Annotated in this window: 107 protein-coding genes, 1 other RNA gene and 1 pseudogene (2 of these 109 cut by a window edge); 71 read left to right on the forward strand and 38 right to left on the reverse strand. The window is 63.1% G+C overall.

What is annotated here, in order from left to right; genetic code table 11:
• The 15 genes from NKI50_RS16825 to NKI50_RS16895 form a co-directional block, all read left to right on the forward strand.
• Positions 1–339, forward strand: partial view of a sugar phosphate isomerase/epimerase family protein gene (locus NKI50_RS16825; protein WP_352641231.1) — the 3' end only. Its footprint begins 576 nt before the window's first position; 339 of the gene's 915 nt are visible here — the last part of the coding sequence; its start codon lies beyond the left edge, outside the window; its stop codon occupies positions 337–339.
• Between the two features lie 37 nt (positions 340–376).
• Positions 377–1318 carry a sugar ABC transporter substrate-binding protein gene (locus NKI50_RS16830; protein WP_352717151.1) on the forward strand — a complete coding sequence of 314 codons (942 nt, stop codon included), beginning with the start codon at positions 377–379 and terminating at the stop codon, positions 1316–1318.
• 46 nt (positions 1319–1364) lie between these two features.
• Positions 1365–2384 carry an ABC transporter permease gene (locus NKI50_RS16835; protein ID WP_502900369.1) on the forward strand — a complete coding sequence of 340 codons (1020 nt, stop codon included), beginning with the start codon at positions 1365–1367 and terminating at the stop codon, positions 2382–2384.
• Positions 2381–3163 (forward strand): ATP-binding cassette domain-containing protein, encoded by a 783-nt coding sequence (locus tag NKI50_RS16840; protein WP_352481708.1) that lies wholly within the window; start codon positions 2381–2383, stop codon positions 3161–3163. The genes NKI50_RS16835 and NKI50_RS16840 overlap by 4 nt, the downstream gene beginning before the upstream one ends.
• 34 nt (positions 3164–3197) lie before the next feature.
• Positions 3198–4379: an aldose 1-epimerase family protein gene (locus NKI50_RS16845; protein ID WP_023721276.1), complete on the forward strand. Its 1182-nt coding sequence runs from the start codon at positions 3198–3200 to the stop codon at positions 4377–4379.
• A gap of 91 nt (positions 4380–4470) precedes the next feature.
• On the forward strand, positions 4471–5559 hold the full coding sequence (locus tag NKI50_RS16850; RefSeq protein ID WP_023721275.1) for a fatty acid desaturase family protein: 1089 nt from the start codon (positions 4471–4473) through the stop codon (positions 5557–5559).
• A gap of 42 nt (positions 5560–5601) precedes the next feature.
• The gene (locus NKI50_RS16855) at positions 5602–5916 is read left to right on the forward strand and encodes a MocE family 2Fe-2S type ferredoxin (RefSeq protein ID WP_352481591.1); all 315 of its coding nucleotides are present in this window, start codon (positions 5602–5604) and stop codon (positions 5914–5916) included.
• Between the two features lie 37 nt (positions 5917–5953).
• On the forward strand, positions 5954–6754 hold the full coding sequence (locus NKI50_RS16860; RefSeq protein WP_352496048.1) for a 3-methyl-2-oxobutanoate hydroxymethyltransferase: 801 nt from the start codon (positions 5954–5956) through the stop codon (positions 6752–6754).
• Positions 6755–6982: 228 nt separating this feature from the next.
• Entirely contained in the window at positions 6983–8425 is a 1443-nt protein-coding gene (locus tag NKI50_RS16865) for a DHA2 family efflux MFS transporter permease subunit (RefSeq protein WP_352717154.1), read from the forward strand.
• Between the two features lie 278 nt (positions 8426–8703).
• The gene (locus NKI50_RS16870) at positions 8704–9690 is read left to right on the forward strand and encodes an ABC transporter permease (protein WP_023721272.1); all 987 of its coding nucleotides are present in this window, start codon (positions 8704–8706) and stop codon (positions 9688–9690) included.
• 59 nt (positions 9691–9749) lie between these two features.
• Complete coding sequence (locus tag NKI50_RS16875) at positions 9750–10775, forward strand: sugar ABC transporter substrate-binding protein (protein WP_023721271.1); 1026 nt, start codon at positions 9750–9752, stop codon at positions 10773–10775.
• Positions 10776–10858: 83 nt separating this feature from the next.
• On the forward strand, positions 10859–12982 hold the full coding sequence (locus tag NKI50_RS16880) for an ABC transporter permease (protein ID WP_023721270.1): 2124 nt from the start codon (positions 10859–10861) through the stop codon (positions 12980–12982).
• Positions 12979–14037 carry an SMP-30/gluconolactonase/LRE family protein gene (locus NKI50_RS16885; protein WP_023721269.1) on the forward strand — a complete coding sequence of 353 codons (1059 nt, stop codon included), beginning with the start codon at positions 12979–12981 and terminating at the stop codon, positions 14035–14037. Before NKI50_RS16880 ends, NKI50_RS16885 begins: the two co-directional genes overlap by 4 nt.
• Entirely contained in the window at positions 14037–15533 is a 1497-nt protein-coding gene (locus tag NKI50_RS16890; protein WP_023721268.1) for a sugar ABC transporter ATP-binding protein, read from the forward strand. The genes NKI50_RS16885 and NKI50_RS16890 overlap by 1 nt, the downstream gene beginning before the upstream one ends.
• 240 nt (positions 15534–15773) lie before the next feature.
• Positions 15774–16181, forward strand: a complete 408-nt coding sequence (locus NKI50_RS16895; RefSeq protein ID WP_352547006.1) for a carboxymuconolactone decarboxylase family protein — start codon at positions 15774–15776, stop codon at positions 16179–16181.
• Between the two features lie 211 nt (positions 16182–16392).
• Here NKI50_RS16895 and NKI50_RS16900 read toward each other — a convergent pair whose 3' ends face one another.
• From NKI50_RS16900 to NKI50_RS16950, 11 genes are all read right to left on the reverse strand, one after another.
• Entirely contained in the window at positions 16393–17280 is an 888-nt protein-coding gene (locus NKI50_RS16900; RefSeq protein ID WP_352641223.1) for an amidohydrolase family protein, read from the reverse strand.
• Positions 17280–18413, reverse strand: coding sequence for a vWA domain-containing protein (locus tag NKI50_RS16905; RefSeq protein WP_352641221.1), 1134 nt, complete (start codon positions 18411–18413; stop codon positions 17280–17282). The genes NKI50_RS16900 and NKI50_RS16905 overlap by 1 nt, the downstream gene beginning before the upstream one ends.
• Positions 18410–19291 (reverse strand): AAA family ATPase, encoded by an 882-nt coding sequence (locus NKI50_RS16910; protein WP_352495771.1) that lies wholly within the window; start codon positions 19289–19291, stop codon positions 18410–18412. The genes NKI50_RS16905 and NKI50_RS16910 overlap by 4 nt, the downstream gene beginning before the upstream one ends.
• Positions 19292–19300: 9 nt before the next feature.
• Complete coding sequence (locus tag NKI50_RS16915; RefSeq protein ID WP_023721264.1) at positions 19301–20305, reverse strand: xanthine dehydrogenase family protein molybdopterin-binding subunit; 1005 nt, start codon at positions 20303–20305, stop codon at positions 19301–19303.
• Between the two features lies 1 nt (position 20306).
• Positions 20307–21674, reverse strand: a complete 1368-nt coding sequence (locus NKI50_RS16920; RefSeq protein ID WP_023721263.1) for a xanthine dehydrogenase family protein molybdopterin-binding subunit — start codon at positions 21672–21674, stop codon at positions 20307–20309.
• Positions 21675–21687: 13 nt separating this feature from the next.
• Positions 21688–22170, reverse strand: coding sequence for a (2Fe-2S)-binding protein (locus NKI50_RS16925; protein ID WP_352481581.1), 483 nt, complete (start codon positions 22168–22170; stop codon positions 21688–21690).
• A 31-nt stretch (positions 22171–22201) separates the two neighbouring features.
• Complete coding sequence (locus tag NKI50_RS16930; protein WP_352641218.1) at positions 22202–22996, reverse strand: FAD binding domain-containing protein; 795 nt, start codon at positions 22994–22996, stop codon at positions 22202–22204.
• Positions 22997–23017: 21 nt separating this feature from the next.
• Complete coding sequence (locus tag NKI50_RS16935; RefSeq protein WP_352481579.1) at positions 23018–23470, reverse strand: SRPBCC family protein; 453 nt, start codon at positions 23468–23470, stop codon at positions 23018–23020.
• A gap of 107 nt (positions 23471–23577) precedes the next feature.
• Entirely contained in the window at positions 23578–24405 is an 828-nt protein-coding gene (locus NKI50_RS16940; protein ID WP_352641216.1) for an AraC family transcriptional regulator, read from the reverse strand.
• 268 nt (positions 24406–24673) lie between these two features.
• Positions 24674–25672 (reverse strand): ABC transporter permease, encoded by a 999-nt coding sequence (locus NKI50_RS16945; protein WP_352641215.1) that lies wholly within the window; start codon positions 25670–25672, stop codon positions 24674–24676.
• A 34-nt stretch (positions 25673–25706) separates the two neighbouring features.
• Complete coding sequence (locus NKI50_RS16950; RefSeq protein WP_023675804.1) at positions 25707–26447, reverse strand: ATP-binding cassette domain-containing protein; 741 nt, start codon at positions 26445–26447, stop codon at positions 25707–25709.
• 427 nt (positions 26448–26874) lie between these two features.
• Here NKI50_RS16950 and NKI50_RS16955 point away from each other — a divergent pair, with 427 nt between their 5' ends.
• On the forward strand, positions 26875–27864 hold the full coding sequence (locus tag NKI50_RS16955) for a sugar-binding protein (RefSeq protein WP_023721257.1): 990 nt from the start codon (positions 26875–26877) through the stop codon (positions 27862–27864).
• 147 nt (positions 27865–28011) lie between these two features.
• A complete protein-coding gene (locus tag NKI50_RS16960; protein ID WP_023721256.1) occupies positions 28012–28791 on the forward strand; it encodes a FadR/GntR family transcriptional regulator in 780 nt (259 codons plus the stop codon).
• A 666-nt stretch (positions 28792–29457) separates the two neighbouring features.
• Here NKI50_RS16960 and NKI50_RS16965 read toward each other — a convergent pair.
• A complete protein-coding gene (locus NKI50_RS16965) occupies positions 29458–30396 on the reverse strand; it encodes an NAD(P)-dependent oxidoreductase (RefSeq protein ID WP_352641212.1) in 939 nt (312 codons plus the stop codon).
• A 145-nt stretch (positions 30397–30541) separates the two neighbouring features.
• Between NKI50_RS16965 and NKI50_RS16970 the strand changes: the two genes are divergently transcribed.
• From NKI50_RS16970 to NKI50_RS16985, 4 genes are all read left to right on the forward strand, one after another.
• Positions 30542–31438: an NAD-dependent epimerase/dehydratase family protein gene (locus NKI50_RS16970; RefSeq protein ID WP_352717160.1), complete on the forward strand. Its 897-nt coding sequence runs from the start codon at positions 30542–30544 to the stop codon at positions 31436–31438.
• A 330-nt stretch (positions 31439–31768) separates the two neighbouring features.
• Complete coding sequence (locus NKI50_RS16975) at positions 31769–32134, forward strand: hypothetical protein (RefSeq protein WP_156948174.1); 366 nt, start codon at positions 31769–31771, stop codon at positions 32132–32134.
• On the forward strand, positions 32115–32540 hold the full coding sequence (locus NKI50_RS16980; protein ID WP_031194604.1) for a helix-turn-helix domain-containing protein: 426 nt from the start codon (positions 32115–32117) through the stop codon (positions 32538–32540). Before NKI50_RS16975 ends, NKI50_RS16980 begins: the two co-directional genes overlap by 20 nt.
• A complete protein-coding gene (locus tag NKI50_RS16985) occupies positions 32537–33016 on the forward strand; it encodes a hypothetical protein (protein ID WP_023721252.1) in 480 nt (159 codons plus the stop codon). The genes NKI50_RS16980 and NKI50_RS16985 overlap by 4 nt, the downstream gene beginning before the upstream one ends.
• A 110-nt stretch (positions 33017–33126) precedes the next feature.
• Here NKI50_RS16985 and NKI50_RS16990 read toward each other — a convergent pair whose 3' ends face one another.
• From NKI50_RS16990 to NKI50_RS17000, 3 genes are all read right to left on the reverse strand, one after another.
• Positions 33127–33615: a nucleoside deaminase gene (locus NKI50_RS16990; RefSeq protein WP_023721251.1), complete on the reverse strand. Its 489-nt coding sequence runs from the start codon at positions 33613–33615 to the stop codon at positions 33127–33129.
• A gap of 169 nt (positions 33616–33784) precedes the next feature.
• Positions 33785–34642 (reverse strand): EamA family transporter, encoded by an 858-nt coding sequence (locus NKI50_RS16995; RefSeq protein ID WP_352641208.1) that lies wholly within the window; start codon positions 34640–34642, stop codon positions 33785–33787.
• Positions 34639–35217: a nitroreductase family protein gene (locus tag NKI50_RS17000; RefSeq protein ID WP_352717163.1), complete on the reverse strand. Its 579-nt coding sequence runs from the start codon at positions 35215–35217 to the stop codon at positions 34639–34641. The genes NKI50_RS16995 and NKI50_RS17000 overlap by 4 nt, the downstream gene beginning before the upstream one ends.
• 146 nt (positions 35218–35363) lie before the next feature.
• On the opposite strand from NKI50_RS17000, the gene NKI50_RS17005 reads away from it, so the two are divergent.
• Entirely contained in the window at positions 35364–36365 is a 1002-nt protein-coding gene (locus NKI50_RS17005) for a LysR family transcriptional regulator (protein ID WP_352641205.1), read from the forward strand.
• Positions 36366–36395: 30 nt separating this feature from the next.
• On the forward strand, positions 36396–37169 hold the full coding sequence (locus NKI50_RS17010) for a FadR/GntR family transcriptional regulator (RefSeq protein ID WP_023721247.1): 774 nt from the start codon (positions 36396–36398) through the stop codon (positions 37167–37169).
• A 27-nt stretch (positions 37170–37196) separates the two neighbouring features.
• Here NKI50_RS17010 and NKI50_RS17015 read toward each other — a convergent pair whose 3' ends face one another.
• The 5 genes from NKI50_RS17015 to NKI50_RS17035 form a co-directional block, all read right to left on the reverse strand.
• Complete coding sequence (locus tag NKI50_RS17015; protein ID WP_352641203.1) at positions 37197–38303, reverse strand: Gfo/Idh/MocA family protein; 1107 nt, start codon at positions 38301–38303, stop codon at positions 37197–37199.
• A 31-nt stretch (positions 38304–38334) separates the two neighbouring features.
• Positions 38335–39147 carry an ATP-binding cassette domain-containing protein gene (locus NKI50_RS17020; RefSeq protein ID WP_352481568.1) on the reverse strand — a complete coding sequence of 271 codons (813 nt, stop codon included), beginning with the start codon at positions 39145–39147 and terminating at the stop codon, positions 38335–38337.
• 14 nt (positions 39148–39161) lie between these two features.
• Positions 39162–40277: an ABC transporter permease gene (locus NKI50_RS17025; protein WP_352547088.1), complete on the reverse strand. Its 1116-nt coding sequence runs from the start codon at positions 40275–40277 to the stop codon at positions 39162–39164.
• A 148-nt stretch (positions 40278–40425) separates the two neighbouring features.
• Complete coding sequence (locus NKI50_RS17030; protein ID WP_352641201.1) at positions 40426–41394, reverse strand: rhizopine catabolism ABC transporter substrate-binding protein; 969 nt, start codon at positions 41392–41394, stop codon at positions 40426–40428.
• A 67-nt stretch (positions 41395–41461) separates the two neighbouring features.
• Positions 41462–42433 (reverse strand): polysaccharide deacetylase family protein, encoded by a 972-nt coding sequence (locus NKI50_RS17035; protein WP_352641199.1) that lies wholly within the window; start codon positions 42431–42433, stop codon positions 41462–41464.
• A gap of 364 nt (positions 42434–42797) precedes the next feature.
• Between NKI50_RS17035 and NKI50_RS17040 the strand changes: the two genes are divergently transcribed.
• The gene (locus NKI50_RS17040) at positions 42798–44042 is read left to right on the forward strand and encodes a DegT/DnrJ/EryC1/StrS family aminotransferase (protein ID WP_352641197.1); all 1245 of its coding nucleotides are present in this window, start codon (positions 42798–42800) and stop codon (positions 44040–44042) included.
• A gap of 168 nt (positions 44043–44210) precedes the next feature.
• Entirely contained in the window at positions 44211–44654 is a 444-nt protein-coding gene (locus tag NKI50_RS17045; RefSeq protein ID WP_352495776.1) for an SRPBCC family protein, read from the forward strand.
• A gap of 166 nt (positions 44655–44820) precedes the next feature.
• On the opposite strand, the gene mocR is transcribed toward NKI50_RS17045, so the two are convergent.
• From mocR to NKI50_RS17065, 4 genes are all read right to left on the reverse strand, one after another.
• Entirely contained in the window at positions 44821–46287 is a 1467-nt protein-coding gene (mocR, locus tag NKI50_RS17050; protein WP_245274662.1) for a rhizopine catabolism transcriptional regulator MocR, read from the reverse strand.
• A 4-nt stretch (positions 46288–46291) separates the two neighbouring features.
• On the reverse strand, positions 46292–46498 hold the full coding sequence (locus NKI50_RS17055) for a LacI family DNA-binding transcriptional regulator (RefSeq protein WP_352481565.1): 207 nt from the start codon (positions 46496–46498) through the stop codon (positions 46292–46294).
• A 200-nt stretch (positions 46499–46698) separates the two neighbouring features.
• Positions 46699–47610: a myo-inosose-2 dehydratase gene (gene iolE / locus NKI50_RS17060; protein ID WP_352481564.1), complete on the reverse strand. Its 912-nt coding sequence runs from the start codon at positions 47608–47610 to the stop codon at positions 46699–46701.
• 118 nt (positions 47611–47728) lie between these two features.
• The gene (locus tag NKI50_RS17065; protein WP_352481563.1) at positions 47729–48016 is read right to left on the reverse strand and encodes a DUF3175 domain-containing protein; all 288 of its coding nucleotides are present in this window, start codon (positions 48014–48016) and stop codon (positions 47729–47731) included.
• A gap of 176 nt (positions 48017–48192) precedes the next feature.
• On the opposite strand from NKI50_RS17065, the gene NKI50_RS17070 reads away from it, so the two are divergent.
• The 7 genes from NKI50_RS17070 to NKI50_RS17100 all read left to right on the forward strand — a co-directional run bounded on the left by NKI50_RS17070 (position 48193) and on the right by NKI50_RS17100 (position 56181).
• Positions 48193–49425 (forward strand): MFS transporter, encoded by a 1233-nt coding sequence (locus tag NKI50_RS17070; protein WP_352495777.1) that lies wholly within the window; start codon positions 48193–48195, stop codon positions 49423–49425.
• A 168-nt stretch (positions 49426–49593) separates the two neighbouring features.
• A complete protein-coding gene (gene gntR, locus NKI50_RS17075; protein WP_352481561.1) occupies positions 49594–50622 on the forward strand; it encodes an HTH-type transcriptional regulator GntR in 1029 nt (342 codons plus the stop codon).
• Between the two features lie 301 nt (positions 50623–50923).
• The gene (locus tag NKI50_RS17080; RefSeq protein ID WP_352481560.1) at positions 50924–52048 is read left to right on the forward strand and encodes a sugar ABC transporter substrate-binding protein; all 1125 of its coding nucleotides are present in this window, start codon (positions 50924–50926) and stop codon (positions 52046–52048) included.
• A gap of 80 nt (positions 52049–52128) precedes the next feature.
• Positions 52129–53670 carry a sugar ABC transporter ATP-binding protein gene (locus NKI50_RS17085; protein ID WP_352717167.1) on the forward strand — a complete coding sequence of 514 codons (1542 nt, stop codon included), beginning with the start codon at positions 52129–52131 and terminating at the stop codon, positions 53668–53670.
• Positions 53667–54647, forward strand: coding sequence for an ABC transporter permease (locus tag NKI50_RS17090; RefSeq protein WP_023721232.1), 981 nt, complete (start codon positions 53667–53669; stop codon positions 54645–54647). The genes NKI50_RS17085 and NKI50_RS17090 overlap by 4 nt, the downstream gene beginning before the upstream one ends.
• Positions 54644–55630, forward strand: a complete 987-nt coding sequence (locus NKI50_RS17095) for an ABC transporter permease (RefSeq protein WP_352495779.1) — start codon at positions 54644–54646, stop codon at positions 55628–55630. The genes NKI50_RS17090 and NKI50_RS17095 overlap by 4 nt, the downstream gene beginning before the upstream one ends.
• A gap of 5 nt (positions 55631–55635) precedes the next feature.
• Entirely contained in the window at positions 55636–56181 is a 546-nt protein-coding gene (locus NKI50_RS17100; protein ID WP_352481557.1) for a gluconokinase, read from the forward strand.
• 108 nt (positions 56182–56289) lie between these two features.
• On the opposite strand, the gene NKI50_RS17105 is transcribed toward NKI50_RS17100, so the two are convergent.
• Together NKI50_RS17105 and tsaA are read right to left on the reverse strand one after the other, a co-directional pair.
• On the reverse strand, positions 56290–56601 hold the full coding sequence (locus NKI50_RS17105) for a DUF2293 domain-containing protein (protein ID WP_352481556.1): 312 nt from the start codon (positions 56599–56601) through the stop codon (positions 56290–56292).
• Positions 56598–57122, reverse strand: a complete 525-nt coding sequence (gene tsaA / locus NKI50_RS17110; RefSeq protein WP_352495781.1) for a tRNA (N6-threonylcarbamoyladenosine(37)-N6)-methyltransferase TrmO — start codon at positions 57120–57122, stop codon at positions 56598–56600. Before tsaA ends, NKI50_RS17105 begins: the two co-directional genes overlap by 4 nt.
• 139 nt (positions 57123–57261) lie before the next feature.
• Between tsaA and NKI50_RS17115 the strand changes: the two genes are divergently transcribed.
• From NKI50_RS17115 to NKI50_RS17130, 4 genes are all read left to right on the forward strand, one after another.
• A complete protein-coding gene (locus NKI50_RS17115) occupies positions 57262–58284 on the forward strand; it encodes an ArsR/SmtB family transcription factor (RefSeq protein WP_352717169.1) in 1023 nt (340 codons plus the stop codon).
• The gene (gene metF / locus NKI50_RS17120) at positions 58284–59201 is read left to right on the forward strand and encodes a methylenetetrahydrofolate reductase [NAD(P)H] (protein WP_023676795.1); all 918 of its coding nucleotides are present in this window, start codon (positions 58284–58286) and stop codon (positions 59199–59201) included. The genes NKI50_RS17115 and metF overlap by 1 nt, the downstream gene beginning before the upstream one ends.
• A gap of 589 nt (positions 59202–59790) precedes the next feature.
• A complete protein-coding gene (locus NKI50_RS17125) occupies positions 59791–60228 on the forward strand; it encodes an antitoxin Xre/MbcA/ParS toxin-binding domain-containing protein (RefSeq protein WP_352641191.1) in 438 nt (145 codons plus the stop codon).
• Entirely contained in the window at positions 60229–60918 is a 690-nt protein-coding gene (locus NKI50_RS17130; protein WP_352641190.1) for an RES family NAD+ phosphorylase, read from the forward strand.
• A gap of 8 nt (positions 60919–60926) precedes the next feature.
• On the opposite strand, the gene NKI50_RS17135 is transcribed toward NKI50_RS17130, so the two are convergent.
• On the reverse strand, positions 60927–61844 hold the full coding sequence (locus NKI50_RS17135; RefSeq protein WP_352641188.1) for a DMT family transporter: 918 nt from the start codon (positions 61842–61844) through the stop codon (positions 60927–60929).
• A 225-nt stretch (positions 61845–62069) separates the two neighbouring features.
• On the opposite strand from NKI50_RS17135, the gene NKI50_RS17140 reads away from it, so the two are divergent.
• Positions 62070–63290 carry an alanine racemase gene (locus NKI50_RS17140; RefSeq protein WP_023721223.1) on the forward strand — a complete coding sequence of 407 codons (1221 nt, stop codon included), beginning with the start codon at positions 62070–62072 and terminating at the stop codon, positions 63288–63290.
• A 122-nt stretch (positions 63291–63412) separates the two neighbouring features.
• Here the strand turns inward: NKI50_RS17140 and NKI50_RS17145 are convergent, their stop codons facing one another.
• Positions 63413–64144, reverse strand: a complete 732-nt coding sequence (locus NKI50_RS17145; RefSeq protein WP_352641186.1) for an SDR family oxidoreductase — start codon at positions 64142–64144, stop codon at positions 63413–63415.
• A gap of 123 nt (positions 64145–64267) precedes the next feature.
• Between NKI50_RS17145 and NKI50_RS17150 the strand changes: the two genes are divergently transcribed.
• Positions 64268–65161, forward strand: a complete 894-nt coding sequence (locus tag NKI50_RS17150) for a LysR family transcriptional regulator (RefSeq protein WP_352481552.1) — start codon at positions 64268–64270, stop codon at positions 65159–65161.
• 94 nt (positions 65162–65255) lie between these two features.
• On the opposite strand, the gene NKI50_RS17155 is transcribed toward NKI50_RS17150, so the two are convergent.
• Complete coding sequence (locus NKI50_RS17155) at positions 65256–66428, reverse strand: lytic murein transglycosylase (RefSeq protein WP_352481551.1); 1173 nt, start codon at positions 66426–66428, stop codon at positions 65256–65258.
• Between the two features lie 80 nt (positions 66429–66508).
• Positions 66509–67306: a glycoside hydrolase family 25 protein gene (locus NKI50_RS17160; protein ID WP_352481550.1), complete on the reverse strand. Its 798-nt coding sequence runs from the start codon at positions 67304–67306 to the stop codon at positions 66509–66511.
• Between the two features lie 318 nt (positions 67307–67624).
• Here NKI50_RS17160 and NKI50_RS17165 point away from each other — a divergent pair, with 318 nt between their 5' ends.
• On the forward strand, positions 67625–69004 hold the full coding sequence (locus NKI50_RS17165) for a serine hydrolase domain-containing protein (RefSeq protein ID WP_352481549.1): 1380 nt from the start codon (positions 67625–67627) through the stop codon (positions 69002–69004).
• A gap of 209 nt (positions 69005–69213) precedes the next feature.
• On the opposite strand, the gene NKI50_RS17170 is transcribed toward NKI50_RS17165, so the two are convergent.
• The 3 genes from NKI50_RS17170 to NKI50_RS17180 are packed head-to-tail and all read right to left on the reverse strand — an operon-like array spanning position 69214 to position 75072.
• Positions 69214–69879, reverse strand: a complete 666-nt coding sequence (locus NKI50_RS17170) for a class I SAM-dependent methyltransferase (protein WP_352717174.1) — start codon at positions 69877–69879, stop codon at positions 69214–69216.
• Positions 69876–71174, reverse strand: coding sequence for a BtaA family protein (locus tag NKI50_RS17175; protein WP_031194591.1), 1299 nt, complete (start codon positions 71172–71174; stop codon positions 69876–69878). Before NKI50_RS17175 ends, NKI50_RS17170 begins: the two co-directional genes overlap by 4 nt.
• Positions 71175–71205: 31 nt before the next feature.
• Positions 71206–75072 (reverse strand): hydantoinase B/oxoprolinase family protein, encoded by a 3867-nt coding sequence (locus tag NKI50_RS17180; RefSeq protein WP_352717177.1) that lies wholly within the window; start codon positions 75070–75072, stop codon positions 71206–71208.
• Between the two features lie 172 nt (positions 75073–75244).
• Between NKI50_RS17180 and NKI50_RS17185 the strand changes: the two genes are divergently transcribed.
• From NKI50_RS17185 to NKI50_RS17215, 7 genes and pseudogenes are all read left to right on the forward strand, one after another.
• The gene (locus NKI50_RS17185) at positions 75245–75451 is read left to right on the forward strand and encodes a hypothetical protein (protein ID WP_023721215.1); all 207 of its coding nucleotides are present in this window, start codon (positions 75245–75247) and stop codon (positions 75449–75451) included.
• Between the two features lie 281 nt (positions 75452–75732).
• Positions 75733–76452, forward strand: a complete 720-nt coding sequence (locus NKI50_RS17190) for a J domain-containing protein (RefSeq protein WP_023721214.1) — start codon at positions 75733–75735, stop codon at positions 76450–76452.
• Positions 76449–77216 (forward strand): N-acetylmuramoyl-L-alanine amidase, encoded by a 768-nt coding sequence (locus NKI50_RS17195; protein WP_352547018.1) that lies wholly within the window; start codon positions 76449–76451, stop codon positions 77214–77216. Before NKI50_RS17190 ends, NKI50_RS17195 begins: the two co-directional genes overlap by 4 nt.
• Positions 77217–77399: 183 nt before the next feature.
• Positions 77400–78149 carry a lytic transglycosylase domain-containing protein gene (locus tag NKI50_RS17200; protein WP_352717179.1) on the forward strand — a complete coding sequence of 250 codons (750 nt, stop codon included), beginning with the start codon at positions 77400–77402 and terminating at the stop codon, positions 78147–78149.
• Positions 78150–78208: 59 nt separating this feature from the next.
• An RNA gene (gene rnpB / locus NKI50_RS17205) (RNase P RNA component class A) lies at positions 78209–78607 on the forward strand.
• 151 nt (positions 78608–78758) lie between these two features.
• Positions 78759–79043, forward strand: coding sequence for a type II toxin-antitoxin system ParD family antitoxin (locus NKI50_RS17210; RefSeq protein WP_352639786.1), 285 nt, complete (start codon positions 78759–78761; stop codon positions 79041–79043).
• A pseudogene (locus NKI50_RS17215) lies at positions 79040–79329 on the forward strand (type II toxin-antitoxin system RelE/ParE family toxin). The gene NKI50_RS17210 and the pseudogene NKI50_RS17215 overlap by 4 nt, the downstream one beginning before the upstream one ends.
• Before the next feature lie 9 nt (positions 79330–79338).
• Here the strand turns inward: NKI50_RS17215 and NKI50_RS17220 are convergent.
• The gene (locus NKI50_RS17220; RefSeq protein WP_023721210.1) at positions 79339–80454 is read right to left on the reverse strand and encodes a cystathionine gamma-lyase; all 1116 of its coding nucleotides are present in this window, start codon (positions 80452–80454) and stop codon (positions 79339–79341) included.
• A 406-nt stretch (positions 80455–80860) separates the two neighbouring features.
• Between NKI50_RS17220 and mraZ the strand changes: the two genes are divergently transcribed.
• The 21 genes from mraZ to NKI50_RS17325 all read left to right on the forward strand — a co-directional run bounded on the left by mraZ (position 80861) and on the right by NKI50_RS17325 (position 106900).
• Positions 80861–81319: a division/cell wall cluster transcriptional repressor MraZ gene (gene mraZ / locus NKI50_RS17225; RefSeq protein WP_352481541.1), complete on the forward strand. Its 459-nt coding sequence runs from the start codon at positions 80861–80863 to the stop codon at positions 81317–81319.
• On the forward strand, positions 81316–82347 hold the full coding sequence (rsmH, locus tag NKI50_RS17230; protein WP_023721208.1) for a 16S rRNA (cytosine(1402)-N(4))-methyltransferase RsmH: 1032 nt from the start codon (positions 81316–81318) through the stop codon (positions 82345–82347). The genes mraZ and rsmH overlap by 4 nt, the downstream gene beginning before the upstream one ends.
• A 4-nt stretch (positions 82348–82351) precedes the next feature.
• Complete coding sequence (ftsL, locus tag NKI50_RS17235) at positions 82352–82729, forward strand: cell division protein FtsL (RefSeq protein WP_023676771.1); 378 nt, start codon at positions 82352–82354, stop codon at positions 82727–82729.
• Positions 82730–82743: 14 nt separating this feature from the next.
• Entirely contained in the window at positions 82744–84471 is a 1728-nt protein-coding gene (locus NKI50_RS17240; protein WP_352481539.1) for a peptidoglycan D,D-transpeptidase FtsI family protein, read from the forward strand.
• 54 nt (positions 84472–84525) lie between these two features.
• Positions 84526–85980: a UDP-N-acetylmuramoyl-L-alanyl-D-glutamate--2,6-diaminopimelate ligase gene (locus NKI50_RS17245; RefSeq protein ID WP_023721206.1), complete on the forward strand. Its 1455-nt coding sequence runs from the start codon at positions 84526–84528 to the stop codon at positions 85978–85980.
• Positions 85977–87410: a UDP-N-acetylmuramoylalanyl-D-glutamyl-2,6-diaminopimelate--D-alanyl-D-alanine ligase gene (locus tag NKI50_RS17250; RefSeq protein WP_023721205.1), complete on the forward strand. Its 1434-nt coding sequence runs from the start codon at positions 85977–85979 to the stop codon at positions 87408–87410. Before NKI50_RS17245 ends, NKI50_RS17250 begins: the two co-directional genes overlap by 4 nt.
• Positions 87411–87434: 24 nt before the next feature.
• Entirely contained in the window at positions 87435–88517 is a 1083-nt protein-coding gene (gene mraY / locus NKI50_RS17255) for a phospho-N-acetylmuramoyl-pentapeptide-transferase (RefSeq protein ID WP_023721204.1), read from the forward strand.
• A gap of 8 nt (positions 88518–88525) precedes the next feature.
• Positions 88526–89926, forward strand: coding sequence for a UDP-N-acetylmuramoyl-L-alanine--D-glutamate ligase (gene murD, locus NKI50_RS17260; RefSeq protein WP_023721203.1), 1401 nt, complete (start codon positions 88526–88528; stop codon positions 89924–89926).
• Positions 89926–91077: a putative lipid II flippase FtsW gene (gene ftsW, locus NKI50_RS17265; RefSeq protein WP_023721202.1), complete on the forward strand. Its 1152-nt coding sequence runs from the start codon at positions 89926–89928 to the stop codon at positions 91075–91077. Before murD ends, ftsW begins: the two co-directional genes overlap by 1 nt.
• A 1-nt stretch (position 91078) precedes the next feature.
• Positions 91079–92203 (forward strand): undecaprenyldiphospho-muramoylpentapeptide beta-N-acetylglucosaminyltransferase, encoded by a 1125-nt coding sequence (gene murG / locus NKI50_RS17270; protein WP_023721201.1) that lies wholly within the window; start codon positions 91079–91081, stop codon positions 92201–92203.
• The gene (murC, locus tag NKI50_RS17275) at positions 92203–93609 is read left to right on the forward strand and encodes a UDP-N-acetylmuramate--L-alanine ligase (protein ID WP_023721200.1); all 1407 of its coding nucleotides are present in this window, start codon (positions 92203–92205) and stop codon (positions 93607–93609) included. Before murG ends, murC begins: the two co-directional genes overlap by 1 nt.
• Positions 93606–94571, forward strand: coding sequence for a UDP-N-acetylmuramate dehydrogenase (gene murB / locus NKI50_RS17280; RefSeq protein ID WP_031194586.1), 966 nt, complete (start codon positions 93606–93608; stop codon positions 94569–94571). Before murC ends, murB begins: the two co-directional genes overlap by 4 nt.
• Before the next feature lie 314 nt (positions 94572–94885).
• Positions 94886–95812 carry a D-alanine--D-alanine ligase gene (locus NKI50_RS17285; protein ID WP_023721198.1) on the forward strand — a complete coding sequence of 309 codons (927 nt, stop codon included), beginning with the start codon at positions 94886–94888 and terminating at the stop codon, positions 95810–95812.
• The gene (locus tag NKI50_RS17290; RefSeq protein ID WP_023721197.1) at positions 95800–96741 is read left to right on the forward strand and encodes a cell division protein FtsQ/DivIB; all 942 of its coding nucleotides are present in this window, start codon (positions 95800–95802) and stop codon (positions 96739–96741) included. Before NKI50_RS17285 ends, NKI50_RS17290 begins: the two co-directional genes overlap by 13 nt.
• Positions 96738–98045 carry a cell division protein FtsA gene (ftsA, locus tag NKI50_RS17295; protein WP_023721196.1) on the forward strand — a complete coding sequence of 436 codons (1308 nt, stop codon included), beginning with the start codon at positions 96738–96740 and terminating at the stop codon, positions 98043–98045. The genes NKI50_RS17290 and ftsA overlap by 4 nt, the downstream gene beginning before the upstream one ends.
• A 67-nt stretch (positions 98046–98112) precedes the next feature.
• Positions 98113–99783, forward strand: coding sequence for a cell division protein FtsZ (gene ftsZ / locus NKI50_RS17300; protein ID WP_352717182.1), 1671 nt, complete (start codon positions 98113–98115; stop codon positions 99781–99783).
• 279 nt (positions 99784–100062) lie between these two features.
• Positions 100063–101010: a UDP-3-O-acyl-N-acetylglucosamine deacetylase gene (lpxC, locus tag NKI50_RS17305; protein ID WP_352481535.1), complete on the forward strand. Its 948-nt coding sequence runs from the start codon at positions 100063–100065 to the stop codon at positions 101008–101010.
• 204 nt (positions 101011–101214) lie between these two features.
• A complete protein-coding gene (locus NKI50_RS17310) occupies positions 101215–102084 on the forward strand; it encodes an outer membrane protein assembly factor BamD (protein WP_352456160.1) in 870 nt (289 codons plus the stop codon).
• A 13-nt stretch (positions 102085–102097) separates the two neighbouring features.
• Entirely contained in the window at positions 102098–103771 is a 1674-nt protein-coding gene (recN, locus tag NKI50_RS17315; RefSeq protein WP_352639779.1) for a DNA repair protein RecN, read from the forward strand.
• Positions 103772–104000: 229 nt separating this feature from the next.
• Positions 104001–106208, forward strand: a complete 2208-nt coding sequence (gene ligA, locus NKI50_RS17320; RefSeq protein ID WP_352639778.1) for an NAD-dependent DNA ligase LigA — start codon at positions 104001–104003, stop codon at positions 106206–106208.
• Positions 106208–106900 (forward strand): DUF2461 domain-containing protein, encoded by a 693-nt coding sequence (locus NKI50_RS17325; protein WP_352639777.1) that lies wholly within the window; start codon positions 106208–106210, stop codon positions 106898–106900. The genes ligA and NKI50_RS17325 overlap by 1 nt, the downstream gene beginning before the upstream one ends.
• Positions 106901–106916: 16 nt before the next feature.
• Here the strand turns inward: NKI50_RS17325 and NKI50_RS17330 are convergent, their stop codons facing one another.
• Entirely contained in the window at positions 106917–107714 is a 798-nt protein-coding gene (locus NKI50_RS17330; RefSeq protein ID WP_352639800.1) for a class I SAM-dependent methyltransferase, read from the reverse strand.
• Positions 107715–107956: 242 nt separating this feature from the next.
• Here NKI50_RS17330 and NKI50_RS17335 point away from each other — a divergent pair, with 242 nt between their 5' ends.
• A complete protein-coding gene (locus tag NKI50_RS17335) occupies positions 107957–108685 on the forward strand; it encodes an AzlC family ABC transporter permease (RefSeq protein WP_352639776.1) in 729 nt (242 codons plus the stop codon).
• Positions 108682–108978: an AzlD family protein gene (locus NKI50_RS17340; RefSeq protein WP_023721187.1), complete on the forward strand. Its 297-nt coding sequence runs from the start codon at positions 108682–108684 to the stop codon at positions 108976–108978. The genes NKI50_RS17335 and NKI50_RS17340 overlap by 4 nt, the downstream gene beginning before the upstream one ends.
• Positions 108979–109020: 42 nt before the next feature.
• Here NKI50_RS17340 and NKI50_RS17345 read toward each other — a convergent pair whose 3' ends face one another.
• Entirely contained in the window at positions 109021–109467 is a 447-nt protein-coding gene (locus NKI50_RS17345) for a cupin domain-containing protein (protein ID WP_502895805.1), read from the reverse strand.
• Between the two features lie 154 nt (positions 109468–109621).
• On the opposite strand from NKI50_RS17345, the gene NKI50_RS17350 reads away from it, so the two are divergent.
• Entirely contained in the window at positions 109622–111139 is a 1518-nt protein-coding gene (locus NKI50_RS17350) for a winged helix-turn-helix domain-containing tetratricopeptide repeat protein (protein ID WP_352717186.1), read from the forward strand.
• 141 nt (positions 111140–111280) lie between these two features.
• On the opposite strand, the gene NKI50_RS17355 is transcribed toward NKI50_RS17350, so the two are convergent.
• A complete protein-coding gene (locus tag NKI50_RS17355; RefSeq protein ID WP_352481531.1) occupies positions 111281–111520 on the reverse strand; it encodes a hypothetical protein in 240 nt (79 codons plus the stop codon).
• 114 nt (positions 111521–111634) lie between these two features.
• Between NKI50_RS17355 and NKI50_RS17360 the strand changes: the two genes are divergently transcribed.
• On the forward strand, positions 111635–112525 hold the full coding sequence (locus NKI50_RS17360; RefSeq protein WP_352717188.1) for a LysR family transcriptional regulator: 891 nt from the start codon (positions 111635–111637) through the stop codon (positions 112523–112525).
• Here NKI50_RS17360 and NKI50_RS17365 read toward each other — a convergent pair.
• Positions 112515–113303, reverse strand: the final stretch of a protein-coding gene (locus tag NKI50_RS17365) for an aminopeptidase P family protein (protein ID WP_352717190.1). 1056 nt of this gene lie beyond the right edge of the window; the window shows 789 of its 1845 coding nt (coding positions 1057–1845); its start codon lies beyond the right edge, outside the window; its stop codon occupies positions 112515–112517. The two genes, NKI50_RS17360 and NKI50_RS17365, sit on opposite strands and share 11 nt — an antisense overlap.

The following is a 113303-nucleotide window of genomic DNA, read 5'->3' on the forward strand; positions in this document are numbered from 1 at the left end:
ATCGACCGGATGGATCAGATCCTGAACCAGGTGTTCGACACGCTGACCGACAAGATCAAGATCGCCCACGCCAAGGACGTCAAGCGTTCCGGCGGCGACAAGTCGGAGAAACACGCCGACATCGGCGACGAGGACGCGCTGGAGAGCCACACTTTCCGCGGCGTCGGCGAGATCGAGCTGCCGGCACCCGGCCTCGGTTCGCTGAACTACGACCTGTATCTGCAGAGGCTGGCCGAAAAGCATCCGAACATTCCGGTCATCATCGAGCACCTTTCGGAAGACGACGTGCCGCGCGCCAAGAAATTCCTGGACGGAAAATTCCGCGCCAACGGTCTGTGATGGCGCGATTCGGCTACGAAACAAGGGAGGAAGAGAAATGTTGAAATTCCCGTTGAAAATCGCGGCTGCCGCGACGGTTCTTGCCGGTGCAACGCTGGGTACGCCGGCTGTGGCGCAGGACGCCCAGAAGACGTTCTACCTGTTGTCGCATGGCGGGCCGTCGGATGCCTTCTGGATCGACTGGAATGCCGGCGCGACCAAGGCTTGCGACCAGCTCAAGGTGACTTGCAAGATCTCGTTCAGCGGCGGCGACATGGCGGCGCAGAAGGAAGCCTTCAACTCGGCACTCGCCGCCAAGCCGGACGGCATCGCCACGACTTCGGCGCAGCCCGGCCTGTGGACCGAGGAGGTCAAGGCAGCGAAGGCGGCCGGCATCCCGATCGTGTTCTTCAACACCGACGATCCGGCGACCGGCCGGCAAGCCTATGTCGGCGCCGACCTCAAGGAAGCCGGTGTCATCTGGGCGAAATATCTGGTCGACCACAAAATGGTGAAGCAGGGCGACAAGGTGTTCCTGCCGGTCGAAGTGCCGGGCGCCAGCTACCAGCAGCTCGAGACCGAAGGCATTGCCAGCGTCTTCGATCCACTCGGCATCAAATATGACGTGGTCGATTGCGGCACCGATCCGGCCGGCATCATCGCCAAGATGACCGACTACATGGTGGCCAACAACCCGCCGGCAATCATCGCGCTCGGCGATTCCGTCGCGGCCAGCGTCAAGCGGGTGTTCGACGGCGCCGGCGTGCCGGCCGGCAAGATCCCGGTCGTCGGCTGGGGCAATTCCAAGGAGACGGCGGAATCCGTGAAGTCCGGCTTCATCAACGCGGCTGCCTGGCAGTTCCCGTCGGCGCAGGGCTTCATGCCGGTGGCGCTGCTCGGGTTGGCCGCCGCCGGCGAACCGATCGGCTACGACATCCACACTTTCAGCCTCTACGACGCCTCGAGCGTCGAACCGATCCTGAAACTCTACAACAAGTGATTGGAACTGACGCTCGCCGCGCAGGCGGCGGGCCTCACCCTGGCGTATGGTTCGAGCTGTCATGACAATTGCCGCAGAAGAGGAAATGCCGCGTGCCAAACGCAGGTCGAGCCTGATCCGCTCGCCGCAGTTCTCGTCGCTCGTCATCCTGATCGTCCTGCTGGCGGTGTTCGCGATCGCCGATGCGAACTTCCTGTCGCCGCTCAACATCTCCAACATGATGGCGTTCCTGCCCGAGCTCGGCATCATCGCGCTCGGCATGACGCTGCTTCTGACGGCGGGCGAGTTCGACCTTTCGATCGGTGCTGTGTTCGGACTGGCGCCGGTTGTCGTCATGCTGCTGGTGCAGAACGGCGGGGTGGATATTGGCGTGGCGCTGCTGGCCGGCCTGCTGCTCTGCATAGCGATCGGTGCGATCAACGGGCTGATCGTCACCAAGATCGGCATCTCCTCCTTCCTGGTGACGCTGTCGATGCTGCTGGTGGTGCGAGGCGCGGCCCTCTACATCACCCAAGGCTTTCCGCTGAAGTCCTGGGACCAGCCAGGGTTCTTCGTGACGCTGCTGGCCGGCAGCTTCAATATCGGAACGTTCCGTTTCTATACCTCGCTGTGGTGGTTCATCGGCCTGTCGCTACTGGCGATCTATGTGCTGCGCTACGCCAAGCTCGGCAACTGGATCAGCGCCATCGGCTCGAACCGTAACGCCGCCGTGGCGCGTGGTGTGCCGGCCGATGCGGTCAAGATCTGGCTGTTCATCCTGACCTCGGTGCTGGCCGGTCTCGCCGGCATGATCAGCGCCTTCCGCATTTCTGCCGCCTCGCCGGTGGCAGGCACCGGCTACGAGCTCGAAGTGATCGCCATGGTGGTGGTCGGCGGCACCGCGCTGACCGGTGGGCGAGGCACCATTTTCGGCACCATCGTCGGCGCGCTGATGCTGCGCAGCATCCGCAACGGCATCGTGCTGATCGGCGTGCCTGGGCTCGCCTACAACATCTTCGTCGGCGTCATCATCCTTGCCATGCTCATTCTGCACGCTTTGCTGCAGAAGAACGCCGCCAGGAGCTGACCATGGAAGTGCTTCGGCTGCACAACCTGCAAAAGTCCTTCGGCAGCGTCCGCGCCCTGAAGAGCGCCTCCTTCACGCTCAACGAGGGCGAAGTGGTGGCCTTGCTCGGCGACAACGGCGCCGGCAAATCGACGTTGATCAAGGCGATCTCCGGGGTGTTTCCGGTCGACCGCGGCGACATCTATGTGCGCGGCCAGAAGGTCTCCATCCGCTCGACGCGCGATGCGATGGATCTCGGCATCGAGACCATCCACCAGGACACCTCGCTGGCACCGGACCTCAGCATCGCGCGCAATCTTTTCCTCGGCCGCGAGCCGGTCAACCTCAAATGGCTGGGTGTGTTCGCGCCGCTCGATCTCGCGCAATTGCGCGATGCCGCCTCGGCTCTTTTGAAGCGCGTCGGCATCTCGAAGAAGCTCGACGCCGATGCGCTGGTCAGCACGCTGTCGGGCGGCGAACGCCAGTCGATCGCCATCTCGCGCGCCATGCAATTCGCCGCCAAGGTCATCATCCTCGACGAGCCGACCAACAATCTCGGCGTCGAGGAAACGCACGGCGTGCTGCGCTTCGTCAAGGAAGTGCGCGACGCCGGTCACTCGGTGCTTTTGATCACCCACAACATCCATCACGTCTTCCAGGTCGCCGACCGCATCATCGTCATGCGGCGCGGCGAGATCGTCGCCGAGCAGACGGTCGCCGACACCGACCTGCTGACCGTGGAAAGTATCATCACCGGCGCCGACATGTCGGCCCTGCTCAAGGAGACGAGAGCCAAGTGAAGGACGGGAGCAAAGTGAAGGAACTGGCCGTCACATGGTAGAGCTTTACGGCAAGACGCTGTCGCGCCGGCAGGTCTCGGAACGCTCGGGCATGCTGTCGCAGTTCGCCGGCGTGCGACTGATGACGCTTGGCGACGGCGTCGAGCGCGGCATCCGCATGCTCGAATTCCGCACCGGCTCGGGCCTGCGCTTCACCGCGCTGGTCGACCGGGCGCTCGATATCGCCGATTGCGACTTCAAGGGCCAGGCGATCGGCTGGCATTCGCCGAGCGGCTTTCGCAATCCCGGCCTGCACGAGTATGAAGGCGAGGACGGGCTGGCCTGGGCGCGGTCGTTTTCCGGCCTTCTACTGACCTGCGGCCTCGACCATATATTGTTCATGAACGAGGTACCCGCCGACACCTACAACTATCCGCCGAAGAAGACGGTGCGCCATTCGCTGCATGGCCGCATCAGCACCATCCCGGCGCGGCTGAGTGGCTACGGCGAGACCTGGGACGGCGACCGCTGCGTGTTGTGGGCCGAAGGCATCGTCCAGCAATCGACTGTATTCGGCGAGGATCTGCATCTATTGCGGCGGATCGAGGCCGATGTCGGCGGCAACGAGATCCGGCTTTCGGACCGTGTCGTCAATCACGGTTTCAACCGAACACCGCATATGTTTTTCTACCACATCAATGTCAGCCATCCGGTGCTTGACGAGGGCGCGCGCTATCTGGCGCCGATAAGGGATGTCGTTTGGGCCGGGCATGCCGGCGAGCGTTATGAGGCGCAAAAGGTCGGCTATCGCACGGTCCCGGCGCCGCAGCCGCGTTTCAGCGAACAGGTCTGGCAGCACGAGCTCGGCGCTGGCAGCACCGGCGAAGTCCCGGTGGCGGTGGTCAACGATAGGCTCGGCCTCGGGTTCGAGGTGGTCACGCGCAAGGACCAATTGCCCTGCACCTACCAATGGCAGAATTTCCAGGCTGGACAGTACGCGCTTGGCATCGAGCCGTCGACGCATCATGTGCTGGGAAATCTGGCGGCGCGCGAACGCGGCGAGATGATCTGGCTGGAGCACGGCGAGAGCCGCTCGTACGATGCGGTGTTCCGGGTTCTCGACGGCGCCGGCGAGATCGCCGCCGCCGAGAGCCGGATCGCGGCAATCGCCAGGCAGCCGCAGCAGGATTATCCCCAGCCGTCGGGCCGTTTTCCTGTTCTTGGAGGCAGGTCGTGATAATGGCTAGGACGATACGAGACACCAGTTGGGAGGCTGGTCCCGGCCGGAGCGGGGAGGGTTCGCGGCCGAGCTGGAATTGGAGGTCACAATGGCTGGCACGGTAAAGCGCGATTACAGCCTGGTCGGCGAAAGCACGCGCAGGGCGATCGAGACGGGACTGGCCTCGGCGGAGTGGTACCACACCGATGTCCCCCGCAAGGCGATCAAGGAGTTGATGCAGCGCTCAGACGGCCCGGCGATCCGCGACACGATCATCTGGATCATCGCCATCCTCGGCTCCGCCGCCGGCGCCATCTATTTCTGGGGCACCTGGTGGTGCGTGCCGTTCTTCTTCGTCTACGGCGTGCTCTACGGCTCCTCCAGCGACTCGCGTTGGCACGAATGCGGCCACGGCACGGCTTTCCGCACGCGCTGGATGAACGATGTCGTCTACCAGATCGCCAGCTTCATGCTGATGCGCAATCCGGTGACCTGGCGCTGGAGCCATGCCCGGCACCATACGGACACGATCATCGTCGGCCGCGACGCCGAGATCGCCGTGATGCGCCCGCCGGACCTGCTGCGTGCCGCGCTGGCTTTCACCGGCATCCTCGATTTTCGCTATTCGCTTCCGGCGCTGGTACGCCAGGCGTTCGGCAAGCTGACGCCCGACGAGAAAAGCTACGTTCCCGAGATGGAACAGCACAAGGCCGTCATCGCGGCGCGCTGGCATATCGCGATCTACATCGCGACGATCGCGCTCGCCGTGTTCATGCGGTCGTGGATACCGGTGGTGCTCATCGGCGTGCCGCGCCTCTACGGCACCTGGCACATGGTGCTGACCGGCCTGCTGCAGCATATCGGTCTGGCCGACAACGTCGTCGACCACCGGCTCAACACCAGGACCGTCTACATGAATCCGATCAGCCGGTTCATCTACTGGAACATGAACTACCACGTCGAGCATCACATGTTCCCGATGGTACCGTATCACGCGCTGCCCAGGCTGCATGAACTGATCAAGCACGATCTGCCCGAGGCGAACCCGTCGATATGGCATGCCTATCGCGAGGTCTGGCCGGTCCTGCTCAGGCAGCTCAAATACGAGGATTATTTCCTTAAGCGCGAACTGCCGCCAACGGCACGGCCCTATCGTGGCGAGTTCCACGAAGTGAACATGTCGGCAGCGGCTGAGTAGGCACTGCACGAGCGCAACGCAGAAATTTCAGGAGAAGCAGAGATGGCCGATTGGGTCGAAGCGTGCGCCGTGGACGATGTCGAAGAGGAAGATGTCATCCGCTTCGACCATGGCGGCCGCACCTTCGCGATCTACCGTTCGCCGGACGATGAATTCTTCGCCACCGACGGGTTTTGTACGCATGAACAGGCTCATCTGGCCGACGGGCTTGTCATGGACGACATCATCGAATGCCCCAAGCACAATGGCCGCTTCAATTACAAGACCGGCCAGGCGAAGGGCGCTCCCGTTTGCGTCAATCTCGCGACCTATCCAGTCAAGGTCGAAGCTGGCAAGGTGATGATCCAGATCGCCTGACCGGCCTTCTGTCACGTAGCAAAGGGGACCAAAATCCATGAGCCGGAAAAGACCGACCGTCGCCGACCTGCGCGCCATGAAGGGCAAGCGGCAGCTGACCATGCTGCGCGTGCTGACGATGGACGAGGCCGAGGCCGCCGAACGCGCCGGCGTCGATATCGTCTCGGTGCCGCCGGAGCTGGTGCTCAATCCGCAATACCGCGATGCGGCACCCAGCCTGTTCACCATGCCGGGCGAGAATTTCTTCGAGATCGGCACCGCGGATGATTTTGTCCGCTGGGCGTTCCGGCTCTACAAGGCCAGCGCCGATGCGGTCTATTGCAGCGCCGGCTACGCCACCATCAAACGGATGGCCGACGATGCAATTCCGGTGATCGGGCATGTCGGCCTCATCCCGTCACGCGCCACCTGGACCGGCGGCTTCAAGGCCGTCGGCAAGACCGCCGATACCGCCATGCAGGTGTTCGAGGCGGTGAAGCAACTGGAGGCCGCCGGCGCGATCGGCGCCGAGATCGAGGTGGTGCCAGTCGAGGTGGCCAAGGCGATTTCGGAACGCACTTCGCTGATCATGCTATCGATGGGGGCGGGCACCGGCTGCGATGCGCAATACCTGTTCGCAGACGATATCCTCGGCCAGAACCGTGGCCACATGCCGCGCCATTCCAAGGTCTATCGCAACTTCGCCGCCGAATACGACCGCCTGCAGGCCGAACGCATCGCCGCCTTTTCCGAATATGTCGCCGATGTGAACAGTATGGCGTATCCCGAAGACAGGCACGTCGTGCACATGGATCCGGACCAGCTCAGCCTGTTCCTGGAGAAGATCGAAGCCGCATGAGACACACCGGCAACAGCGCGAAGCGCCATCGCGGATCGTAAAAACTCCGGTTCGGCGGCAGGGCCAGGTCATCGCATAGCCGGCTGCGATGCCACACGAAAGTTTGTTGGTCCATGTCTGGACGGCACCGGCCAAATGCAGTTGAAACCGGTGCGTCATCGGTTTTGCCGGACATTTGTGCGGTTGCCGATGAGGCGGGAGAAGATTCCCCTTCGGACAGTTCTGCGCATGACCGCCATTCCCGAAAACAAAGCCTTACCCGAAACCGCGCCGGCGGCGCGGCAAGCCCGGCGGGTGGCGCTGATCGTCGCCGTCGCCTTCTTCATGCAGCTTCTGGATTCGACCATCATCTCGACATCGCTGCCGCAGATGGGAGAATCCTTCGGCGTGCCGGCGGTGGCGATGAGCATCGGCATCACCGTTTATATGCTGACCATGGCGGTGTTCGTGCCGCTGTCCGGCTGGCTCGCGGACCGGTTCGGCGCGCGCAACATCTTCCTCGTGGCGATCGCCCTGTTCACGCTGGCCTCGCTCGCCTGCGGCATTTCGCAGAACCTGGCCGAATTCGTTGCCGCGCGCGCGGTGCAGGGCGTGGGCAGCGCGCTGATGACGCCGGTCGGCCGCATCCTGGTGCTGCGCAATGCGCCGAAGTCCGAGCTTCTCAATGCTACGGCGCTGATCACCTGGCCGGCGCTGTTTGCGCCGGTGGTCGGGCCGGTGCTTGGCGGCTTCATCACCACCTATGTCTCCTGGCACTGGAATTTCTTCATCAACATTCCCCTTGGGGTCGTCGGTTTGGCGCTGGTCGCCCGCTTCATTCCCGGCGACCGCGAAGCCGGGGCCAAGCCGCTCGACTGGCCGGGCTTCCTGCTGACCTCGGTGGGGCTCGCCGCGATGCTCTATGGCCTCGAGCGCATCGCGCATCCGGAAGAGGGTGCCTTGCCGACCGTGGCACTGCTCGCCACGGGCATTTTGGTCGGCTGGCTGGCGGTGGGGCATCTGCGACGCGCCAACCATCCGCTGCTTGATCTCACAGCTTTCAAGGTGCAGACCTTTGCCATCTCGACGCTGTCGGCCGGCACGATTTTCCGCATCGCCATCAACGCCACGCCGTTCCTGCTGCCGCTTTGGTTCCAGGTTGGCTTCGGCCTGAGCCCGGTCGATGCTGGCATGATGGTCCTGGCCTATTTCCTCGGCAATCTCGGTATGAAGGCGGTGACGACGCCGACGCTGAGGCGGTTCGGCTTCCGTTCGGTGCTGATCGTCAACGGAGTGATCGCCTCTTTGTCGATCATGGCCTGCGCGGCGCTTACGCCGCAGACGCCGAAAGCGTTGGTGGTGGTGCTGATGCTGATCGCCGGACTGTCGCGTTCGATGCAGTTCACCGCGCTCAACACACTGGCCTTCGCCGATGTGGCCTCACCGCAGCGTAGCTCGGCGGCGACGTTGTCCAGCATGCTGCAGCAGGTGGCGATGCTGTTCGGCGTGGCGGTCGCGGCGGCGCTGCTCAACCTGTCGCAGATCGCCAGGGGCGCTGCGGCGCTCGATCTCGTCGACTTCCGACTTGCCTTCCTGGCGATCGGCGCAATCGGGCTCGTCGCCTCGTTCCGCTTTCTGGCGTTGCCGAAGGCCGCCGGCGCCGAGGTCTCGGGCCATGTTTTGCGGATTTGACGCAGAAGCTGCGCGGCGAGCGCGGACATAAATTCTGCCTGCTCCGCTCGTCCGGGAGCAAACCTTTGCCAGCGCTTCGATCGGCACGATCAATTGCAAAAGTGCTTGAGTTCCAGGCATTGCGCCAGCCTCGCAATCGGTGCGTCCAACCGCGGAATTTCCTCGCAAGCCGGCCTGCAATGCGCGGATTCATTTGACGGATTGGTCTTGAGCCGATTAGCTTTCGTTCGATGGCCGCAGAGGGAGCAGGGCGTAGCCATCGCGGGTGAAAGCGGGCAATGAACGCGACCGGCTGGCTAAACTGGAGAAGCCTGAACCAGGAGGGCATTGTCTTTGCCATCGCGGTCGTGCTGTTCATTGCCGCCGCCATCGGACTGCCTGGTTTTATCAACTCGAACAATCTTGTTGCCATCGTGCGCTCGGTCTCGGTGCTGGGCATATTGGCGCTCGGCATGGCGGTCGTCATTATCGGCAGGGGCATCGATCTGTCGGCGGTGGCGATCATGGCGATGTCGGTCGCTTGGTATCTGCAATTGCTGAGTTCGGGAATGTCCGACGGGCTGGCCTTCGCCTATGTGCTCGCCGGCGTTCTCGCCATCGGGCTTTTGAACGGCATTTTGGTCGCCTACGCCGAGGTTCCGGCGATCTTCGTGACGCTGGCGACCGCGTCCTTCGTCTTCGGCTATGTGCGCTCACAATTGATCACACAGGACGCCGTGCCGGTGCCGCCCGGCCATTGGGTCGAGCTCCTGGGCGGGCTGCGCTTCCTCGACATCCCGGTCGAGGTTTTTGTCTTCGCCGGGCTGGCTTTCGCCTTTTTCCTGTTCCTGCGCTACACCAAATGGGGCCGCTACGTCTATTTCGCCGGCGACAACCCGGTTGCGGCGCGCAATATCGGCATTCCAGTGCGCCCGATGCTGGTGCTGCGCTACGTGCTGTCGGCCTTGGTCTCGCTGATTGCCGGCTTGCTCACCGCCGCCAGCCTGCATTCGATCAACACCCGCATCGTCAATTCCACGCTGCTCTACGACATCGTGCTGGTGGCGGTGATCGGCGGCATCGGTCTGTCGGGCGGGCGGGGCGGGGTGCGCAACGTGCTGGTGGGTGCCGCGCTGATCGGCATCCTGCTCAACGCCATGACCATCATCGACATTCCGCTGCTCTATCAGAACCTGATCAAGGCGGCGATCCTGCTGGCGGCGATCATCGTCGATGGGTTCATCAATCCGCGCGACGAGCAGACCGCGCAGCAAGGCGACATCTAGACTGACGCGTACGGTTGGGGCCGACCGCGAACGACAACGACCAAACCAGAGGATGTGACATGAAAATCATCAGGACATTTATGGCCGCCGCGGCAGCGCTTGCCGTCTCCGCATTCGTGGCGCCAAGCTTTGCCGCCGAAGATCCGGGTCCGGGCGCCTATTCGCAAGCGCTCAAGGGCAAGCGTGTGATGCTGGTGCCGATGGCGATGGGCTTCGATCTGGCACAGGGCTGGGCGCATTACCTGAAGACCGAGGTCGAGGCCTGGGGCGGCGTGTTCGAGACGCGTGACCCGAACTGGGTGGTCGATGCCGGCGCGCAGGCGATAACCGACGCTATTTCGTCTGACACCAGGCCGGACGTGCTGATCATCCATTCGCCGGACCTCAACTCCTATGCCAAGCTGATGAAGAAGGCGCAGGCCGCCGGCACCTATGTCCTGCTGGTCGACAATCCGGCGAACTTCCCGGCCGATGCCTTTGTCGGCAGCGACTGGGATCGGCTCGGGCAACTCGAAGCTGAAGCGGCGATAAAGGGTTGTGGGCCGAACTCCTCCAAGAAGATCGGGCTGGTGCAGGGCGACCAGGCCAACTCGTCGAGCCTCTACCAGTATGCCGGCATCATGAAGGTGCTGGATAAGAACCCCGACTTCAAGGTCGTGGCCAAGCCTGACTCGAACTGGGATGCGACGACCTCGCGCAACGTTACGACGACGATGCTGCAGCAGAACCCCGACATCTGCGCCATCATCGATTTCTGGGACGGCGACGCGACGGGCGCATCTGCTGCGATCCGCGATGCCAAGCTCGAGGGCAAAGTCTTTCTGGTCACCACCGGCGGCGGCGAAAAGACTGCCGACTGCGACAAGCTGCAGGACGGCACCTATGGCGCGGTGGTGATGACCGACCTTGCCCGCCAGTCGGGCGACATGAACGCCGTCATCAAGTTCCTGTTGCAGAGTGGCCAGCCGGCCGGCACCTCGCACACCTACATCTACACGCTGGAGAAGGCGACGACCAAGGCCGACCTCAAGCCAGACAGCTGCTGGGACTTGAAAGCACTGCAAGCCCAAGCTGCGGCCAAGTAAACCGCGGGTCCGTTGCAAGCATCGACGAGGTGGCCGGACGTTGTTCGGCCGCCTCTTTCTCTCTTGAGTGGCAGCAGCAACCGATGTCCTTTCGCGAACGCCTTCAATCCTGGCGCTACAATCTCGTGCCCGACCACCTTGTCGGCGAGATCCTAAGCAAACGCTGGACTGATAACGCCATTCCGTTCCTGGCGCTGGTGGCGACGCTCAGCGTGTTCGGTTCGATCATTCCCGGCTTCTTCAAGCCGATGTCGCTGCAGGAATCGACCCGCCAGCTCGGCGAATTTTCGCTGGTCGTCACCGGCATGACGGTGGTCATGCTCGGCGGCGGCATCGACCTTTCGGTCGGCTCGATCTTCGCGCTGTCCTGCTTTTCCGCCGTGTTCGTCTTCTTCATCCTCGAACAGTCGGTGTGGCTGGCGCTGGCCGCCTCGATCGCCACCGGCCTGCTGTTCGGCGCGATCAACGGCTACCTGATCGGCTATTTCAGGCTGCGCGCTTTCCTGACGACACTGGTCACCTTCATTTTCGGGCGGGCGCTGTTCGACATACTGGTCACCACCTATGCCGCCGACGTCCAGCTTTCCGATGCCACATCGGATGTGCTGGACTTCATCGGCGACGACACCTTCTGGGGCCTTTCGGTTGCGGTGTGGGCAGCGATTATCCTGGCGATCATTACCCATGTCGCGCTGACGCGCTCGCGGCCCGGCTGGCATGTGCAGGCGGTGGGCGGGTCGCGGCGATCGGCCCACAATGCCGGCATCCGCGTGCGCCGCACCGTGTTCATGACCTATGTGTTCTCCGGCTTCTGCGCTTCGCTCGGCGGCTTCCTCATCGCCTGCCGGCTGAGCGGGGCAGGGCCGGGCACAGGCCTCAATCTCGAGGTCATGGCTTTGACGGCAGCGGTCGTCGGCGGCGTCAGCCTGGGCGGCGGCCGCGGCTCGGTGATCAAGGGGCTGATGGGCGCGATCATCGTGCTGACGATGACCAACGGGCTGATCCGGCTGGGCTATGGCACCGGCACCAACCAGATGGTGCTGGGTATCATGCTGGCCGTCGCCGTCACCATCGACATTCGCTGGCTGAAGAACCGCCACAAGGTTCTGGACGAGGTCTATGTCGCACCGGTCTATTTGAAGATGGGGGCAACGCAGTCAGCGGCACCGGGCTCGGGCACGCCCTACGAGCTCGACAACCGGTTGTCGGAGGCCGACCATATCGGGCTCGGCGAGCTGGAAGGGCCGGAAGACGTCATTCTCGACCGCGACGACCATCTCTATTGCGGCACCAGACATGGCGAGATCGTCCGTTTCTTTGCGCCGGACTACAAACACTCGGAGGTCTTTGCCCATATTGGCGGCTTTCCGCTCGGCCTGGCCTTCGACAAAACAGGCAATCTGATCAGCTGCGTCGGCGCGATGGGCCTTTATTCGGTCTCGCCGGAGCGGGAGGTGAAGCGGCTATCGGCGGAAACGTCGCGCTCCTGGACTTCGATCGTCGACGATGCGCGGCTGCGCGATCCCAATGATTGCGACATCGCGCCGGACGGCCGCATCTACTTCACCGATTCCACCAAGCGCTATGACGCCCACGACTGGGCGCTGGACTCGATCGAGAACCGCGCCACCGGGCGGCTGCTCGTCTATGACCCGAAGGACGCTTCGACGAAGACATTGCTCGACGGCTACCGCTACACCAACGGCGTGTGCATGGCGCATGACGGCAAGTCGCTGTTCTTTGCCGAAAGCTGGGCCTGCCGCGTGCACCGCTACTGGCTGGAAGGGCCGAAAGCAGGCACCGCCGAATGCGTCATCCGCGACATGCCGGGCTACCCCGACAACATCAACCGCGCCTCCGACGGCAACTACTGGATGGCCTGGCTCGGCATGCGCACGCCGAGCTTCGACCTGTCGCTGCGCCATCCCGACATGCGCAAGCGCATGACGCGCCGGCTGCCGCAGGACGAATGGCTGTTCCCCAACATCAACACCGGCGGTGTGGTCAAATTCAACGAGAAGGGCGGCATCGTCGAAGCGATGGGCGACCTGTCGGGCGCCGCGCATCCGATGGTCACCTCGATGCGCGAGCACAAAGGCTATCTGTTCGTCGGCGGCATCCTCAACAATCGGATCGGCCGCTACCGGATTGCCGGTGCCGACCCGAACTGGACCAGCCCCGCTTCCTATTGGGGAGCGAAGCCATGATGCTGGACCCGATCCTTGACATCTTTCGCGGCAAGGCGGTGACAATCCCGCCGCTCGATGGCGCCTTCAGGCCGAATACGCTGCTGGACGATGCTCCGGCTTTTGTTGAACTGCCGGAGCCTGACAACCTGCTGATCGATAAGGACCGGTTGCTGGCGGCCAGCGGCAATGCCGTCTATGCGCTCGCCGCCGGTGCCGCGCCGACGATAGTCGAGACATTTCCGTCCCCGGTCACAGCGCTCGCGCGCTCGCCCGCCGGCGAACTGACGGTCGGGCTCGAAAACGGCAGGCTGTTGATCGCGGGTAAGGACGCTCCGCTACCGGCCGAAATCCGCTGCATCACAGCGCTCGCCTACGCAGAAGATGGCACGCTTTGGCTGACCAATGGCTCGGCCGAACACGGGCCGTCGCAATGGGCCGCCGATCTGATGAAGAAGGGCGCTTCTGGTTCGCTGTGGAAGCGCGAACCGGCAGGTAGCGAATTCCGCAAGCTCGCCGGTGACATCGCCTTTCCCTATGGGCTGCATCCAACCGGCAAGGATGTGTTGGTCAGCGAGAGCTGGCGGCACCAACTTATCCGCTTCGACGGCGCGACAGGCAGCCGCTCGACGGTGCTGGCGCATCTGCCCGGCTATCCCTCGCGCCTGTCGCCTGCCGCCGGTGGCGGTGCCTGGCTGGCGCTGTTTGCGCCCCGCAACCGGCTGATCGAATTCGTGCTGCAGGAAACGCACTATCGAAACGACATGCTGGCGCAAGTGCCGCCGCAGCACTGGATCGCGCCGGCACTTGCCTCCAACCGCAGCTTCCTCGAGCCGCTGCAATGCGGCGGCATTCGCACCATGGGCATTCACAAGCCATGGTCGCCGAGCCGCTCCTACGGCGTGGTGGTCAGGCTCGACCGGGAGATGCGGCCGCAATTCAGCCTGCACAGCCGCGCCAACGGCACGCGCCACGGCATCTGCAGCGTGGCGGAGAAAGACGGTCGCCTGTTCATTGCCTCGAAAGGCGGCGATTGCCTGCTGGCCATCGACTTGGGTCCAGGAGGACATCGCTGATGGAACCGATCGTCCGCCTGGAGAACGTGACCAAGACCTATCGCGGCGTGCCCGCGGTGAAGAATGTCAGCTTCGAGCTGCGCAAGGGCGAGATCCACGCGCTGCTCGGCGAGAATGGCGCGGGAAAATCGACGCTGACCAAGATCATCGCCGGCGTCGTCGACGCGACCTCGGGAAAGATGTTCCACAACGGGCAGGAGATCGCCTACGCCTCGCCGCATGCGGCCCTTCAAGCCGGTATCGCCATGGTGTTCCAGGAGACCAGCCTGGTGCCGTCGATGACGGTGGCGCAGAACCTTTATCTCGGCACGGAAAGCTTTCTCAACCGGCTGCGCGGCACCTACATTTCAGCGCAGCAATTCCTGCAGTCGTTGAACTTTCCCGTCGACCCGAACGCCATGGTGGCGACGCTGGGCGCGGCCAAACGGCAGATGGTCGAGATCGCGCGCGCCGTCCACCACAATGCCGAGATCATCATCTTCGACGAGCCGACGGCGACGCTGACGCCGGAGGAGAAGCGGCACTTCTTCGCGCTGATCCGCCGGCTCAAGGCAAGGGGTGTGTCGATCGTCTTCATCAGCCATGCGCTCGAAGAGGCGCTTGATGTCGCCGACCGCATCACCATTCTGCGCGACGGCGAACTGGTGATCACCGACGACACAGCCGCCTTCGATCGCGACAGGATCGTCGCCGCCATGGTCGGGCGCACGCTGTCGGGGCAGCTCTATAGCCAGCGCGACGAGGCCAAGCTGCGCAAGGCCGGCAAGAAGGTGCTGTCGGTGCAGGACATCTCGATGAGCAATGTCGTGCGCAACAATTCCTTCTCGATCTTCGAGGGCCAGATCACCGGGGTGTTCGGGCTGATCGGCTCGGGTCGCACCGAGACGTTCAAGATCGTTTCCGGCATCTACAAGCGCGACTTCCTGCGCGGCGGCACCATCGAGCTGGACGACCGGCCGGTGCGCTATCTCGTTCCGAGCGAGGCGGTGGCGGACGGCATCGTCTATGTCACCGAAGACCGCAAGAGCGAGGGGATTTTCGAGACCATGGACGTTGCCGAGAACCTGTTCGGCGGCTTTTTGGCGGCCGGGCGGGAAAAGGGCTGGGTGATCAATGCGCAGGAGATGCGGGCGCTGTCGGCCGAATGGACCAAGACGCTGAACGTCAAGGCGATCAACGACAATGCGCGGGTGGTCGAGCTCTCGGGCGGCAACCAGCAGAAGGTGGTGATCGGCAAGGGGCTGGTGCAGAAGCCGCGCATCGTCATCTTCGACGAGCCGACGCGCGGCGTCGATGTCGGTGCGATCGCCGAAATCCACCAGATCATCAACCGGCTGGCCGATGAGGGCCTGGCCGTCGTCGTCATCTCGTCCTACCTGCCGGAGATCATGAACCTGTCCGACCGCATCCTGGTCTGCCGGCAAGGCCGCATCGTCGAGGAGTTCTCGCCGGCCGAGGCGACGGAGGAGAAGATCATGTATGCGGCGGTTCATTAGGTTCCAGGCGATGCGTACTTCGACAATTGGCGGAGTCACCAGTCCATTCGTCATCGAGGGGCGAAGCAAGGAGCGCAGCGACGCGGCGCAGACCCCAGGATGACGACGGTGAGGGCCTCTGCATTTCCAGGGTTCTGGGCCGGCCTGCAAAACGTGAATCACCAGAGCAAGTTAGCCGCATTCGCTACCAAGCCGATTCAACGACCTCTCTCATCGATTCAAACCGAAAGGAGCCTGCCCATGGCCACCACAAGACTTCTGACCGATGCCGAGGTCGAGGCGATTCCCGCTGTGAAGGCCGTGTTCGACGACATCCGCGCGACGCGCAAATCCGATTTCGTCAATAATTTCTGGCGCGGGCTGGCCAATGATCCGGTCTCGCTGAAGCGGGTGTGGGAACAGCTCAAGGCGGTGATGGTCGCGGACAGCGTCATCGACCCGCTGACCAAGGAGATGATCTACATCGCCGTCTCGACCGCCAATGGCTGCTCCTACTGCGTCCACTCGCACACGGCGGCAGCCCGCGCCAAGGGCATGACCGAAGCGCAACATGGCGAGCTGGTGTCGATCATCGGACTGGCGGGGCAGACCAACCAGATGGTCACTGCGATGCAGATCCCGGTCGATCCGCAGTTCGAGGTGCGGTGAGGCGCGGCGCCTTCCCTTCTCCCCTTGTGGGAAAAGGTGGCCGAGCGAAGCTCGCTCGGATGAGGGGTGCCGGAAGGATTGCTAGCTTGAAGACGTAAGTGCTTCAAATTGCCTGTATTTCCACCGCCGCGTTCCTTCCAACACCCCTCATCCGTCTCGGCGCTGCGCGCCGATCCACTTTCTCCACAACAAGGGGAGAAGGGAATGCGCGCTACACCGGCCGATAAACCCGCTCCGCCGTGTTCCAGAAGATATCGGCCTCGGCGGCCGCGCCGTGCTTGCCCACCGCTTCCCGGTGCGCCTTGATCAGCTCGGCGTGGCTGGTCCACAGTTTCTCGATCGGGAAGTTCGAGCCGAACATCAAATGGTCGCTGCCGAGGATGTCGATGGCATTGTCGACGATATAGCTGATCAGCGCCGGGTCGTTGCGGTGGACGAAGGTGCCGAGGCCGGACAGTTTTGCATAGAGGTTGGGGGCCGCTGACAGCGTGCGCAGGCCGGCTTTCCAGGCCTCGGTGGTCTCTGGCTCCATGTCGGTCAGCATGCCGGCGTGGGTGAGGATGAAATTGGTCTCGGGGTTCTCGCCGACAAGCGTCAGCCCGTCCTTCATCTGGGCGGGGAAAAGCTGCAGGTCGAAGGACAAGCCGTAGTCCTTCAGACGCGCCACATTGGCCCGCACCTTCGGGTCGATGACCTGATCGGCCGAGGCAGCGAAGCGGAAGGCCGGCATTTCGTGCCAGTGCAGCTGCATGCGCACGCCGCGCAGCAGGGGGTATTTGATCAGCCGGTCGATCTGGGAACGCACGTCGTCCACGGTCATGTCGGCATAGCCGACGATGGCGTGCGGCCAGCCGGTTTGTTCCGCGGTTTTCTGCAGGAAGGCGACCTCATTCTCGAAATCCTCCTTGGCCCAGTTGGTCTGGACATAGACCGCCTTCTCGACGCCCGAGCCTTGCTGGTCGGCGAGGAATTCCCCGATAGGATAGTCGCGGCGGATCGGCTCATACGGTCCGAAGATGCGCGGCACCATCGGCCCGACCAGCCAGGGCTGGTCCTTTTGGCGCCAGATGTGGAAATGCGCGTCGATCGCCTTCTGCATCACGAAACCCTCCTCCAGATTGCCGCGGCCGCCGGGGCTGGGCGGGCGAGCGACAGGATGAAATCGGTGAGGCCGGCGATCGACGAACCGTCGATCAGGTCGTCGAGCACTGGCAGGATGGCGCGAAGCGCTGCCGTCGCCGGCCGAAAGCGTGGATCGCCGGCCAACGGCGTCGCCAGCGAAAGCCGAAAGGCGCGGGCGCTCAGCCGGCGCATCGCCGTCTCCAGCTCGGCATGATCGCCGCGCTCCAGCGCATCCGACAGGATGACGATCGCCGCCCCGCGCGCAAAGGCCGAAAAACGCGGCACCGAGAGGAAGGCAAGCAGTGTCGGTCCCATGCGGGTGCCGCCGTCCCAGTCGTCGACCTGGGCAGCGGCGCGGGCCAGCGCCTGGTCGCGGTCGCGAATGCGCAGCGCCGAGGTGATACGGGTCAGTCGTGTGCCGAAAGTGAAGACCTCCGCCCGGTCGGCGCCTTGCACGGCCGCATGCGCCAGCTTGAGATAGTCTGAGGTGTAGAGCTTCATCGAGCCCGACACGTCGATCAGGATGAGTAGCTTGCGTGGCACTGTCTGCCGCCGGCGCAGCAGCGGCGAGGGGATATCGCCGTCGGCACTGACGATTTCGCGCAGCGAGCGGCGCAGGTCGAGCTTGCCGCGCGCATGCGTGCGCACCGTGCGGAAGGAGCGGCGGGCGGGCAAAGCGGTGGCGAGCTTGCGGCGGAAGGCGGCAAGCCCGTCGCTATCGCGGCTGAATTCGCGGACGCTCAACTGTTCGCTGGCCGAAGACAGTTCGCCGCCTTGCTCCTGGCGGACCACCTCGATTTCTTGTTCGCTGGTTTCGCCGTCATCCTTGATGCGGGTTTCCTCGTCGGCCTCGCCTCCGACCACTGCCGCGGTGCTGCCATAGAAATGGCTCCGAAAATGCGCCTCGAATTCGTCGCGGCGGTCGGGCGGCGGCGCCAGCGTGGCGAGCGCCGCTTCGCGGATGTCGGCCATCGAGCGCGGCCCAAGCAGCGTCACCGCTTGCATGAAGCCGGAGACCTGCTCGGGCGCCACTGAAAAGCCATAGCGGCGCAGCAGCCGGCCGAAGCCGAGGAAGGGCGTCGCCCCTCGAGGCAGAGCCGCGGGGCTCACGCCAGCGCCTCCTCGACAATCTTGCCGAGCTCGGGCGCGATGCAGGAAAGGTCCTCCTCGTCCTTGATCAGCACGCCAATGGCGCGGCGAAACGCTTCCGGCCACGGACTGCCGCCTTTTTCGAGGATCGTCGCGGCGTTCGCCCATTCGACCGCTTCGGCGATGCCGGGCGGCTTCGCCAGCGGGCGGGCGCGAATGTCGCGCACTGCGGCAGCCACGGCGCGCGCCGTGGCCTCGGCGACGTCGCCGGCGCGCAGCATGATGATCTCGGCTTCGCGCCCGGCGTCGGGATAGGTGATCCAGTGGTAGACGCAGCGCCGCCGCAGCGCTTCGGCAAGCTCACGGGTGCGGTTCGAGGTCAGGATGACGATCGGCTGCGCAGTCGCGCGAATGGTGCCGCGCTCGGGAATGCTGATCTGGAAATCGGACAGGAACTCCAGCAGCAGCGCTTCGAATTCATGGTCGGAACGGTCGATTTCGTCGACCAGCAGCACGCGCTTTTCCGGCGCTTTCAGCACCTGCAGCAGCGGCCGCGCGATGAGAAAGCGGTCGTCGTAGATGTCGACCTCGTGCTCACCGGCATGGCGGATGGCGAGCAACTGGCGCTGGTAATTCCATTCGTAGAGCGCATGTGCGGCGTCGATGCCCTCGTAGCATTGCAGCCGCACCAGGTCGCGCCCGAGCACCTCGGCAATCGCCTTCGCAGCTTCCGTCTTGCCGACGCCGGGTGCGCCTTCGAGCAGCAGCGGCTTTCCCAGCCTGATCGCCAGGAAGATGGCGGTGGCCAGGCTTTCATCGGCGAGATAGCGCGAGGCGGCGAGGCGCGACGCCACCGCCTCAGGCGAGGTCGCGACTGTCTCAGCGCTTCTCTTGGGCATTTTCAGCACTCAGTTCGGGGCTTGCGCCTTCAGCGCCCGCAGGATGCGCTCCGGCGTGATCGGCAGCGTATCGATGCGCACACCGACAGCGTCGAAGACGGCATTGGCAACCGCCGGGATCTGCGGGTTGGCGCACATTTCGCCCGGCCCCTTGGCGCCATACGGCCCGTCCGCCGAGGGCCGTTCCAGCACGATGATCTCGGTTTGCGCGAGATCGCCAGGACCCGGCATCAGATATTGGTTGAAGTCGGTGCCGCCATGGTCGCGGTTGGGATAATAGGGCTCGGTCGTTTCGTAGAGCGCATGGCTGATGCCCATCCACGAGCCGCCAACGAGTTGCTGCTCGACCATTTTCGGGTTCAGCGCGCGGCCGATCTCAAACACGTTCTTTACCGTCAGCACGGTGACCTCGCCGGTCTCGTCGTCGACCTCGACCTCCGCCACCGTGCAGGCATGGGCGTAGCAGGTAGACGGCTTCATCGCTCCGGTCTCTTTCTCCGGATAGGAGCGGGGGATCAAAAACATGCCGCGGCCGGAAATCGAACGGCCGCGCTTGAAATGCGCCGACAGCGCGACATCGAAGATCGAGATCGATCTTTGCGGCGCGCCCTTGACCAGGATGTTGCCCTCGCCATCGGTCTCGAGGTCCGAGGCGTTTACCTCAAGTTCCTCGGCCGCCACTTCCAGCATCACCTGGCGGGCTTCCCTGGCGGCCTGGATGACCGCATTGCCGGCCCGATGCGTGCCGCGCGAGGCGAAGGTGCCCATGCAGTGCGGGCCGGTGTCGGTGTCGGCGGTGTCGACGACGACGCGGTCGGTCGGTACGCCGATCGTCTCGGCGCAGATCTGTGCCATGATCTGCTTCATGCCCTGGCCCAGGTCGACGCTGGAGAGCGTGACCATGAAATTGCCGGTCGGCGTCGAATGCACCAGCGCCTGCGTCGGGTCGCCGCCGAGATTCATGCCGGTCGGATAATTGATCGCGGCGACGCCGCGTCCGCGCCTGATCGCCATCTCAAGCTCCCTTCGCGTAAGACGACATCGTCATGAACTTCTCCGCCACTGGCCAGTTGGCGGCGCGCGAGGCTTCCTGCATGCACTCGATCAGCGCCGCCCCCTCCGTCGGCTGCCGGTGTGCCTTCATGTCGCCGTCGCGGTAGGCGTTGATGAAGCGGAATTCGAGAGGGTCCATGCCGATCAGCCGGGCGAGCTTGTCCATCTGCACCTCCAGCGCGAAGTCGCCGATGGTGACGCCGAAACCGCGCATCGCCGAGGACGGGGTACGGTTGGTGTAGACGCAGTAGGTGTCGATCCAGACATTCGGGATCGTATACGGGCCAGGATAATGCCCGGCGCCCTTCTGCGCGCCGTAGGGCGAATGGCGCGAATAGGCGCCGGCATCGGTGTAGCCGGTCACTTTCCGCGCCACGATGCGGCCGTCGTTCATGACGCCGTCCTTGATGACGACCTTCTCGGCGGCGCGCGGCGAGGAAATCTGCATCTCCTCCTCGCGGCTATAGACAAAACAAACCGGTCGTCCGGTTAGTTTGGCGCCGAGGATGGCGATCGGCTCGACGATGACGTCGACCTTGCCGCCAAAACCGCCGCCGACGGTGCCGCCGACGAAATGCAGCTTGTTGCCGGGCATCTGCAGGATGATCGAGGCGTTGTCGAGCGTGAAGAACATCGCCTGCGTGTTGGTGTAGCAGGTGAAGCGGTCGTTGCCCTCCGGTGCGACGATGCAGCCGGTCGTCTCGGTCGGCGCATGCTCGATCGGCGAGGACTGATAGGTCTGTTCGAGCACGTGGTCGGCTGTGGCAAAGCCTGCCTCGACATCGCCAAAGCGCACCTTGCGGCATTCGCCGCTGTCGTAGAGGTAATAGTTCCGGCCGTGATACTCGTTGACGATCGGCGCGTCGGGCTTCAGCGCTTCCTCCATGTCGAAGACGGCCGGCAGCACCTCGTAGTCGACCTTGACCTTGGCGGCGGCTTCCTGCGCGGCGCGCTCGGTCTCGGCCAGCACCGCCACCACCGCCTCGCCCTTCCAGCGCACCTTGCCGTCAGCCAGCACCGTCTCGTCCTCCGGCCCGATCTGGATCAGGATCAGGATGGTGTAGACATTGTGCGGCACATCCTTGGCGGTCAGCACCTTGACGACACCCGGATGCTTTTCCGCCTCGGACGTATCGATGCTGCGTATGCGGGCGTGATGGTGCGGGCTGCGCACCATCTTCAGGTGCAGCATGCCGGGAAAATTGCGGTCGGCGAAATAGGTGGTCTTGCCAGTGACATGGCCGGGTGAATCCGAACGCGGCCGCGGCTGGCCGATCTCGTGCAGATCGTCCTTGCGCTGGTCGGCGAAATAGCTCTTGCGGAGTTCCATTTTCTTAACTCCCTCAAACCGCGTTCTGCGAATTGGAGCGCGCGGCGGTCAGCACCGCCTGGATGATCGGCTCGTAACCGGTGCAGCGGCAGATATTGCCCGACAGCGCCTCGACCACGTCCTCGCGGCTGGGGTTCGGCGTGTGATCGAGCAGTACCTTGGCTGCCATGATCATGCCCGGCGTGCAGAAACCGCATTGCGTGGCGAAAGCATCGAGGAAAGCGCGTTGCAGCGGATGCAGCACGCCGCCTTCCGAAAGCCCCGACGTCGTGGTGACGGCCGCACCGTTGCAGGTCTCGGCCAACGTCAGGCAGGACAGCCTGAGCTCGCCATCGATGATGACCGTGCAGGCGCCGCAAGTGCCTTGATGGCAGCCGCCTTTTGGCGAGGTGTCGCCGATCTTGTCGCGCAGCGCGTGAAGCAGCGTCGTGCCGCTGTCGATGAACTCGGCCTTTTCGGCACCATTGAGCGTGAACTGAACCGGGACCTTCGCCATCTTTATTACTCCTTGCGCCGCAGCCAGGGCTTCAGGCGAGCAGCAGCCGGCCGAGATGGACCGGCAGGACTTCGTTGCGATACCAGGCACTGGCGATCGGATCGGTTGGCGGCGAAGTGCCGTCGTGGGCAACGGCCAGTGCCGGTGCGATGCCGTCTGCGGTGAGTTTGCGGCCAATCAAGGCTTTCTCCGCCGCCCTGGCACGGATCGGCCGGTCGGCCATGCAGCCGAGCGCGATCCGCGCTGACGTGACAGTGCCGTCCGGCGTGTGTTCCAGCATGGTGGCGATGCTCAGCACCGAGACGCCCTTTGGCTTGACCCGCGACACTTTCAGGAAGCGAAAACCGCCTTCCTTCGGAAGCGTGAAGCCGACCGCAGTGACGATGGCGTGATTGCTCTCGCGCTTTGCCAGAAAGGTTTCGATCGGCAGCTCGCCGTAGTCGGTGGTGACGGTTGCGTCCAACGCCAGCAGTGCAACGGTGAAATCGCCGTAAGGCGTTGGCGCGAAGAGATTGCCGCCGACCGTAGCCATGTTGCGGATCGCCGGTCCGCCGACGGCGCGCGCGGCGTGGGCCAGTGGAGCGAGATCCGGGTGACGGGCGATCGCCGCCATGGTCACCGAAGCGCCGATGCGGACCTCGCCGCCGGAAATGTGGATGATCGACAGCGCCGGTTCGGTCGACCGGATGAAACCGGAAATCGACACGTCGCCTTCGTTGGCGGCGCGCACGACCAGTGTGCCGCCACCGAGATAGCGGGTGCCGGCGGCCTTCAGCGCCGCGCCAGCGTTCTTCACCGTCGGGAAAGTCTGCAGTGCAAGCGCCATGGAACGCTCCTGGTTGTCAGCTCAATTCAGTTCAACCTTGCCGGCGAAATGGGCCTTCAGGGCGTTGAAGCCGCCCTGGAAGACGTTGGCGCCCATGCCTTCGGCCAGCTTGTCGGCTTCTTCGGGAGGGGCGTCGAAGCTGGCGGTCCATTCGGCATAGGTGCGGTCGCCGTCGGTCACCCGCCGCAACTGCAGCGTCGCCTTGTGGTTGGTAAGCGGTTGCGGCGTCTCCAGGATGGAGTAGCTGACGAGGAAATTCTCGTCGGAGAAATCGAGCAGCTTTTCGCGGAGGCGGGCGCCGCTGGCGAGCTGGAAATTGCGTACGCAGCCAATCGTGCCGGCGTCCTTGCCGTCCTCGATGTGGCTTTCGACCATGCGCGGATGCCAGGTCGGCAGACCGTTGAAGTCGCGTATGCGTGCCCAGACCTTTTCGACCGGCGCGTCGATGACGCTGGAGATGGTGACTTTCGCCATATGATCGTTCCCTTGCAAATCAGCTGCTTGGGAGGGTAGGGCGGCAGACTCGGCGGCGCTTATCAATGCGTCTTGAACGCCTATCAATTAGTCTGAAAAACGGGCGCTCAGCTGATCGCCCGCGCCGCCTCGCGGTAAAGCGTCGGCGGAACGCCGACATGGTCGCGGAAGAAGCGCGAGAAATTGCCCTGGGTGGTGAAGCCGAGATTGCAGGCGACCGAGATCAGCGGCTCCTGCGACCACTGCAATTGCCGCACCGCTTCCTCCATGCGCAGCGTGTTCCAATAGACGTTGGGCGTCAGATTGGTCTGTTCCTTGAACAGGGCGAAGAAATGCGGCCGCGACAGGCCGACGCTGCGCGCCACGTCGTCGAAGCAGATGCGCTCGCAGACATTGGCTTTCATCAGCTGGATCGCCTTGCGGACGCGAAAATCCTGCATGGTGTGGACGCGGGCGCGCACCGTCTGCGGTGCGCAGGCGTCGGCGGCATCGAGCACGCTGTCGATGAAGCGCTCGATCTCGTAATTGGCGATGTCGTCGATGCTCTCATTGTCGCTGAGATGGTCGAGAAGGTTGGCCGCTGCCTTGTGCAGCCAAGGCTCGAGCGTGATTGCCGGGGCGGAGAACAGCGGCGCGGCGGAAGGCAGCTCGCGGCGCCTTCGAGCCCAGTCCGGATCGATGTAAAAGGCGAGGAACAGGCCGGGCGTGCCGTCGCGGGACAGAGCGTGGCTGTGCGGCTGGAAGGAATTGATGCCGGCGGCGGTGCCCGGTCCAAGCCGCACCGTCTCGCGGCCGATGGTCATCTCGCCGGCCGTGCCTTCCAGCCAGATGATGATATGCGCCTCGACATGGGCATGGGTGACGAAGTCGCTGGCGACGTTCAGGACAGAAACATGTCCGAACCGGCCCCAGTAGAGCCTGATCGCTTCCGTCATGGTATATCCTCCCGCAGGCGACTGGCCTCCCTTCGCCTGCTGCGAGCGATTGTGCGGCTCAGTTCGGGCTTGCGTCAAGACGGATGTGCACGCCCGGGCGCCGGCCATGCGCCGCAGCGGCGGATTTTCAGACTCGGCGATAGGAAGAAGGCGAGCGTTTCCAGGCCGGTATGGCAAGACCGGTGCGGTCGACGGCAACCGGCACTCCCTTCGAGGCTGAGCAAGGACTTTTGCCAGCGAAGCAATTTTGCCCCGCCGGCGGAAAAGTTCAGTCGTTGCGCCTGAAATTGCGGATGCGGTCGAACAGCACGGCAAGCAGGATGGCGCCGCCGATGAACACGCCCTGCCAGAAGGCATTGATGCCGAGCAGGCCGAGGCTGTTGCGGATGACCTCGATCAGCGCCGCGCCAACGACTGCGCCGAAGGCTGTGCCCATGCCGCCGGCCAGGTTGGCGCCACCGATGACGGTGGCGGCGATCACCTGAAGCTCCATGCCGTTGCCGAGATTTGTGGTGACCGCGCCCAGCCAGCCGGTCTGGATGATGCCGGCAAGGCCCGCCGCCAGTGCCGAGATCATGTAGACGACAACCTTGATCTGGCGCACAGGAACGCCGGTCAGCGTCGCCGCATGCTCGTTGCCGCCGATGGCGAAGATGTGCCGGCCGAATTTCGTCCAGCGCAGCACGAAGCCGGTGATCATCGCCAGTACGATCATATAGAGCACCGGATTGGCGATGCCGAACACCCAGGCGCCGCCGCCAAGCGCCAGCAGCTTGTCGTGGTCCGGCCCGAACTGGAAGACGACGGTGTTGTTGGAGGCGACCATGGCAAGGCTGCGTGCGATCGAGAGCATGCCAAGCGTCACCACGAAGGGCGGAAAGCCGAGATAAGCGATCAGAACCCCGTTGAAGGCGCCGATGATCAGCGCCGTCGCGATCGCTGCGGCAATGCCGGTCTCGATGCCGTAGCCGGCATGCATGGTCACGGCCAGCACCATCGAGCACAGGCAAAGCACCGAGCCGACCGACAGGTCGATACCGCCGGTGATGATGACCAAGGTCATGCCGAGCGCCACGATGGCGACGAAGGTGATGTTGCGGGTGATGTTATAGAGGTTCTTGGTCGTGGCGAAGGAATCCGTGGCCACGGACAGGAACAGGCAGGCGAGGATGACCGCGATCACCACCCAGAAGGTCTGGCTGGCAAACACCTTGCTCAGCAAGGTGTGCTGCTTGTGCGCGATCGTCTGATCAAGGGTGACTGCCATTATCGACCTTTTTTACTCATGGTTGAGGCGTCAATCATACCTGTTCGATAGCGCCGGTGATGAGCCCGGTGACTTCTTCCGGCGAACTCGATGCGATCGTCTTGTCGGCGACCTTGCGGCCGCGCCGCATGACGATGACGCGGTCGGCAACGTCAAAGACGTCGGGCATGCGGTGGCTGATCAGCACGACGGCGATGCCCTGGTCGCGCAAATGGCGGATCAGGTTCAATACCTCGGCGACCTGGCGCACCGAGATCGCCGCCGTCGGCTCGTCCATCAGCACGATCTTGGCCTGCGAAAGCATGGTGCGGGCGATCGCCACCGCTTGCCGCTGGCCGCCCGACATCTGTTTGACCAGGTCGCGCGGGCGGGTTTCGGATTTCAGCTCGGCGAAGATCTGGCCGGCACGCTTGTACATCGCGGCATAGTCGAGGATGCGAAGCGGCCCGAGGCCGCGGCGCAATTCACGGCCGAGATAGACGTTGGCGGCGGCCGTCAGATTGTTGCACAGTGCCAGGTCCTGATGGACGATTTCGATGCCATGCTGGCGCGCCTCGACCGGCTTGTGCAGGATCAGCTCTTTGCCGTCCATCTGCATCGTGCCATGGCTCGGTGGGAAATTGCCGGCGATCATCTTGACCAGGGTCGACTTGCCGGCGCCGTTGTCGCCCATCAGGCCGACAACCTGTCCGGCCTCGATCGACAACGAAACGTCGTTGACCGCCTGGATGGCGCCAAAATGCTTCGAGATGTTGGTGAGTTCGAGAACCGCCACCAGCCTTCTTGCCTCCCCGTGCTTTGCGGCCTGCGGTTCTGCCGCGGCCTTTCGCTCTCCCCAGTTCCTCCCGGAAGCAGCGATTTTGCCCATTTACGCATAAGCCACCTTGGCGTCAACCACGGCTTCTTTCGAAAAATCAGTTTTGTAGGACAAATAGCATTGACGTCGGCGACAAGGCGATATTAGCTAAGTGTCGGAGGAGCTTGCGCCGATCTCCCGGGTTGCCGGAAGGAATCGGTGAAGGTTTGTCGGTCAGGGATTTGGTAACCAGCTGTATCTGTCGGTGCCGGTCTGAGACTGAATATGAAAATGCTTATCGACCTGGCTTGGCGACACGAGTGCGACGTCCTCTGTCATCTTGCTCCGGGTCGATCTGTGTGTGGCGGGCACGTGGTGTCCGTTTGTTTCAAAAGGGAGGACTGACATGAGGAAATCACTATTGCTCGCTGCCGCCGCCGTCATGGCGTTGGGTGCCGGGCCGGCTATGGCCAAGAAACAGCTCGTCATCGTCGTGAAGGGTCTCGACAATCCATTCTTCGAGGCCATCCACCAGGGTTGCGAGAAATGGAACAAGGAAAACGCCAGCTCGGAATATGAGTGCTTCTACACCGGACCGGCATCGACCTCGGACGAAGCCGGTGAAGCCCAGATCGTCCAGGACATGCTGAGCAAGCCCGACACTGTGGCGATGGCGATTTCGCCATCGAACGCGCCGCTGATCGCGCAGACGATCAAAAGCGCCAATCCGTCGATCCCGATCATGACCCTCGACGCCGACCTCAGCAAGGAAGATGCGGCGCTGCGCAAGACCTACCTCGGCACCGACAACTACCTGATGGGTCACAAGATCGGCGAATACATCAAGAAGGCCAAGCCGAATGGCGGCAAGATCTGCACCATCGAAGGCAATCCGGCGGCCGACAACATCCTGCGCCGCGCGCAGGGCATGCGTGACGCGCTTTCGGGCAAGGACGGCCTCGCCGCGCTGGCAGGCGAAGGCGGCTGGACGGAAGTTGCCGGCTGCCCGGTGTTCACCAATGACGACGGCGCCAAGGGCGTGCAGGCGATGACCGACATCCTCGCTGCCAATCCCGATCTCGACGCCTTCGGCATCATGGGCGGCTGGCCGCTGTTCGGCGCTCCGCAGCCCTACCGCGACCTGTTCAAGCCGATGGCCGACAAGATCGCCAGCAACGCCTTCGTCATCGGCGCCGCCGACACGATCGGCGACGAGGTGGCGATTGCCCGTGACGGGCTGGTGACCGCGCTGGTTGGCCAGCGGCCGTTCGAGATGGGCTACAAGGCGCCCTCGGTGATGATCGACCTGGTCGAAGGCAAGCCGGTCGCCGATCCGGTGTTCACCGGCCTCGACGAATGCACCAAGGACACGGTCGACACCTGCATCCAGAAGTAGGTTCGCAGTTTCGGGGCGCCCTTCGACGGGCGCCCCGTCACAGACCGTCCATACGAACGCACGAGGCGACGCTGCTTTGGAGCGTAGGCCGCTGCTTTGTCGTGTCCTGAGTTCAGGCTTTCGACAAGCGGCTGCCGGGGAATACGAATGCCGGACGCGACATCAAAAAAGCGACCCGCCAAGTTGAAGGCAGAGGCTGAGCGGCCGGCCGGCGTTCGGCGTGCCGACGCCGCACACTTTCCCGGATCGAGCGTGCATGCCTCGCTGGCCAACGAAATCGGGCTGAGGATCGTGCGCGGCGATTATCCGCCGGGAACCATCCTGCCCAACGAAGCCAAATGGTCGGAGACCTTCGACGTCAGCCGCTCGGCGGTGCGCGAAGCCATAAAAATGCTGATGGCCAAGAGCCTGCTTGCGTCACGTCCCAAAATCGGCAGCTGGGTCGAGCCGAAGGAGCGCTGGAACCTGCTCGATCGCGACGTGCTGGCCTGGTACGCGACCTCGCCGGACCGCGAGGTGTTCCTCCGGACGGTGCAGGAATTCCGCCACATCATCGAGCCGGAGGCCAGCGCCTTTGCCGCGATGCGGCGCACCGACGAGCAGATGGCCGAGATCAGCCAGGCCTGTCGCGAAATGGGCGAAGCGACCAACCTGCAGGAGCGGACGCGCGCCGACACGCGGTTCCACCTCGCCATCCTGCGCGCCTCGGGCAACGATCTGCTGGTGCCGCTCGGCGTGCTGATCGAATCGGCGCTCGATCACCTCTTTGTTTTCGTCACACGCGAAACCAGCGACCAGCGTCGGGCGCAGGCACTGCACGAGGCGATCGAGAAGAACATCCGCCTGCAGCGGCCCGCCGCAGCCCGTGCCGCGGTGCACAGGCTTCTCGCCAACACCGACGATGTTATCGGGCGGTCGCGGCGGTGATGGTTGCACCAGGGCTGGCATTGCTCCGAACGATTGCAAAACTCGGCATTCCTTCGCGCCCCTCTCTGTCCTGCCGGACATCTCCCCCACGAGGGGGGAGATTGGATGCCACTTCGGCTTTCGCTAATCATCAACGTTAGGCAATGAGGGCGGCGACCTCGGATGGGCCAGGGATTCGGACTTTTTTACCGCCGCAGCGTATTTTGTTCTTGCTTTGTGCCGGCAGCTATGCTAGTAATCTGGTTATGGTGCTGATTGGCGCCGGCGACCCGCCTACCGAGGCGGGTTTTTTGTTTTCGGCTTTGAAATTGCAGTGTTGCCGATCTGAGGTCTGAGGGACAGCACCCCCTCTGCCCTGCCGGGCATCTCCCCCAACAAGGCAGGGCAAATCGCGTAAGGAGTCCCCCTCATCCGGCCGCTTCGCGGCCACCTTCTCCCCGCTGGGGAGAAGAGGCTGACGCCGGCGCTGGCGATCTCCTCTCCCCTCGGGGAGAGGTTGGATTGCCCCGAATTGCCCTTCGCAATTCGGTTGGCAATCCGGGTGAGGGGGCTCTTGCCTACATGCGATTGCACTGCCTCAAGGGGGAAGATTGGCAGGTTCGCCAGTGGCGCTGACGCCTCGGAATGTTGCGGCAAGCTTGCGTGGCCAAAAGCTGATCGGCCGGCTCAGATCGTCTGCTTCTTGCCATCCCTGGTCGGCATCAGGTCGACGCCGTTGACCTTGCCGATATGCGTGGCCAGCATCGGCACATATTGGTCGGCGGGGCCGGCCGCGAAGGCGCCGGCGAAGGCGTTTTTGGTGGCGTTGCCGAGTGGGTTGGCGATGCCGGCAGCATCCGCCATCGATTCGAGATAGGTGAGATCCTTGAAGGCGTTGGCGATGCTGAATTTGTGCGCGTCGCGGTCGCCTTCCAGCGTCCAGCGCATGAAGGTCTGGTAGAAGCCGCAATCCATGCGGCCGTTGCGGATGACGCTGTCGAAGCGCGGCGGCGAGATGCCGACCTTCTGCGCCAGCGCCAGCGCCTCGGAATAGATCGCAGCGTAGCCGAGCGAAATGAAGTTGTTGAGCAGCTTCATGCGATGGCCGTCACCGGTGTCGCCGATATGGACGATGCGCCCGGCCCAGGTGTCGAGCACCGGCTTCAGCCGGGCAAAGACCGCGTCGGGCGCGCCGACCATGGCATCGAGCGTGCCTTCCCAGGCCTCCTTCGGGGTGCGGCTGAGCGGGGCATCGACATAGTCGACGCCGAGCGCCTTGAGTTCGGCGGCCAGCGCCACCGTCGAGACAGGATCCGAGGTCGAGCAGTCGACGGCGACCGATCCCGGCTTCAGGCCTTCCTTGAGGCCGCCTGGGCCGCGGATGATGGCTTCGACCTCGCGCGAGCCGGTGACGCAGATGAAGACGATATCGGATGCCGCGGCGACGTCGCGCGAGGTCGCCGCTTCCTTGGCGCCGCGGCCGAGCAGGTCTTCCGCCGGTGCGCGGTTCTTGCGGCCGAGAAACGTCAACGGATAGCCCTTGTCGACGATGTTCTTCGCTATGCCGTGCCCCATCAGGCCCAGCCCGATGAAGCCGATCTTTTCGCTCGCGGCGGTAGTGTTCATGTCGTTTCGTCCTATTTGCAGTGATGGATGACGGCGCTGCACCTTGCCGGCGAATTGTTGAAGCGGGTTTTTGCCGCATGCCGTGGCAGGCGATTGCAGAGTTCGATATTGTCTGACAATACACGTGAATTCCAGGGAGAGCAAAATGACGAAGCGGATCATGTTCACCGGCGGCAGCGGCAAGGCCGGGCGCCACGTCGTGCAGTATCTGGTCGAGCAGGGCTGCCAGGTGCTCAACATCGACACCAAGCCGCTCGACAATCCCAAGGTGCGCACGCTGATCACCGACATCACCGACAGCGGGCAGGTGTTCAACGCGCTGTCGAGCTATATCGGCCTGCATGAATTCGATCCGTCGCTGCGTTCGCAGCCGGTCGATGCCGTGGTGCATTTCGCGGCGATCCCGCGCATCATGATCACGCCCGACAACGAGGTGTTCCGCATCAACGCGCTCGGCACCTACAATGTCATCGAGGCCGCAGTGAAGCTCGGTATCCGCAAGGTGGTGATCGCATCCAGCGAGACGACCTACGGCCTGGTCTTCGCCAACGAACCGCGCAATCCGACGCATTTTCCGCTCGACGAGGAGTACGACGTCGATCCGATGGACAGCTACGCGCTGTCCAAGGTCGTCAACGAGAAGACCGCGCGGGCGTTTGCACAACGCGATGGCTCCGACATCTATGCCTTGCGCATCGGCAACGTCATCGAGCCGCATGAATATTCGCTGTTTCCGAAATGGTTCGCCGATCCGGGTTTCCGCAAGCGCATTGCCTGGAGCTATATCGACGCGCGCGACCTCGGCCAGATCACGCTGCGCGCCATCGAAAAGGACGGGCTCGGCTATCAGGTGTTCAACGCCGCCAATGACGACACCTCGTCCGACCTGCCGACAGCCGAACTGCTGAAGCGGTTTTACCCCGATGTGCCGGTCAAGGGCGAACTTGGCGAATACGAGACGCTGCTCTCCAACCGCAAGGCGCGCAACATGCTCGCCTTCCGGCCGGAACACAGCTGGCGGAAATATGTCAAGACGACCTGACGGGCGTACGTGATACGGAGCCGGCACTGGGCCAGCCCCGACGCGCAACGTTGAGAAGGCTCTGACTCAACCTCGAATTTGACATAGGCTATCTGCTGGCTGGTAATAACACGTTTCCCCCTTCGAGAGGAACGGTGCGGCCTGCGGGGAATTGTTGACTTTAAACGCAACTAACTCTATTCTGTATCGAGCGGTCGAAACCGGTCGGCTCGTCGCGCGGCCTGCACTTAACCAAGAGGTGGAGCCAAGCGGTTTCTGTATGTAACGCCAAATGTTTATAGAGGATTGGCTGGGAAGGATCCCGACTTAAGCCATTTGCCGATGGCGAAAATGGAAGAACTGATAGCAATTTTTTGTTTCGGTTGGTTCGTGACGGCAAGCCTCAAAGGAGACCCAGACGAGCGGGGGCCAGACATCGAACGATTGCATTCTGTTGACGAGGTCTGGGTAATTTGTGCGCGAAAGCCTAGGCATGTCCAAGTGCGTCTGTTCGGTAGGTTTCTCGACGCCGGGGTATTCATAGGTTTAGGACTGCATTGCCGACATTGGCTAGGGATCAAAAAGAACTATAGCGAAACCGTCGCTGGAATCCCCGATCTTTGGGGCAACACCATGGGTAATGCGCAACCTTTTCGTGCAGCAACGGCGTTAGAGTACGTGAAGGGAATATGTCGAGATGTGGATGAAAAAATCTAATAAGGTTTCCGACCAAGCGTTCGTTGAAGAGTTCGAACGCGGGATACTTCGTTCGGCTTTTGTGAGCGCCTTTTGGGCGGTCATTCAAGCCAGGAAAGCGGAAACGGGGCTCACCCTAAGTCAGCTTGCCGATCGCCTCGGAATTAACAAGTCTGCGGTCTCTCGCTGGTTTTCAGGAACAAAGCCGAACTGGGAAATAGACACTATCGCGGACCTCGCGACTGCCCTTGAGGTAGACGTAGAGGTTGTGGTCGTAGACAGAAAAATGAACCGTCGGTTTGGGCCTGCGGGCGAGATACAGCCGCTTACGCTCGGAGCGGGGACCACACTAAGTTCCGGGCAGCATTCCATCCTGCCGGGAACCGATGCCGTGAGTGCGGTGTCAATACGCCTTGAGGCAGCATGATTTTGAACCCCCATGCTAGCGTCGTGTTTTGCGATGACCTTCGACAGGAGGCCAACGGGAAGCAGCTGCACATAGGGGTCTATAATGATGCCGTTTTATTCGACGGACCTTTGCCGTGGGCATTGCCCACGGGGCTGTGGTGTCTGATTAAGTATCTTGAACCGTATCCAGAAACTTTGCCTACCCTCGCGATAAAAGTTCGTCTTGAATCCAAGGCCGGTGGGGTAGTTGATTTGATAGAAGCTCCAGTGCCGAAGACCGACATCATCCCCCAGAAAGGACCCCTCGAATTTGAGAAGGATACAGTCAAATTATTGGCCCTTAGCATGAACATTCAACTGTCAACCTTGGTCTTCCAAGAGCCTGCAAAACTCGTGGTCGTAGTCGTTCGGGACGGGGAGGAAATCTCAGCTGGCCGATTGCGCATCTCGCAGTTGAGTAGGGATGGAGCCGGCAACCCCATCCCCGCTGTTTAGGCCCAAAGGGGTCAAGGTTCTCCGATACTTCACTTGTTGAAGGGGCAATACCCTTGATCAATAAGTTCTGAGCCTAGCCCTCACTCGTTTCCTGCCGTGCGGCAATTAAGCTACTTGTCTTTCCAGAATTCGGCCTGGAGTTGCGCCGCCTCATCGGCAAGCAGCGGACCAACGACTTCAGTCGGACGCTGCCCAGCTTCGAAGACGATCCTGCAGGGCAGGTCGAGTGTAGGATTCTCGACATGTGCACCCGTCGATGCCTTGAGGTCATGTTCGCTCTGGCCAAAGACGACCCGTCCGATGCCCGCCCAATAGATTGTGCCGGAGCACATCGCGCAAGGTTCGGCCGAAGTGTAGAGTGTGCAGGAGGCCAGCTTTTCGAGACTGAAATTCATCCCCGCCCATGAGGCCAGCAGCCTTTCGGCATGAGCGGTGCGGTCGCCCCCGCCGGCTTTGTAAGCGTTGGGCTGCTCGCGCAAAACATTGCCGTCCTTGTCAGCGAGGAGCGAACCAAAGGGATGTTCGCCGGCATCGCGGGCCTTGCGCGCGACTTCGAACGCCTGACGGAGCAGGCGCTCATCATAGGGGCGTTGTGGCATCGGCGGATCCTCCGGCTATGCCGCTGGACCATAGTGCCGAACAATCCGCCGACACAAGTCGGCGGCCTAAAACGCGTCGCGTTCGACCGGCCTCATGCTACGCGCTTCAGGTTCTTGTTTTGATGCATGTCGTATCGCAAACCCGCTGCACACTTTTGAGCGACATGCATCAGGACTCGTTGCGATTGGGGCGTTGAGCCAGCCAGATGCTGCCGATGACGAAAACGACGCCGGCGATTTGAGGCAAGGTCAGTGTCTGATCCAGGAATACCCATCCAAGCAGCACGGCGGTCACCGGGCTGAGGAAAAGCAGCGATGACACCACTGCGGATTCCAGTCGCGCAATGCCCCGGAACCAGAGGACATAGGTCAGCGCCGCGCCGATCAGGCCGAGCCACGCCAGTCCAAGCAGGTTGGTGCCGGTCGGGAGCGGGATGGAAGGCTCGAAAAGCAGCGCCACCGGAACGAGAAGCAGACCGCCGGCGGTCAGTTGCCATGCCGTAAAGGTAAGCAGCGATACTGGCGGTTGCCACTTACGGGCCAATACGCTTCCGAAGGCCATGGAGGCCGCCCCGGCGAGGCCGGCGGCAACGCCGACCGCATCGAGGGTCGCGTTCGGGGTCAGCACCAGCAATGCAACACCGGCGATCCCGACAAGGGCAGCGACGATCGCTAACGGTCGGACAGCGCTGGCAAGCAGGGCAGCGGCAAGGAAAATCACGATCAACGGCTGGACCGACAGCACCGTCGCGGCGACCCCGCCCGGAAGCCGGTAGGCGGCGACAAACAACATGCTTAGGAAGATCGAGATGTTGAGGGCTCCGAGCACGAAACTGCGCAGCCACCAGATGCCCGTTGGCAGTTGCCGAACGATCGCCAGCAGCAGCAATCCGGCGGGCAAGGCACGCAGCATTGCGACCGTCATCGGCGAAAAGTTGGGCAGGAACTGGGTGGTGACGATATAGGTGCTGCCCCATATCGCGGGTGCAATGGCCGTAAGCAACAGATCGAAACGGCGCGTTTTCATAAGATTTCCAGTACTTCGGCAAGAGGGCGGCGCGGCTTTTGCGGCCAGTTGCCGGGCGCGGCGCGGCCGACCGCGATGAGCATCACCGGCACTTCATTCAGTCTAAGGCCAAACTCGCGGGCCACGCCGTCGGCATCGAAGCCTCCCATCGGACCAGCGACGAGCCCCAGCGCTTCGGCTGCAAAAATCAGCGTTGCAGCGCCAAGCGTTGCAGAGCGCACCGCTTCGTCGCGGGCTGCCCGAGGATCGGCATATTGGGCGCGGGCGCCTTCCTGCCAGCCCGAAGCCATATCCGCCGGCATGAAGCCGGCTTCGACGAAAGGACGCAGCCTTGCATTGAGGGCAGCGTGGTCGGGCAGTACGCCGCAGACGATGAAGGTGACCGCTGCTTCCTGCACCTTGGCCTGGCCATGGGCCACGCTGCGCAACCGCGCCTTTGCTTCCGGCGTCCGCACGGCGATGAACCGCCAATTCTGAAGGTTGTAGGCGGTTGGCGCGCGCGTTGCGAGACGTGCCAGTTCCTCAACCTCGGCATCCGTCAATGCGTACGAGGCATCGAACCGATTGGCCGACATGCGTCGCTCGATAAGGGAGATTGTGGGGTTGGTCATCATGTCATTCCGAAATTGAGAAAGCCGTTCGGGAAGCAGATATGGAATTTACCAACAGACGATAATATGTGACAATTGAAAGACATTGTTTACTGGAAGAGAATGGTGCAGTGGATCGCCTGACTGCGTTGCAGGTTTTCCGTCATGTGGCGGAACTGAACAGCTTTGCCGAAGCCGGACGGCGGCTCGGTCTCTCGCCTCCCGCGATCAGCAAGAACATCGCCGAGCTGGAGGCGCATCTGGGGGTGCGGCTCATCAACCGGACGACGCGGCGGATGGCCCTGACCGAAGAAGGCAGGATCTATCTGGAGCATGTCACGCAGGGGCTCGATGCGCTGGCCAGGGCCGACCAGGTCCTCGGCCCGATCAAGACGGCGCCGAGCGGCACGTTGCGGGTCAGCGCGCCGATGACTGTCACGTTGACGCGGCTTTCGGCTGCCATTCCCGCGTTTCTATCGCGCTATCCCGATTTGAAACTCGACCTGCATCTTGATGACAGGCGCGTCGATATCGTGCGGGAGGGATTTGACCTTGCCATTCGCGGCAGCGACAATCTCGAGGATTCCAGCCTGGTCGCCAGAAAGCTTGCGGTCATGCCGCACGTGCTTTGTGCAGCTCCTGCCTACTTCGAGCAGCACGGCCGGCCTCAAACGCCTGCCGATTTGAAGGCGGCCAACTGCATCCGGTTCAGCCTCTCGGGGCATGCGGACATATGGGAATTCCGCAAGGACGGCCGCAGCGAGCGGATCGCCATCGACGGACGATATTCGGTCTCCTCGAGCCTTGCCGTGCGCGATGCGCTGCGCGCCGGCTTCGGCGTCAGCCTGATCCCCTATCCCTATGTCGAAAGCGACCTGAAAGCAGGCCGGCTGCAATCGGCTCTGGATGACTGGGACAAGGTCGAAACCACACTCTACGCGGTCTATCCGGCACGGCAGCATCTTGCCCCGAAAATCCGCGTCTTCCTTGATTTCCTGATCGAGGAATTCAGTCGGGACAAAGAGAAGCCGTTCGTGCCTCCCCGGCGTGAACGCCCGGCAACGCGCGGTGTCGGCGAGGCGACGGATACGGAAAATCAAACCGAGATATTGCCGTCGATTTCATCTCCTTGACACGCCTCCAAATCCGGACTTTGTGGGGCCATGCAGGACGCGAAGCCGAATAAGGGAAAGACAGCGGCCGAGGCGTTCGCCGAACGCACGAGCGGTATTCGCCGCGCCGATGCGGCGCGCATGCCGGGGTCGAGCGTGCATGCGTCGCTGGCCAACGAAATCGGGCTGAGGATCGTGCGCGGCGACTATCCGCCGGGAACCATCCTGCCCAACGAAGCCAAATGGTCCGAGACCTTCGACGTCAGCCGCTCGGCGGTGCGCGAAGCCATCAAGATGCTGATGGCGAAGAGCCTTTTGTCGTCACGTCCCAAAATCGGCAGCTGGGTCGAGCCGAAGGAGCGCTGGAACCTGCTCGATCGCGACGTGCTGGCCTGGTACGCGACCTCGCCGGACCGCGAGGTGTTTCTCAGGACGGTGCAGGAATTCCGCCACATCATCGAGCCGGAGGCCAGCGCCTTTGCCGCGATGCGGCGCACCGACGAGCAGATGGCCGAGATCAGCCAGGCCTGTCGCGAAATGGGCGAAGCGACCAACCTGCAGGAGCGAACGCGCGCCGACACGCGGTTTCATCTCGCCATCCTGCGCGCCTCGGGCAACGATCTGCTGGTGCCGCTCGGCGTGCTGATCGAATCGGCGTTCGATCATCTGTTCGCTTTTACGACCCGGGAACTCGACGATTTGCAGCATGCGCAGAGGCTGCATGAGGCAATCGAGAAGAGCATCCGCCTGCAGCGGCCGGACGCGGCACGCAATGCAGTGCGCAAGCTGCTGGCCAATACCGACGGCGTCATCAAGTCCAGGTAGCCGCCGTTCGGCTCCCGGTTTGAGTGTTCAGTCGAACGGTCCGGTCGCGAGATGCCGCCGGGTCAGCCCGAGCAGCAAGGCCTGATCGCGGGCGGCGTGTTCGGGCGGGTTGACGACGGGGTCGCCATTGACGATCGCCGCCCAGAAGCCACGCATCTCCTCGACGAAGGCTTCCGCGTAGCCGGCGCGCAAATCTTTCTTCGACAGCGTGTGACCGTGCGAGGTCGTCACCGTCAGCCGGGTCGGATGATGGTTGAGCCAGGGCGAGGGGAATTCGAGCTCCAGGCTGGCATCGTCGAAGAACAGCGTGATCCGCTCCTTGTAGTCGGCGAGCTTAGGTACGGTAAGATGGGTCATGGTCCACAGCGCCTGTCCGTCCAGCAGCTTGACGGCGCCCTGGCCGCCGTCGCCATTGGCAAAGATCTGCGCGCCGACGATCTCGCCGTCCGGCACGCCGAGCGCATCGAGCAGGCCGTGAACGGCATTGACATCGTGAATCAAGGCCGAGCTGTAAGCGCCGGTAAATCCACGGAAAGCGAGATCAGTGAAAGGCACGCCAATGGCTTGTTCGACCTGGCGCTTCTGCTTGGCGGCGACAGCGGCGACCATGTCCTTCGGGATATCGGTGCCGCGCCTGTAGGGCAGGTGGGCGATGAACGGCCAGGCGTCGGGATCGTTCACTTCCACCGAGACCGAGCGCAGCGTGCTCGATGTCCCCGGCAGCGAAGCGAGCGCCAGCCGGTAGCTCGGATCGAAGCGCTTCATGTAGCCGACTTGCATGATTTTCCTGGCGGCATCGCGCGCGGCGACGATCTCGGCGATTTCCGCCAGGGAATAGCAGAGCGGCTTTTCGCAAAAGACATGCAGGCCGCGCGCCAGCGCCGCCAGCACCTGTTCGTGATGCAATGGGTCCGGCGAGCCGATCACTACCGCGTCGAGGCGCTGGTCGAAGAGCTGGTCGATCGTTTCGAAATTGGCGATGCCATGGGTGTCAGTGACGAACTGCCGTGAAATCCTGGAGGGGTCGGCGACGCCGACCAGCTCGAACAATTCACCGAGGCGCAGCAGATTGGGAATATGCTCGACCTGCGAGATCATGCCGGCGCCGACGACCCCGACGCGTAACCTGCTCATGCCATCATCCCCGCGATGTCCGATTGTCAGCTCAAGCCGCCGCAGGCGGCCGGTTGCCGATCTGGGCGAGCAGGCCGGCAATCTCCGCCTCGACCGCCTTCAGATCCTCGCCACCCGACATGATCGAGATGACCTCGTCGCGCGAGATGTCCGATTTGGCGTAGGTACCGCGATTGCGGCCGCGGTTGAGCAGCGTGAAGGTGTCGCCGACCGGATAGGCATGGTGGATGTTGTGGCTGATGAAGATCACGGCCAGGCCCCGCATGCGTGCTTCGATGATGAACTTCAGCACCATCGCCGCCTGGTGGACGCCGAGTGCCGAGGTCGGCTCGTCAAGGATCAGCACGCGCGCGCCAAAATGCACGGCGCGGGCGATCGCCACCGACTGGCGCTCGCCGCCCGACAGCGTGCCGACGGCTTGCGTCGGGTCGCGCACATCGATGCCGATATCGGCCATTGCCTGCCTGGCGATAGTGTTGGCGCGCTCCTTGTCGATGCGCGAGAAGGGCAGGCTGCTTTTGGTCGGTTCGCGGCCGAGGAAGAAGTTGCGGGTGATCGACATCAGCGAGATCATGCCGAGGTCCTGGAACACCGTTGCCACGCCGAGCTCCTGCGCGTCGCGCGGGCTGCGGAAGGTGACCGTCTTGCCGTCGACCAGGATTTCGCCTTTGCTCGGCCGGTAGACGCCGGACAGAACCTTGATCAGCGTCGACTTGCCGGCGCCGTTGTCGCCGAGCAGGCAGTGGACCTCGCCCGGATAGACCTTGATGTCGATGTCCTGGAGCGCGCGCACCGAGCCGAAATTGACGCTGACGCCGCGCAGTTCCATTGCGGGTTCGGTCATTTGGGCCCGCTCGGTCATTTGCCACCTCCGCGGCCGAGCGCCTTCAGCCTGATGTAGTTGTTGACCAGCACGGCCATCAGGATGACGATGCCGAGGAAGACCTTGAACCAGTCGGTGTCGATGCCGGTGTAGAAGATGCCCATCTGCACCAGCCCGAAGATCAGCGCGCCGAACAGCACACCATAGACTGTGCCGTAGCCGCCGGTGAGCAGCACGCCGCCGATGACGGCGGCGATGATCGCCTCGAACTCCTTGAGCAGGCCGCGCGTGGTGTCGGCGGAGCCCGCCTCCATCACCTGGATGGTGGCAAGCAGCGTCGCCGCGCAAGCGGTGTAGACGAACAGGCTGATCTTGACGCGATCGACCGGCACGCCGACGTTGCGAGCTGCGATCAGGTCGCCACCGGTGGCGAAGATCCAGTTGCCGTATTTCGTCTGGGTGAGCACGTAGCCGGCCAGCGCCGTCAGGCCAAGCCACCAGACGATCGACATCGGAATGCCGGCGACGAAGGGAATGCCGTCGCTGCGGGTGCCGATCCAGCCTTGCGCGCCCATCCAGTGGAACAGGCCGGTGAGCAGATGGCCGTTGAAAATGCCGGCCGTCGCCGGGTCCGGTACGCCTTCGAGGATGTAGGGAATTTGGGTGCGGCCGGTGACGGCGCGGGTGATGCCGATCGACAGTCCGCGCAGGATATAGAGCGTGGCGAGCGTGACGATGAAGGAGGGCAGGCGCGTCTTCACCACGATCAGGCCGTTGAGATAGCCGGTGAGGATGGCAACGGCGAAGGCGCAGGCGATACCGCCCCATAGCGGCAGGCCCCAGTACTTCACAGTCAGCCCGATGACGACACCGGCAAAGCCGACCATGGAGCCAACCGAAAGGTCGAACTCGCCGGCGATGATGAGAAGTGCTGCTGCCGTGGCGACGATGCCGAGCTCCGCCGACAGCGTCAGGAAGGTCATCGACCCCTGCAGCGAATAGAGGTTCGCTGCGCCCGGCAGCAGCGCAAAGATGATGATCGTCGCAAGCAGCCCGCCGGCAGCACCGGCTTCCGGCCGGCGCAGCCACTGGGTCAGCTTGCCGGTGCTGGCCAGCCGCTCGTCGGCGCCGGCGGCCCGCTTCGACGTCATGCCGAAGCGGTCGGTCGCCTTCAGTTCGCCCGGAGGTATCGCCTTGTCTTCCACGACCGCCATTAGGCTCTCCAATCGCTCAATTCGCAATCTTCGAACGGATCGGGAGAGCGCCTGGCGCATTCTCCCGTTCCGTCGGAGTGCTGGCCTAGCGGATGCCCTCTTTGGCGAGGGCCAGGATCGCCTTGGCTTTTTCGGGCGAGTCGATGAACAGCGGCCCGGTATAGGCGTTGTTCTGCGGCCAGAAGCCGTGCGTCGCCTGCTCGACCAGATAGATCACCGGCAGATAGCCCATCAGATATTGCTGGGCATCCATACCGAAGCCCATTTCGCCGGCGACGACAGAGTCGAGGACCTCCGGGCTGATGTCGAAAGTGTAGAGCTTGAGCTTGCCGAACAGTTCCTTGTCGCGGAACATCGGGATCAGCGGATTGGCGGCGGTGGCACCAAGCGCAAAGACGGCTTGGGTGTCGGGATGCGCCGACAGATAGGCTTCGGTGCGGCGCTGGATGTCGGCCGGATCGGGCGCCACGGCCAGAACCTCGGTGCCGCCGCCGGATGGCTTCAGCCCGTCATTGAGGCCCTGGCAGCGCTGGTCGAGGCTGACATTGCCGACCTCGTGGTTGATGCAGACGACCTTGAGTGTGCCTCCCTTGGCCAGCCGCTCGCCGGCCTTCTTGCCGGAATCATATTCGGAAACGGTGCCGACATAGAGCGTGGTGCCGAGCTCGGCGCCTTCCTTCTCGCCGGAATCCAGAACCACCATCGGAATATTGGCGGCAAGCCCGGATTTGACGGACTTGCCGAGTGCATTGGCGTCGGCGATGGAGACCGCGATGCCGTCCGGCTTGGTGGCGATGGCGGCGTCCAGAAGCCGGGCCTGCTCGACCACGTCGAAGACCTGCGGCGCGTAATATTCGACCTTGGCGCCGGTGAGGGCGGCCGCGTCATCGACGCCGCGCTTGACCACCGACCAATAGGGATCGGACGCCGACCCATGCACGACGAACGTGATGTGGACGTCCTTCGGATCCTTGAGGCCCGCGGCATATGCAATGCCTGTCATCAGGCCCGCCGTGACGAAGGCGCCCAATGCCGCTTTCAGAAGAGTTTTCATCTTATTCTCCCATTTGTCGTTGCAGTTCCAATCCCTCTGGCGCCGTTTTCCGGCCGCGACGATCGGCTCACGTCGCGGATCGGGTGGCCGCTTTGCGGGCCTTTGCCGACGTCAATCGCTGTTCGCCCGCGTTGTTGCGGGCTGATGTTGACGATCGCCCGGCCGAGAGTGCTGCGCGAAGCTCCTCGCGCAACGGCTTCATGCCGATGACATCGATCGGCTGTGCGGCGAGCCAGTCGCGAAAGCCCTGGTCGCGGAACAGCTCGTACTCTTCGGTGCGGATATAGGCGGAGCGCGGCTCGATCAGCTCGAGTTCACCGGGCGCGTTGCAATGCAGGCAAAAGAAAGTCAGGCCCTCGCGCACACCCTCGATGAGCGCTTTGTAAACGGGCTCGATCGGCCTGGAGCGCGGCCGGCCCCAGGTCGTCTGGATGGCGGCGTCGAAAATGGCAAAGCCGCCGGCGCGGGCCAGCGCCACGCCGCGCTGGAACGCCTCCTCGGTGACGCCGACCAGATTGTCGTTGGGGGAATAAGCGGACAGGGTCTTGGTCAGCAGCACGGGCAGCTGATATTCGAGCCCGAGCTTGATGTAGATGTCGCAAAATTCGGGCGACAATGCTGCGCCCATATGCGCGTCGAGGTGGGTGACGTCGATGCCGGCGCGATAGGCGGTGTCGATCTGGGCGCGAAGCTCGGCCTCGACCGCCTGCGGCACCGCCTTGCGGCGCGTGGTCGCCACGTCGGGCCATAAGAAGCCGAACTCGTCGGTCAGGCCGGCCGCCCGCGACGGCGCGGTCAGCGGCCGCCATTTGTAGTGCTGTTTCTCGCTGTTCAGCGTCAGGTGGACGCCAAGGTCAAGGCCAGGGTTGGCTGCGGCGCTTTCGGCCATTTCGAGGAACCACGGGCACGGCACCATCACCGCGCCGGAACTGCAGACACCTAGCCCGTTCAATTCGAGAAAGGCGCTGTTGGCGCCGTGGCACATGCCGACATCGTCCTCGTGGAGCACGATCCGTTTGCTGGAGCCGGCGGCGTTCACGAATGTCGGCCTTTCCGCCGGCGCGCCGGTCTCGAGGGTCTTCCAAAGTGTGTCCCGTATTTCATGGAACCAACCGTTTGCCCAACTGGCCGGAATGGAACGCCGAAAGCTGGCTTTCCGACAGGGCCACTTTGGCGAATTCGGATGGGTACGATTTGCCTGCCGGCTGAGACACTTAGCTGCCGATTTCCCCAATCAGGGTTCAAAACCACTCATAGGAACCGTCTTCCGGGCGCAGATGGCTTGGTCGAATAGCGGCGGAGTGGTTCTTCCAAACTGTGCCCACAAGCCTACAGCTGTCCACACCATCAAGCGACCCACATTACCAAGTGACCCAAACTACCAAGTAACTTGGAGGCCTGCCATGTACACCGCCGGCGAAGAGGAAATCGAAGCCATTGCCAGGGTGATCCGCTCGGGCGCGCTGTTTCGTTACGGCAAGGACAGCGAATGCGACCGCTTCGAGGCCCGCTATGCGCAGCATCTTGGCGTCGAGCATTTCGCACTGGCCGCCAGCGGCACCTATGGGCTCGCGGCCGGCCTGATCGGGCTCGGCATCGGTCCGGGGGACGAGGTCCTGGTGCCCGCGCACACCTATATGGCGACAGCGACCGCGGTGCTGTCGGTCGGGGCCATTCCCGTCATCGTCGACATCGACGAGAGCCTGACCATCGATCCCGTCGCCTTGCGCGATGCCATCGGGCCGCGCACCAGGGCGGTCATCCCGGTGCATATGTGGGGCGCGGCCTGCAACATGAATGCGATCATGGACATTGCTGCCAAGCGCGGCTTGCTGGTGCTCGAGGATGTCTGCCAAGGCATCGGCGGCGGCTATGAGGGCCGCAAGCTCGGCTCGATCGGCCATGCCGGCGCCTATTCCTTCAACTACTTCAAGAACATGACCTCGGGCGAGGGCGGCGGCATTGCCACCAGCGACCCGAAAGTGGCGGAGCGGGCGCGCTGCGCCATCGACCCTTGCCATTTCTACTGGCAGGGCAGAAGCGACAGCATCAAACCCTTCGCCGGCATCGGCGCGCGTGCTTCCGAACTGATGGGAGCGATGCTCAACGTCCAACTCGATCGACTGGACGGCATCATCGAGGCGATGCGCGCCGAGAAGAAGATGGTGCTGGCCGGCACCCGCCATCTCGGCAATCTCGGTCTGACACCGTCGCCGATGAACAGCCCGGACGACGATTGCGCCGCACAGGTGATGTACCTACTGCCGAGCGAGCAGGCGGCGCAGACTTTTTCGAAGACCATTCCGAGCGTCGTTGCCGGCAAGACCGGCCGTCACAATTTCACCCAGTGGGACCAGGTGCTGATGCATGAAGGGGCGCATCATCCGGCGCTCAATCCTTATGCATTGCCCGAGAACCAGGACCTGCGGCTGGATTACGCCGACGATCTCGGCAAGCGCTCGCTCGACATCCTCAATCGCACGGTGATGATCGCCATGAACCCGGCGCATGACGATACCGATATTCAGGACATGATCCACAACATCGACGCGGCGGCGCGGGTGGCGCTGGAAAATGCTTCGCTGGATGATGTCGAATTGCGCAAAGCGGCACCGGTTGATCTGCAGAAGTTCGACAGTGTGAACTAGACCAGTTCCGACGCGGTTTGCTACCCTGCGGCCGAGTTCCTTGTCCGGCGGCCGGGCGAGGATTCCGGCCGGCATAACCGGTCGTCAAAAAATCCGCAGGCCCGTGTCGGATAGGCCGGGCTCCCGCTCGTCCTAGGGGCATCGATCACCAACACGGAGGATTACGATATGCCCGGCACCGTACGTCTGCACCGCGTTCTGACAACCAGCCCGGAGAAAGTCTACCGCGCGTTCCTCGAAGCGGATGCACTTGCGAAATGGCTTCCGCCGAACGGCTTCACCTGCACGGTTCATCACTTCGAGGCGAAAGTCGGCGGTACGTTCAAAATGTCCTTCCGCAACTTCACCACCGGCGACAGCCACTCGTTCGGCGGCGAATATGTCGAGCTCGTGCCCAATGAGCAGCTGCGCTACACCGACCGGTTCGACGACCCCAACCTGCCCGGCGAGATCGAGGTGACTGTGACATTGAAGAAAGTGTCGGTCGGCACCGATGTGAATATCACGCAGGCCGGTATTCCAGACGCCATCCCGGTTGAGGCCTGCTATCTCGGCTGGCAGGAGTCGCTGCGAAATCTGGCGAAGCTCGTCGAACCCGAGATCAAGCAGTAGGGTAAGCGCGCGCGGCTGATCCATGGGGGCGATCTCTTCGCCCCAAGAGATTGAAGCGGGCGCTGCCTTGGCTGCATCGGCGTCGCTAGCCGGGATCCTAGGGATTCCCGATCTTGCCAGGCAACATGCGCCGGCGCCGGAAAGCCCGGATTGGGGAAGCCTGGCTCTAGCTTCTGTCCAACCTTAGGAACGCGGCGCGCAGCGCCAGCACCGCGCGCAGGATCTGGCGTTCGTCCATTGCCGCATAGCCGAGCAGCAGGCCGTGCTCGGGTTCTGTGGAATGGTAGTTGATCGAGATGCCCTGGACGTCGAGCCCCTCCTTGACGGCGGCGGCGACCACGTCGCTGTCCTTGTAGGGCCTGACGAAGCTCGCCAGCAGCTGCATGCCGGAATCGTTTTCCGTGACGGTCAGCCATTCCGCCAGATGCTCCTGGCACAGCTTGACGAAGTTCGCCTGCCGGCGCGCGTAGAGCCGGCGCATGCGTTTGAGGTGCGTGGCGAAATAGCCCTGCGTGATGAAATCGTTGACCGTTGCCTGCAGGATCAGCGGCGCGAACTGGCCGGTGATGCTCACCGCCCGGTCGAACGGCACCGACAGTTCGCGCGGCACGATCAGATAGCCGATGCGCAGCGCCGGGATCAGCGTCTTGCCGAAGCTGCCGATATAGACGACGCGGTCGGCATGATCGAGCCCGCGCAGCGCCGGCACCGGCCGGCCGCGGAACCGGTATTCGCCGTCATAGTCATCCTCGACGATCCAGGCGCCGTTGCGTTCGGCGATGTCGAGCAACTGCAATCGCTCCTCGATGCGCATGATGGTGCCGAACGGCCATTGGCAGGATGGCGTCACATAGATCAGCCGCGGCGGCGGCAGCTCCGGATCGGCAAGATGCCAACCGCGCCGGTCGACCTTCAACGGTGCCAGCCTGGCGCCGCTGGCGAGAAAGGCGCTCTTGGCGCCGAGATAGCCGGGCTCCTCCATCCAGACATGGTCGCCTTCGTCCATCAGCACGCGCGAGACGAGATCGAGCGCTGCCTGCGCACCGGTGACGATGATCACCTGGTCGGCGGTGCAGCTGATGCCGCGCGACAGGCCGATGGTCGAGGCAATGGCCTGACGCAGGCCGGGGTGGCCGGCAAAGGAGAGATAACCAAGCAGGCTCTCGTCGCGGCTGCGTGCATTGCGCACCAGAAGGCTTGACCAGATGGTGAATGGAAACGACGCCGTTTCAGGCACGCCGGGATGGAAATTGATGACGCCGGCATTACGCGGCGGTTGCGGGCCGTTGACGATGGTCTGACCGCGCCGCGACAGTTTTTGCGGCGCTGCCAGTCCGGCGCGCAGCGATGCCAAGGGACGGTTCTGCTGGATCGGCGCTACCCAGGTGCCCGATCCGGCGCGCGCCTCGATAAAACCTTCGGCAAGGAGCTGGTCATAGGCGGCGATGACCGTGTTGCGCCCGACCTTGAGGTCTTCGGCCAGCGAGCGCGTCGACGGCAGCAGCGTGTTCTGCGGGATTTGGCCGTCAAGGATGAAGCGTCGCAAGGCGCCGTAGATCTGACGATGCATCGGTTCTTCCGAAGCGCGGTCGACCGACATGATGTCGAGGGAAAGGCGCATGTGGTCGGCCAAGGCACTATTCCCCGACGAACCGGGCGGCGCGGGCGATCTTTTCCTCGTTGAGCCGACAGACGGTATCAAGCACCAGTCGCCTGGTTTCGGGGTGGACCTCGCGGCTGTTCTTCAGCGCGCGATGAACGGTGGCGGCGCCAAGTTCCGCCTTCTCGGCAATCTCCCGGATGGTGCAAAGCCGTTCCATGCCAAGCGCAGCTTCGAAAGCCATGTCGCTCCTCCTCGGTTGCATCAAGGCACGGCTTCCGGCCGGCCTCAAGCTCGAACGTCGGGGTTTGAAATCCAGAGCCGGGATTCTGCGATCCGCGCCGCGCAGGGAGCAAGGCGGCGCGGATCGCCGGGCGCATTCGCGTCGCTAACCCCATCGAGGCGCGCGCCCATTATGTTCCTCCGGCTCGCAATGCGGGCCGGTCAGTTTGCCTGCCGCGTTGCCACTTCGAAGCCGGCCTGCCGGGCGGTGGCGAGCAGCGAGAAATAGCCCTTGCTGGCATAGGTCAGCGGATGCGCCTTGGCCGGATCCTGCTCAGCCTCGACAACGATCCAACCCTCATAGCCGCGCGCGGCGAGGGGTTTCAGCAATGACAGGAAATCGACCGAGCCATCGCCGGGCACGGTAAAAATGCCGTCCACTACCGCCGCCATGAAGCTCATGTCCTCGCGGCGTGCCTTTTCCAGGACCGCCCTGCGAACATCCTTGCAATGGAAATGCACGATACGATCGAGATGCCGCTGCAACAGCGATTGCGGGTCGCCGCCCGAAAACAGGCAGTGGCCAGTATCGAACAACAGTCCGACGCTGTGCCCCGTCGCCGCCATCAGCCTGTCAACTTCATCGTCCGTCTCGACGATGGTGCCCATGTGGTGGTGGAAGGCCATGCCGACCCCGAATGCGGCCATGCGGGTGGCGAGGGCGGTCAGTTTCTCGCCATAGGCCCGCCAGTCGCCGTCGCCGAGGCGCGGACGCTCGGAGATCGGTGCGAAAATGCCGTCATGGCGACCGCGCGAGGTGTCGGCGTAGACGACGATCTTGGCGCCGAGGTCGCGCAGCAACGCCAGATGCGGGGTAATCGCCGCGAATTCCTCTTCGACCGTGCGGTCGAGGATGCGGCCATCATACCAGCCGGAGACGAGTTCCAGGCCATAGGAGGACAGGAGCGGCCCAAGCACCTCAGCCTGGCGCGGAAATTTCCCGCCGAGCTCGGTGCCGCGATAACCGGCCTGTGCGGTTTCGGACAGGCAGGTCTGCAGCGGCGTGTCGCCGCCAAGCGCCGGGACGTCGTCATTGCTCCAGGTGATGGGATTGATGCCGATCTTGACCGTCATGACGCCAGGCTTTTGCAGGCTTGCGAATGCAAGCCAGCCTGCAGACTGGCGACAAAGAGGCCCTGTAACTAGGTCCAGTTCAGCCTGATTTGGCAGAACCAATCAATAGTGACCGATTCTAGTCTTCCTTTGGGCGGCCAAAAAGGACGCGCAGTTCGTCCTTTGCGTCCTCCAGCACTTTCTTCTGCGCCGCCGGCAGGTTCTTGCCGGCGCGGTTGATGTAGAAATTCAGCATCGACATGGCGGATTGAAACGGCCCCGCCTTGCGCCGGTCGCTGTGCTCGGCCGACCGCCTCAGCGAGGCGGCGATCTTCCTCGGATCGTGGGATTCGAAGATGTGCTCCTCGAGATCCAGCGCGTCGCTATGCTCGGTGACGTCGGCAGACCATTTCCGTTGCGCGGTCATGGCAAACTCCTTCCACAAGCTCGTTCGAAAAGAAAACGCCCTATGGTGCGCCACTGTTCCACTTCGGCCCGCATCCCTGGAGCCACGGATTGGCCCGTCGTGGCGCTGCTCCGCGATGCGAATGCGCTGATAGTGGTCAGAACCGCCGATTTAAGAACTGCGGACAGGAAACGTTCTTGACCCCCATCGTCTCAAACCAGGCAGCAAGTTCCGGCATCGACAGTGCCTATGCCTGGATACGGCTCGGCGTCTCGATGCTGCTGGCAACCATAGGCGGGGTCGGCATGTGGGCGGTGGTCGTGGTGCTGCCCGCCGTGCAGGCAGAATTCGGCGTCGATCGCGCCGCTGCCTCGATGCCCTATACTGCGACCATGGTCGGCTTTGCCGCCGGCAATGTGCTGTTCGGCCGCGCCATCGACCGCGTGGGGTATTGGGTTCCGGCGCTGATTGCCGCGATTACACTTGGCGCCGGCTTCCTGCTGGCGTCGCTGACCAGTTCGATCCTGCAGTTCACCCTCGTCCAGGGCCTGTTGATCGGCGTCGGCTCGTCGGCGATCTTCGGGCCGCTGATTGCCGACATCTCGCACTGGTTCAACCGGCGCCGCGGCGTTGCGGTGACGGCTGCCGCGTCCGGCAACTATCTCGCCGGAGCGATCTGGCCGACGGCGATGCCCTATGTCATGCAGACCGAAGGCTGGCGCTTCACCTATGCCGCGATCGGCGTCGTCTGCCTGGTCACCATGGTGCCGCTGATCCTGCTGCTCCGGCGCGGCGCACCGCCCCACGCGGCTCCCGGATCGCCGGGCAGCCGCGTGGTCCAGCCGATCTCGCTGTCGCCGGCGGCCTTGCAGGCGCTGCTCATCGTCGCCGGACTCGGCTGCTGCGTGGCGATGTCGATGCCGCAAGTCCATATCGTCGCCTACTGCATGGATCTCGGCTACGGCGTGGCGCATGGCGCCGATATGCTGTCGATCATGCTGGCGGCGGGCGTCGTCAGTCGGCTTGGCTCGGGCTTCCTTGCCGATCGCATCGGCGGCGTCAAAACCCTGCTGATCGGCTCGGTGCTGCAATGCCTGTCGCTGTTGTTCTACATCCCGTTCGACGGGCTTGCCTCGCTTTATGTCGTCTCGCTGGTCTTCGGCCTGTCGCAGGGCGGCATCGTGCCCTGTTATGCGATCATCGTGCGCGAATATATGCCTGCCAAAGAGGCTGGCCAGCGCGTCGGCATCGTCATGATGGCGACCATCTTCGGCATGGCAATCGGCGGCTGGATGTCGGGCTGGATCTACGATTTGACCGGTTCGTATGCCGCCGCGTTCCTCAACGGCATTGCCTGGAACCTGCTGAACATTTTGGCCATGGTGCTGCTGCTGTGGAAGGCCCGGTGGAGCGCTGCTGTGACGGCCTGAAGCACGGCGACACGGGCACAGTCTCTCCGGCGGTCGCTTGACAATAGCCGAGGGCTGCGCGACGCCAGACAAGGTGTGGCAACGGGTTGGCAAGGCAGCAGTGGCAAAGACCCTGAACATCGTCTCACGGTCGCGTCTGGGCGGTTGCCCGGCGTCGGGACGAGTATAGTGATCAAGCCGCGCTCGCGCCGCGGCGGCGGCCGCCCGACCATCGCCGACGTCGCCCGCAAGGCCGGCGTCGGCGCCATTACCGTATCGCGCGCCTTGCGTGAGCCGGGGCGCGTCTCGGAAGATCTGCGCCGCCAGATCGAGTCTGCGGTGAACGAGCTCGGCTATGTGCCCGACCCGAATGCGCGGGCGCTGGCGTCGGCGCGCGCCGAGGTGTTTGGCGTCCTGGTACCGTCGCTTACCAACAACGTCTTTGCCGAAGTGGTGCGCGGCATCTACGACAGCCTGTCGGACGGCCCTTTCCGCATCCAGCTCGGCAACACCCACTATTCCGGCCTCGAGGAAGAGCGGCTGCTGCAGGTGTTTGGTCCGCAACGCCCGGCCGCGCTGATCGTGGCCGGCATCGACCAGACGCCGGCCTCGCGAAAACTGCTGGAAACGGCAGGCTGTCCGGTCGTGCAGGTGATGGAAACCGGGCCCGATCCGGTCGACATGATGGTCGGTTTCTCACATTTCGAGGGCGGCAAGGCGGCGGCGGAACATCTGATCGAGGCGGGCTATCGCCGGATCGGCTTCATCGGCGCGCGCATGGATCCGCGTTCGCAGCGGCGGCTTGCCGGCTATCGCGCGGCGATGGAGGCGGCCGGCCTGTTCGATCCGAGGCTCACCACCACGACGCCGGTGCCCTCCAGCGTGACACTCGGCCGCGAATTGTTCCGCGACGCGCTGGCCAAGGTGCCGAGCCTCGACGCGGTATTCTGCAACAATGACGATATCGCGCTTGGCGTGCTGTTCGAATGCCATCGCGCTTCGATCGCCGTGCCGAAGACGATCGGCATCGTCGGCTTCAACGATCTGGACATGATGGAGGTTGCTTTCCCGTCGGTCACCAGCGTTCGGACCTATCGCTACGAGATCGGCCGGCGGGCTGTCGCTATGGCGCTTGCGGCTATCGAGGGCAACAGGCCGGAGCAGCGGGTCGTCGACCTCGGCTTCGAACTCAAGCGACGTGAAAGCACGGCGCGCTGAAGCGAGCTCAACGCAATGTAAATGGCGCTTTACATAACGTCATGGTAGCGCTACCACTTTCCACGGTCGGAATTTCGCCTCGAAGAGCGGAGTCTGTTTATTATACATAAGCGACAGCTCATGCTTGTTTATTATGTATAATATGATAGTTTTTTGCGGGATTAGCCGGGCAATAAAGGAGGAAATCGGGTCGGCATTCGGCCACCTGAACGCGCAACGGGTAAGGCGGGAGGTGCCGGGCCGGGAACGCGCAAATTCATCGACGTAACAACAAACAAAACTGCAACTGGGAGGAATATCGATGATCAAGTCACTCGTTGGCGGTATCGTTGCCGCCACTGCTTTTGTCATGCTGAGCTCGTCGGCGATCGCCGATCCTGAAATCGTCAAGGGGCCATCGGCCGAGCCTGAGTGCTTCGCGCCCTGGTCTGCCGATACGCAGTTCTTCAAGTTCCCCAAAAAAGACGGCCCGTACCGCATCGCTCTGGCCAACGGCTACATCGCCAACACGTGGCGCATCCAGATGGTGCAGACGGCGAAGGCCTATGCGGCGCAGCCGGAGGTCGCGGCCAAGCTCAAGGAATTCAAGGTGGTCTCGACCGGCGAAGACGTGCCGGCCCAGATTTCGGCAATCAACAATTTCATCGATTCCGGCTATGACGCGATTGTCGTCAACGCCCAGAACCCGACCGCATTCGGCCCTGTCATCAAGCGGGCCAAGGAAGCCGGCGTCGTGCTGGTCGCTTTCGACAACATCCTCGACACCAAGGATGCCATCAACGTCAATGTCGACCAGAAAGGCCTTGGCGAATTGTGGGGCAACTGGCTGGTCAAGCATGTGCCGAACGGCGGCAAGGTGCTGGAAGTGCGCGGCGTCGCCGGCACGTCCGTCGACACCGACCGTCACAACGGCATCCACGAGGTTCTCGACGCGTCCGGCAAGAAGTGGGATGTCACCGAGGTCGTTGGCAAATGGGATGACGGCGTTGCGCAAAAGGCTTCGGCCGACGCCATTGCCACCAATGGTCCCTTCGACGGCGTTACCGGGCAGGGCGGCGATACCGGCATCGTGCAGGCGATGATCGATGCCAAGCATCCGTTCGTGCCGTTCGGCGGCGAGACGGAGAATGGCTTCCGCAAATTCTGCGCCAAGTTCGCCGCTGACGGCCTGAAATGCTCGTCGGCCGGTACCGGCCCGGCCCAGGTTGCGGTTGCCATCAAGACAGCGATTGCGGCACTTGAAGGCCAGGTCGTGCCGCAAGCGGTCAAGCTGCCGCTGGCGATCGTCGAGGATCCGAACTTCAAGGCAGGCCAGGATTACTTCCCCGACCAGTCCGACAATTTCTTCGTCGGCAATTCCTTCCCGACCTGCGGCATCAATTTCACGGCGCAGGAAATCATGGGCCAGAGCAAGGAAAACCAGTAAGCTCCAACAGCCCGACGCCGCGGGAAATCCCGCGGCGTCGGCGCTCGACATCCTGATTGCCAAGCGCCTGGGGAGGGCCGATGGACGGTGCGGTTCCGCTCTTCCGCATGGAAGGCATATCCAAGCGCTATGGCGGCGTGCGGGCGCTGGAAAAGGCCGAGCTGTCGGTCACTCCAGGCAGCATCCACGCCATTCTCGGCGAGAACGGCGCCGGCAAATCGACGCTGATCAAGGTCATGGCGGGGGTCGTCGCGCCCGACGAAGGCCGCATGATGCTGGACGGAAGCGAAGTGACCTTCGCTTCGCCGGCCGCCGCCAACCAGGCCGGCATCGTGTGCATCTTCCAGGAACTGTCGCTTGTCCCCGAACTCAGCGTGGCTGACAACATCGCCATTTCCGATCCGCCCAAGCGTTTCGGCATGATCGACCGCAAGGCACAGCGCCGCGTTGCGGAAGAAGCCCTGGCTCGCGCCGGCGCCTCCGATATCCATCCACTGGCGCTGGTCAAGGATCTTCCTCTTTCAAGAAGGCAGATGGTCGAGATCGCCAAGGCACTGGCGCGCAAGCCACTCATCCTGATCCTCGACGAGGCGACCTCGGCTCTGACCGCCGCTGACGTCGCCAGGGTTTTTGCCGTGTTGAAGCGGTTGCGTTCGGAAGGGCTGGCGCTGCTCTACATATCGCACCGCATGAACGAGATCGCCGAGCTGGCCGACCAGTGCACGGTGTTCCGCAATGGCCGCAATGTCGCCAGCTATGCGGCCGGCACCAAGAGCGACAATGAGGTCGTCGAACTGATGATCGGGCGCGAATACAGCCACATCTTTCCGCCCAAGCCCGCGCGGGCGGCTGCTACAGCCGCGCCGGTTCTCGAGGCGCGCAGCCTGTCATGGACGGATCGGCTGCACGATGTCTCGCTGTCGGTCGGGGCGGGCGAGGTGGTAGGGCTTGGCGGCCTCGACGGCCAGGGCCAGCGCGAATTGCTGCTCGCCTTCTTCGGTGTGCTGCGCGGCCTGTCGGGCCAAATCCTGATCGACGGCAGGCCGGTGGCGATCGCCAGCCCGGCCGCCGCGCGCGATGACCGGATCGGCATGGCGCTGATCCCGGAGGACCGCAAGACCGAAGGCTTGATGCTGCCGATGACGGTGCGCGAAAACCTCTCCTTCGCCGCCCTTGACCGGCTGTCCAGGGCCGGCATCATCGATCGCGCCGCCGAGCAGCGGCTGATCGACGACATGGTCGGTCTTCTGGCGATCAAGACGGCCGGCCTCGACATTCCGGTCGGCGCGCTGTCCGGCGGCAACCAGCAGAAGGTCGTCATCGCCAAATGGCTGATGCGGCAGCCGCGGATCATCCTGCTCAACGACCCGACACGCGGCATCGATGTCGGGACCAAGCAGGAGCTTTACCAGTTGATGCGCAAGCTTGCCGACCAGGGCGCGGCAATTCTGTTCTATTCGACCGACTATGACGAGCTGATCGGCTGCTGCGACCGGGTGCTGGTGCTCTATGACGGGGCGGTGAAGCGTGAACTGGTCGGCGCCGAAATCACCGAGCGGGCGCTGATCGCCAGCGCGCTCAACATTCACGAAGAGATGCCAAAGCAAGGAGCGGACGCGTGAAGGATTGGCGCTACTGGCTTGCCGAACAGCGCGGAACGCTGCTGGCGTTCGGCATCTTCGTCGTCATGTTCGTCATCTACACCTCGAACCATCCGGCGGGCTTCACCGCCAACGTCGTACAGACGGCTTCGAACAAGGGCGTGCTGCTCGCCTTCGTGGCCATGGCGCAGACGCTGGTGGTGATCACCGCCGGCATCGACCTCTCCGTCGGCATGATCTTCACGCTGACCAACTGCCTGGCGTCGTGGCTGGTCGTCGGCACCGGCATCGAGACCGCCTTCGGCGTCATCGCCGTGCTCGGCACCGGGCTGCTGTGCGGGGCAATCAACGGCGCCATCGTTATCTATGGGCGCCTGCAGCCGATCGTCGCCACCATCGCCACCGGCGCGGTCTATTTCGGCATCGCGCTGCTGCTGCGGCCGTTTCCGGGCGGCTCGGTCAATGAGGGGCTCGCCGACGCGCTGACCGGGCGCCTGTTTGGTATTGTGCCGGCGAGCCTGGTGGCGCTGGTGGCGGTCGTGCTTGTCGTCTGGGTGCCGTTCAGCCGGTCGGTGCTCGGCCGCGCCGCTTATGCAGCCGGCTCCTCGGAGATGGCGGCCTACATGTCCGGCGTGCCGATCCGGCGTGGAAAGTTCGCCGCCTATGCGCTTGCCGGGCTGCTTGCCGCGATCGGCGGGCTGTTCCTGACGTTCTTCACCTATACCGGCGATGCGGCCTATGCGAGCGGCAACGCCTATACGCTGTTTTCAATCGCCGCGGTCGTGCTTGGCGGCGTGTCGCTGTTCGGCGGCAAGGGCAGCGCCATCGGCGCGATCTTCGGCGCGCTTGCCTTCCGCACCATCGGCGACCTGCTGTTCGTCTTCGATTTCGATCCGCTCTGGCAGCCTCTGTTCCAGGGCGTCATCCTGCTGATCGCGGTCAGCCTCGGCGCCTTCGCCCTGTTCCGGGTCCGCAACCGGCTGGAGTGGTTCCTGTGAGCGAAACGACTGTGAGTGGTCTCGCCGGCCGCATGCCGAAATTCCTCCGCCGCGCCGACCCGGCGGTGCTGACGGCGTTCGCTTGTATCGTGCTGCTGCTTTTCCTCGGCAGCCTCTATTCGCGCAGCTTCCTGTCGCCTGAATACCTGTTGCAGCAGCTCAAGGTGGCCTCGTTTCTCGGCGTCATCGCCACCGGCATGATGCTGGTCATCCTGCTCGGCCAGATCGACCTGTCGGTGCCATGGTCGGTGGCGGTCGGCGCCATGATGGCCTGTGCCGCAGCCGCGTACGGCCCTGTCGGCGTGGCGCTTGCCATTCCGTTCGGCATCTTCTGCGGTGTCCTGATCGGCATCGTCAACGGCATTGGCGTCGCCTATCTGCGCATTCCCTCGATGATCATCACGCTCGCCACCAACGCGGTCGCGCAGGGGCTGATGGTGGTCTATACGGGCGGTTTCTCGCCGCAGGATTCGGCAACCGGTGCGATGCGCTATCTGGCGACCGGCTTTGCCGTTCCTGGCGTGCCGAACGCAGTTCTCATCTGGGCGCTGATCGGCGCCGCAATGGTGTTCGTGCTGACCCGCACCGGCTTCGGCCGCACTGTCTACGGCATCGGCAACCGCGAGCGTGCCGCCTATCTTTCCGGCATCGACACACGGCGCGTGGTGATGATCGCCTTTGCGGTTTCGGGCGGGCTCTCGGCCTTCGGCGGCGTGCTGTTGGCCGGCTATGCCTCCAAGGCGGCACAGTCGATGGGCGATGCCTATCTGCTGCCGTCGATCGCTGCCGTGGTGCTCGGCGGCACCTCGATCCTCGGCGGACGGGGCTCGTATCTCGGTACCGTCGCCGGCGTCATCCTGATCACGCTCCTGCAATCCATCCTTTCCGTCATGCAGATGCCGGAGGCGGGGCGGCAGATCATCTACGGCGTCGTCATCGTCGCCATGCTGCTGCTCTATGGCCGCGCGCCGGCAAGCCGCTGACCTGCATGACCGGGAACGACGTGTCATATAAGCCGGCGAGCACTGTTCGAACGATACCCGCCATCGTGGTGATGGGCGTTGCCGGCTGCGGCAAGTCGGTCGTCGGCGAAGCGCTTGCAGCGGCATTGGGCGCCCTCTTTATCGAAGGCGACAGGCTGCATCCGCCCGAAAACGTCGCGCGCATGGCGAGCGGACAACCGCTTACCGACGCGCTGCGCGAAGGCTGGCTCGACGCGATCGGCCAGCGCATGGCCGCGTCGATCGCAAGCGGGCAACGTGTGGTCGCCGCCTGCTCGGCGCTGAAGCGCAGCTATCGCGATCGCCTGCGCGGCTTTTGCCCGGATATCGTTTTCGTCTATTTGGAGATCGACCCGGCAACGGCGATGCGGCGCGTCGGCAATCGCAAGGGCCACTTCATGCCGGCAAGCCTGGTCGACAGCCAGTTCGCCACGCTGGAGGCGCCAGCGACGGACGAGGCGGCAATAACCTTGGATGGCACGCGTCCGGTCGCCGACATCGTCGCGACTGCCTTGAGCTTGCTGGCACGCTAGTTTAGCGCCTCGTTCAGTCCTGCAACTTTCGAGATTGGCTGTCATCCCTGGATTTCGCCAATCACAATGGTGAAGAGCGTAGAACTCGACGCGTGTGCTTGCATCGCTCTATGCCTCATCGCCATCGTCGAGCAAGCGGGTGGCGCGCCAGCGGGTGAGCACGATGTTGGTCTGTTCGATGACGAAGAAGCGCGCGGAATCGCGGTCATAGCCTTCGGCCAGCAGCTTTTCGTAGTCGGTGTGCATATGGCGGATGTGGGCTATTGTCGCCAGCCATACGGCAATGCTCGGTGGCAAGGTCTTCATATGCACGGCGCCGGCATCGGCACGGATCTTTTCCATGTCGGCATAGGGCGCCAGCGGCAGGAGCGCTGTCAGTGCCTTGGCGATGGCGCGGCGGCGGCCGGTCGGGGCGCTCACTGCTCATCCGATCTGGGTGACTCGTCCCGCCCGGCCATGGTCGCCTCGGCGAAGGCATCGGTCGAAGCGAAATAGGGCTTGATGTCGATGACCGGCGTGCCGTCGAGCACGTCGATGGCGTCGAGATCGATGCGGCCGATATCGATGTCGACGGCAACCAGCCTGGCTACATGCAGCCCAATTGGGTTCGGCCGGGCAGGGGAGCGCAGTGAAAAGACGCCCTTCGGTTCAACTGCATGGCGGGGTTTCTGGACAATCAGTTGCCGCGGCGCATGGTGCAGCCAGGACAGGATGATCACGTGGCTGGCGCGTTCCAGCCCAAGCAGGCCATCCCGGTAGAGCGGGTCGATGACCAAGTGCGCCGGCTGTCCTGTCTCCCGCGCGGCCCTCATGTTTTTGGGGCAGGTTTCCCGTGTCGTCCAAGGCGAAGCGATGCGGCCGATGAAGACGACATGGCCATCCGGCGGCATCGTTTCCGGGTCGGTTTCCAGAAGCTTTTCGCCGCTGCGCGTTTCGAACATGGTTCTCGCCTCGATGCTTGCGGCTTTGCGCGATCCGCCACGCATGCGTCATTTTCTTGTCCGGAAGCGACATAGCGCTTGCAAGCCTATCAAAATCGACATAAACATATGTTTATATCTTTTCAAAGAGAATGCTCGCATGCATGTCGCTCTCGACACGATGGTAGATACGTTGAAGGCGGCAGCCGAATCCAGCCGGCTGCGTATATTGGCGCTGCTGTCGCGCGGCGATCTAACCGTTTCCGATCTCACCGAAATCCTCGGCCAGTCGCAGCCCCGCGTCTCGCGCCATTTGAAATTGCTGCTGGAGGCCGGGCTGATCGGCCGCTACCAGGAGGGCTCGTGGGCCTTCTTCCGGCTTTCGGATTCCGACACGTCGCGCGATTTCGTGCTCAGGCTGGTCTCCGGCATCCGCGGCGCCGATCCACAGGTCGAGCGTGATCTCGAACGGCTGGCCGCGGTCAAGCGCAAGCGGCAGGACCGGGCCGCCCAATACTTCTCGGTCAACGCCGCAAGCTGGGACCATATCCGTTCGCTGCACGTGCCGGACCGCGCGGTCGAAGCAGCACTCGTAAAGCTCGTCGGCAAGCGGCCGTTCCAGTCGATGCTCGATCTCGGCACCGGCACCGGGCGCCTGCTCGAGATCTTTTCGCCGCTCTATCGGCGCGGTGTCGGCATCGATATGTCGCGCGAGATGCTGACGGTGGCGCGCGCCAATCTCGACAAGGCCGGCGTTTCGAATGCGCAGGTGCGGCAGGGCGATATTTTTGCGCCGCCGGTCGAGCGCGACGCCTTCGATCTCGTTACCATCCATCAGGTGCTGCATTATCTCGACGATCCTGCCCGCGCCATCCGCGAGGCGGCACGGCTGTTGCGCCCGGCCGGCCGGCTGGTGATCGTCGATTTCGCGCCGCACACGCTGGAGTTCTTGCGCGAGGAGCACGCGCATATGCGTCTCGGCTTTTCCGACCGGCAAATCGGCGACTGGTTTTCCGAGGCTGGCCTCGATCTCGAGGACAGCCAGGAATTCGAGCCGCGCGGCGGCAACGAGGCCAAGCTCACCGTCAAACTCTGGCTCGGCCGCGATCGGCGCATGCTGATTGCCGAGCCTTCCAACGACAGACAACCGGCCAATGCGTATCCGATAGGGGAAACCGCCTGATGAACCAGTTCCGCTTCTCCCGCCGCCCCGACATCGGCGACAAGGTCAGGGTTTCGTTCGAGTTCTTTCCGCCGAAAAACGACGAGATGGAAGCAAGGCTGTGGGATACGGTCACCCGGCTGGAGCCGCTCAAGCCCAAATTCGTCTCCGTCACTTATGGCGCCGGTGGTTCGACCCGCGAGCGCACGGCCCGCACCGTCAAGCGCATCCTCAACGAAACGACGCTGACGCCGGCGGCGCACATGACTTGCGTCGATGCGGCGCGTCACGAGGTCGATGCGGTGATCCGAGAGTTCGCCGATATGGGCGTCAAGCGTTTCGTCGCCCTGCGCGGCGATCCGGCCGAGGGCGTCGGCGCGGCCTACCGGCCGCATCCGGAAGGCTATGCCAATGGCGCCGAGCTGGTCGACGCGTTGAAGGGCGCCGGCGATTTCGACATATCGGTCTCGGCCTATCCGGAAAAGCATCCGGAAAGCCCGGATTTCGCCACCGACTTCGACATGCTGAAGCGCAAGGCCGACAATGGAGCGACGCGGGCGATCACCCAGTTCTTCTTCGACAACGATCTTTATGAACGCTATGTCGAGCGGGCACGGCGGGCCGGCATCTACATACCGATCGTGCCGGGCATATTGCCGGTGCACAATTTCACCCAGGTCGCCAACTTCTCGGCGCGTTGCGGCGCCTTGGTGCCGGCATGGCTGGCCGAGCGCTTCGATGGGCTGCAGAACGACCCGCAAACGCATGCGCTGGTGGCGTCCGCGGTTGCGGCCGAGCAGGTGCTGGACCTTGTCGAGCGCGGCGTCGGCGATTTCCACTTCTACACGATGAACCGGGCCGATCTGGTCTTTGCCATCTGCCACATGATCGGCATCAGGTCGCACGAAGTCGAGGCAGCTGGATCGGCCGCGGCGTAATGCGAAATGTCAAAGATCGGGGGAATGCAAAAGGCCGGGCAAAATGCCCGGCCCTTTCAATGGTTGTAGTATTCGGTGCTGGTCTTCCCCCGCTTAGCGGCCTTATGGAAGGACGCCCATAATGAGGGCGCCGATGAATGCAAACGCAGCACAAATCATCAATGCGTTGATCGGCCTCGTCAGTCCCATGTCATAGCCTCCTCTTAAAGAGCTATGGCGAGAGTCTAGGGTCATTTGTGCCACAGGCAAGCAGAAACTTTGCTGCAATGCGACGAGATTGTGGAATTTGCGACCTGCCGTTTGCCGTTAGGCATTGAAACTCTTTGTCAAAAGCCGGCTCGGGACCTGTGAATAATCTGTGGCAAAGCCGGGGCAGTAACGAGAATGGCAGCGCTACCGCTCCAGAAATCGGATTCGATTTTCGGACCGACTGAAGGTTCGGAGCGTCAGAGCGTCCTTTGCATGTCCAACCGGGTGCTGCACGCCATACGAATGCGATGGGGCAACCAGCAGCGCGTTGTGAGGATAGCCGGGACTTGCATATCCTGCCAATTGGCAGTATATTGTCTGCCAAGTGATGGAGGTTGGAATGAGTGTCGCTTATGCGGTTCGCGATCCTGCAAATCAGGCTTTGCCGGCAAATCTGGCGGATGCCTCGGCACGGGCGCGGCTCACGCCAGCGGCTGTTGCCGGCATCGTCAGGATCGCAGACATCTGGCATCTGACCAGCACCGAGATCTGCACCTTGATCGGCGACGTATCGGAGAGAACCTGGTTCCGTATGAAGAAAGGCGAGTGGGAGGGCGTTCTCTCCCAGGATTCGCTGACACGCATCAGCGCCCTGATCGGCATCTTCAAGGGACTGCGGCTTCTGTTTTCCGAAGCGCTTGCCGATGAATGGGTGCGGTTGCCGAACAAAGGACCTCTGTATGGTGGCCGGCGCCCCCTGGACGTGATGATCGAGGGCGGCATTCCGAAGCTGCTGCAGGTTCGCCAACACATCGACGCTTTGCGTGGCGGACTTTGAATGCAGATCCCGCCGCGCGCCGACATTTCCCAGCGCGACACGATCCGGCTGATTTCGACAGGCAGGCTCAAGGAGCCGGTCCTGATGCCGTTGGCCCGGAATCATGGAGATCTGGAGGACCTTGCGGAGCTTGAAGGAGCCACCAGCGGCCGTCTTCAGGCGCAGCAAGGGGGATTGCCCGACCTCGATCCGCGCGAACTGGTTTTCGGGAGGCCGGGCTACACCTTCATCAATGCGGCGTTCGCTTACACCCGTCCGGGCGGCAATCGTTTCAACGATGATGCCAGGGGCGTCTGGTACTGTGCGTTCGATGCGGAAACCGCGCTCGGCGAGGTCTCGTTTCATCTGACGCGCGAGCTTGCTGCGATCGAACGGTTCGAAAACGTTACCGACTATGCGGAGCTCGTTGCCGACTTCATAGGCTCGTTTCACGATCTGCGCGGCGCTGAGTTCAGCAAGGACCCGGTGCTCGATCCGGATACAGCCTTAGCCTATCCTGCCGGTCAGGCGCTGGCGAAGCAACTCCGCAAGCAAGACGCCGCGACCGGTTTTGTCTATCCTTCCGTGAGACATGTTGGCGGGACCTGCCTCGCCGCCTTCCATCCCGATCTCGTTCAGAATCTCCGGCAAGGCGGTCTCTGGCGTCTGGAATGGCAGGGTTCATCTGTTCCGGCGATCACGCCCATATAGCGCCATCTCTAGCGCCGCCCGAACAGGCGACCGTCGATGGTGACGAGGCCGAGCGCGATCAGCGCCATACCGCCGAGTTCGAACAGTTCGAGCCGCTCGCCCAGGAACAGGAAGCCGAGCAGGATGGCACTGGCCGGCACGATGAGCGTGACCAGCGAGGCGTTGGTGGCGCCGGCCGAAGCGACGAGGTTGAAATAGAGGATATAGGCGAAGGCCGTCGACAGCAGAGCCAGTGCCAGCACAGCCGCCCATACCGGCGGCGAAGCCGAAAACAGATTGGCAGCATCATAGGTGAACAGAACGACCGGGATCATGATGATGGTCGAGCAAGTCAATTGGCCGGTGGCAATGACCGGTGACGGCACACCCTTGAAGCGGCGGGCAATCATCAGCGCAACCGCATAGGATACCGACGCTCCGATGAGCGCGAATTTCGCCCAGACCGGGCCGCCGAGCCCGGCGACAAGGCCGGGACCGATCATCACCGCCGTTCCCGCGATACCGAGGGCGATGCCGGCAAGCTTGTTCCAGGACAGTTTTTCGTCGCTGGTCAGGGCGTTGGCGAGGATCAGCGTCCAGAACGGCGTCGTCGAATTGAGAACGGAAGCGACACCGGCGCCAAGCTCGGTCTGGCCGGCAAAGATCAGCGAGAAAGGGACGACATTGTTGGCGAGCGCCAGCAGGAAGAACAGGCCGATATGTGGGAAGGCGAGGCGAAAGGACGGGCCGCGGACCGCAAGATAGAACTGCAACGCGATCGCCGCGATGGTGACGCGGAACAGCACCAGCACCAGCGGCGGAAGTTCCGACACCGCAATGCGGGCAAAGAAGAACGAACCGCCCCAGATGGCGCCGAGCAGCAGAAGCTGCGCCCAGTCTTTGAGCACCATCGGCCCGCGCATCGTGGTGGTGGCAGCTATCGCCATTGGCCGTCCTCCCAGACGAGATGCCTTCCTCTTCAGGCGTCTGTTCACGCCATACCCGATCCGGCCGCAAGGGCCACCCGAAACCTGAGCGATGGCCTAGTTCGCTCATAACCGGCGTGCAGAACCGGAACAGCGCCGCGAAGCCGGGGCGGCGAGACATAGAATTGTTTTCATTAGCCGCTAGCTTGGATTAATTGTGCGCAGCCTCAGTCAAGGGATTCGTCCATGCAGCGATTCGAAAATGCCCGCGAGGCAGCGCTGGCGCTTCGCCCGGACGATCCGATCTATTGCTTCCGCCCGCAGGTGCTGAAGGCGGACGCCAAACAGTTCATGGGCATGTTTCCCGGCAAGACCGCCTATGCGGTCAAGACCAATGGTGAGCAGATCGTGCTCAACGCCCTGGTCGAGGCCGGCGTCAGCGCCTTCGATGTGGCCTCGCCCGGCGAATTCGCCGCCGTGCGCGCCGTCTCGCCGGACGCCGAGATGCTCTACATGCACCCGGTGAAGGCGCAGTCGGACATCAGGCTGGCGCTGGAAAAATACGCCATTCGCGTCATTTCGCTCGACCATGAGGACGAGATCACCAAGCTGACCAGGGTGGTGCGGGCGCTCGACATCGATCCGGGCGCGATCACCGTGTTCGTGCGCATCCAGACGAAAGGCTCGGCGGCCTACGAACTGTCGAAGAAGTTCGGCGCCGGACCGGCCAATGCGGTCGAACTGGCCGAACGGCTGAACCGAACCGGCTACAAGGTCGGGCTGTGCTTTCACGTCGGCAGCCAGATCGAGGATCCCGACACCTATGAGCGGGCGCTGGCTTCGGCCGACTGGGTGCGCAACCGCGTCGGTTTCGACATTGCCGGGCTCGATGTCGGCGGCGGCTTTCCGGCCGAATATGGCCATGATCCGAACAGCCGCAAGCCGGAGATGCCGTCGCTCGGCCAGATCATGTCGCGATTATCGGGCGACCTCCAGGAGTACCAATTCGACCAGATGCCGCTGGTGGCCGAGCCCGGCCGAGTGATCGTGGCGCGCTGCCTGTCGCTGATCGTGCGCGTGCTGCTGCGCAAGGGCAAAAGGCTCTACATCAATGACGGCATCTGGGCGTCGCTGTCGGATTCATGGACCGGCAAGATCACGCTGCCGGCGCGCTTCATCCCCGATCCGGCGATCCGCTCGCGCAATGGCGAGGATAAGACTATCGTGCCGTTCAAGGTCTGCGGCGCGACCTGCGATTCCGTCGACATATTGTCGCGGCCGTTCTGGCTGCCCGAAACCGTCGATACCGGCGACTGGATCGAGATCGGCCATATCGGCGCCTACTCGCTGTCGCTCAGGACACGGTTCAACGGCTTCTATCCCGACACCTTCGTCGAGGTGGCAACGCCATTCGACGAAGGCGACGCGCCGCAGGGGTTTGCCAGCCTGGAGACCATGGCGGATTAGTGAATAGTGAATAGTGAATAGTGAATAGTGAATAGTAGTAGCTCTTGTGCTCTGCGCGGCTCAGGTGTTGTTCTTTTCACCATTCACCATTCACCATTCACCATTCACCATTCACCATTCCGTCAGGCCACGCCACCGCCGGCCTGGATGTTCTCGCCGGTAAGCCAGCGAGCCTCGTCCGAGGCCAGGAAAACCGCGACATCGGCGACGTCGCGCGGTGCTCCGATCCGGCCGAAGGGCGACATGCCGGCGGCCACGGCGCGGTCCCGCTCCGGAAGCAGGTCGGTGTCGGTGAAGCCTGGTGAAAGCGCATTCACGGTAACGGCGCGCGGGCCAAGCTCACGCGAGAGGACGCGGACGAACTGCTCGACGGCTCCCTTGCTGCCGAGATAAAGCGCCGTCTGCGTGAAGAACATCCTGGTTCCACCGGTCGAGACGGCAATGATGCGACCACCGTCGCGAACGCGGCGCGCCGCTTCCTGAAGCGTGAAGAAGGTGCCCTTGGCATTGGCCCCGAACACATGATCGAAGTCCGCTTCGGTGGCCTCGACGAGCGGCTTTATGACGGCGACGCCGACATTGGCTACGACGATGTCAATCGGCCCCATCTGCCGTTCGGTTTCGTCGAACAACTTGCGAATGTCGGGGATGCTGGAGACGTCCGCATGGATGGCGACGGCTTTTCCGCCAATCCCTTCAATGGCGGCAACGACTTCCCTGGCTGCTTTCTCGTTGCCGACATAGTTGACGACCACGGCAGCACCCTTGGCCGCGAGCCCCTCGGCGATGGCGCGTCCGATGCCGCGCGAGCTGCCGGTCACAAGTGCAGTCTTGCCTTCGAGTGGACGATGCATGGCTGTTCCTTCGTCTGGCTACGGCCGCCTCGATCGAGCGGCGTTCCGGGGAAAAGCTAGGGGCATGCTATTGCTCAGAGAATAGCCTATTATCTAACTGACTTGTTAAGCCTGAGGTACATAATGCGAGGAAGCGAGTTTTCCGAACTCACGGCATTTGCAGCAATCATCGAAGAGGGAAGCTTTGTCCGCGCCGCGGCCAAGCTCAGGATTTCGCCTCCAGCACTCAGCCAGACGATACGTGGGCTGGAAGAGCGTCTCGGTATCCGCCTGCTTAACCGCACCACGCGCAGCATGTCGCCGACCGCTGAGGGCGAGAAGCTGTTTGCCCGCATCGCACCGGCATTCGGCGAACTGGAAGGCGCCGTCGCGGACGCGCATGCATCACGCGGCCGGCCAGCAGGCTCGCTGCGCATCAATGTTCCGCGCATCGCCGCCACGCGTTTCATCGCGCCGATCCTCGGCGATTTCCGCCGCGCCTATCCCGATATCGCCCTCACAATCATTGTCGACGACATGCTCACCGACATCGTCGAGGGCCGCTTCGATGCTGGAATCAGACTGGGTGAGCGGCTGCACAAGGATATGGTGGCTGTGAAGCTCAGCGAGGAGCTCGAGATGGCTGCAGTGGCGGCGCCGAGGTATCTGCAGCATCACCCGATACCCCGTCACCCCGCGGACCTGCATCAGCACCAGTGCATCAATTTCCAGTGGCCGAGCGGCGGCAATCTCTACCGGTGGGAGTTCGCCCGAGGCCAACGTGCCCTGGAAGTGGCCGTCAGCGGTGGCCTGACGGTCAACGATACGGACCTGATGATCGGGGCGGTTCTGGATGGGGTCGGCGTGGCGTACATGCTGGAATACCAGGTCCGGCCGTGGATCGAAGCGGGAAAGCTCATCCGCTTTCTCGAAGCCTGGTCGCCGAGATTTCCGGGTTTTTATCTATATCACGCAAGTTCCCGGCAGGTTCCCGCGCCGCTGCGAGCCTTCATCGATTTCTTGCTTGCCAGGCGGTGATGTGAATAGTGAATAGTGAATAGTAGTAGCTCTGGTGTTCAGTGCGGCTCGGGTGCTATTCTTTTCACCATTCACCATTCACCATTCACCGCCCTCACAGCCTCGCCAGCAGCTCGAGCGTCGGCCAGCCGTCGACCGGCAGGCCCAGCCGCATCTGCTCCTTGCGGATCGCCTCGCGGGTGTTGGTGCCTAGGATGCCGTCGACGGTACCGACGTCATAACCTTTCGCCTCGAGCTTGGTCTGCAGCGCCTTCATCTCGTCGCCGTTGAGGCCGGGTTCCGGGTTGCGCGGATCGAATCGCGGCGCGCCCCCCAGCCGGGCGGCAAGATTTGCCGCGGTCAGGGCATAGGTGAAGGATTGGTTCCACTCGAGATAGACGTCGAAATTGTCGTAGGTCAGGAAGGCTGGCCCCTTGCGACCCATGGGCAGCGCCAGGCCGGCCTTCAGGCCGTTGTCGAGAAGCGGCGTGCCGTCTGGCCTGGTAACGCCCCACTGGGTCCATTGCATCAACGGCAGCTTGTTGGTGCGTCCCGTCTGCTCCCACGGCAAATCGTCGGGCACACGGACTTCCTCGATCCAGGGCTGGTCGCGCTTCCAGCCGCGCGACTGGATCTTGCTGGCCGTGCTCATGATCACATCAGGCGCGCTGCCGCGCAGGTCGACCAGGCCATTGCCGTCGCCGTCCACGCCGTGGCCGAGATAGTCGGAAGGCAACATCTGCGTCTGGCCGATCTCGCCGGCCCAGGCACCGGTCACGTCGGCCGGCACCACGCCGCGATCGATCAGCATCAGCAGCGGCACGATCTGCGGCCGGAACAACTGCGGGCGGCGGCAGTCATGCGAGAGGCTGACCAGTGCGTTCAGTGTGTGGAAATCGCCTTGCACGGCGCCAAAATCGGTTTCCAGGGCCCAGAAAGCAGCGATGACCGGCGCCTGCACGCCGAATTCGCGATCGGCGCGGGCAAAGATCTCGGCATATTTTTGCAGATTGGCCGCGCCTTGCTTCAGTCGATGCGACGAGATCATGCGGTTCGAGAATTCGATGAAGGTCTGGGTGAAGACGCCCTGGGCGCGGTCGCGTGCCAGCGCCTTCTCATCGAGGGTGGCGTTTTCCAGCGCATCAAGGCCGGCAGCGCCGACGCCGGCCGCCCTGGCCTCCGCCGCCACGCCCTGCTTCCATGCCTCGAAATCGCCGCCGCATTGCTGTGCCGCGGCCGGCACGGCGGTCAGGAGCAGCGCCGCGAGAATTCCAAAGCGCGATCGCATCGCCATCCTTCCGAGAAGATTACCAGCGGTTGCGGGTATTCGTCATTGGCTGTGTCGAAAAGCAGGCGGCAGGCCTGGTGTCAACGGGTGTTCTGCCGCAACCACTTCTTCCAGGCGGCTTCGGAGCCGTTGAAGACGTTGATGTCGGCGTTTCCGGCCATGCCCGGCACGACGCCCGTTCCGGTATACTGCCAGAAGGTGAATGGATGGCTGCCGTATTTCTGGCGCGGGTGCCCGGCGACGGAGCGCAGCCAGTAGGGGTAGCCCCGGAAACCCGATAGACCATTATCTTCGAAGAAGTCGACCGACGTGTAGATGATCGGCTTCTTGCCGTAGTGTTTTTCGACGATTTTGAGGAATGTGCTCATCTCGCTGCGTACCGTGGCGGAATCTGGCCGCAGCTTGCAGGTCGGCGATTTCGGGTTCCATTCCATGTCGAGAACGGGCGGCATCGCCGAACTGTCTTTGGGCACGTTCTGGATGAACCAGCGCGCCTGGGTAGCGGCCGGCGTGCAAAAGTAGAAGAAATGATAGGCGGCACGGGGGATACCCGAGGCCTTCGTGCGGCTCCAATGCTCGTTGAAAGCTTCATCGAACCGGTCTCCGCCTTCGGTAGCCTTGATAAAGGCAAAGGAGATGCCGCTGGCCCTGGCCGCCGGCCAGTCGATCGATGTCTGGTATTTGGAGACGTCGGTGCCGTGGACGGCGTAGCTCCACGGTGCGCCGCTATCCCATTCATGCGGGTCGGAATCGGCAAAACGGGGCGCGCGTACCGCAACCGTCGGGGCGCTGGACGACGACAGCGATGGCGTCAGATCATCGACCGTCGAGCAGGCACCAAGCAGCATCAGCGTGATGAGGACCGCGAAACGGCGCATCGCTACTTCCCGAGCCGGTTTCAGCCGGCCGCTGATGGGTCTTTCCGCGGGTGGCCCCTCGACCGGGCGCGACGCGTTTGAAACTGACTTACGCGAAGCGCCTGGATCTTCGTTTCATGCATTCCCAAACCGTTGCGCAGTTTGGGACACATGCATGCAAGCCCAGCCGGACGATCACCCCACAGAATCGCCCAGTCCCTCGTGATCGCCGATCATGGTTGATATTCGGTTGACGGCGCTCGACAAGAGCCGCGATTTTGCCGAAACAATGGCGGCAAATCGATGACATAGATCGCGCTCGGGGGGAATTCGAAAAAAATGCAGATCCTTCTGAAGTTCGTCAAATGGCTGCTGGGCCTGGCTGTGCTGGCCGCTGCGATGCTCGCCGGCTGGCTGTATTTCGCGCCGCCGGAACTGATCCGCGTCGGTTCCGGCTATTCGGCCAAGATCGTCTGTTCGAACGTCTTCATCGCAGGGCGAGACGCCGACGACGTGCTCGCCGTCGATGTGCAGGCGCCGGGCCATCCGCTGCTGAAGCTGATGAGAGTGTCGGTGGACAAGGAGAAGGGAACGGTTTCGGCGGGCCTGTTCGGCGGGCTCGGCAAGAGTGTCGCGGTCGCCCGCGACGGGCTCGGCTGCGCCTCGGTTCCCGACAGCGATATTGCCGCCGCCAAGGCTGTCGCGGGAGTTGCACCGACGCCGGCGCCGCTGCCCGATGCGATCTGGCCGGAGGGCGACAAGGCCGATGCCTCGCAGGATCCCGAGGTCACGGCAATCCTCGACGATCCGGCATTGACCGGTGCTGGCATGCGGGCGGTGGTGGTGGTCAAGAACGGCCGCATCGTCGCAGAGCGCTATGGCGACGGCTTTTCCGAAAAGACCCCGCTACTGGGCTGGTCAATGACCAAGACGGTGAATGCGGCGATCGTCGGCACGCTGATGAAGGACGGCAAGCTGGCGATCACCAACCAGGGCCTGTTTCGACCCTGGCAAGCAGATGGCCGTGCCGTGATCAGCCTCGCCGACATGATGGCAATGTCGAGCGGACTGGAATTCAACGAGGATTATGGCGACGTCGCCGATGTGACGCGCATGCTCTATCTCGAACCGGACATGGCAGCATTTGCCGGATCCAAGCCGCTGACCGGCGAGGTCGGCAAGGTGTTTTCCTATTCGAGCGGCACGGCGGTGATGCTGTCCCGATTGTGGCAGGACGCGATCGGCGACAAGGACAAGGCGCTGGCGTGGCCGAGGGTCGCGCTGTTCGATCCGCTCGGCATGCGGAGCGCGGTGCTAGAGGCCGACGAGCACGGCACCTTCGTCGGCTCGTCCTATCTCTATGCCACGGCACGCGACTGGGCGCGCTTCGGCCAATTCCTGCTGCAGGGTGGCGTCTGGAACGGCAAGGCGATCCTGCCCGCCGGCTTCGTCGACTGGATGCGGGAACCGGCAACTGCCTCGAAGGTCTACGGCAAGGGGCAATTATGGATCGAAGGGCCGGGCGACGAGGAAAATCCCGGCGCCGGCATTGCCGCCGGCCTGCCCAAGGACACCTACTGGATGGAGGGGCATGATGGGCAAACGGTCGCCATCATTCCCTCCGAGCAGCTGGTTGTGGTGCGGCTCGGGCTGACGCCGGCCAGGCTCGGCTACCGGCCGCAGGTAATGGTGGCGGCGCTGGTCAAGGCGCTGCATTAGGCTGTATCGATATTCAGGTGATACCGGCCTGCAAACGGCGGTTTCCTGCGCTTCCGGCCTTCGCCGGCCAAAGCACTCATGAGCGGTCGTGGCAGTTAAGGCTACGGCCGGCGTAGGCCGGTGCTCACGTACCCAAAAGTACACCCCGCGCCGGTTCTCGGAGCCCACCGTTTTCGACTCGGCCTGACCTGAATCTCAACACACCCTGGCTATCGACCTAGGCCGATCACAGCGAGCCACGCATAGCCGCGATAAAGCGCTTGGAAACGGAAGCTTGCACCGGTTCTTGCAGATTCCGAATCCAGAACCGCGCGCAGCGATTGACGTGGCTCGACATGGAATTTTTTCAGCCAGCCGCGCAGCAGCGTGCGGAACCAGCGGGGCAGGGCCTCCTGCTGGCCGAAATCGACGATATGCAGCGAGCCGCCAGATGACAGGGCAGCAAGAGCCGCGGATACCGTCTTCTCCCAGCCGGGGATCATCGACAGCGAATACGAGACAAAGACGCGGTCGAAATTTTCGACGCCGAACAGCGCCTTTGCGTCGAAATCCGTGGCATCGCCGCGCGCCAGCGTGACGCGGCCGGAGAGGCCTTCGCGGGCAAGGGCGGCGGTGGCCGTCTCCAGCATCTCGGCCGAAATATCGAGGCCGAAGAAGCGCGCGCCGGGATAGCGGCGGGCGGCAAGGATGATGTTGCTGCCGGTGCCGCAGCCGAGCTCGAGCACGGTGCCGCCGGCCGGCACATCCAGGCCGGCGATAAGCCGGTCGCGACCGAGCAAATAATATTTGCGGGTCAGGTCGTAGATATGACGCTGCCAGCGGTAAACGCCGTCCATCAGCTCGGCATGGCTGGCCGGCAACTCGGTCGTGCTCATGCGCCCTGCTTCACGTAGAGATGAAAGCCGCCATAGATCGCCGAGCGGTCGCGCGCCGAAAACTCGCGCGAGGCGTCGTTCTCGTAGCGCCACTGGTCGAGCAGCGAATTCGAGACGCGGCCGGGCAGCAGGCTGGGTTCCGCTGCGGTGCGGAAGATGACGCGGGCGCCGGTGGAGGCGGTTCGGGTGATCTCGGCCCACAACCCGTTGAGCTGGTCGTCCGTCATCCAGTCCTGTGCGTCGAGCAGCACGAAGCGGTCGACCGAACCGGCATCCTTGCCGGCAAGGAACTCGATCAGATTGGCATGGTGGATTGCCACGCGATCGACATTGTTGCGGATCGTCTTGTAGTTGCGCTTTTCGAGATAGGCGGGCAGGGCGGCCTCGCCGGGATTGGGATAGCGGCGGGCAAAAGCCTGCCAGGCGAAATAGTTGGTCTTCAGCGGAAAATCGCAGGCGAGCTTTTCCAGCCGCGCCTTGAGCACGCTGGCCATGGTGCCGTCACCCGAGGTGATCAGCGAATCGTACTGGGCCGGCGGAATGCCGAGGCCGAACAGCGAAGCTTTTCGCGAAGTCGCCCATTTCAGCAGCGGTTTTTCGAAGACCGGCGCCAGCTCTTCGTCGAAGAAGCGGCGCTGATCGGCGATGCTCTTGGCGTCCATGATGTCGGCCGGGTCGACGCCGAAGAATTTTGCGGTGCGATGGCCCATGGCGATGAACAGGCCAAGCAGGCCGGTCTGGTAGAAATTGCGGTCGAAGACAGCGATGCGGCGACGGCCGCGCCAGCTGCGGCGCTCCCAATAATGGCGGCTGACCGGGTCGAGATGCGGTGCGATGAAGCGGTCGTAGGCCTGCGAATTGTGCCCGGTCTCAGCCGCGCCGAAGAAACGGAACAGGTCGCCCTGCGACGGCAGGTGACGGACGGCTTCGAGCTTCATACGGTTCAGCGCGATGTGGGCGGTGTTGAGGTCGACGGCATCGATCCTTTCCGGCGACCGGGTGAGATAGGCGAGGATGTTGCAGCCGCCCGAGGCAATGGTGACGATGCGGTGACCCTTGCCGAGCTGCATCGCGTCCATGTCGATTTCGGGGTCTTCCCAGATCTGCGGGTAGACAAGGCCGGAGAACAGGAAGGCGAACAAGCGCTCGGAGATGCCGGCTTTCGACAGCGGGCGGTTCTGGTAGACGGCTTTGCCAACTTCCTTGCCGCGGCGAAAAACCAGTTCTCCAGAAATGTCCGTCATGGCAAGGCGATTCCCCGTTTGCTTTGCCGCAAGCGGGTAGCGCAGGGTCATGACAGGCCGGTGACAGCCTGTTGACGCGAGTTCAGGCCTTGCCAAATCCACCAGGCGTCGGCGTCGTCACGATGACTGCCTCGCCGGCGTCGAGGATGGTCTGATCGCAGGCCTTCAGGACCTCGACGCGGCCATCCTTGCGGCGGATCTTGGTCGAGCCAACCTCGCCATCGCCGCCGCCGTCCAGGCCTTGCGGCGGGCGGTTGCGATGCGAGGACAGGATCGCGCATTCCATTTTTTCGAGGAAGCGGATGGTGCGCTTGGTGCCGTCGCCGGCATTCCATTTGCCTTTGCCGCCGGAACCTTCGCGGATATGGAAATCTTCGAGCAATACCGGGAAACGCAGTTCCAGCACTTCCGGATCGGTCAGGCGCGAATTGGTCATATGGGTGTGGACGCCGGAGGTGCCGGCAAAACCGCGGCCGTCGTTCATCCGGCCGGCCGGCGAGCCCGAGCAGATCGTCTCGTAATACTGGTACTGCTTGTTGCCGAAGGTGAGATTGTTCATCGTGCCCTGCGCGTTGGCCATCGCCCCCATCGCCCCGAACAGCGCGTTGGTGACGTGCTGCGAGGTCTCGACATTACCGGCGACGACTGCCGCGGGATAGGCGGGTTTCAGCATCGAGCCGTCGGGGATGATGATATTGATCGGCCGCAGGCACCCGGCATTCATCGGGATGTTGTCTTCGACCATGACGCGGAAGGCATAAAGCACCGCGGCACGGGCGACCGGCTCCGGCGCATTGAAATTGTTCTTCATAACCGGCGACGTGCCGGTGAAGTCGACGGTCGCTTCGCGCTTTTGCCGGTCGATCGATATCTTCACCTTGATCATTTGGCCGGTGTCGGTCGGATATTCGTATTCGGAACTGTCGGGCAGCCGTTCCAGAACACGGCGCACGCTTTCGGCGGCATTGTCCTGGACATGGCCCATATAGGCTTCGACCACAGCGAGGCCGAAATGCGCGACCATCTTGCGCAGCTCGGCGACGCCCTTCTCGTTCGCGGCGATCTGCGCCTTGAGGTCGGCGATGTTCTGGTGCGGATTGCGTGCCGGGTAGGGATGGTCGGTGAGCAGCGTCTCCACGTCCTTTTCGCGGAACCGGCCACGATCGACAATGCGGAAATTGTCGAACAGCACGCCTTCCTCGTCGACGGTTGTGGCAAGCGGCGTCATCGAGCCGGGCGCGGTGCCGCCGATATCGGCATGGTGGCCACGCGAGGCGACGTAGAAGAGGATCTCCTCCCCCCTCGAGGGGGAGGTGGCGGCGAAGCCGCCGGAGGGGGTCGTTGCGGCAGTGCTCGACGCACTTGTGGTGCGTTCTGAGAGGACCCCCCCCGGCCGCTTCGCGGCCACCCTCCCCTCGAGGTGGAGGGAAAACACCGGTGTCACCACGGTGATATCAGGCAGATGCGTGCCGCCATTGTAAGGGGCGTTCAGGGCAAAGACGTCGCCGGGGTGAATGTCGCCGGAATTGAGCCGGATGATGGTCTCCACCGAGCGGTCCATCGAGCCGAGATGCACCGGCATATGCGGCGCGTTGGCGACCAGCGCGCCATTCCGGTCGAAAACGGCACAGGAGAAGTCGAGCCGCTCCTTGATATTGACCGAATAGGCGGTGTTCTGCAGCGTTACGCCCATCTGCTCGGCGATCGACATGAACAGATTGTTGAAGACCTCCAGCATCACCGGATCGGCTTCGGTGCCGAGTGCGGCCTGCCGGTGCTTCTTCTCGATGCGGCGCATCAGTACATGGTCCTTGGCGGTGATCTCGGCCTGCCAGCCGAGCTCGACGACGATGGTCTGGTTCGGCTCGATGATCAAAGCGGGGCCGGCGATCTTGTTACCGGGCTTCAGCGTTTCGCGAGGGAAGATGCCGGCGTCGCGCCAGATGCCGTCGACGAAAATTTTCCGTGTCCCGGAAGGACTTGCGGCCTTGTGTTCAAGAACTGAATCGCTTTCGTCGCGGCCGGTGCTGCCGGTATCGGTACCTTCGACGCCGACCGATTCGACGATCATCGGCTTGTCGTCATAGACGAAGCCGAACTGCGCCTTGTGCGCCAGTTCGAAGTCCGCCTTGGCCTGCGCAATCGAGCCGTGCCCAAAGTTCACAGGCAGCGCGGTATCGGTGCCGTCATAGCGGATCTGCAGCACCGGCTTCGAGGCGACCGCGTCTTCGGTGATGCCTTGCGCGGCGAGTTCGTCGATGACGGCTTTGCGCAGCGTTGCGATGAGCTCGTTGATCGCCGGCCCGGAATCGTCCGCCAGCGGCTTCAGCAGCGCCTGCTGGCGTGACGCAAACACCGAGGACAGGCCGATGCCGTATGCCGAGAGCAGGCCGGAAAAGGGATGGATCAGCACAGCCTCCATGCCGAGCGCATCGGCGACGAGGCAAGCGTGCTGGCCGCCGGCGCCGCCGAAACAATTCAGCAGGTATTCGGTGACGTCGTAGCCGCGCTGCACCGAAATCTTCTTGATGGCATTGGCCATGTTTTCGACGGCGATGGTGACGAACCCTTCGGCAACGGCTTCCGGCGAGCGGCCGTCGCCGATTTCGGCGGCAAGTGCGGTGAACGTCTCGCGAACTGTCCGCACGTCGAGCGGTTCGTCCTGGCCCGGCCCAAAAATGGCCGGAAAGAAGTCGGGCTGCAGCTTTCCCAGCATGACATTGGCGTCGGTGACCGCAAGCGGACCGCCGCGCCGGTAGGCGGCCGGGCCGGGATTGGCGCCGGCCGAATCCGGCCCGGCGCGAAAGCGGCCGGCCTCATAGTGCAGGATCGAGCCGCCGCCGGCGGCGACGGTGTGGATGCGCATCATCGGCGCGCGGATGCGCACGCCGGCGACCTCGGTGTCGAAGGCGCGCTCGTAGTCGCCATCATAGTGGGCGACATCGGTGGAGGTGCCGCCCATGTCGAAGCCGATGACTTTGCCGAAACCGGCGAGTTTTGCCGTCTCGACCATGCCGACGACGCCGCCGGCCGGGCCGGACAACAGCGCATCCTTGCCCTGGAACATGTCGGCGGCGGTGAGGCCGCCCGACGACATCATGAACATAAGGCGGGGGGATTGGCCAATCTCCCCCGTTGTGGGGGAGATGCCCGGCAGGGCAGAGGGGGGCGTGACAGACTGAGATGTTGGCGGGACAGCGCCCCCCTCTGTCGGCTTCGCCGACATCTCCCCCACAAGGGGGGAGATTGGCGCGGCACCCAGTTCCGCCGCAACGCTTTGCACATACCTTGCCAGGATCGGCGACAGATACGCGTCGACCACCGTGGTGTCGCCGCGGCCGACCAGCTTGATCAGCGGCGAGACCTCGTGGCTGACCGAGACCTGCGAGAATCCGAGTTTTCGACAGACTTTGGCGACCGCCTTTTCGTGATCGGGATGTTTCCAGGCATGCATGAAGACGACCGCGACCGCATCGATACCGTCAGCCTTGGCCTGTTCGATGGCAGGACGCACGGAGGCGATGTCGAGCAGGCGTTCGACACGACCGTCGGCGCGCACGCGTTCGTCTATCTCGATGACGTGCTCGTAGAGCTGTTCGGGAAGGATGATCTGCTTGGCAAAGATATCGGGCCTGGCCTGATAGGCAATCCTCAGCGCATCGCGGAAGCCCTTGGTGATGAGCAGCAGCACGCGGTCGCCCTTGCGCTCGAGAAGCGCATTGGTGGCGACCGTGGTGCCCATTTTGACGTCGCCGATCAGAGCGGAGGGGATTGGGGCGCCGGGCTGGACGCCGAGCAGTTCGCGAATGCCCTGGACGGCAGCGTCGGCATAGGCTTCGGGATTTTCCGAAAGGAGTTTCCTGGGATGCAGCCCGCCTTCCGGGTCCCGGCCGATGATGTCGGTGAAGGTACCGCCGCGGTCGATCCAGAAATCCCATCTTGCGGTCATGGCAGCGCCTCCGGCATTTTCACTTTACGCATCCTGTTAGTGCTCAACGCTTTGTACGGCCAAGCGCTTGATGTTACACGCGGAAACGCAACGTTACGAAACTCATCATGACCTGATGCATTGTGTTCTCGATCGTCGCCGGTAACGGTGGCGTGATTAGAGGAGAGATATCATGAAGAAACTCATTCTTGCGTCGGTCTCGGCGCTTGCCTTGCTTGGCGTTGCAGCCTGCAGCGATAGCGGCACCGACAACACTACGACGCAGAGCACTAACCCGCCGGCATCCGACCAGACGATGAAGCCGGCTGCTCCTGACGCTAACAAACCGGCCGAGCCGGCCCCGGCCCCCGCTCCTGCGCCGGCTGCCCCTGCGCAGTAATTGATGTGACAACCAAGAGAGGCCGGCCTCACACGCCGGCCTTTCTGCTGCTTACGATACCCGCGCCTTGCGGCCGAGTGCGCCGACGCTGGCGCCGAAACGACGACCCAAGGCGCCAATCGCTAGGCTCGCCGTTTGCGCGCCGAGGCTGCCGTCTGCGGATTTTCCATGGGTGAGCGCTAGCGCCAGCCGCCTCAGGCATTCCGCCAAATCGATTGGGCCAGCCCCTGCGGCACTGTCTTGGCTTGATAGCGATGGGCGGTTGGCCCTATGAAACCCTCATGTCGATTTGGGACCGCCTCGGCGACTTCGTCACACGCGTTTCATCTTCAGCGTCGTCAGGCGTCGCCGAAGTGGTCGAAGCCGTGCGCACGGTTTTCTCCGGCGATGCCGATCTGCGCCGGCGCGTCGCCTTCTCGGTGGCGATGATCGCGCTGTCGGCCAAGATGGCCAAGGCAGACGGCATCGTCACCCAAGACGAGGTGCGCGCCTTCCAGGAAATATTCGAGGTGCCGAAGGAACAGAGGCGCAATGTGGCGCGGCTCTACGATTTGGCCAAACGCGACATTGCCGGTTTCGAAACCTATGCCGAGCGGATGGCGCAGCTTTGCGGTTCGGGCCATTCGAATTGCCTGATGCTGGAGGACATACTCGACGGGCTGTTCCACATCGCCAAGGCCGACGGGCTGGTGCATGAGCGCGAGCGCCAATTCCTGCATCGCATCGCCGAGATCTTCCGCATCGATGAGGCGCACTACCAGAGCATCCTGGCGCGGCATGTCGATCTGGGCGCCGCCGATCCTTATGTTGTGCTCGGCATCGAGCGTGGGAAGCCGTTCGAGGAGGTCCGCAGGCGCTACCGCAAGTTGGTCTCCGACAATCATCCGGACCGGCTGATCGCACGCGGCCTGCCGCAGGAATTCATCAAGATCGCGACGACCAGGCTGGCGGCGATCAACGCGGCCTATGAGATGATCGAGCGAGGCCTGCGGCACGCATGAGCGGCTTTCCGCCCGACGAGCCGAGCGCCGAGGTTAGGGTATCGCCGAATTTCGGACCGCGGCGCGGCACGCTTAGACCCGATATGATCGTGCTGCACTACACCGGCATGGCGACCGGCGCCGGCGCCGAGGCATGGTTGTGCGATCCGGCAAGCGAGGTCTCGTCGCACTATCTGGTCCATGAGGACGGCCGCATTGTTCAGATGGTAAGGGAAAGCGATCGCGCCTGGCATGCCGGCAAGAGCTCGTGGTTCGGACAGAGCGACATCAACTCCTGTTCGATCGGCATCGAGATCGTCAATCCGGGGCATACTCTGGGCTATCGCAATTTTCCAAAACCGCAGATCGACGCGGTGATCGGCCTGTGCGTCGGCATTGTCGAGCGCCATTCCATTCTGGCGCAGCGGGTGCTCGCCCATTCCGACGTGGCACCGGGGCGCAAGGTCGATCCGGGCGAGAAATTTCCATGGAAAGTCTTGTTTGCCGCCGGTGTCGGCCATGTTGTGCCGGCAGCACCGATCCGGCGCGGCGCCGTACTGAAGCCAGATGATACCGGCGCCGAGGTCGAGGCGCTGCAGTCGATGCTGTCGCTCTATGGTTATGGCGTCGAGATCACCGGCGCTTTCGACCGGCAGACCGAAATCGTGGTCGAGGCATTTCAGCGGCATTTCCGGCAGCGCCTGGTCGATGGCATGGCTGACGGATCGACGATCCGCACGCTGGAAAGGCTGCTCGCTTCCGCAAGGATAGCCTCTCTCAAATAATCTTTTCCCAGATTAAAAGTTACAATCTGTTACCTAAAGTGACTTGCGCCGCCTTCTTTGGCGCCAATTCCGTCGTCAAAGGCGATCCGTACAGATTGTCGGATCTCTATCCCCAGATGTTCCGATGTTGATTGAGGGTATCTGCGCGAAGTTCTTTGTGCAGATCAAACAGAACAGGATCACATGCAGAAATTGACCGCTTTAACGGCAGCCATTGCTGCCGGCGTAATGACTTTTGCCTTCAGCGCGGCGAACAGCGCGCCGCTGAGCCAGCGGGCCGATCAAGGCTTCAGTGCCGCAGCCGGCAAAACCGCCATGCCGAAAGCCACCCGTGGTACAAAAATAGAGAAGACCACCACCGCAAAAGTGGAAAAAGCGGCCGCGGTAAGGACGAAAAAGCCAGTCTCCGCGAAAAGGCCAACCGCTGCGAGAAAGACAATCGCCAAACAGCATGTGAAGCGTAACCGCAAACGTATCGACCACATGGCAACGGCGTCAGTCGCTCCGAAGAGCAGGCCAGCGCCCCAGGCGGCGGTTGTCGGCGGCAGCGGACAGTATTCGGCGATCATTGCGCGATATGCCGCCAGCTACGGCGTGCCGGTATCGCTCGCCAATGCCGTCATCAAGATCGAGAGCAACTACCAGCCGAACCAGGTCGGCAGCGCCGGCGAGATCGGCCTGATGCAGATCAAGCCGGCGACGGCAAGAATGATGGGCTATAGCGGTTCGGTTCAGGGTCTCTACGATCCCGATACCAACATCAAATACGGCATGAAGTACCTTGCCATGGCGCAAGATCTCGGCGGCGGCACGACCTGCGGCACGATCCTGAAATACAATGCCGGCCACGGCGCCACACGGATGAACCCGGTGTCCGCAGCCTATTGCGGCAAGGTCAAGGTGCAACTGGCAGCACTTGGAGCGCCCGCCTGACAAGCGATAACTTGCTTTTTCGTTTGCGTTTTTGGGCCTGAACCCCTTTATACGCCTTGCCAGCTGGCCGGGCGGCCGCACCCGCGAAGCCGAAAGGCTGCGGGTGAGGAAAGTCCGGGCTCCATGGAGACACGGTGCCGGTTAATGGCCGGCGGGGGCGACCCCAGGGAAAGTGCCACAGAAAGCAAACCGCCACGATCTAATCGTGGCAAGGGTGAAAGGGTGGGGTAAGAGCCCACCGCGCGACTGGCAACAGGAGCGGCACGGTAAACCCCACCGGGAGCAAGACCGAATAGGGGCGGTGCGAGGGGAAACCCTCGAGGGCTGTTTCCGGCTCACCGTCCGGGTAGGTTGCGTGAGGCGCATGGCAACATGCGCCCAAGATGAATGGCCGCCACGTTCTCGCCCCGTAAGGGGCGAGGGCCATACAGAACCCGGCTTACAGGCCAGCTGGCAGTTTCCCCGATAAAAGGAAATCTCCTGATATCAGCAGGTTACGTCTTCGGGCGCAGCCGTTGATTCACTTTTCGACCCGCAATCGAGCGCGACATTCCTTGAAAATGGTGCGATTAAATCGTACCAGTTGATGACGATATTCAGGAGCGCGTCATGGGACAGGTCGATAAACGCAGCATCACGCTGTCGCCGGAGTTGGCCGCGGCAGTCGACGACGTGGTCGCCGCCGGCGAATATGCCTCGGCGAGCGAGGTGATCCGCGACGCACTGAGACAATGGAAGGACAGGCGCGACCTGCTCGGCTACACGGTCGAGGAATTGCGCAAGATGGCGCAGGAGGGGATCGACAGCGGACCGGCGCTGGACGGGCCGCCAATCATGGAACGGCTGCGCGCCAAATATCTAAAAATGGCCGAGGCCAAAGACCTTGAGGAGTGAAATATCGCCTGCTTCCTCAGGCATTGATCGACCTCGAAGCCATCGTCGACTACATTGCCGAACAGAATCCAAATGCGGCGGTTCGCCTCGTGGATCTCTTGCAAAGGCGGTGGATTTGCTGACCCTGCATCCCTTCTCAGGTGCACCGCGCGAAGACATTGCGCCCGGCATCCGTCACCTGATCGGCGAATACCTCACTTTGTATCGTGTCCGCGAAGAGGCGATCGAAATCGTTCGCGTTCTCCACGGCCGGCGCAAGATCGACGCCGGCGATCTGAATTCGTAGTCGCGCTGCTCAGGTGCCGATGCGGTCTAGCGACGCCTCGATCGCCTGCCAAAGCTCTTCCACCGGCTCGCAGCCGATCGACAAGCGAACGAAGCCGGGCGGAACGGCATCTCCCCTTTTTGATCGCCGTTCGGCCGAAGTGTGTACGCCGCCGAACGATGTCGCTGCCTGCATCAACGCGCAGTTGTTGATGAAATCCTCGGCCTTGTCCTCCGAGGCGAGCACGAACGAGATGAGAAATCCGAAGCGCTCCATCTGGGCGCGGGCAAGATTGTGTGATGGGTCGCTCTCCAGTCCCGGAAAGCGCAAGCCGCTGATTGCGCGATGGTCTTTCAGCCGTCGCGCTATCATTTCGGCGGAAGCGCACATGCGGTCGAAGCGCACGTCCAGCGTTTCGAGGCCGCGATGTACCAGCCATGCCTCGAATGGCCCGGGGATGGCGCCCGACGTCTCGCGCCAGTCGGTCACCCTCGAGATAATATCTGCGTTGCGGCTGGCGACATGGCCGAACAGCACATCGGAATGGCCGTTCGGCGCCTTGGTGTCGGCAGCAATGACGATATCGGCGCCGAGATCGAGCGGGCGCTGGCCGAAAGGCGTCATCGTCGTGTTGTCGACCACAAGCATCGCACCCGCTTTGTGCACGGCTTCGGCGACGGCTGCGATGTCGCATATGTCCAGTCCTGGATTGGCGGGCGTTTCGACGAAGGCAAGCCGGTATCCGTCAAAGCCGCCGTCGAGGAAGCTCGATGTCGGCCGGACATCGTACGCGACGCCGAAGGACTTCAGGAAACGGTCTGCCAGCGCTCTCGTCGTATGGTAGCCGTCGGACGGCAGCAGGATACGGTCGCCGGCTTTGAGCAGGCCGAAAAACACCGCCGAGATGGCAGCCATTCCCGAGGGAAAGGCGACGCATGGGGCGTCTTCCAGATGCGCCAGCATGTGCTCGACTGCATCCCAGGTCGGATTGCTGAAGCGGCCATATTGATCGTAGCCGGTGGCGTCACCCGGCGCGTGGAAAATGGCGGCCATGGTCAAGGGCAAGGGAATTGGGTCGCCCTTGGCCAGCCCGGCGCGACGCAGATGAGGAAGTGCCGCGGCGCGCGACTTGGCTGTTTCAGACATGGCTTCAAACCTCGTTACTGACCGGAAAAGGAGATGCCGAGGCTATGCGCGGCAACGATCCGCAGCAAGCCGCGTCCGGTTGGACCACACGGCTCTAAACCCTTCGTTAGGCTTAATGGAGGATAAAGACCGGAGTGCCGTCAAAGCTGCTCTCCCCAGTCGTGGCAGGCGCGTTTTGAAGACTGTTCCCGTTGACGCCCATAACACCCCATGATATCCCATTCCGATACTCAAGCCTTCGTTCCGTGTCAGGGTGAAGCGTACGCCAATCGGGCAGCCGCGGCGGCTGCGCGTTTGCCTGCGTTCGCCCGTCATAATGAAGTGGGTTTTGGACGGCGACCGGGCCGGGGCGGCGCGGACAGGAAGATGCAGAGGGGTGCGGCGGCGCAAGCGGCCGTAAGGCGTAATGGACCGGTTTCTGTCGAACGCGGTGAACAGGATCGATGCGAAGGGACGGGTGTCCGTGCCGGCGCATTTCCGTGCCGTTGTGCAGAAACGCGGCTATTCGGAACTTTATGCGCTACGCTGCCTGGATCGCCCGGCGATGGATGTCGGTGGGCTCGACCTGCTCGATCGCTACGAGCAGCGCATCGCGCAGGAAGACCCGTTCCTGCAGGCGGCGGACGACATGTCGTTCTTCTGCCATGGCGATGGAACGTTTCTGAAGCTCGACCAGGACGGCCGTATCACGATGAGCGATTTCATTCGCGAGCATACCGGCATTTCAGCGGAAGTGGCCTTCGTTGGCCGCGGCAATTTCTTTCAGATCTGGGAGCCGGGACGGCTCAGCGCCTATGGGACGGAAGCTCGCGCCCGGCTTTTGCAGCTTCGGCAGGGGACGAAGCCCGGGGAGCGGCCGGAATGATGGCGGGCGACGGCGATGAAGTTCATGCCGTTGGCGGACCAGCCCGTCACATTCCGGTCCTCCTTGCCGAAGTTCTGGAGGCGCTGGCGCCGACAAAAGGCGAGGTGCTCGTCGACGGCACGTTCGGTGCTGGCGGCTACACGAAGGCCATTCTGGCAAGCGGAGCCTCGGTCGTCGCCATCGACCGCGATCCGGATGCGATCGCGGCGGGGCGGACCCTTGAACAGCAGTCCGGCGGCAGGCTCAGGCTTGTCCAGGCACCGTTCTCAACGCTCGACGAGCAGGTTGAAAGTGCCGATGGCGTCGTGCTCGACATCGGCATCTCCTCCATGCAGATCGACCAGCCGGAGCGCGGCTTTTCATTCCGCGCCGATGGACCGCTCGACATGCGCATGGCGCAGGCGGGCCTGAGCGCCGCCGACGTCGTCAACACTTTCAAGGTGGGCGATCTTGCCCGCATCTTCGGTTTTCTCGGCGAAGAACGCCATGCTGGGCGCATCGCCCGTATGATCGAGAGCCGTCGCGAAAAACGCCCCTTTGAGCGCACGCTCGACCTTGCCGATGCCATCGAGACGCATATCGGCCGCGCGCCGAAAGACAAGATCCATCCAGCCACCCGGGTTTTCCAGGCGCTGCGCATCTTCGTCAACGACGAGCTCGGCGAGCTGGCAAAGGCGCTGTTTGCCGCCGAGCGCGTGCTGAAACCGGGCGGGCGGCTTGCCGTGGTGACCTTCCATTCGTTGGAGGACCGCATGGTCAAGCGCTTTATCGCCGACAGAGCTGATTCAGCGACCGGATCGCGGCACCTGCCCGAGGCGCAGGCGCGCACCGCCACCTTCACCAAGAAGGGCAGCGGCGTGACGCCTGGCGATGCCGAGATTTCGGCCAATCCGCGGGCGCGCTCGGCAAGGCTGCGCGCTGCGATCCGTACAGAGGCGCCGGCGCGCGCTGGTGATTTTTCGATTTTCGGCCTGCCAAAACTGCCTGGCCCAAAGCTTCCCGGTGCCGATCGACCGGGAGAGAGGTGAACACGTGTTTCGTACCAGCGACATAGTCCTGATCGCCGTCATGGTTTCGGCGGCTGCCTTGACCTACAAGACCAAGCGCGAGGCCGAGGAGCAACTGGCGGCAGTGCACAAGATCCAGGCGCAGATCCGTTATGAAGAGGACACGATCGACCTGCTCAAGGCGGACTGGAGCCTGCTTACCCAGCCGTCGCGCCTGCAGAAGCTCACCGAAATCTACAAATCGCAACTCGGACTCGAGCCGGTCAATGCGCGCCAGATCGTCGGGCTGGACGATCTGCCGGCCAAACCCGTCAACATCGAGGACCTTTCATCGCAGCGGCTGGGCGGCATGGCTGATATTGGCGGCAAGGATCCGGTGGTGACCGGAGGCATCGTCCAATGATCACCGGATTTCCAATGGCCGCCAGATTTCCACAGGTTGGCAGGCTGCTGAAGCGCGGTTCGAAGCCCGGCGCGGGCGGATCGATCGTGGTCGAAGGTGCCCGCAAGGCAACCGGTGGCAAGGGCAGGACCCGCATTGTCATGACGATGGCGGTGTTCTTCGGTATCTATTCGACCATTGCCGGGCGGCTGGTCTATCTGGGTTTCCAGAACCCCGACCTGTCGGGCGGGCCGCAGAGCCGGGTGACGGCATCGCGGCCCGACATCGTCGACCGTAACGGCGAAGTGCTGGCGACCGACATCAAGACGGCGTCGCTGTTTGCCGAACCGCGCCGCATCGTCGATGCCGACGAGGCGATCGAAAAGCTGTCGACGGTGCTTCCCGAGATCGACTACGAGCAGACATACAACAAGCTGAAGAGCGGCGCCGGCTTCGTCTGGCTGCAGCGGCAACTGACGCCGAAGCAGCAGGCCGATATCATGCAGCTCGGCATCCCCGGCTTCGGCTTCCGCACCGAAAAGCGCCGGTTCTATCCGGCCGGCGAAACCTCGTCCTACATTGTCGGCCTCACCAACATCGACAATCAGGGCATCTCCGGCATGGAGAAATACATCGACGAACAGGGCTTGAGCGATCTTCAGGCGTCGGGCCTGGCGGTGGCCAAGGATTTGAAGCCGGTCCAGCTCTCGATCGATCTGCGCGTCCAGCATATCGTACGTGACGAGGTCGCCACCGGCATGGAAAAGTACCATGCGATCGCGGCGGGTGCCGTCGTGCTCAACGTCAAGACCGGTGAGGTGCTGGCGATGGCGTCGGTTCCAGATTTCGATCCGAACAACCCCTATAACGCGCAGGACAAGGACCGGCTCAACCGTATGTCCGCCGGCCTGTACGAAATGGGGTCGACCTTCAAGAGCTTCACCACCGCCATGGCGCTCGATTCCGGCAAGATAACGCTGCAAAGCCGCTTCGACGCATCGCGCCCGATCAGGATCGGCCATCAGACCATCCATGATTTCCATGGCAAGGGCCGGGTGCTGTCGGTGCCGGAAGTGTTCATCTACTCATCCAATATCGGCTCTGCCAAGGAAGCCGAAGCGGTTGGCATTGACGGACACCGCGAATTCCTGCATCGCCTGGGAATCCTCGAGAAGATGCAGACCGAACTGCCGGAAGTCGCCCGGCCGACCGAGCCCAAGGTCTGGAAGCAGGTCAATTCGATTACCATCGCCTTCGGCCACGGCGTGTCGACGACCCCGCTGCAGACGGCGGTCGGCTGCGCCGCGCTGATGAATGGCGGCTATCTGATGGACCCGACCTTCCTGCCGCGCACCCAGGAGCAGGCGATGGCGGTGGCCAAGAAAGTGGTCAGCGACAAGACCGTCGAGGGCATGCGCTATCTCTATGCCCTCAATGCCGAAAAGGGATCCGGCCGCAATGCCCGGGTGCCAGGATACCGGGTGGGCGGCAAGACGGGAACGGCGGAGAAGGTCGTCAACGGCCGCTACTCGAAGGAAAAGAATTTCAACGCTTTCGTTGCGGCTTTCCCAATGGACGATCCGCAATACATAGTGCTTACGATCGCCGACGAACCGAAGCCGGAAAAGCCCGGCATGGGTGCCACGGCTGCCTCGAATGCGGGCATCATGGCTGCAAACATCATCCGACGTGCGGCTTCCATGCTTGGCGTGAAGCCAGATTTCAGCCATGAAAATGGTGCAACGCTGGTTTCCTATCAGTGATTCTTGGGGCGCGCCGGCAACTGCGCGCTATTTTGTTGCGATGAACGGGGTTCGATGAAGCTGAAAAATCTAGCCGGTATCCTGCCTGTCGAGGGGACAGCTTCCTTCGACATGGAGGTTACAGGGATTTCGTCGGACTCCCGCCAGGTAACACCGGGTGTTGTCTTTTTCGCGCTCACCGGCTCCAAGGCGGATGGCGCAGCCTATGCCGCCGATGCCGCGAGCCGCGGCGCTGCCGCGATTGTTGTCGGCAAGGGCAGTGCGGTCGCCGGGCTGCCAGTTCCGGTTCTTGTCGTAGACGATCCGCGCCTTGCGCTGGCGCTGAGTGCTGCCCGTATTTTCGGCAAGCAACCGCAAACCATGGTCGCGGTGACCGGCACCAGCGGCAAGACCTCCGTCGCCGCATTCACCCGACAGATATGGGAGCAGGCGGGTTTGGTCGCCGCTTCGATCGGCACGACCGGCGTGGTGGCGCCGGGCCGCAATGAATATGGCTCGCTGACCACGCCGGATCCGGTGGCACTGCACAGGCTGCTCAAGGAGTTGGCGGAGGCCGGCGTCACCCACGCCTCGATGGAAGCGTCCAGCCATGGCCTCGACCAGCGCCGGCTCGATGGCGTCAGGCTCGCGGCCGGCGGCTTCACCAATCTCGGCCGCGACCATATGGACTATCATCCGACGGTCGAGGACTATCATCGCGCCAAATTGCGTCTGTTCGATGCGCTGCTGCCGAAGGGCGCGCCGGCCGTCATCTTTGCCGACGACCCGTGGTCGGAGCCGACAATCAAGGCGGCGCGGGCAGCGGGACTGAACGTGCTGACGGTCGGCCGCCACGGCGATTTCCTGCGGCTGAAGCGGGTCGAGCACGAGCGCCACCGCCAACGCGCCGAGGTCGAAGTTGACGGCGTTCTCCATGAAGTCGACCTGCCGTTGGCGGGCGACTTCCAGATCGCCAATGCGCTGGTGTCGGCGGGCCTCGCCATTTCGACTGGAACATCTGTTGCCAAGGCGTTGATGGCGCTAGAGAAATTGAAGGGTGCGCCGGGGCGGCTCGACCTCGTTGGGACGGCCGCCAATGGCGCACCGGTCTATGTCGACTACGCGCACAAGCCGGACGCGCTGGAAAACGTGCTGGCTTCGGTGCGTCCCTTTACCACCGGCCGCGTCATCGTCGTATTCGGTTGCGGCGGCGACCGTGACCGGGGCAAGCGGCCGATCATGGGCGAGATCGCCACAAGGCTGGCCGATGTCGTCATCGTCACCGACGACAATCCCCGCTCGGAAGTTCCCGAGACGATCCGCGCCGCGATCCTGGAGGCCGCACCTGGCGCCATCGAGATCGGCGACCGGCGCAAGGCCATCCACGAGGCAGTCGGGATGCTTCACGCTGGCGACACGCTGATCGTGGCCGGCAAGGGCCATGAGGAAGGCCAGACCATCGGCACCGAGACGCTGCATTTTTCCGATCATGAGGAAGTTCGCTCGGCGCTCAGGGAGCAAGCGGCGTGAGCTATCTGTGGACCTCCGAGGCGCTGGTTGCCGCCATGGATGGCCGGCCGCTCGGTCCGATGCCTGAAGGCATCGCCGGCATTTCCATCGACAGCCGCAGCCTGCAGCCGGGAGACGCCTTCTTCGCCATCAAGGGCGAGGTGATGGACGGCCATGATTTCGTCACCGCCGCCATCAAGGCGGGCGCCGGCGTGCTTGTCGTCGCCGAGGGCAAGCTGCCGTCGCTGGGGCGGCTGACGGCACCGATGATCGTCGTGGAGGACGTGCTCGTCGCGCTGGAAAAGCTCGGCGTTGCGGCGCGCGCACGCTCGAAGGCGAGGGTGATTGCCGTGACCGGTTCGGCGGGCAAAACCACCACCAAGGAAGCACTGCGCCACGCTCTGTCCGCGGTCGGTACGGTGCATGCATCGGCTCAGTCGTTCAACAATCACTGGGGCGTGCCGCTGACACTGGCGCGCATGCCGCAGGATTGCGACTATGCCGTCTTCGAGATCGGCATGAACCATCCGGACGAGATCCGGCCCCTCGTCAAAATGGTCCGGCCGCATGTCGCCATCATTACGCTGATCGCGGCCGCTCATCTCGGCTTCTTCCGCAACCTGGACGAGATCGCCAAGGCCAAGGCAGAGGTTTTCGAGGGACTGGAGCCCGGTGGCGCCGCCCTTCTCAACCGCGACGACCAGCGCTGGAAGCTGCTGGAGAAGATGGCGAAAGAAGCGGGCGTCGAGCATGTCTACGGGTTCGGCGAGAATGCACGGGCGACCTTCAAACTGATCAAATGCGAGCTCAATGCCGATCACTCCGTGATAGCCGCCAAGATTGGCGGACACGAGATTGTCGCCAGGATCGGCGCGCCGGGCCGCCATATGGTGCAGAATGTGCTGGCCGTGCTGGGTGCCGCGCATCTGGTCGGCGCCGACGTCACCAGGGTTGCGCAGGCGCTGGCCGATCTTTCGCCCGAACGCGGACGCGGCAAACGCTATGTGTTGCGCCATCCCAAGGGGCCGATCACACTGATCGACGAGAGCTACAACGCCAATCCGGCGTCGATGACCGCTGCAATGGCACTGCTCAACACCACACCGGTGTCGGGCGAGGGCAGGCGCATTGCCGTGCTTGGCGACATGCTCGAGCTCGGCAGCCATTCGGCGAAATTGCATGCCGCGCTTGCCGACCTGATCGTCGGCACCGATACGCGCACGGTTTTCCTCGGCGGCCCGGAAATGCGGGCGCTGGCCGACGTGCTGCCGGGCGAGATCAAGACGGAATACCGCGCCGGCGCGGAAGATCTGAAACCGGTGCTTCTGTCGGAATTGAAGCCCGGCGACGTGGTCATGATCAAATCGTCGAAGGGCATAGGCTTTTCAAAGCTGGTCGAGGCGTTGCTCGGCAAGTTTCCGGCGGAAGCCACAACCAGCAGACAGACCTAGGATCGGTCCGGGGGACGCAAGCGCATGCTAACACTGCTCGTCGAATTTGCGGACAAGATCTCGGTCTTCAACGTCTTCCGCTACATAACTTTCCGCACCGGCGGAGCGCTGATCACAGCGGCGCTGATCGTGTTCATCTTCGGACCGACCATCATCAATTCGCTGAGGCTGCGGCAAGGCAAGGGCCAGCCGATCCGCGCCGACGGGCCGCAGACGCATTTCAAGAAGGCGGGAACGCCGACAATGGGCGGACTGATGATCCTGTCCGGCATCGTCGGTTCGTCGCTGCTGTGGGCGAACCTGTCGAGCATCTACGTCTGGGTGGTGCTGCTGGTGACGCTGGGGTTCGGCTCGATCGGCTTCTACGACGATTATCTCAAGGTGACGAAGCAATCGCATCTCGGCTTTTCCGGCAAGGCGCGGCTCGGGCTCGAATTCGTCATTGCCGGCATCGCCGCCTGGGTGATCATGCATAACGGCCAGGTGCCGTTCTCGTCATCGTTGACATTCCCTTTCGCCAAGGAGTTTCTCGTCAATCTCGGCTGGTTTTTCATCCCGTTCTCGTGCTTCGTCATCGTCGGCGCCGGCAATGCGGTGAACCTGACCGACGGCCTCGACGGGCTGGCGATCGTGCCGATCATGATCGCGGCGGCGTCCTTCGGCGTCATCGCCTATCTCTCCGGCAATGCGGTGTTCGCTGAATATCTGCAGATCCATTTCGTTCCCGGCACCGGTGAGCTTGCCGTGGTCCTCGGAGCGGTGATCGGTGCCGGTCTCGGTTTCCTGTGGTTCAATGCGCCGCCGGCGGCAATCTTCATGGGCGATACCGGCTCGCTGGCGCTGGGTGGGCTGATCGGCACGGTCGCGGTGGCGACCAAGCACGAGATCGTGCTGGTCATCGTCGGCGGCCTGTTCGTCGTCGAGATATTCTCGGTCATCATCCAGGTCGGCTATTTCAAGATGACCGGCAAGCGCGTCTTTCTGATGGCGCCGATCCACCATCATTTCGAAAAGCTCGGCTGGACCGAAAGCCAGGTGGTGATCCGCTTCTGGATTATCGCCGTCATTCTGGCGCTGGTCGGGCTGTCGACCCTGAAGCTCAGATAGGAGGCCGCTTGATCCCCGCCGCATCCTTTTCAGGCAAGCGCGTTTCGCTCTTCGGGCTCGGCGGCTCGGGGATTGCCACGGCGCGCGCGCTGATCGAGGGCGGCGCGGACGTCCTCGCCTGGGACGACAATCCCGACAGCGTTGCCAAGGCCGGCGCGGTCGGCATCGCCACCGCAGACCTGCGCGGCGCGGACTGGGCGAGGTTTTCCGCCTTCGTGCTGTCGCCCGGCGTGCCGCTGACGCATCCCAAGCCACACTGGACCGTCGAGCTCGCGCGGGGCTCAGGCGTGGAGATCATCGGCGATATCGAGCTTTTCTGCCGCGAGCGGACGGCGCGGGCGCCGGCAGCAGCCTTCATCGCCATCACCGGCACCAACGGCAAGTCGACGACCACGGCATTGACGGCGCACATCCTCAAATCGGCCGGGCGCGACACGCAGATGGGCGGCAATATCGGCCGCGCGGTGATGACGCTCGATCCGCCGCAGCCCGAGCGGCACTATGTGGTTGAGTGCTCGTCCTATCAGATCGATCTTGCCCCTTCGATCAATCCGACGGCCGGCATCCTGCTCAACCTGACGCCGGACCATCTCGATCGCCATGGCACGATGCAACACTACGCCTCGATCAAGGAGCGGCTGGTGGCCGGCAGCGAGACGGCAATCATCGGTGTCGACGATTCCTGGTGCGCCCAGATCGCCGACCGGCTGGAGCGAGCGGGCCGGCAGATCATTCGCATCTCCAAGCGCCTGCCGCTGACCGACGGCTATTTCGCCGAAGGCACCAACCTGATGGAAGCCGTGCACGGCCGCTACAGCCGGGTCGCCTTTCTCGAAGGCATCGGCTCGTTGCGCGGCCAGCACAACGCGCAGAATGCGCTGGCCGCCGCCGCCGCCTGCCTCAAGGTCGGGCTCGAGCTCGGCGAGATCCAATCCGGACTGGAGAGTTTCCCGGGGCTGGCGCACCGCATGGAGCAGGTCGGCCGCAAAGGGCATGTGCTGTTCGTCAACGATTCCAAGGCGACCAATGCCGATGCCGCGGCACCGGCGCTGTCGAGCTTTGCACGTATCTACTGGATTGCCGGAGGTCTGCCGAAAGAGGGTGGCATCGAGCCGTTGCGCGGCTTCTTCCCGCGTATCGCCAAGGCCTATCTGATCGGCGAAGCCGCACCGGCCTTTTCGGCGACGCTGGGCGAAGCGGTGCCCTACGAGATATCAGGCACGTTGGCTGCGGCGGTCGAACACGCCGCCCGCGATGCGGCCAAGGATAGTAGCGGCGAGGCGGTGGTGCTGCTGTCGCCGGCCTGCGCCAGTTTCGACCAGTTCAAGAATTTCGAAGTCCGCGGTGAGGCGTTCAGGCAAGCCGCAACCGCCATTGATGGCGTGAAGCCCATCGGAGGGACACGATAATGCAAAGCCGTCTCGACAAAAGCCCCGTGGCGACCTGGTGGTGGACGATCGATCGCTGGTTCCTGGCGGCGTTCCTGTCGCTGATGGGCCTCGGCATCGTTTTGTCCTTCGCCGCAAGCCCGGCGGTGGCCGAACGCATCGGACTAGACAGTTTCCACTTCGCCACACGCCAGATCATCTTCACCATTCCGGCACTTGGAGTGATGCTTGCCGTCTCGTTCCTTGAATCCAGGCAGATCCGGCGCATGGCGCTGGTCATGCTGTGCATCACGCTGTTTTTGATGGTGGCGGTGCTCTATATCGGCGTCGAGGTGAAAGGCGCGCGGCGCTGGGTATCGCTTGCCGGCCTGTCGATACAGCCGTCCGAGTTCCTGAAACCGGGCTTCGTCATCATCTGCGCCTGGCTGTTCGCCGAGCACAAGCGCCAGCCCGACATTCCGGGCAATCTGTTCGCCATGTTGCTGCTTGCGCTGGTCATCTCGCTGCTAGTGGCGCAGCCTGACCTGGGGCAGACCATGCTGGTGCTCGGCACCTGGGGGGTGATGTTCTTCATGGCCGGGCTGCCGTGGCTGTGGATCGTCGCGCTGGGTGCTGCCGGCGTCGGCGGCGTGTTCGCCGCCTATGCGGTGTTCCCGCACGTTGCCGGCCGCATCGACCGCTTCATGACCGGCGAGGGCGACACGTTCCAGGTCGACATGGGCCGCGAGGCGCTGATCAATGGCGGCTGGTTCGGCGTCGGGCCGGGCGAGGGCACCGTCAAGCGGGTCATCCCCGACAGCCATGCCGATTTCGTCTTCTCGGTCGCTGGCGAGGAATTCGGGCTGATCATGTGTTTCTTCATCATGTCCATCTTCGGCTTCATCGTGCTGCGCGGCCTCAACACGGCACTCAAGGAGCAGGACGATTTCACGCGCTACGCGGTTGGCGGCCTGGTCACCGTCTTCGGCCTGCAGTCGGTCATCAACATGGCCGTCAATCTGCAACTGATGCCGGCCAAGGGCATGACGCTGCCGTTCATCTCCTATGGCGGTTCCTCCCAGATCGCGATCGCCATCTCGATGGGCATGGTGCTGGCGCTGACGCGCAAGCGCCCGGAAAAGCGCAAGCAGCTGGGCTTCATGCCGTCGCCGCGTGCGATGCCGGCGGAGTGAGATGGCGAAGGGGGTCATCCTTCTAGCTGCTGGCGGAACGGGCGGACATCTGTTCCCGGCCGAGGCGCTGGCACATGAGCTCAAGGCGCGCGGCTGGGCGGTACATCTGGCCACCGACGACCGCGCCGAGCGCTTTGCCGGGCAGTTCCCGGCGACCGCCATCCATCCGATCCAGTCGGCGACGATGGGCTCGAAGAATCCTTTTGCCATGCTCGCCGCGTTTTGGAAAATCTGGCGCGGGGTGCGGCAGGCGTCGGCCGTCATCGCCAGCATCAAGCCCGCCATAGTGGTCGGCTTCGGCGGCTATCCGACACTGCCGCCGCTTTACGCGGCGACCCGGCGCAAGGTGCCGACGCTGATCCACGAGCAGAATGCGGTGATGGGCCGCGCCAATCGGGCGCTCGCCGGCCGCGTCGACGCCGTTGCCGGCGGGTTCCTGCCGGAAGACATCAGTGCCACTGGCGCCAAGACGGTGACCACCGGCAATCCGGTCAGGCCGCAAGTGTTGGAAGCAGCGAATACACCCTATGCTGCATCGGCCGGCGAAGAGCCGTTCCGGTTTCTGGTGTTTGGCGGCAGCCAGGGCGCGCAGTTCTTTTCCGATGCGGTGCCGGCGGCGATCGCCCGGTTTTCCGATGCACAGCGTAGGCGACTGGCGATCACGCAGCAGGCCCGCGCCGACGATGTGGCGCGGGTGGAAGCCGCCTATGCCGCGCTTGGCATCGAGGCCGAGGTGTCGCCCTTCTTCACCGACATGGCGGCGCGGCTCGCGGCGGCGCATCTGGTGATGTCGCGCTCCGGCGCGTCGACCGTATCGGAAATCGCGGTGATCGGCAGGCCGGCGCTGCTGGTCCCTTATCCGCACGCGCTCGACCACGACCAGGCGGCGAATGCGGCCGCCCTTGCCGCAGCGGGTGGCGCCGAGGTGCATCCGCAATCCACGCTTTCGGCGGAGCGGATCGCTGCGCTTGTCGGCGGGCTAATGGATGATCCAGGCAGGGCGGCGACAATGGCTGCGGCGGCGAAATCGTCCGGTAAACCGGATGCCGCGCGGTTGCTCGCCGATCTGACAGAGGCTATTGCGTCCAGGAAATCCGTTTCGGAATTCAGGAAGGAGACGCATTGATGAAGATGCCACAGACGATCGGCCTCGTGCATTTCATCGGCATTGGCGGCATCGGCATGAGCGGCATCGCCGAGGTGCTGCACAATCTCGGCTACAAGGTGCAGGGATCCGATCAGGCCGACAGCGCCAATGTGCAGCGGCTGCGCGACAAGGGCATCGAATGCTTCGTCGGCCACCAGGCCGAGAACCTCGGCGAGGCCGAAGTGGTCGTCGTCTCCACGGCAATCAAGAAATCCAACCCGGAGCTGAAGGCGGCGAGAGAGAAGTTGCTGCCGATCGTGCGGCGCGCCGAAATGCTAGCCGAGCTGATGCGCTTCCGGCAGGCGGTCGCGATCGGCGGCACGCACGGCAAGACAACGACGACTTCGATGGTGGCGACGCTACTCGATGCCGGCGGGCTCGACCCGACGGTGATCAATGGCGGCATCATCAATGCCTATGGCACCAACGCCCGCATGGGCGACGGCGAATGGATGGTGGTCGAGGCCGACGAGAGCGACGGCACCTTCCTCAAGCTGCCGGCCGAGATTGCCGTCGTCACCAATATCGACCCCGAACATCTCGACCATTACGGCTCCTTCGACAAAGTGCGCGAGGCGTTTCGCCAGTTCGTCGAGAACGTGCCGTTCTACGGCTTTGGCGTGATGTGCACCGACCATCCCGAGGTGCAGGCGCTGGTCGGCCGCATCGAGGACCGGCGCGTCATCACCTATGGCGAAAATGCGCAGGCCGACGTGCGCTTCACCAATCACCGCATGGACGGCCCAACCTCGGAATTCGACGTGGTGATCCGCGACCGCAAGACGCACGGCCAGATAACGATTGCCGGTCTGCGGCTGCCGATGCCCGGACGCCACAACGTTTCCAATGCGACGGCGGCGATTGCCGTCGCGCATGAGCTCGGCCTTTCGGCCGAGGCGATCAAGAAGGGCCTGTCGTCCTTCGCCGGCGTCAAGCGGCGTTTCACCCATACCGGTTCGTGGAACGGTGTCGATGTGTTCGACGATTACGGTCATCATCCGGTCGAGATCACGGCGGTACTGAAGGCGGCGCGCAGCGCCACCAAGGGCCGCATCATCGCCGTTACCCAACCGCATCGCTTCACTCGGCTGCGCGATCTGTTCGACGAGTTTTCCGTCTGCTTCAACGACGCCGATACGGTAATGGTGGCGCCCGTCTATGCGGCCGGCGAGGAACCGATCGACGGCGTTACGTCCGACGCACTGGTGTCGCGCATCCGCTCCGGCGGCCATCGCGACGCACGCTACATCGAAGGTCCGGCGGCGATTGCGCCGATCGTGCGCGAGGTGGCGAAGCCGGGCGATTTCGTCGTCTTCCTCGGCGCTGGCAACATCACCCAATGGGCCTATGCGCTGCCCAAAGAACTCGGCGGGACTATCTCATGATGCGCGGCCAGGCGTTGATCGACAAGCTTGGCGACCGGCTTGCCGGATTGCGCGGCCGCATCACGCCCAATGCCGAGATGGACAAGATCACCTGGTTTCGAGCCGGCGGGCTCGCGGAGGCATTGTTCCAGCCGGCCGACGAGGACGATCTTGCCGCGTTCCTGAAGGCGGTGCCCGAGGAAATACCGCTGACCATCGTCGGCGTCGGCTCAAACCTGCTTGTCCGTGACGGCGGCATTGCGGGCTTCGTCATCCGGCTTTCGGCCAAAGGCTTTGGCGAGACCGAAGTGATAGCGCCGACCACGATCAAGGCGGGGGCCGCGACACCCGACAAGCGCGTTGCGGCCGTTGCCTACGAGGCCGGCATCGGCGGCTTTCATTTCTACCACGGCATTCCCGGCGCCATCGGCGGAGCGCTGAGGATGAACGCCGGCGCCAACGGTGTCGAGACGCGCGAGCGCGTGGTCGAGGTGCGGGCGCTCGACCGCAAGGGCAATGTGCATGTGCTGAGCAACGCCGACATGGGCTATGCCTATCGCCATTCAGCTGCGCCGTCCGGGCTGATCTTCACGTCGGCGCTGTTCGAAGGCGTTCCGGAGGACAAGGCGGCGATCAAGGCCGCGATGGATGCTGTCCAGAACCATCGCGAGACCGTGCAGCCGATCCGCGAAAAGACCGGTGGCTCGACCTTCAAGAATCCCGAGGGCACCTCGGCCTGGAAGGAAATCGACAAGGCCGGCTGCCGCGGCCTGATGGTCGGCGGGGCACAGATGTCGCCGATGCATTGCAACTTCATGATCAACACCGGGACCGCCACAGGCTACGAGCTTGAATATCTCGGTGAGACGGTGCGTGCGCGCGTGCTCGAAAGATCGGGCATCCGGCTGCAGTGGGAGATCAAGCGCATCGGCAATTTTCGGCCGGGCCATGCCGTCCAGGAATTTCTCGGGCAGCTGCTTTAGCGCAAGCCGAAGACCGTTGCCTCCGGACCTCATGAATTCACATTTTGCTGCCGTTTTTGCGGAAAGTGAATCCATCGGAATCGTAAGCACTTGCCAGCGAATCAACTCTCTGATTCTCTGCCCTGAAGCGTTTCCTGATTTGAGTCGTTTCGACGCGTTACTCGCGTTTCCGTCTGGGGGGCAACCTGCCGGGAGACTCGGACTCAATGTTGCGGAAACACGGGAGCAAAGCTGCTCGGCGTATTTGAGTGCGCGCGATGCTTTTCGGGCCATGCACGATGGTGCAGGCCTGCTGTGAGAGGAAATGACGGGGAATGACAAGCAAGCACGTGGCCGTCCTTCTGGGGGGATTCTCGTCCGAGCGGCCCGTGTCCCTGTCGTCGGGCAAAGCCTGCGCCGATACACTCGAGGGGGAGGGCTACCAGGTCACCCGGGTCGACGTCTCGCGCGACATCAGCTCGGTGCTCGTCGAGCTCAAGCCCGACGTCGTCTTCAACGCGCTGCACGGCCCCTTCGGCGAGGACGGCACCATCCAGGGCATCCTCGAGTATCTGGCCATTCCGTACACCCATTCCGGCGTGCTTGCCTCGGCGCTCGCGATGAACAAGGAACAGGCCAAGAAGGTCGCCAAGGCGGCCGGCATTCCGGTAGCGGAATCGAAGGTGGCCAATCGCTTCGCCATCCAGAACAAGCACCCGATGAAGCCGCCCTATGTGGTCAAGCCGGTCAACGAAGGATCGAGCTTCGGCGTCGTCATCGTGCATGAAGGCCAGTCGCATCCACCGCAGATCATCGGCTCGTCCGAGTGGAGATATGGCGATACGGTGATGGTCGAGCGTTATGTGCACGGGCGAGAATTGACGTGCGCGGTGATGGGCGATGTGGCGCTCGGTGTCTGCGAGATCATCCCGACCGGCCATTCCTTCTACGACTATGATTCAAAATACGTCGCGGGCGGATCAAAACACGAATGCCCGGCAAAACTTTCACCGAATATTTACCAAAAAATACAGACACTGACGCTCAAGGCTCACCAAGCTATCGGCTGTCGGGGCGTTTCCCGGTCGGACTTCCGTTATGACGATCGTCACTCCGAAAACGGTGAAATTGTCTGGCTCGAGGTCAACACCCAGCCGGGTATGACGCCGACGTCTTTGGTGCCGGAAATCGCCGCGCAAGCGGGACACTCGTTCGGCGATTTGTTGAGTTGGATGGTGGAGGACGCTTCGTGTCTGCGTTGAAGTGGGGACAGGGCAAGGGGAAGGGCGCGGCCGGGCCGGTGCTGTTCGGCATGCCGTTGTCGTTCGACCATTTCGTGCTGCCACGCCTGCTCCGCCGGCCGGTGCGTGTGCTGGCGCGCCTCGGCGAGGGCGATTTCGAAGCGCCGCCCTATTGCGCTGCCATCCTGTCGGCGGCACTGCTTATTTCGAGCAGCGCCTATGGCGCCTATCTCGGCGGGCATGCCGACGCCATCGTCCAGAGTGTCACCGCCCGCACCGGTTTTGCCGTCGACCAGGTCAAGGTCGTCGGCAACCGCGAAACCTCCGAGATCGATATTCTCGACAGGCTGGAACTCGACGGCTGGACCTCGCTGATCGGCTTCGATGCCGAAGCTGCGCGCGAACGCATCACCACGCTGCCCTGGGTCGAAGCCGCGGCAGTGCGCAAAGTCTACCCGCATACGCTGGAAGTGCGCGTCGAGGAGCGCGAGCCGTTCGCGCTGTGGCAGCAAGGGAGCGCGCTTTCGGTCATCGAGAAATCCGGCACCGTGATCGCGCCGTTCTCCGGCGGCAAGCAGATATTGCTGCCGCTGATCATCGGCACCGGCGCACCGGCCAAGGCGCCGGATTTCCTGGCCAGGATCAAGAATTATCCGGAGCTTGCCGCGCGGATCAAAGGCTATATCCGCATCGGCGAACGGCGCTGGGATCTCAAGCTTGAGAATGGCATCACCGTCAAGCTTCCCGAAGACGGTGAGGACCAGGCGATTGCCGACCTGGTCAGGATGGACCACGAGAACGGGCTTTTGACGCGCGACATCGCAGCCGTCGACATGCGTCTTTCCGACCGTCTGGTCGTCCAGTTGACGCCGGAAGCGGCGACGCAGCGCGAGGCTGCGCTTAACGAAAAGCCCAAGATGCTGAAGCGCAAGCCGGAGACGAAGATATGAGCTGGCTTGGCGGCAACAGCGATGCCTCGTCGCGCCGGTCCGGCATCCTGACGGTGCTGGATGTCGGTTCCAGCAAGGTCTGCTGCGTGGTGGCCAAGCTCAAGCCGCGCGACGATGGCAAGCTGCTGCGCGGACGCTCGCATCGCATCCAGGTGATCGGCATCGGCCACCAGAAATCGCAAGGCGTGAAATCGGGCGTCGTCATCGATCTCGACCGTGCCGAGCACGCCATCCGTCTTGCCGTCGACGCCGCCGAACGCATGGCGGGACTGACGGTCGATTCGCTGATCGTCAACATGACCGCCGGCCGGCTGAAGAGCGAGGCTTTTTCGGCCACCATCAATCTCGGCGGTCATGAAGCAGACGAGGCCGACATCAAACGCGTGCTTGCCGCCGGCGCCAAGCAGGCGCTGCGGGCTGAGCGCGAGGTGATCCATTCGCTTCCCGTGGCCTTTTCGCTGGATGCCGAGCGCGGTGTGCGCGATCCGCGCGGCATGGTTGGCGACCAGCTTGGCGTCGACATGCACGTGCTGACAGGCGACGCGGCGCCTCTGCGCAATCTGGAGCTCTGCATCAACCGCTCGCATCTCTCGGTCGAGCGCATGGTGGCGACACCCTATGCCAGCGGGCTAGCCGCCCTGGTCGACGACGAGCTCGAAATGGGCGCGGCCTGCATCGACATGGGCGGCGGCACGACGACGATCTCGGTATTTTCGGAAGGCAAGTTCGTCCACGGCGACGCCATCGCGATTGGCGGCAACCACGTCACGCTGGATATGGCCAAGGGCCTATCGACCTCGCTCGATGCCGCTGAAAGGCTGAAAGTGATGCATGGCTCGGCGCTGCCAGGAAGCGCCGACGACCGCGACCTGGTCTCGATCCATCCGATCGGCGAGGACGGCGAGGTGCCGTTGCAGATCCCGCGCTCGGTGATGACGCGCATCATCCGCGCCCGCATCGACGAGACGCTGGAACTGCTGCGCGACCGGCTGAACAAGTCCGGCTACGGCAATGCCGTCGGCAAGCGTGTGGTGCTGACCGGCGGCGCCAGCCAGCTTGCCGGCCTGCCCGAAGCAGCACGCCGCATTCTCGGCCGCAATGTACGTATTGGCCGCCCGCTCGGCGTGGCAGGCCTGCCCGAGGCGGCCAAGGGGCCGGCTTTCTCGACCCCGGTCGGACTTCTGATCTACCCGCAGATGGCGAGCTTCGAGAGCCGCCCGGCGAAGGGAATTTCCGGTCTTCGGATGACCGGAACAGGCGGAAAACTGCATCGAATGAGTCAGTGGTTGAGAGACAGTTTTTAATTTGACGGGGACAGCCCCATAGGCGGCCGCGGCGGCGAAGCGGCGGGAAAGGCAAAGGACGAAGACAATGACCATCAATCTGCAGAAGCCGGACATCACCGAGCTCAAGCCGCGCATCACCGTGTTTGGTGTCGGCGGCGGCGGCGGCAATGCCGTCAACAACATGATCACCGCCGGCTTGCGCGGCGTCGAGTTCGTGGTGGCCAACACCGACGCGCAGGCACTGACGATGTCGAAGGCCGAGCGGCTGATCCAGCTCGGTGCGCATGTCACCGAGGGTCTCGGCGCCGGATCGCAGCCTGAAGTCGGGCGCGCGGCGGCGGAAGAGTGCATCGACGAGATCATCGATCATCTCTCGAACACGCATATGTGCTTCGTCACCGCCGGCATGGGCGGCGGCACCGGCACCGGGGCGGCGCCCGTGGTCGCGCGCGCTGCCCGCGAAAAGGGCATCCTTACCGTCGGCGTCGTCACCAAGCCGTTCCACTTCGAAGGCCAGCGCCGCATGAAGACGGCCGACATGGGTATCGAGGAACTGCAGAAATGTGTCGATACGCTGATCGTCATTCCCAACCAGAACCTGTTCCGGCTGGCCAATGACAAGACGACCTTCGCCGACGCCTTCGCCATGGCCGACCAGGTGCTCTATTCGGGTGTCGCCTGCATCACCGACCTGATGGTCAAGGAAGGCCTGATCAATCTCGACTTCGCCGACGTCCGCTCGGTCATGCGCGAAATGGGCAAGGCGATGATGGGAACCGGCGAGGCTTCGGGCGAGGGCCGCGCAATGGCCGCCGCGGAAGCCGCCATCGCCAACCCGCTGCTCGACGAGACCTCGATGAAGGGCGCCAAGGGCCTGCTGATCTCGATCACCGGCGGCCGCGACCTGACACTGTTCGAAGTCGACGAGGCCGCAACCCGCATTCGCGAAGAGGTCGACCAGGACGCCAACATCATTCTGGGCGCCACCTTCGATGAGGAACTCGAAGGCGTTATCCGCGTGTCGGTGGTCGCCACCGGCATCGACAAATCGGCGGCCGAAATCGCTGCAGCGCCGATCGCCATCCGCACGGCTCCGCCGAAGCCGGTCAGCCGCCCGGCGACTCAGGTCACGGAAATGCGCCCGGCGCCTGTCCAGCAGCCGATCTATGAACCACGTGCTGCCGATCCGGTCGCCGAGGCCATTCAGCTCGCCGAGGCGAATGCGGCAGCGATGGCGCAGGCCCGCCCGGCACCGGTCGCGCATTCGGAAGACTTCCGTCCGCAGAGCAAGATCTTCCAGGCGCCTCCCGCTCAGCCGCAGCCGATGATGCAGCCAGTGGTTCAGCAAGCGATGCAGCCGGCTCCGCATCGTGAAATGCCGCAGCCGATTGCCGCGGCACCCCAGCGCATGCCGCGGGTAGAGGATTTCCCGCCGCAGGTGAAGGCTGAAGTGGAAGCCAAGGCCCGCCCGGCCGACCACGAGAACAGCGGCCCGATGGGCTTGCTCAAGCGCCTGACCAACGGCCTAACCCGCCGCGAAGAGGAACCTGCACGGCTGCAGCCGGCGCAGCCGCGCGAACCGAAACTGCGCCAGGCGCCGGCGGAAGTGCGCCGCCTAGCCAGCCAGGATCCGCAGCTTTACGCGCCGCGCCGCGGCCAGCTGGACGAGCAGGGCCGACTGACGCCGCAGAGCCGGGCTGTCCAGGAAGACGATCAGCTGGAGATTCCCGCCTTCCTGCGCCGGCAGGCCAATTGATCTGTTGACGGTTCGTAACAGTTGTTAACAGGCGAGCAGGAAACTGTTCGCCTGTTAATATTAAAAGCGATTTTAAAACAAGGACTTATGGGGCAATCCCGCGCTGGACCGCAGTTACAAAGAGTAAGAAACCGTGATTTGGAGTCTCCCTGTGGGACCATTATCTTCGCCACCGACCAAAGTCGGTTTGCTGGGAGTCTCGGGGAAGTGGCCCTGCCTGCCGATCAATCAAGAGCCGCGCCCTTAGGGCAGATGAAGCGGACCTAGGCAGTACGGGCTATGGGGATTGTTTTGCACGACTATCAGACGACACTTAAATCGCGTGCGACGCTGACTGGTATCGGCGTCCATAGCGGCAATCCGGTCACCGTCCATTTCCTGCCGGCAGATGCCGATACGGGTATCGTCTTCCAGCTTTCGAATGCAAGCGGAAGCCACGAATTTCGCGCGCTCGTTTCCGAGGTCGGTGCCACCGACCTCTGCACCATGCTTGGCGATCCGCAAGGCGAGCACATTGCCACGGTCGAGCATCTGATGGCGACGCTCTTTGGGCTTGGGATCGACAATCTCGTCATTGAAATCGACGGCCGTGAGGTGCCTATCCTCGACGGCAGCGCGGTCATGTTCATCGAGGCCATGGACCAGGCAGGCATCGAAACGCTGCCGGTCAAGCGTCGCTACATCAGGGTGGTCAAGCCGGTTCGCATCGAGAACGGCGCCTGCTGGGCGGAGTTCAGGCCCTATGATGGCACGCGCTTCGAGATCGAGATCGATTTCGAAAGCCCGGCGATCGGCCGCCAGCTTTTCGCATCTGATATGAATGCCGACATTTTCCGCCGCGACGTCGCGCGGGCCCGCACTTTCGGGTTCATGAAGGACGTCGAGCGGCTATGGGCAGCTGGCTACGCGCTCGGCTCCTCGCTGGAGAACTCGCTGGTGATCGGCGATGACAACCGCGTGATCAACATGGGAGGCCTGCGCTATCCCAACGAGTTCGCGCGGCACAAGACGATGGATGCAATGGGCGACCTGGCGCTCGCCGGTGCCCGGTTTATCGGCTGCTTCCGCTCCTATCGTGGTGGCCACAGGCTGAACGCCGCGGCGCTGCGCCGTCTCTTGTCCGACCGTTCGGCTTTCGAGATCGTCGAGACGACGCGCCGCGAGCGCGGCCGTGCCGCTGAGATGAGCGCCGTCAATGCCCCCCTCTTTGCGCCCTGGATGATCTGATTCTTAACGTTTTTGCGGCTCTTATTGCGATCAGCTGTGTTGCAAGGATGCATCACTGGCCGGCCAAATCGCACAGCTTTCCAGGTGGCGCCAAACCGCCACAAAAATGTGCGATTGGCCGGGGATAGCGTTGCCGGGCAAGGCGGTTATGGTTTATGGCTGCTGCCGTCGACTGAAATGACGCCGAAAGGGCGGAATCCAATCATGTTTTTCAAGCGAGTTGGTCAATCGAAGGCGCCGCGGCGGGCTGTTTTCCTGGCGCTTTCGGTCGTCGTTCCATCGCTGTTTCTGTCGGCCTGCATGTCGTCCGAGAAGGACGTCGATCTATCGACCTATGTCGATCAGACCGAGCCGGCCGACGTGCTCTATAATCAGGGTCTCGCCAATCTGAATGCCGGGCGCCTGCAGGAGGCAAGCCGCAAATTCGATGCCGTCGACCGCCAGCATCCGTATTCGGAATTCGCCCGCAAATCGATGGTGATGGGCGCCTTTGCCGACTACCGTCAGGGCAATTACGACGAGGCGATTGGTTCGGCCAAGCGCTACCTGACCCTTTACCCGTCGACCGACGATGCAGCCTATGCCCAATATATTATCGGGCTGAGCTACTACCGCCAGATCAAGGACGTCACCCAGGACCAGAAGGAAGCGCGTCTTACCGTGCAGACGATGCAGGACCTGGTGACGCGCTGGCCCACGTCCGAATATGCCGACGACGCCAAGGAGAAGATCCGCTTCGCCAACGATCAGCTCGCCGGCAAAGAGATGCAGATCGGCCGCTATTATCTCGAGCGCCGCGAGTACATCGCAGCCGTCAAACGATTCCGCAACGTGGTGGAGAACTATTCCAACACACGCCATGTCGAGGAGGCGCTGGCGCGTCTGACCGAGAGCTACTACGCGATGGGGCTGACGTCGGAAGCGCAGACCGCCGCGGCCGTGCTCGGCACCAACTATCCCGACAGCCAGTGGTACAAGGACTCCTATAAGCTCCTGCAGAGTGGTGGGCTCGAGCCGCGCGAGAATGCCGGATCGTGGATCTCCAAGGCCGGGAAGCTGATCACCGGCGCCTGAGCGGCGCGTCACCATGCTCTCCAGGCTGTCGATCCGCGATATCGTTCTGATCGAGAAGCTGGACATCGACTTCTCGTCCGGCCTTTCGGTGCTGACCGGCGAAACCGGCGCCGGAAAGTCCATCCTGCTCGACGCCTTGTCGCTGGCGCTTGGCGCCCGCGGCGACGCCTCGCTGGTGCGGCATGGCGCGGCACAAGGCCAGATCATCGCTGTGTTCGACGTGCCGCGCAACCACCCGGCCCGTATGCTGCTCGCCGAGAACGCCATCGAGGACGACGGCGACATCATCCTGCGCCGCGTCCAGACGGCGGACGGCCGCACGCGCGTTTTCGTCAACGACCAGCCGTCCAGCGTGACGCTGATGCGCGACGTCGGCCATGCGCTGGTCGAGATCCACGGCCAGCACGACGAGCGCGCTTTGGTCGATCCCGGTGCGCATCGGGAATTGCTGGACAGCTTCGGCGGTCATCTGGGCGCCGCGCGTGCAACAGGCGAGGCGTGGCGGCACTGGCGCGCCTGCGAGCAGGAATTTTCACGGCACCGGGCCAAAGTCGAGGCGGCTTCCCGCGAGGCCGATTATCTGCGTGCGGCGGTCGCCGAATTGACCAGGCTCGATCCGCAACCGGGTGAAGAGACCGAGCTCGCCGACCTGCGCGCCTCGATGATGCGTGCCGAAAAGATCGCCTCGGAAATCCACGATGCGCAGGATGTGCTCTCGGGCCCGTCCTCACCCTTGCCGCAGTTGGCCAGCCTGCTCAGGCGGCTGCAGCGCAAGGTGACGGAAGCGCCCGGCTTGCTTGAAGAGGTCGTCAAATCGCTCGACGAGGCGATGCTGTCGCTCGACGCGGCGCAGTCGGGCGTGGAAGCAGCACTTCGCGCCACTGAATATGATCCGCAGCGGCTGGAGAAGGCCGAGGAGCGGCTGTTTGCGCTGCGTGCCGCCTCGCGCAAGCACAGCGTCGCTGTCGACGATCTGGCGCAACTGCGCGACACCATGGCGGCCGACCTTACCGATCTCGACGCTGGCGAAGAGCGCCTGCATGCGCTGGAGAGACAGGCTGCAGCTGCGCGTCAGGCCTATGACATTACGGCGGCCCAGCTGTCGTCGCTTCGCCATGCGGCGGCCGCAGGGCTGACCAAGGCGGTAATGGCCGAACTGCCGGCGCTGAAGCTCGAACGGGCTGAGTTCATCGTCGAGATCGCAAGCGATGCCGGGAGCCGCATGGAAGAAGGCATCGACCAGGTCGAGTTCTGGGTGCACACCAACCCCGGCACCCGGCCCGGCCCAATGATGAAGGTCGCTTCCGGCGGCGAGCTTTCGCGCTTTCTGCTGGCACTCAAGGTGGCGCTGGCCGATCGCGGCTCGGCGCCGACCCTGGTCTTCGACGAAATCGACACCGGGGTAGGCGGCGCGGTTGCCGACGCCATCGGCCAGCGGCTGGCGCGGCTGGCAAAGCGCGTGCAGGTGCTTTCGGTCACGCACGCGCCGCAAGTGGCGGCGCGCGCCGCGACGCATTTCCTGATCTCCAAGTCAGGCGGGGCCGACCGGGTGTCGACCGGCATCGCCGAGATGGACCGGGCGGCGCGGCAGGAGGAGATCGCGCGCATGCTCGCCGGCGCCACCATCACCGACGAGGCGCGCGCGGCGGCCGAGCGCTTGCTGCGGGAGAACATCGCGGCAGCGTAGAGCGGTTCATCACGCCGAACCGCTCTACCTCTTTGTTTTGCGCAATTCCGGACGGAAAACCGTTTCACACTTTTCCTGGAATTGCTCTAGACGAGTTCGTTTCCGGCGCTCGTGACCTGAGTCAGGGTCTGGCTCCATCCTGCTGTTCAGGAATGATTTCCGTGTCTGATCTCTCCCTCATGAGAGAATCCTGTTCTATTGTGTCGCGCCACCGTGGAGGGAGCAGTGTATGGACGAAAAACCAGTCGATTCGCTCAGCGAAAGCGAGGCGGCAAGCGAGTTGAAGCGGTTGGCGCAGGAGATCGCCGAGCACGACCGGCGCTACCACGGCGAGGACGCGCCGATAATCACGGACGCGGAATATGACGCGCTGACGCGGCGCAACCTCGCCATCGAACAGCGCTTCCCCGCTTTGGTGCGCGAGGATTCGCCCTCACGCAGGGTCGGCGCACCGCCGGCGGAAGGCTTTGCCAAGGTGCGTCATGCGGTGCCGATGCTCAGCCTCGCCAAGGCCTATACCGACCAGGACGTCACCGATTTCATTGTACGTGGCCGGCGGTTCTTTGATCGCGACAAGGATCTGGACATCGCCTTCACAGCTGAGCCGAAGATCGACGGGCTGTCGGCTTCGCTGCGTTATGAAGGTGGTGTGTTCGTGCAGGGAGCAACGCGCGGCGACGGCGCCGTTGGCGAGGACATCACCGCCAATCTGAGGACCATCGCCGACATTCCCAAGACCTTGAATGGATCGGGCTGGCCCGAGGTCATCGAAATACGCGGTGAGGTCTATATGACCTACGCGGAATTCGAGGCGTTGAAGCAGCGGTCGGCGGCGCTCGGCGGCCAGGACTACGTCAATCCGCGCAATACCGCGGCCGGGTCGCTCCGTCAGAAAGACCCGTCCGTTACCGCCAGCCGCAACCTCAAGTTCTTTGCCTACGCCTGGGGCTTTACCACAAAGGATCCGGCTCCGACCCAATACGATTCCGTGCAAAAATTCGCGGAGTGGGGATTCAAGGTCAGCCCGCTGATGGTCCGGGCAAGATCGGTCGAGGAACTGGTCGCGCATTATCACCTGATCGAGACCCAGCGCTCATCACTGGGCTACGACATCGACGGCGTCGTCTACAAGGTCGATCAGCTGGAATTGCAGCGCAGATGGGGTTTCGTCACTGGCGAACCGCGCTGGGCCATCGCCCACAAATTTCCGGCCGAACAGGCGATGACAACCGTGCTCAGGATCGACATTCAGGTGGGCCGTACCGGTACGCTGGCGCCCGTTGCCCGGCTTGCACCCGTCACGGTCGGCGGCGTAGTGGTCGAAAACGTCACGCTTCACAACGAAGATTACATCAAGGGTCTGGACAGCAACGGCCAGCCGATCCGCGACGGCTATGACGTGCGTATCGGCGACACAGTGGTCATCCAGCGGGCAGGGGACGTCATTCCGCAGATCGTCAGCGTCGTAGCCGATAAGCGTCCGCCAGATGCCGTGCCCTACGAATTCCCGCACAAATGTCCGATCTGCGGCTCACCCGCAACGCGCGAGATCAACGAGAAGACCGGCAAGGAGGATTCCCGCCGCCGCTGCACCGGCGAACTGATCTGCCCTGCGCAGGCCGTGGAAGGATTGCGCCATTTCGTGTCACGCGGCGCCATGGATATCGAAGGCCTGGGCGCTGAAAACATAGATCTGTTCTTCAACGCCGGGTTGATCAAGACAGCCGCCGATATCTTTACGCTCAGGGATCGTCGTCCCGCCGTTACCAAGGCGCTGGCCGAGCGGCGGGAAGAGCAGGCCAGGCAGCGTGAGGCCGCGTCGGGCAAGACGCGCAAGAATGTACGCAGTGTCGAGGAACGCAACTACGACGGCCTCGACAAGCTCTTCGCTGCCATCGACGCTCGCCGCGAACCGGAACTCGATCGCTTCATCTTTGCGCTGGGCATCCGCCATATCGGCGAAACGACGGCCGCTGTGCTTGCCCGAACCTTCTCGACGATCGAGGAGTTGATCCGCATTGGCAAGGAGACAGCAGCGGCAGCCGATCCACACACCGTTTTTCCTTCGATCAACGGCATCGGCGATACGGTGATAGGTGCGCTTCGCGATTTCTTCGGCAATGAACGCAACGACGCCGTGCTTGAAGCGCTGCTCACACAGGTCCACCCGAAGCCATACATCGTGAACGTCTCAGCCGATAGTGCGGTCGCCGGCAAGACAATCGTGTTTACAGGCACGCTGGAAAAGATGACGCGCCCCGAGGCCAAGGCGATGGCCGAACGTCTCGGCGCGAAGGTCGCCGGCTCGGTTTCTGCGAAGACCGATCTCCTGGTAGCGGGGCCGGGCGCCGGTTCCAAGCTGAAGGACGCGACCAAATTCGGCATCGAGGTGATCGACGAGGACACCTGGTTGCAGCGGATCGGCAAGGGCGCGTGATGGCGGCTGCGTTCAACGGTTTTGGGCAAAAGGCCATTCCCTTCCTCAAGGCGCTGGATTTTCATCAGAGCCGGGAGTGGTTTTTGGAAAACCGCGACCTTTTCGAACGGGATCTGCGCGACCCCTTCGGCGATCTGGTCGAAACGCTCTCCGAGCGCTTCACGGCCGCGGCGCTCGGCCTGCGCGGCGACCGCAAGAAGTCGCTGTTCCGGATTAATCGCGATGTGCGTTTCGCCAAGGACAAACGGCCTTATAACCGGCATTTGTCGGCGATCCTTTCGCCTGACGGCACCAAGATGGAACAGGGCGTGTTTTACGTCCATATCGGGCTCGATCGCTGCTTTGCCGCCGTTGCCTGGTGGCAGCCCGGACCGGAGCTATTGCTGGCGCTGCGCAACGCGATCGCGAAGCGGCCGGCTGAATTCCGCACCCTCGTCGCGGCGCTGAAGAAGAACGGCCTCGAGCTCGACCCGGACGGCTGCATGAAGCGCACGCCGCGCGGCTTCGAGCATATCGCCGAGCCTGATCTCGCTGCCGCGATCCGCAATCGGCATTTTGCCGTCCGGCACGCAGTCGAGCCGGCGGATATTTATGGAGCTGGATTGGTCGACGAACTCGTCGACTTCGTCATGCGGGCAAAACCGCTGCTCGACTGGGGCAGGGCGATCGAAGGCAAGGCTTCGCCGCGCTAGCGGATAAATCAGACAGTCAAATGCGCCGCGCAGTGTAGAGGCTGGTGGTCATGTTGCGGGTTATGGAGCCTTGGAACTCGTCGCGGACGATGCGACCCAGCTCCGCCAGGATTGCTTCGCGGTCGCTGCGGATGTTGATGTTGGAAAAAGTGGCATAGAGGGCCACCGTCTGGTCAGGATCGAGGACAAGCGACCAGACACTTGTCCGATGTTCGATGGAATCGAACGCGCCGGTTCGCTCCAGCGCCGCCGCGCGGGCCTCGGCATCAAGGGCGAACGGAATACCATTTGAGCCCGCCGAAGGGCTCGAAGGCCCTTCAAGCAGTGCCTTCGTCGCATCATGAAAGGGATCGGGGCGACTGTTGTCGCCGAATACATTCCAGACCATTGCCCACCAGCCGCCCGGCCGAAGCAGCTCGGCGACCTTGACCAGCGCGGTGTCCTCATCCAGCCAATGAAAGGCAGTGGCGCTGACGCCGAGATCAAAACCGGCCTTCTCAAGGACGGCATCCTCAAACGCAGAGACGCTCACCGAGAGCGCCTTGTCCTGAATAGTCTCGCAAAGGAAAGTCGCGAGGCGAGAATCCGGCTCGATGGCGAGCATCGGGCTCGCGCCCAGTTCGAGTAAGCGGCGCGTAGCAGTTCCTGTACCTGCGCCAATCTCGAACGTCGCCGTGCCAGGGGCGAGACGGCACCGTTCACATAGAATTTCGAATACCCAATCAGGATAGCCAGGCCGCGTCGCGTGATAGCTGCCGGGATCGGCGCCGAAGGCCAGGCGGCCGAATTTTGGATCGATGAAAAATTCGCTCATTGCAACCACCTCTGGGGAACCACCTCTGGCCTTGGGTCTGTGGCCGCCACTTTTGGCAAGGACCGATGGGCGCCAACGGATATGCCCTCCCAGGTGCCAAGCGTCTGATTTTTATCCACTGGGCACTGGAGCGCCTTGCCGCCCGCCTCAGCCATCACTTCCGCTGATCATTTGCCTCAATCGAATTGGTGTGACAAGGAGGGCGGCCCTCCCTACATACGACCGTCCCGAGGAGGCGATTGATGTCGGCGGAAGCAATCTCCGAAAACAGTGCGAAAAGCGATTTCTGGGACGGCGTGCGGCTCAGCATGCCCGTCGTGGTGGCATCGGCGCCGTTTGCATTGCTGTTCGGGGCGCTCGCAGTCGACAACGGGTTTTCCGTGCTCGAAGCGTTCCTGATGAGCGCAACGGTGTTCGGCGGCGCCAGCCAGATGGTAGGCATCGAGCTGTTCGGCCAGCATGTCGCGCCGTGGCTGATCGTGCTGTCGATCTTCGCGGTGAATTTTCGCCACGTGCTCTATTCGGCCGGTATCGGCCTGCGCATCGCGCATTGGCCACTGATCCAGCAGGCGATAGGCTATTTCGTGCTCACTGATCCGCAGTTCGCGATGGCCGAGCGCAAGGCGGAGGCCGGCGAAACCGTCGGGTTTACCTGGTATATGGGGCTTGGGCTGCCGGTCTATGTGTTCTGGGTCATCGAAAGCGCGCTCGGCGCGATGTTCGGCAAGCTTATTCCCGACACCCATGTGCTGGGCATCGACTTCCTGCTGCCGATCTATTTTCTCGGCCTGGTCATGAGCTTCCGCAAGCGGCCGCTGTGGCTGCCGGTGGTCATCGCCAGCGCTGCCGCCTCCATCATTGCGTACAAAACCGTCGGCTCGCCCTGGCATGTCTCCATAGGTGCGCTGGCCGGCGTGCTGCTCGCCGTCATCCTGCCGCCCCGCCACAGCGGCGTGGAGACACGGCCATGAGCACGACCTTGTGGATCATCGTCGCCGCTTCGATCGCGACCTATCTGACCCGCATCGGCGGTCATCTGGTGATCTCACGCTTCGACCATATCCATCCGCGCGTCGAGGCCGGGCTCAGCGCCGTGCCGGCGGCGGTGCTGACCACGCTGGTGGCGCCGGCGGCGCTCAGCGCCGGACCGGCGGAATGGGCAGCCTTGATTGTTGCCGGCCTGGTCTCGCTGCGCGGCGGGCTGATGGCGATGTTCCTGGCGGGTGCTGCCGTGCTGATCCTTGCGCGGCAGCTCGTCGGGTAGTGGACCGACGGAGTACGCCTGTCTTCCTGCCAGATCGCCGCTCTATGGTATTTTGCCGTCCATCTTCGGGAAGAGAATGACACTCTCCTGTGCGGTCGGTTCGTTGCGGGCGCCAATAAAGGTGGCCGGCGTGCTTGCCCGGTTCACGGCAACGTGAAGCACGTTGGCGGGAATGTAGAGATAGTCGCCGGGATGCACGAGGTCGCGAAACTGCAGTTCGTCCCCGCTCCACATCTCCAACTCGTCTCCGCTCAGCATATAAAATGCTGTTTCGTGGCGCGCATGGACATGGGCTTTGGTCCGCTTGCCCGGCGGGATTGAGGCGACGCCCAGCCAAAGGGCCTTCGCTCCGACGGTCTCAGCACTTATTCCCGGCAGATAGTCCGACCCCTGTTCGGCCCGATAAGCCTCGCCGCCCCTAACAACCAAAGCCTTTCCCTCGCTGGGCGCAGCACTGTCCATTGCGGCCGGCTGTTTCAACATCATCATCTTGAACCTCCATTTGTGTTAGTCTGTGCGAAGGACGGCCAGAATGATCAGTCCCCCGTCCGAAGTCCTTAACAGGAGGCGAAAAGTTCCGAATTCTTCCGAAGCCGGAAAGCGAGATGCTTCAGCACCGCGACGCTTCGCGTTCGGGCCGTTCGTGCTCGACCTGCTGCGCGGGACGCTTGTTCGCGAGGGCAAGCCAGTTGCGGTCGGGCAAAAAGGCTTGTCGTTGCTTCAGGCCTTGGTGGAGGCACCGACGCAGGCGCTGAGCAGGACGGCCCTCATGGAGGCCGCCTGGTCCGATGCCGTCGTCGAGGAAAGCAATCTTTCGGTGCAGATTGCCGCCCTGCGCAAGCTACTCGGCCCGCAGCCGGACGGCAGCGAATGGATCGCCACCGTCCCCCGCACCGGATATCGCTTCGCCGGCAGTGTTCATGTGCTTGACCCCGCTGCAGACGATGCGCTTCCGAGCCAACTGGCGGGTCTCTCCGAAAGGGCGTCCATTGCGGTGTTGCCGTTCGCCAATGTCAGCGGCGACAGGGAACAGGCCTATCTGGCTGACGGCATCACCGAGGACATCATCACCGCGCTGACAAGGTTCCGATGGTTCCGGGTGATCGGGCGCAATTCCAGCTTCGTCTATAAGGACAAGTCGGTCGACTCCAAACAGGTGGCCCGCGAGCTTGGCGCCCGTTATGTCTTGGAAGGAAGTGTGCGCCGGTCCGGCCAGCAGATCCGGGTCTCGACGCAACTGGTCGATGCCGCCTCGGCCAATCAGATCTGGGCCGAACGATACGAGATGGAACTGACGGAGGCGTTCGCCGTCCAGGATGCCATAGCCGAGCGGGTGGCTGGTGCGATCGAACCCGAACTGCTCAAGACGGAGTCGCTCCCAGCCGTTGGACGCAACAGCGGAAATGCGACGGCCTGGGACCTGGTGCGGCAAGGTACCTGGCATTTTCACCACGTCGGCCGTCAAACTCACTTGCGTGGCCGCGAGTTATTTCGGCTGGCGTGCAAGCTCGATCGTGAACTCGCAGAGGCCCATCTCTGGCTCGGTCGGGTGAGCGCCGGCATCGTCGCTTACGGCTGGAGCGACAAGCCGGCACAGGATATCCGAGAAGGCCTGGATGCAGCCCTGAAGGCGGTTCGGCTCGACGAGAAAAATCCCTATTCGCATTATGCGCTCGCCATCTGCAGCATCTATGCCAATGCGCAGGAACAAGCCGTTCTTGCTGCGGAAAGAGCGATCGAGATCAGCCCAAGTTTCGCCCTTGGTCATCTGGCTATGGGAATGGGGCAGCTTTTCCGCGGCAGCGCATCCGAAGCGATAGCGCCGCTCGAACACGGCCTTATGTTGAACCGGTACGATCCGCAGAACTTCGTCTGGTTTAATGTCCTGGCGCTCGCTTATCTATTTGCGGGGCAGGCAAACGAGGGGCTCGTCGCGGCGATTGAGGCTCGCAAGGTCGGTCCCACGTGGCGACCCACCTATGAAACACTCGCCTGCTGCTACGTCTCGCTTGGCCGTCTGCCGGAGGCAAGATCTTGCGTCGAACTGATGCGGGAGATGGAGAACCCTACAGGCGATGCCTTGGCGCCGCTCAGGCTGCGCAATCCACATTGGGCAGACCAGATGGCGGATCTGTTGAAGAAAGCCGGTTGGCAGCAGTAAGGCTGCGGTCAATCCCCTGCAGATTGGCGTCGTCTGTGTGATGTCGGTCACGCAGTTGTTGGGCAGCACAAGCCAGGTCGGCTTCGCACTCAGGGTGATGCTGGGGTCCGGTCGATAGCCGACCCACCGCCATTGCGAAAATCACCACTTCTGATCGTGCGGCTTCGCCGCAGCGCTCATCTGCGCTGCAAACCATGTAATAGCTCCTGCCCAGCCAGCAGGTTTCTTGAATATCGACGCGACCTGCGACAGGCTCAGCCGGATCGCCTCCGCTCTCTCCTGGTGGGCGCGCCGCACGGCGCCGCTATAGAGCGCTTCACGCTGCTTTGGCGTCAATGCGCTTAGATCGATCGGCTGGATGCCGAAGGGCTCGGGCGACATTTCCATCTCCCCCTGGTTTGCCGTTTTGATAGGCAGCTACACCGACGATTTACGGGAAAGGGCTAATCAGCTAAAATGAATAATTAAGATCGTTACGTTCTCCAGGAGAGATGTATGGATTTGGCCGATCTGCGCATCTTCCGCACGGTGGTGCGCGAGGGCGGAATCACCAGGGCAGCGGAAAAACTGTTTCGCGTGCAATCGAACGTGACCACACGCATCCGGCAGCTCGAGGAGGATCTCGGCGTGCAGCTGTTTATCCGGGAGGGCAAGCGCCTGCACGTATCGCCGGCCGGTCACAAATTGGTCGGCTATGCGGATCGGCTGCTGGCGCTTGCGGAGGAGGCGCGAACGGCGATGCTCGATCCACGCCCGCGCGGCACGCTTCGCCTAGGTGCCATGGAGAGCACCGCCGCGGCACGGCTTCCAAGTCTGCTCGCCGACTATCACGCACGTTATCCCGAAGTGGAAATCCAGTTGCGCACCGGCAACCCGCAGGTTCTCGCGACCGCCATGCTTGCCGGCGAACTCGATGCAGCCTTCGCCGCCGAGCCGATCGCCGACGCTCCGTTCGAAAAGCAGTCAGCATTCCAGGAGCAACTGGTCATTGTCTCGGCGGCATCGCGCGTTTCGATCGACGACCGCCTGGACATGCCCAAAACCATGATAGCCTTCGAGCACGGCTGCCCGCACCGCAAGCGGCTGGAACAATGGTACGCGCGCAGAGGGTTCATGGCCGAGAAAACCATCGAGCTTGGTTCATACCATGCCATCCTTGGTTGCGTGGTGGCTGGCATGGGCATAGCGCTGATGCCGAAAAGCGTGCTTTCGGGTTTCCCGGAGAGCCGCTGGCTAAAGCTGCACGAACTGCCCGCTGACGAAGACAACGCCGTTACGGTGTTGTTCTGGCGCAAGGGAGCCGGTTCTTCCAACGTCACGGCTTTGCAAGAACTGCTTGCGGAGCAAAGCCTGTCAACCGGCGTTGCCGCCGCCGCTATTGCTTGAAGTCGTGCGGCAGCGGGGCGGTTGCCTTTTCCAGCCAGGCCAGCGTCTCGCCGTCGAGCATCGGTCCGATCTCGGCCAGCACCCGCGCGTGGTATTCGTCGAGCCAATGCAACTCGTCACGCGTCAACAGATCCGACCGGATCAGCCGCTTGTCGATCGGCGCCAGCGTCAGCGTCTCGAAGCCATGCATGGCGATGTCACCGCCTTCGACCATCTCAGCCGGAGTGACCAGGACAAGATTTTCGATGCGGATGCCGTAAGAACCTTCCTTGTAATAGCCGGGCTCATTGGAGACGATCATGCCGGCCAGCAGCTTTTCGGTGCCGGTCTTGGCGATACGCTGCGGGCCCTCATGTACGGCAAGATAGGAGCCGACACCGTGCCCGGTGCCATGGGCGAAATCGCAGCCGTGTCTCCATAGCGCCAGGCGCGCCACTGCATCGAGTTCGGAACCGCGCGTGCCTGGGGGAAAGCGCAGCATGGAGATGCCGATCATGCCTTTCAGCACCAGCGTGAAGCGTTCGCGCATCTCCTCGGCCGGCGTACCGATCGGCACTGTGCGGGTGATGTCGGTGGTGCCGTCCTGGTACTGTCCGCCGGAGTCGAGCAGGAACAGCTCGCCATGCTCCAGTTTGCGATTGGTGGCGCGGGAGACGCGATAGTGCATGATGGCGCCGTTGGGGCCGGCGCCGGAGATTGTGTCGAACGAGACGTCGCGCAGCGGCATCTGTGTTTCGTCGCCGGTTTGCCGGCGCGTCTCCTCGAGCCTGGTGACAAC

It is taken from the genome of Mesorhizobium sp. M0563, assembly GCF_040321065.1.
Lineage (GTDB): Bacteria > Pseudomonadota > Alphaproteobacteria > Rhizobiales > Rhizobiaceae > Mesorhizobium.

Coding starts and splice junctions, on each gene's coding strand:
- NKI50_RS16830 (WP_352717151.1), top strand. CDS start 377: ATGTTGAAATTCCCGTTGAAAATCGCGGCTGCCGCGACGGTTCTTGCC.
- NKI50_RS16835 (WP_502900369.1), top strand. CDS start 1,365: ATGGTTCGAGCTGTCATGACAATTGCCGCAGAAGAGGAAATGCCGCGT.
- NKI50_RS16845 (WP_023721276.1), top strand. CDS start 3,198: ATGGTAGAGCTTTACGGCAAGACGCTGTCGCGCCGGCAGGTCTCGGAA.
- NKI50_RS16850 (WP_023721275.1), top strand. CDS start 4,471: ATGGCTGGCACGGTAAAGCGCGATTACAGCCTGGTCGGCGAAAGCACG.
- NKI50_RS16855 (WP_352481591.1), top strand. CDS start 5,602: ATGGCCGATTGGGTCGAAGCGTGCGCCGTGGACGATGTCGAAGAGGAA.
- NKI50_RS16860 (WP_352496048.1), top strand. CDS start 5,954: ATGAGCCGGAAAAGACCGACCGTCGCCGACCTGCGCGCCATGAAGGGC.
- NKI50_RS16865 (WP_352717154.1), top strand. CDS start 6,983: ATGACCGCCATTCCCGAAAACAAAGCCTTACCCGAAACCGCGCCGGCG.
- NKI50_RS16870 (WP_023721272.1), top strand. CDS start 8,704: ATGAACGCGACCGGCTGGCTAAACTGGAGAAGCCTGAACCAGGAGGGC.
- NKI50_RS16875 (WP_023721271.1), top strand. CDS start 9,750: ATGAAAATCATCAGGACATTTATGGCCGCCGCGGCAGCGCTTGCCGTC.
- NKI50_RS16880 (WP_023721270.1), top strand. CDS start 10,859: ATGTCCTTTCGCGAACGCCTTCAATCCTGGCGCTACAATCTCGTGCCC.
- NKI50_RS16885 (WP_023721269.1), top strand. CDS start 12,979: ATGATGCTGGACCCGATCCTTGACATCTTTCGCGGCAAGGCGGTGACA.
- NKI50_RS16890 (WP_023721268.1), top strand. CDS start 14,037: ATGGAACCGATCGTCCGCCTGGAGAACGTGACCAAGACCTATCGCGGC.
- NKI50_RS16895 (WP_352547006.1), top strand. CDS start 15,774: ATGGCCACCACAAGACTTCTGACCGATGCCGAGGTCGAGGCGATTCCC.
- NKI50_RS16900 (WP_352641223.1), bottom strand. CDS start 17,280: ATGCAGAAGGCGATCGACGCGCATTTCCACATCTGGCGCCAAAAGGAC.
- NKI50_RS16910 (WP_352495771.1), bottom strand. CDS start 19,291: ATGCCCAAGAGAAGCGCTGAGACAGTCGCGACCTCGCCTGAGGCGGTG.
- NKI50_RS16915 (WP_023721264.1), bottom strand. CDS start 20,305: ATGGCGATCAGGCGCGGACGCGGCGTCGCCGCGATCAATTATCCGACC.
- NKI50_RS16920 (WP_023721263.1), bottom strand. CDS start 21,674: ATGGAACTCCGCAAGAGCTATTTCGCCGACCAGCGCAAGGACGATCTG.
- NKI50_RS16925 (WP_352481581.1), bottom strand. CDS start 22,170: ATGGCGAAGGTCCCGGTTCAGTTCACGCTCAATGGTGCCGAAAAGGCC.
- NKI50_RS16930 (WP_352641218.1), bottom strand. CDS start 22,996: ATGGCGCTTGCACTGCAGACTTTCCCGACGGTGAAGAACGCTGGCGCG.
- NKI50_RS16935 (WP_352481579.1), bottom strand. CDS start 23,470: ATGGCGAAAGTCACCATCTCCAGCGTCATCGACGCGCCGGTCGAAAAG.
- NKI50_RS16940 (WP_352641216.1), bottom strand. CDS start 24,405: ATGACGGAAGCGATCAGGCTCTACTGGGGCCGGTTCGGACATGTTTCT.
- NKI50_RS16945 (WP_352641215.1), bottom strand. CDS start 25,672: ATGGCAGTCACCCTTGATCAGACGATCGCGCACAAGCAGCACACCTTG.
- NKI50_RS16955 (WP_023721257.1), top strand. CDS start 26,875: ATGAGGAAATCACTATTGCTCGCTGCCGCCGCCGTCATGGCGTTGGGT.
- NKI50_RS16960 (WP_023721256.1), top strand. CDS start 28,012: ATGCCGGACGCGACATCAAAAAAGCGACCCGCCAAGTTGAAGGCAGAG.
- NKI50_RS16965 (WP_352641212.1), bottom strand. CDS start 30,396: ATGAACACTACCGCCGCGAGCGAAAAGATCGGCTTCATCGGGCTGGGC.
- NKI50_RS16970 (WP_352717160.1), top strand. CDS start 30,542: ATGACGAAGCGGATCATGTTCACCGGCGGCAGCGGCAAGGCCGGGCGC.
- NKI50_RS16975 (WP_156948174.1), top strand. CDS start 31,769: ATGGAAGAACTGATAGCAATTTTTTGTTTCGGTTGGTTCGTGACGGCA.
- NKI50_RS16980 (WP_031194604.1), top strand. CDS start 32,115: ATGTGGATGAAAAAATCTAATAAGGTTTCCGACCAAGCGTTCGTTGAA.
- NKI50_RS16985 (WP_023721252.1), top strand. CDS start 32,537: ATGATTTTGAACCCCCATGCTAGCGTCGTGTTTTGCGATGACCTTCGA.
- NKI50_RS16990 (WP_023721251.1), bottom strand. CDS start 33,615: ATGCCACAACGCCCCTATGATGAGCGCCTGCTCCGTCAGGCGTTCGAA.
- NKI50_RS16995 (WP_352641208.1), bottom strand. CDS start 34,642: ATGAAAACGCGCCGTTTCGATCTGTTGCTTACGGCCATTGCACCCGCG.
- NKI50_RS17000 (WP_352717163.1), bottom strand. CDS start 35,217: ATGTCGGCCAATCGGTTCGATGCCTCGTACGCATTGACGGATGCCGAG.
- NKI50_RS17010 (WP_023721247.1), top strand. CDS start 36,396: ATGCAGGACGCGAAGCCGAATAAGGGAAAGACAGCGGCCGAGGCGTTC.
- NKI50_RS17015 (WP_352641203.1), bottom strand. CDS start 38,303: ATGAGCAGGTTACGCGTCGGGGTCGTCGGCGCCGGCATGATCTCGCAG.
- NKI50_RS17020 (WP_352481568.1), bottom strand. CDS start 39,147: ATGACCGAACCCGCAATGGAACTGCGCGGCGTCAGCGTCAATTTCGGC.
- NKI50_RS17025 (WP_352547088.1), bottom strand. CDS start 40,277: ATGACGTCGAAGCGGGCCGCCGGCGCCGACGAGCGGCTGGCCAGCACC.
- NKI50_RS17030 (WP_352641201.1), bottom strand. CDS start 41,394: ATGAAAACTCTTCTGAAAGCGGCATTGGGCGCCTTCGTCACGGCGGGC.
- NKI50_RS17040 (WP_352641197.1), top strand. CDS start 42,798: ATGTACACCGCCGGCGAAGAGGAAATCGAAGCCATTGCCAGGGTGATC.
- NKI50_RS17045 (WP_352495776.1), top strand. CDS start 44,211: ATGCCCGGCACCGTACGTCTGCACCGCGTTCTGACAACCAGCCCGGAG.
- NKI50_RS17055 (WP_352481565.1), bottom strand. CDS start 46,498: ATGGCTTTCGAAGCTGCGCTTGGCATGGAACGGCTTTGCACCATCCGG.
- iolE (WP_352481564.1), bottom strand. CDS start 47,610: ATGACGGTCAAGATCGGCATCAATCCCATCACCTGGAGCAATGACGAC.
- NKI50_RS17065 (WP_352481563.1), bottom strand. CDS start 48,016: ATGACCGCGCAACGGAAATGGTCTGCCGACGTCACCGAGCATAGCGAC.
- NKI50_RS17080 (WP_352481560.1), top strand. CDS start 50,924: ATGATCAAGTCACTCGTTGGCGGTATCGTTGCCGCCACTGCTTTTGTC.
- NKI50_RS17085 (WP_352717167.1), top strand. CDS start 52,129: ATGGACGGTGCGGTTCCGCTCTTCCGCATGGAAGGCATATCCAAGCGC.
- NKI50_RS17100 (WP_352481557.1), top strand. CDS start 55,636: ATGACCGGGAACGACGTGTCATATAAGCCGGCGAGCACTGTTCGAACG.
- tsaA (WP_352495781.1), bottom strand. CDS start 57,122: ATGTTCGAAACGCGCAGCGGCGAAAAGCTTCTGGAAACCGACCCGGAA.
- NKI50_RS17115 (WP_352717169.1), top strand. CDS start 57,262: ATGCATGTCGCTCTCGACACGATGGTAGATACGTTGAAGGCGGCAGCC.
- metF (WP_023676795.1), top strand. CDS start 58,284: ATGAACCAGTTCCGCTTCTCCCGCCGCCCCGACATCGGCGACAAGGTC.
- NKI50_RS17125 (WP_352641191.1), top strand. CDS start 59,791: ATGAGTGTCGCTTATGCGGTTCGCGATCCTGCAAATCAGGCTTTGCCG.
- NKI50_RS17130 (WP_352641190.1), top strand. CDS start 60,229: ATGCAGATCCCGCCGCGCGCCGACATTTCCCAGCGCGACACGATCCGG.
- NKI50_RS17135 (WP_352641188.1), bottom strand. CDS start 61,844: ATGGCGATAGCTGCCACCACCACGATGCGCGGGCCGATGGTGCTCAAA.
- NKI50_RS17140 (WP_023721223.1), top strand. CDS start 62,070: ATGCAGCGATTCGAAAATGCCCGCGAGGCAGCGCTGGCGCTTCGCCCG.
- NKI50_RS17145 (WP_352641186.1), bottom strand. CDS start 64,144: ATGCATCGTCCACTCGAAGGCAAGACTGCACTTGTGACCGGCAGCTCG.
- NKI50_RS17150 (WP_352481552.1), top strand. CDS start 64,268: ATGCGAGGAAGCGAGTTTTCCGAACTCACGGCATTTGCAGCAATCATC.
- NKI50_RS17155 (WP_352481551.1), bottom strand. CDS start 66,428: ATGCGATCGCGCTTTGGAATTCTCGCGGCGCTGCTCCTGACCGCCGTG.
- NKI50_RS17160 (WP_352481550.1), bottom strand. CDS start 67,306: ATGCGCCGTTTCGCGGTCCTCATCACGCTGATGCTGCTTGGTGCCTGC.
- NKI50_RS17165 (WP_352481549.1), top strand. CDS start 67,625: ATGCAGATCCTTCTGAAGTTCGTCAAATGGCTGCTGGGCCTGGCTGTG.
- NKI50_RS17170 (WP_352717174.1), bottom strand. CDS start 69,879: ATGAGCACGACCGAGTTGCCGGCCAGCCATGCCGAGCTGATGGACGGC.
- NKI50_RS17175 (WP_031194591.1), bottom strand. CDS start 71,174: ATGACCCTGCGCTACCCGCTTGCGGCAAAGCAAACGGGGAATCGCCTT.
- NKI50_RS17180 (WP_352717177.1), bottom strand. CDS start 75,072: ATGACCGCAAGATGGGATTTCTGGATCGACCGCGGCGGTACCTTCACC.
- NKI50_RS17185 (WP_023721215.1), top strand. CDS start 75,245: ATGAAGAAACTCATTCTTGCGTCGGTCTCGGCGCTTGCCTTGCTTGGC.
- NKI50_RS17190 (WP_023721214.1), top strand. CDS start 75,733: ATGTCGATTTGGGACCGCCTCGGCGACTTCGTCACACGCGTTTCATCT.
- NKI50_RS17195 (WP_352547018.1), top strand. CDS start 76,449: ATGAGCGGCTTTCCGCCCGACGAGCCGAGCGCCGAGGTTAGGGTATCG.
- NKI50_RS17200 (WP_352717179.1), top strand. CDS start 77,400: ATGCAGAAATTGACCGCTTTAACGGCAGCCATTGCTGCCGGCGTAATG.
- NKI50_RS17210 (WP_352639786.1), top strand. CDS start 78,759: ATGGGACAGGTCGATAAACGCAGCATCACGCTGTCGCCGGAGTTGGCC.
- NKI50_RS17220 (WP_023721210.1), bottom strand. CDS start 80,454: ATGTCTGAAACAGCCAAGTCGCGCGCCGCGGCACTTCCTCATCTGCGT.
- mraZ (WP_352481541.1), top strand. CDS start 80,861: ATGGACCGGTTTCTGTCGAACGCGGTGAACAGGATCGATGCGAAGGGA.
- rsmH (WP_023721208.1), top strand. CDS start 81,316: ATGATGGCGGGCGACGGCGATGAAGTTCATGCCGTTGGCGGACCAGCC.
- NKI50_RS17240 (WP_352481539.1), top strand. CDS start 82,744: ATGGCCGCCAGATTTCCACAGGTTGGCAGGCTGCTGAAGCGCGGTTCG.
- NKI50_RS17245 (WP_023721206.1), top strand. CDS start 84,526: ATGAAGCTGAAAAATCTAGCCGGTATCCTGCCTGTCGAGGGGACAGCT.
- mraY (WP_023721204.1), top strand. CDS start 87,435: ATGCTAACACTGCTCGTCGAATTTGCGGACAAGATCTCGGTCTTCAAC.
- ftsW (WP_023721202.1), top strand. CDS start 89,926: ATGCAAAGCCGTCTCGACAAAAGCCCCGTGGCGACCTGGTGGTGGACG.
- murG (WP_023721201.1), top strand. CDS start 91,079: ATGGCGAAGGGGGTCATCCTTCTAGCTGCTGGCGGAACGGGCGGACAT.
- murC (WP_023721200.1), top strand. CDS start 92,203: ATGAAGATGCCACAGACGATCGGCCTCGTGCATTTCATCGGCATTGGC.
- murB (WP_031194586.1), top strand. CDS start 93,606: ATGATGCGCGGCCAGGCGTTGATCGACAAGCTTGGCGACCGGCTTGCC.
- NKI50_RS17285 (WP_023721198.1), top strand. CDS start 94,886: ATGACAAGCAAGCACGTGGCCGTCCTTCTGGGGGGATTCTCGTCCGAG.
- ftsA (WP_023721196.1), top strand. CDS start 96,738: ATGAGCTGGCTTGGCGGCAACAGCGATGCCTCGTCGCGCCGGTCCGGC.
- ftsZ (WP_352717182.1), top strand. CDS start 98,113: ATGACCATCAATCTGCAGAAGCCGGACATCACCGAGCTCAAGCCGCGC.
- lpxC (WP_352481535.1), top strand. CDS start 100,063: ATGGGGATTGTTTTGCACGACTATCAGACGACACTTAAATCGCGTGCG.
- NKI50_RS17310 (WP_352456160.1), top strand. CDS start 101,215: ATGTTTTTCAAGCGAGTTGGTCAATCGAAGGCGCCGCGGCGGGCTGTT.
- recN (WP_352639779.1), top strand. CDS start 102,098: ATGCTCTCCAGGCTGTCGATCCGCGATATCGTTCTGATCGAGAAGCTG.
- ligA (WP_352639778.1), top strand. CDS start 104,001: ATGGACGAAAAACCAGTCGATTCGCTCAGCGAAAGCGAGGCGGCAAGC.
- NKI50_RS17325 (WP_352639777.1), top strand. CDS start 106,208: ATGGCGGCTGCGTTCAACGGTTTTGGGCAAAAGGCCATTCCCTTCCTC.
- NKI50_RS17330 (WP_352639800.1), bottom strand. CDS start 107,714: ATGAGCGAATTTTTCATCGATCCAAAATTCGGCCGCCTGGCCTTCGGC.
- NKI50_RS17335 (WP_352639776.1), top strand. CDS start 107,957: ATGTCGGCGGAAGCAATCTCCGAAAACAGTGCGAAAAGCGATTTCTGG.
- NKI50_RS17340 (WP_023721187.1), top strand. CDS start 108,682: ATGAGCACGACCTTGTGGATCATCGTCGCCGCTTCGATCGCGACCTAT.
- NKI50_RS17345 (WP_502895805.1), bottom strand. CDS start 109,467: ATGATGATGTTGAAACAGCCGGCCGCAATGGACAGTGCTGCGCCCAGC.
- NKI50_RS17355 (WP_352481531.1), bottom strand. CDS start 111,520: ATGTCGCCCGAGCCCTTCGGCATCCAGCCGATCGATCTAAGCGCATTG.
- NKI50_RS17360 (WP_352717188.1), top strand. CDS start 111,635: ATGGATTTGGCCGATCTGCGCATCTTCCGCACGGTGGTGCGCGAGGGC.